This window comes from Nonomuraea sp. NPDC049378 (genome assembly GCF_055586745.1).
The window spans coordinates 1-86,308 of the sequence record NZ_JBVJHP010000035.1; the positions used below are offsets into that span (position 1 = coordinate 1).

At 71.1% G+C, this 86,308-nt stretch carries 89 protein-coding genes and 1 tRNA gene; 40 read left to right on the forward strand and 50 right to left on the reverse strand.

Going from position 1 to position 86,308, the window contains the following annotated elements; genetic code table 11:
- Positions 1–161 precede the first annotated feature (161 nt).
- On the reverse strand, positions 162–1,058 hold the full coding sequence (locus tag ACZ6SA_RS45495; RefSeq protein ID WP_465835449.1) for a serine protein kinase RIO: 897 nt from the start codon (positions 1,056–1,058) through the stop codon (positions 162–164).
- Positions 1,059–1,344: 286 nt separating this feature from the next.
- Between ACZ6SA_RS45495 and ACZ6SA_RS45500 the strand changes: the two genes are divergently transcribed.
- Positions 1,345–1,908, forward strand: a complete 564-nt coding sequence (locus ACZ6SA_RS45500) for a hypothetical protein (RefSeq protein WP_465835451.1) — start codon at positions 1,345–1,347, stop codon at positions 1,906–1,908.
- Here the strand turns inward: ACZ6SA_RS45500 and ACZ6SA_RS45505 are convergent.
- Together ACZ6SA_RS45505 and ACZ6SA_RS45510 are read right to left on the reverse strand one after the other, a co-directional pair.
- On the reverse strand, positions 1,905–2,480 hold the full coding sequence (locus tag ACZ6SA_RS45505) for a Uma2 family endonuclease (RefSeq protein WP_465835453.1): 576 nt from the start codon (positions 2,478–2,480) through the stop codon (positions 1,905–1,907). The genes ACZ6SA_RS45500 and ACZ6SA_RS45505 overlap by 4 nt on opposite strands.
- A 49-nt stretch (positions 2,481–2,529) precedes the next feature.
- Complete coding sequence (locus tag ACZ6SA_RS45510; RefSeq protein ID WP_347642849.1) at positions 2,530–3,135, reverse strand: hypothetical protein; 606 nt, start codon at positions 3,133–3,135, stop codon at positions 2,530–2,532.
- A gap of 187 nt (positions 3,136–3,322) precedes the next feature.
- Here ACZ6SA_RS45510 and ACZ6SA_RS45515 point away from each other — a divergent pair, with 187 nt between their 5' ends.
- Both ACZ6SA_RS45515 and ACZ6SA_RS45520 read left to right on the forward strand, forming a co-directional pair.
- Entirely contained in the window at positions 3,323–4,159 is an 837-nt protein-coding gene (locus tag ACZ6SA_RS45515) for a glucose 1-dehydrogenase (RefSeq protein ID WP_347642850.1), read from the forward strand.
- A 4-nt stretch (positions 4,160–4,163) separates the two neighbouring features.
- Complete coding sequence (locus tag ACZ6SA_RS45520) at positions 4,164–4,964, forward strand: alpha/beta fold hydrolase (RefSeq protein ID WP_443151668.1); 801 nt, start codon at positions 4,164–4,166, stop codon at positions 4,962–4,964.
- 117 nt (positions 4,965–5,081) lie between these two features.
- Here the strand turns inward: ACZ6SA_RS45520 and ACZ6SA_RS45525 are convergent, their stop codons facing one another.
- Together ACZ6SA_RS45525 and ACZ6SA_RS45530 are read right to left on the reverse strand one after the other, a co-directional pair.
- Positions 5,082–5,705 carry a DUF4126 domain-containing protein gene (locus tag ACZ6SA_RS45525; protein WP_347642852.1) on the reverse strand — a complete coding sequence of 208 codons (624 nt, stop codon included), beginning with the start codon at positions 5,703–5,705 and terminating at the stop codon, positions 5,082–5,084.
- Between the two features lie 4 nt (positions 5,706–5,709).
- Positions 5,710–6,615, reverse strand: coding sequence for a phosphotransferase (locus ACZ6SA_RS45530; RefSeq protein WP_443151666.1), 906 nt, complete (start codon positions 6,613–6,615; stop codon positions 5,710–5,712).
- A 68-nt stretch (positions 6,616–6,683) separates the two neighbouring features.
- Between ACZ6SA_RS45530 and ACZ6SA_RS45535 the strand changes: the two genes are divergently transcribed.
- Positions 6,684–9,047 carry a GcvT family protein gene (locus tag ACZ6SA_RS45535; protein WP_465835457.1) on the forward strand — a complete coding sequence of 788 codons (2,364 nt, stop codon included), beginning with the start codon at positions 6,684–6,686 and terminating at the stop codon, positions 9,045–9,047.
- On the opposite strand, the gene ACZ6SA_RS45540 is transcribed toward ACZ6SA_RS45535, so the two are convergent.
- From ACZ6SA_RS45540 to ACZ6SA_RS45555, 4 genes are all read right to left on the reverse strand, one after another.
- Positions 9,025–9,795, reverse strand: coding sequence for a GntR family transcriptional regulator (locus ACZ6SA_RS45540; protein ID WP_465835459.1), 771 nt, complete (start codon positions 9,793–9,795; stop codon positions 9,025–9,027). The genes ACZ6SA_RS45535 and ACZ6SA_RS45540 overlap by 23 nt on opposite strands.
- Positions 9,796–9,813: 18 nt before the next feature.
- Positions 9,814–10,419 carry a pyridoxamine 5'-phosphate oxidase family protein gene (locus ACZ6SA_RS45545; protein WP_465835461.1) on the reverse strand — a complete coding sequence of 202 codons (606 nt, stop codon included), beginning with the start codon at positions 10,417–10,419 and terminating at the stop codon, positions 9,814–9,816.
- Positions 10,420–10,503: 84 nt separating this feature from the next.
- A complete protein-coding gene (locus tag ACZ6SA_RS45550) occupies positions 10,504–11,628 on the reverse strand; it encodes a nitronate monooxygenase (RefSeq protein ID WP_465835463.1) in 1,125 nt (374 codons plus the stop codon).
- A 38-nt stretch (positions 11,629–11,666) separates the two neighbouring features.
- Positions 11,667–12,317, reverse strand: a complete 651-nt coding sequence (locus ACZ6SA_RS45555; protein ID WP_465835465.1) for an acyltransferase — start codon at positions 12,315–12,317, stop codon at positions 11,667–11,669.
- 110 nt (positions 12,318–12,427) lie between these two features.
- On the opposite strand from ACZ6SA_RS45555, the gene ACZ6SA_RS45560 reads away from it, so the two are divergent.
- From ACZ6SA_RS45560 to ACZ6SA_RS45600, 9 genes are all read left to right on the forward strand, one after another.
- Positions 12,428–14,095, forward strand: a complete 1,668-nt coding sequence (locus tag ACZ6SA_RS45560) for a CTP synthase (protein WP_347642859.1) — start codon at positions 12,428–12,430, stop codon at positions 14,093–14,095.
- On the forward strand, positions 14,092–14,745 hold the full coding sequence (locus ACZ6SA_RS45565) for an NUDIX hydrolase (RefSeq protein ID WP_347642860.1): 654 nt from the start codon (positions 14,092–14,094) through the stop codon (positions 14,743–14,745). The genes ACZ6SA_RS45560 and ACZ6SA_RS45565 overlap by 4 nt, the downstream gene beginning before the upstream one ends.
- On the forward strand, positions 14,742–15,665 hold the full coding sequence (locus ACZ6SA_RS45570; protein WP_347642861.1) for a site-specific tyrosine recombinase XerD: 924 nt from the start codon (positions 14,742–14,744) through the stop codon (positions 15,663–15,665). The genes ACZ6SA_RS45565 and ACZ6SA_RS45570 overlap by 4 nt, the downstream gene beginning before the upstream one ends.
- Before the next feature lie 122 nt (positions 15,666–15,787).
- The gene (locus ACZ6SA_RS45575; RefSeq protein ID WP_425465074.1) at positions 15,788–16,723 is read left to right on the forward strand and encodes a ParA family protein; all 936 of its coding nucleotides are present in this window, start codon (positions 15,788–15,790) and stop codon (positions 16,721–16,723) included.
- Positions 16,720–17,538, forward strand: a complete 819-nt coding sequence (locus ACZ6SA_RS45580; protein WP_465835468.1) for a segregation and condensation protein A — start codon at positions 16,720–16,722, stop codon at positions 17,536–17,538. Before ACZ6SA_RS45575 ends, ACZ6SA_RS45580 begins: the two co-directional genes overlap by 4 nt.
- A 610-nt stretch (positions 17,539–18,148) precedes the next feature.
- Positions 18,149–18,760: an SMC-Scp complex subunit ScpB gene (scpB, locus tag ACZ6SA_RS45585; protein WP_465835551.1), complete on the forward strand. Its 612-nt coding sequence runs from the start codon at positions 18,149–18,151 to the stop codon at positions 18,758–18,760.
- The gene (locus ACZ6SA_RS45590; protein ID WP_465835470.1) at positions 18,757–20,670 is read left to right on the forward strand and encodes a pseudouridine synthase; all 1,914 of its coding nucleotides are present in this window, start codon (positions 18,757–18,759) and stop codon (positions 20,668–20,670) included. The genes scpB and ACZ6SA_RS45590 overlap by 4 nt, the downstream gene beginning before the upstream one ends.
- Positions 20,671–20,739: 69 nt before the next feature.
- Positions 20,740–21,099: a chorismate mutase gene (gene aroH / locus ACZ6SA_RS45595; RefSeq protein WP_132606764.1), complete on the forward strand. Its 360-nt coding sequence runs from the start codon at positions 20,740–20,742 to the stop codon at positions 21,097–21,099.
- A 63-nt stretch (positions 21,100–21,162) separates the two neighbouring features.
- Complete coding sequence (locus tag ACZ6SA_RS45600) at positions 21,163–22,308, forward strand: prephenate dehydrogenase (protein ID WP_443151661.1); 1,146 nt, start codon at positions 21,163–21,165, stop codon at positions 22,306–22,308.
- A gap of 298 nt (positions 22,309–22,606) precedes the next feature.
- On the opposite strand, the gene ACZ6SA_RS45605 is transcribed toward ACZ6SA_RS45600, so the two are convergent.
- The 3 genes from ACZ6SA_RS45605 to ACZ6SA_RS45615 all read right to left on the reverse strand — a co-directional run bounded on the left by ACZ6SA_RS45605 (position 22,607) and on the right by ACZ6SA_RS45615 (position 24,647).
- Positions 22,607–23,449 (reverse strand): PhzF family phenazine biosynthesis protein, encoded by an 843-nt coding sequence (locus tag ACZ6SA_RS45605; protein ID WP_347642865.1) that lies wholly within the window; start codon positions 23,447–23,449, stop codon positions 22,607–22,609.
- A gap of 101 nt (positions 23,450–23,550) precedes the next feature.
- Entirely contained in the window at positions 23,551–23,745 is a 195-nt protein-coding gene (locus ACZ6SA_RS45610) for a DUF2795 domain-containing protein (RefSeq protein ID WP_347621437.1), read from the reverse strand.
- A 47-nt stretch (positions 23,746–23,792) separates the two neighbouring features.
- Positions 23,793–24,647: a glycosyltransferase family 2 protein gene (locus tag ACZ6SA_RS45615; RefSeq protein WP_347642866.1), complete on the reverse strand. Its 855-nt coding sequence runs from the start codon at positions 24,645–24,647 to the stop codon at positions 23,793–23,795.
- A gap of 190 nt (positions 24,648–24,837) precedes the next feature.
- On the opposite strand from ACZ6SA_RS45615, the gene ACZ6SA_RS45620 reads away from it, so the two are divergent.
- The 4 genes from ACZ6SA_RS45620 to aspS all read left to right on the forward strand — a co-directional run bounded on the left by ACZ6SA_RS45620 (position 24,838) and on the right by aspS (position 29,369).
- Positions 24,838–25,485 carry a dihydrofolate reductase family protein gene (locus ACZ6SA_RS45620; protein ID WP_465835474.1) on the forward strand — a complete coding sequence of 216 codons (648 nt, stop codon included), beginning with the start codon at positions 24,838–24,840 and terminating at the stop codon, positions 25,483–25,485.
- A 187-nt stretch (positions 25,486–25,672) separates the two neighbouring features.
- The gene (cmk, locus tag ACZ6SA_RS45625; RefSeq protein WP_347642868.1) at positions 25,673–26,371 is read left to right on the forward strand and encodes a (d)CMP kinase; all 699 of its coding nucleotides are present in this window, start codon (positions 25,673–25,675) and stop codon (positions 26,369–26,371) included.
- Between the two features lie 35 nt (positions 26,372–26,406).
- A complete protein-coding gene (gene der, locus ACZ6SA_RS45630) occupies positions 26,407–27,798 on the forward strand; it encodes a ribosome biogenesis GTPase Der (RefSeq protein WP_347642869.1) in 1,392 nt (463 codons plus the stop codon).
- A gap of 308 nt (positions 27,799–28,106) precedes the next feature.
- The gene (gene aspS, locus ACZ6SA_RS45635; protein WP_347642870.1) at positions 28,107–29,369 is read left to right on the forward strand and encodes an aspartate--tRNA(Asn) ligase; all 1,263 of its coding nucleotides are present in this window, start codon (positions 28,107–28,109) and stop codon (positions 29,367–29,369) included.
- A gap of 27 nt (positions 29,370–29,396) precedes the next feature.
- On the opposite strand, the gene ACZ6SA_RS45640 is transcribed toward aspS, so the two are convergent.
- Genes ACZ6SA_RS45640 through ACZ6SA_RS45650 form a run of 3 tightly spaced genes read right to left on the reverse strand, consistent with a single transcriptional unit; the run spans position 29,397 to position 32,256 of the window.
- Positions 29,397–31,091: an MFS transporter gene (locus ACZ6SA_RS45640; protein ID WP_347642871.1), complete on the reverse strand. Its 1,695-nt coding sequence runs from the start codon at positions 31,089–31,091 to the stop codon at positions 29,397–29,399.
- Positions 31,088–31,738 carry an LppX_LprAFG lipoprotein gene (locus tag ACZ6SA_RS45645; RefSeq protein ID WP_347642872.1) on the reverse strand — a complete coding sequence of 217 codons (651 nt, stop codon included), beginning with the start codon at positions 31,736–31,738 and terminating at the stop codon, positions 31,088–31,090. The genes ACZ6SA_RS45640 and ACZ6SA_RS45645 overlap by 4 nt, the downstream gene beginning before the upstream one ends.
- Before the next feature lie 59 nt (positions 31,739–31,797).
- Positions 31,798–32,256 carry a MarR family winged helix-turn-helix transcriptional regulator gene (locus tag ACZ6SA_RS45650; RefSeq protein ID WP_465835478.1) on the reverse strand — a complete coding sequence of 153 codons (459 nt, stop codon included), beginning with the start codon at positions 32,254–32,256 and terminating at the stop codon, positions 31,798–31,800.
- Between the two features lie 34 nt (positions 32,257–32,290).
- On the opposite strand from ACZ6SA_RS45650, the gene ACZ6SA_RS45655 reads away from it, so the two are divergent.
- On the forward strand, positions 32,291–33,205 hold the full coding sequence (locus ACZ6SA_RS45655; protein WP_465835480.1) for a cation diffusion facilitator family transporter: 915 nt from the start codon (positions 32,291–32,293) through the stop codon (positions 33,203–33,205).
- 14 nt (positions 33,206–33,219) lie between these two features.
- Here the strand turns inward: ACZ6SA_RS45655 and ACZ6SA_RS45660 are convergent, their stop codons facing one another.
- From ACZ6SA_RS45660 to ACZ6SA_RS45715, 12 genes are all read right to left on the reverse strand, one after another.
- On the reverse strand, positions 33,220–33,396 hold the full coding sequence (locus ACZ6SA_RS45660; RefSeq protein WP_347642874.1) for a hypothetical protein: 177 nt from the start codon (positions 33,394–33,396) through the stop codon (positions 33,220–33,222).
- Positions 33,397–33,405: 9 nt separating this feature from the next.
- Positions 33,406–33,993, reverse strand: a complete 588-nt coding sequence (locus tag ACZ6SA_RS45665) for a 4'-phosphopantetheinyl transferase family protein (protein ID WP_347643142.1) — start codon at positions 33,991–33,993, stop codon at positions 33,406–33,408.
- A 17-nt stretch (positions 33,994–34,010) separates the two neighbouring features.
- Positions 34,011–34,784, reverse strand: a complete 774-nt coding sequence (locus tag ACZ6SA_RS45670) for a hypothetical protein (RefSeq protein WP_465835482.1) — start codon at positions 34,782–34,784, stop codon at positions 34,011–34,013.
- Positions 34,781–36,226 (reverse strand): MCE family protein, encoded by a 1,446-nt coding sequence (locus tag ACZ6SA_RS45675; RefSeq protein ID WP_465835484.1) that lies wholly within the window; start codon positions 36,224–36,226, stop codon positions 34,781–34,783. Before ACZ6SA_RS45675 ends, ACZ6SA_RS45670 begins: the two co-directional genes overlap by 4 nt.
- Positions 36,223–37,236 (reverse strand): MCE family protein, encoded by a 1,014-nt coding sequence (locus ACZ6SA_RS45680; protein WP_465835486.1) that lies wholly within the window; start codon positions 37,234–37,236, stop codon positions 36,223–36,225. Before ACZ6SA_RS45680 ends, ACZ6SA_RS45675 begins: the two co-directional genes overlap by 4 nt.
- Entirely contained in the window at positions 37,233–38,252 is a 1,020-nt protein-coding gene (locus ACZ6SA_RS45685; protein ID WP_443151649.1) for an MCE family protein, read from the reverse strand. Before ACZ6SA_RS45685 ends, ACZ6SA_RS45680 begins: the two co-directional genes overlap by 4 nt.
- Positions 38,249–39,277 (reverse strand): MlaD family protein, encoded by a 1,029-nt coding sequence (locus ACZ6SA_RS45690; protein WP_465835488.1) that lies wholly within the window; start codon positions 39,275–39,277, stop codon positions 38,249–38,251. Before ACZ6SA_RS45690 ends, ACZ6SA_RS45685 begins: the two co-directional genes overlap by 4 nt.
- Entirely contained in the window at positions 39,274–40,317 is a 1,044-nt protein-coding gene (locus tag ACZ6SA_RS45695) for an MCE family protein (RefSeq protein ID WP_465835490.1), read from the reverse strand. The genes ACZ6SA_RS45690 and ACZ6SA_RS45695 overlap by 4 nt, the downstream gene beginning before the upstream one ends.
- Entirely contained in the window at positions 40,317–41,336 is a 1,020-nt protein-coding gene (locus ACZ6SA_RS45700) for an MlaD family protein (protein WP_347642881.1), read from the reverse strand. The genes ACZ6SA_RS45695 and ACZ6SA_RS45700 overlap by 1 nt, the downstream gene beginning before the upstream one ends.
- 4 nt (positions 41,337–41,340) lie before the next feature.
- Complete coding sequence (locus ACZ6SA_RS45705) at positions 41,341–42,198, reverse strand: ABC transporter permease (RefSeq protein WP_347642882.1); 858 nt, start codon at positions 42,196–42,198, stop codon at positions 41,341–41,343.
- Positions 42,198–42,989: an MlaE family ABC transporter permease gene (locus ACZ6SA_RS45710; RefSeq protein WP_465835493.1), complete on the reverse strand. Its 792-nt coding sequence runs from the start codon at positions 42,987–42,989 to the stop codon at positions 42,198–42,200. Before ACZ6SA_RS45710 ends, ACZ6SA_RS45705 begins: the two co-directional genes overlap by 1 nt.
- Positions 42,990–43,130: 141 nt before the next feature.
- Positions 43,131–44,561 (reverse strand): aminopeptidase P family protein, encoded by a 1,431-nt coding sequence (locus tag ACZ6SA_RS45715; protein ID WP_465835495.1) that lies wholly within the window; start codon positions 44,559–44,561, stop codon positions 43,131–43,133.
- 126 nt (positions 44,562–44,687) lie between these two features.
- Here ACZ6SA_RS45715 and ACZ6SA_RS45720 point away from each other — a divergent pair, with 126 nt between their 5' ends.
- The 10 genes from ACZ6SA_RS45720 to ACZ6SA_RS45765 all read left to right on the forward strand — a co-directional run bounded on the left by ACZ6SA_RS45720 (position 44,688) and on the right by ACZ6SA_RS45765 (position 54,518).
- Positions 44,688–45,116 (forward strand): CBS domain-containing protein, encoded by a 429-nt coding sequence (locus tag ACZ6SA_RS45720; RefSeq protein WP_347643143.1) that lies wholly within the window; start codon positions 44,688–44,690, stop codon positions 45,114–45,116.
- A 90-nt stretch (positions 45,117–45,206) separates the two neighbouring features.
- The gene (locus tag ACZ6SA_RS45725; RefSeq protein ID WP_465835497.1) at positions 45,207–45,743 is read left to right on the forward strand and encodes a hypothetical protein; all 537 of its coding nucleotides are present in this window, start codon (positions 45,207–45,209) and stop codon (positions 45,741–45,743) included.
- A gap of 208 nt (positions 45,744–45,951) precedes the next feature.
- Positions 45,952–46,842, forward strand: coding sequence for an endo alpha-1,4 polygalactosaminidase (locus tag ACZ6SA_RS45730; protein WP_465835499.1), 891 nt, complete (start codon positions 45,952–45,954; stop codon positions 46,840–46,842).
- A complete protein-coding gene (locus ACZ6SA_RS45735) occupies positions 46,832–47,788 on the forward strand; it encodes a carbohydrate kinase family protein (protein ID WP_465835501.1) in 957 nt (318 codons plus the stop codon). The genes ACZ6SA_RS45730 and ACZ6SA_RS45735 overlap by 11 nt, the downstream gene beginning before the upstream one ends.
- Positions 47,785–49,074: an alpha-galactosidase gene (gene melA / locus ACZ6SA_RS45740; protein WP_465835503.1), complete on the forward strand. Its 1,290-nt coding sequence runs from the start codon at positions 47,785–47,787 to the stop codon at positions 49,072–49,074. Before ACZ6SA_RS45735 ends, melA begins: the two co-directional genes overlap by 4 nt.
- Complete coding sequence (locus ACZ6SA_RS45745) at positions 49,071–50,345, forward strand: ABC transporter substrate-binding protein (protein WP_465835505.1); 1,275 nt, start codon at positions 49,071–49,073, stop codon at positions 50,343–50,345. The genes melA and ACZ6SA_RS45745 overlap by 4 nt, the downstream gene beginning before the upstream one ends.
- A complete protein-coding gene (locus ACZ6SA_RS45750; RefSeq protein WP_465835507.1) occupies positions 50,342–51,241 on the forward strand; it encodes a carbohydrate ABC transporter permease in 900 nt (299 codons plus the stop codon). The genes ACZ6SA_RS45745 and ACZ6SA_RS45750 overlap by 4 nt, the downstream gene beginning before the upstream one ends.
- Positions 51,238–52,050 carry a carbohydrate ABC transporter permease gene (locus ACZ6SA_RS45755; protein ID WP_465835509.1) on the forward strand — a complete coding sequence of 271 codons (813 nt, stop codon included), beginning with the start codon at positions 51,238–51,240 and terminating at the stop codon, positions 52,048–52,050. Before ACZ6SA_RS45750 ends, ACZ6SA_RS45755 begins: the two co-directional genes overlap by 4 nt.
- A 66-nt stretch (positions 52,051–52,116) precedes the next feature.
- A complete protein-coding gene (locus tag ACZ6SA_RS45760) occupies positions 52,117–52,878 on the forward strand; it encodes a cyclase family protein (protein WP_347642892.1) in 762 nt (253 codons plus the stop codon).
- Positions 52,875–54,518: a thiamine pyrophosphate-binding protein gene (locus tag ACZ6SA_RS45765; RefSeq protein WP_347642893.1), complete on the forward strand. Its 1,644-nt coding sequence runs from the start codon at positions 52,875–52,877 to the stop codon at positions 54,516–54,518. The genes ACZ6SA_RS45760 and ACZ6SA_RS45765 overlap by 4 nt, the downstream gene beginning before the upstream one ends.
- 55 nt (positions 54,519–54,573) lie before the next feature.
- Here the strand turns inward: ACZ6SA_RS45765 and ACZ6SA_RS45770 are convergent, their stop codons facing one another.
- The 3 genes from ACZ6SA_RS45770 to dhaK all read right to left on the reverse strand — a co-directional run bounded on the left by ACZ6SA_RS45770 (position 54,574) and on the right by dhaK (position 56,783).
- Positions 54,574–54,948 carry a PTS-dependent dihydroxyacetone kinase phosphotransferase subunit DhaM gene (locus tag ACZ6SA_RS45770; protein WP_465835512.1) on the reverse strand — a complete coding sequence of 125 codons (375 nt, stop codon included), beginning with the start codon at positions 54,946–54,948 and terminating at the stop codon, positions 54,574–54,576.
- 121 nt (positions 54,949–55,069) lie between these two features.
- The gene (dhaL, locus tag ACZ6SA_RS45775; RefSeq protein ID WP_347642895.1) at positions 55,070–55,687 is read right to left on the reverse strand and encodes a dihydroxyacetone kinase subunit DhaL; all 618 of its coding nucleotides are present in this window, start codon (positions 55,685–55,687) and stop codon (positions 55,070–55,072) included.
- A 121-nt stretch (positions 55,688–55,808) separates the two neighbouring features.
- Positions 55,809–56,783 carry a dihydroxyacetone kinase subunit DhaK gene (gene dhaK / locus ACZ6SA_RS45780; protein WP_347642896.1) on the reverse strand — a complete coding sequence of 325 codons (975 nt, stop codon included), beginning with the start codon at positions 56,781–56,783 and terminating at the stop codon, positions 55,809–55,811.
- A gap of 159 nt (positions 56,784–56,942) precedes the next feature.
- Here dhaK and ACZ6SA_RS45785 point away from each other — a divergent pair, with 159 nt between their 5' ends.
- Positions 56,943–57,689, forward strand: coding sequence for a lysophospholipid acyltransferase family protein (locus tag ACZ6SA_RS45785; protein WP_347642897.1), 747 nt, complete (start codon positions 56,943–56,945; stop codon positions 57,687–57,689).
- Between the two features lie 44 nt (positions 57,690–57,733).
- On the opposite strand, the gene ACZ6SA_RS45790 is transcribed toward ACZ6SA_RS45785, so the two are convergent.
- On the reverse strand, positions 57,734–58,540 hold the full coding sequence (locus tag ACZ6SA_RS45790; RefSeq protein WP_347642898.1) for a serine/threonine-protein kinase: 807 nt from the start codon (positions 58,538–58,540) through the stop codon (positions 57,734–57,736).
- Between the two features lie 56 nt (positions 58,541–58,596).
- Positions 58,597–59,844 (reverse strand): MFS transporter, encoded by a 1,248-nt coding sequence (locus tag ACZ6SA_RS45795; protein ID WP_465835515.1) that lies wholly within the window; start codon positions 59,842–59,844, stop codon positions 58,597–58,599.
- A gap of 65 nt (positions 59,845–59,909) precedes the next feature.
- Between ACZ6SA_RS45795 and ACZ6SA_RS45800 the strand changes: the two genes are divergently transcribed.
- Positions 59,910–60,521, forward strand: coding sequence for an ArsR/SmtB family transcription factor (locus ACZ6SA_RS45800; RefSeq protein ID WP_465835517.1), 612 nt, complete (start codon positions 59,910–59,912; stop codon positions 60,519–60,521).
- Positions 60,522–60,567: 46 nt separating this feature from the next.
- Here ACZ6SA_RS45800 and ACZ6SA_RS45805 read toward each other — a convergent pair whose 3' ends face one another.
- The 4 genes from ACZ6SA_RS45805 to ACZ6SA_RS45820 all read right to left on the reverse strand — a co-directional run bounded on the left by ACZ6SA_RS45805 (position 60,568) and on the right by ACZ6SA_RS45820 (position 64,824).
- Entirely contained in the window at positions 60,568–61,191 is a 624-nt protein-coding gene (locus ACZ6SA_RS45805) for a DJ-1/PfpI family protein (protein ID WP_347642901.1), read from the reverse strand.
- Between the two features lie 2 nt (positions 61,192–61,193).
- On the reverse strand, positions 61,194–62,153 hold the full coding sequence (locus tag ACZ6SA_RS45810) for a GlxA family transcriptional regulator (RefSeq protein ID WP_443151630.1): 960 nt from the start codon (positions 62,151–62,153) through the stop codon (positions 61,194–61,196).
- A gap of 128 nt (positions 62,154–62,281) precedes the next feature.
- Positions 62,282–63,907 (reverse strand): L-glutamate gamma-semialdehyde dehydrogenase, encoded by a 1,626-nt coding sequence (gene pruA, locus ACZ6SA_RS45815; RefSeq protein ID WP_347642904.1) that lies wholly within the window; start codon positions 63,905–63,907, stop codon positions 62,282–62,284.
- Entirely contained in the window at positions 63,907–64,824 is a 918-nt protein-coding gene (locus ACZ6SA_RS45820; RefSeq protein WP_465835520.1) for a proline dehydrogenase family protein, read from the reverse strand. Before ACZ6SA_RS45820 ends, pruA begins: the two co-directional genes overlap by 1 nt.
- A gap of 75 nt (positions 64,825–64,899) precedes the next feature.
- On the opposite strand from ACZ6SA_RS45820, the gene ACZ6SA_RS45825 reads away from it, so the two are divergent.
- Positions 64,900–65,967 carry a PucR family transcriptional regulator gene (locus tag ACZ6SA_RS45825; protein ID WP_347642906.1) on the forward strand — a complete coding sequence of 356 codons (1,068 nt, stop codon included), beginning with the start codon at positions 64,900–64,902 and terminating at the stop codon, positions 65,965–65,967.
- Here the strand turns inward: ACZ6SA_RS45825 and ACZ6SA_RS45830 are convergent.
- The 3 genes from ACZ6SA_RS45830 to ACZ6SA_RS45840 all read right to left on the reverse strand — a co-directional run bounded on the left by ACZ6SA_RS45830 (position 65,952) and on the right by ACZ6SA_RS45840 (position 69,862).
- Positions 65,952–66,671, reverse strand: coding sequence for a glycoside hydrolase family 16 protein (locus ACZ6SA_RS45830; RefSeq protein ID WP_465835522.1), 720 nt, complete (start codon positions 66,669–66,671; stop codon positions 65,952–65,954). The genes ACZ6SA_RS45825 and ACZ6SA_RS45830 overlap by 16 nt on opposite strands.
- Before the next feature lie 147 nt (positions 66,672–66,818).
- Positions 66,819–67,922: a glycosyltransferase gene (locus ACZ6SA_RS45835; protein WP_347642908.1), complete on the reverse strand. Its 1,104-nt coding sequence runs from the start codon at positions 67,920–67,922 to the stop codon at positions 66,819–66,821.
- A gap of 104 nt (positions 67,923–68,026) precedes the next feature.
- A complete protein-coding gene (locus ACZ6SA_RS45840) occupies positions 68,027–69,862 on the reverse strand; it encodes a SpoIIE family protein phosphatase (protein WP_347642909.1) in 1,836 nt (611 codons plus the stop codon).
- A 58-nt stretch (positions 69,863–69,920) separates the two neighbouring features.
- Here ACZ6SA_RS45840 and ACZ6SA_RS45845 point away from each other — a divergent pair, with 58 nt between their 5' ends.
- Positions 69,921–70,637: an ANTAR domain-containing response regulator gene (locus tag ACZ6SA_RS45845; protein WP_347642910.1), complete on the forward strand. Its 717-nt coding sequence runs from the start codon at positions 69,921–69,923 to the stop codon at positions 70,635–70,637.
- A gap of 3 nt (positions 70,638–70,640) precedes the next feature.
- Here ACZ6SA_RS45845 and ACZ6SA_RS45850 read toward each other — a convergent pair whose 3' ends face one another.
- Positions 70,641–70,997 carry an STAS domain-containing protein gene (locus ACZ6SA_RS45850; protein WP_347643144.1) on the reverse strand — a complete coding sequence of 119 codons (357 nt, stop codon included), beginning with the start codon at positions 70,995–70,997 and terminating at the stop codon, positions 70,641–70,643.
- Between the two features lie 176 nt (positions 70,998–71,173).
- Between ACZ6SA_RS45850 and ACZ6SA_RS45855 the strand changes: the two genes are divergently transcribed.
- Both ACZ6SA_RS45855 and ACZ6SA_RS45860 read left to right on the forward strand, forming a co-directional pair.
- Entirely contained in the window at positions 71,174–71,944 is a 771-nt protein-coding gene (locus tag ACZ6SA_RS45855) for a SigB/SigF/SigG family RNA polymerase sigma factor (RefSeq protein ID WP_347642911.1), read from the forward strand.
- Between the two features lie 74 nt (positions 71,945–72,018).
- A complete protein-coding gene (locus ACZ6SA_RS45860) occupies positions 72,019–72,375 on the forward strand; it encodes an ATP-binding protein (RefSeq protein WP_465835526.1) in 357 nt (118 codons plus the stop codon).
- A 150-nt stretch (positions 72,376–72,525) separates the two neighbouring features.
- On the opposite strand, the gene ACZ6SA_RS45865 is transcribed toward ACZ6SA_RS45860, so the two are convergent.
- From ACZ6SA_RS45865 to ACZ6SA_RS45880, 4 genes are all read right to left on the reverse strand, one after another.
- Positions 72,526–72,720 (reverse strand): hypothetical protein, encoded by a 195-nt coding sequence (locus tag ACZ6SA_RS45865; RefSeq protein ID WP_347642913.1) that lies wholly within the window; start codon positions 72,718–72,720, stop codon positions 72,526–72,528.
- 6 nt (positions 72,721–72,726) lie between these two features.
- On the reverse strand, positions 72,727–73,452 hold the full coding sequence (locus tag ACZ6SA_RS45870) for a hypothetical protein (RefSeq protein WP_465835528.1): 726 nt from the start codon (positions 73,450–73,452) through the stop codon (positions 72,727–72,729).
- Positions 73,453–73,457: 5 nt separating this feature from the next.
- A complete protein-coding gene (locus ACZ6SA_RS45875) occupies positions 73,458–74,003 on the reverse strand; it encodes a hypothetical protein (RefSeq protein WP_465835530.1) in 546 nt (181 codons plus the stop codon).
- 70 nt (positions 74,004–74,073) lie between these two features.
- A complete protein-coding gene (locus ACZ6SA_RS45880) occupies positions 74,074–74,499 on the reverse strand; it encodes a hypothetical protein (RefSeq protein ID WP_347642916.1) in 426 nt (141 codons plus the stop codon).
- A 95-nt stretch (positions 74,500–74,594) separates the two neighbouring features.
- On the opposite strand from ACZ6SA_RS45880, the gene ACZ6SA_RS45885 reads away from it, so the two are divergent.
- Positions 74,595–74,671 (forward strand) — tRNA-Pro (locus ACZ6SA_RS45885).
- A gap of 320 nt (positions 74,672–74,991) precedes the next feature.
- Here ACZ6SA_RS45885 and ACZ6SA_RS45890 read toward each other — a convergent pair.
- Both ACZ6SA_RS45890 and ACZ6SA_RS45895 read right to left on the reverse strand, forming a co-directional pair.
- The gene (locus tag ACZ6SA_RS45890; RefSeq protein WP_465835532.1) at positions 74,992–75,483 is read right to left on the reverse strand and encodes a hypothetical protein; all 492 of its coding nucleotides are present in this window, start codon (positions 75,481–75,483) and stop codon (positions 74,992–74,994) included.
- A complete protein-coding gene (locus tag ACZ6SA_RS45895; RefSeq protein ID WP_465835534.1) occupies positions 75,480–75,695 on the reverse strand; it encodes a hypothetical protein in 216 nt (71 codons plus the stop codon). Before ACZ6SA_RS45895 ends, ACZ6SA_RS45890 begins: the two co-directional genes overlap by 4 nt.
- A gap of 139 nt (positions 75,696–75,834) precedes the next feature.
- Here ACZ6SA_RS45895 and ACZ6SA_RS45900 point away from each other — a divergent pair, with 139 nt between their 5' ends.
- On the forward strand, positions 75,835–76,584 hold the full coding sequence (locus ACZ6SA_RS45900; protein WP_465835536.1) for a hypothetical protein: 750 nt from the start codon (positions 75,835–75,837) through the stop codon (positions 76,582–76,584).
- A 466-nt stretch (positions 76,585–77,050) separates the two neighbouring features.
- Here the strand turns inward: ACZ6SA_RS45900 and ACZ6SA_RS45905 are convergent, their stop codons facing one another.
- Together ACZ6SA_RS45905 and ACZ6SA_RS45910 are read right to left on the reverse strand one after the other, a co-directional pair.
- On the reverse strand, positions 77,051–78,340 hold the full coding sequence (locus ACZ6SA_RS45905) for an alpha/beta fold hydrolase (RefSeq protein WP_465835538.1): 1,290 nt from the start codon (positions 78,338–78,340) through the stop codon (positions 77,051–77,053).
- Positions 78,341–78,539: 199 nt separating this feature from the next.
- Entirely contained in the window at positions 78,540–79,934 is a 1,395-nt protein-coding gene (locus ACZ6SA_RS45910) for a cytochrome b (RefSeq protein ID WP_465835540.1), read from the reverse strand.
- 462 nt (positions 79,935–80,396) lie between these two features.
- Between ACZ6SA_RS45910 and ACZ6SA_RS45915 the strand changes: the two genes are divergently transcribed.
- A complete protein-coding gene (locus ACZ6SA_RS45915) occupies positions 80,397–81,218 on the forward strand; it encodes a hypothetical protein (RefSeq protein WP_465835542.1) in 822 nt (273 codons plus the stop codon).
- Positions 81,219–81,281: 63 nt separating this feature from the next.
- On the opposite strand, the gene ACZ6SA_RS45920 is transcribed toward ACZ6SA_RS45915, so the two are convergent.
- Positions 81,282–82,436: an acyltransferase family protein gene (locus tag ACZ6SA_RS45920; RefSeq protein ID WP_465835544.1), complete on the reverse strand. Its 1,155-nt coding sequence runs from the start codon at positions 82,434–82,436 to the stop codon at positions 81,282–81,284.
- Positions 82,437–82,624: 188 nt separating this feature from the next.
- Here ACZ6SA_RS45920 and ACZ6SA_RS45925 point away from each other — a divergent pair, with 188 nt between their 5' ends.
- A complete protein-coding gene (locus ACZ6SA_RS45925; protein WP_347642924.1) occupies positions 82,625–83,014 on the forward strand; it encodes a GntR family transcriptional regulator in 390 nt (129 codons plus the stop codon).
- On the forward strand, positions 83,011–84,129 hold the full coding sequence (locus ACZ6SA_RS45930; RefSeq protein ID WP_465835546.1) for a DUF1648 domain-containing protein: 1,119 nt from the start codon (positions 83,011–83,013) through the stop codon (positions 84,127–84,129). Before ACZ6SA_RS45925 ends, ACZ6SA_RS45930 begins: the two co-directional genes overlap by 4 nt.
- A gap of 58 nt (positions 84,130–84,187) precedes the next feature.
- Here the strand turns inward: ACZ6SA_RS45930 and ACZ6SA_RS45935 are convergent, their stop codons facing one another.
- Complete coding sequence (locus ACZ6SA_RS45935) at positions 84,188–85,093, reverse strand: AraC family transcriptional regulator (RefSeq protein ID WP_347642926.1); 906 nt, start codon at positions 85,091–85,093, stop codon at positions 84,188–84,190.
- Between the two features lie 226 nt (positions 85,094–85,319).
- Between ACZ6SA_RS45935 and ACZ6SA_RS45940 the strand changes: the two genes are divergently transcribed.
- Positions 85,320–86,078, forward strand: a complete 759-nt coding sequence (locus tag ACZ6SA_RS45940; protein ID WP_465835549.1) for an SDR family NAD(P)-dependent oxidoreductase — start codon at positions 85,320–85,322, stop codon at positions 86,076–86,078.
- Positions 86,079–86,308: the final 230 nt, after the last annotated feature.

The following is an 86,308-nucleotide window of genomic DNA, read 5'->3' on the forward strand; positions in this document are numbered from 1 at the left end:
ACGACGTGCGCGGGACAGGCGTCAAGGAACCGCTCCCTTGTCGGTGGTCGCAACGCGTGGACGGCCCGGCCATCTCCCTCCTAACGCTGGGGAACCGGGGGAAACAGCGGGGGGAGGGCCGTCGCGGCCGGGGCAGGCCCCGGCCGCGACGACGGGGGCGGTCACATCCGGGCTTCCTCCCGCAGAAGGGCGGCGAGGGTGCCGGGGTCGGCGGCCGTGACGCCCTTGGCGGCGAACCAGGTGGCGACGTTGCGCGCGTCGCGGTCGAGGAACGACGGGCCCGCCGGATGCGCGATCACGTCCACGATCTGCGGAAGGTCGATGATGACCAGCCTGCCCTCGTGCACCAGGAGGTTGTACGGCGACAGGTCCCCGTGGGCCAGCCCTTCCCTGGCCAGGGTGACCATGGCCGCGACCAGCTGCTCCCACAGGTCGCCCAGGTCGTCGGTCACCTGGGCCAGCCGCGGCGCCGCGAAGCCGTCCCGCGTGCCGACGAACTCCTCCAGGATCTCCGTCCCGACGATCTGCACCGGATACGGCACCGGCACCCCGAGCTGCCACAACCGGCACAGGGCCGCGAACTCCGCCACCGCCCACTGGGCGGCGATCACCTGCTTGCCGAAGGCGGTGCGGTTGGCCATGGCCCGGTTCATCCGGCTCTCGCGGGTGCTGCGTCCCTCCAGATAGCCGGCGTCGCGGTGGAAGAGACGGTGGTCGGCGGATCGATAGCGCTTGGCGGCCAGCAGGCACTCGCGGTCGGTGCCGGGCACGCCACGCGAGATCAGGTGGACGTCGGCTTCCTTGCCGGTCTTGAGCACGCCGTGCTCGGTGTCGACGGCGGCCAGATCGGTGACCAGCCAGTCAGGGTAGGGCCTGGGGCCCTTCTCGGTCGGCGTGCTCTGGTCCCAGGTGGACCAGCGATCACCTTCGGGAGGGCCGTCATCGAGACCGGAGGAGGTGCCCGGTGAGATGCTCGAAGAGGTGCTCTCCAGCCAGGCGATGTCGTCGGCGTCGAGGGCGTACCTGCCGCGGCGGCGGTGTTGCGAGTGCTTGGGCACGGTGGGATTGCTCCAGAAGTGAGGCCCACCGGCTCGTCGCGGTCAGGTCAGCGAACGCCCGGTGGGAAGGGGTGAGGACGCGGAAAACGGCACGCGAACAATCGTCATCACGGTCTCACCCTCCCTTCGCGTCGCAGCGATCGACTCCGCCCGAGTATTCCGGTCCACCCCGAGCGCCGCAACCGAATAAACGGCCTGTCGCGATGCGGGCGGATGCCGCCGGCATGTGCGGGCGGAGCCCGATATCGCGGTGCGGTACGGCCGGACGGACGTGTACCTTGCGGGCATGCGACGGTGCGGTGAGTGCGCGCAGTGGGAGCCGGCCGGCGCCCATGGTTGTGCCCGGTGCGCGAGGCTGGTCGACGAGATCGTGGAGGAGGGCTGGGGGGCCTTTCTGGAGCGCGAGTTCGGCACTCCGGAGCCGCCCGGCGAGCGGCTCATCGCCGAGATGGTCGTGGACGAACCGGACCGGCATGAGTGGCGCGTGGTGGACGCCGCGTACGACCGCCTGACCTGCCCGGAGTGCGGCGGCCGGCTCAGCAGGGGCCCGGCCGGATGCGCCCCCTGCGACCTGGCCAACGGTTTCCGCTACGCGGCCATCGAGATCGACCGCCCGGACGTGCCGCCGGGCAACGAGCACGCGCTGCGGGTCAACGTGGCCGTGACGCGCCGCCCGTACGGGATCTCGGCGTCGGAGGTGCTGCTGCGGCGCCTTTCGCTGCCCGTGCTCCTGGACGGCCGGCTGCCCACCGTCGAGCAGGCTCAGGCCACCAAGGCCATGGTGGGCAGGGGCGCTTCCGAGGCGGAGCTGGTCGCGGTCATCTTCGGTGACTGGGGAACGGACCCCTAGGCGGGCGGCCATGGCAAGGTGAGATCGAGATCCACCTCGAATCCCACGTTGAGCTGCAGGCGCTCGCGATGGATGCCTGTGGGGACATACACCTTGACCGCAGGCTCAAGCTCGAAGGTGTAGACGACGGGCGCGCCGTCTTCCTGTTCGACGCGCCAGAAGTGCTTGATGCCGGCGTTGGAGTATTTGATCGGTTTGGTGGTCCGATCCCTCTCCACGGATTCCTCCGACACCACTTCAGCCACGAGGTGCACATCGTCCGGTCGGAAGGATGTGGTCGACGCGCTGATCGCGGGCTTCTTGACCAGGAGGATGTCTGGTTCAGGACGCTGACGCATGCCCAGCGTGACCGTCATCTCGCGAACGACCGCCAGATGCGCCGGCGGCCTGAGCTCCGTCTCGAACAGCCGGAGTGTGAGCATGTGGAGGGCCGTCTGCGGTGGCCTCATGACGAGTGACCCGTCGATCAGCTCGACGTGCCGGGGCGCGTCAGGGGGAAGGTGATCGAGCATGTCGGCGGTCCAGCCACCGGGAGGGCCTGGGTAGAACCACTCCGGGAGGGCCGTGGTCATCGGAAGTCCCTCCTCGCCCGGCGCGTACACGTGTCACGACGAGCGATGGTCAGGGCTCGTTCCTGCGCTCCTCCATCGTGCGGCGGTAGAGGTCGTCGATCTCGTCCAGCGGGTCGGGGTCGCGGCGCCGGGCCTCGATCTCCAGGTCGGTGCGGGAGGTCAGGTCGGCGATGCCGGACGCGGTGTGGTGGACCTGGTCATTGAGCAGGCCGGTACGGATGCGGGCGCACGTGGCCGTCAGCGTGGCCTGGTGCTGCCTGAGCCGGTCGAGGGTGACGTGGTCGACGTAGGGGGACACGCGCTGCTGCTGGGCGAACATCGCCAGCTGCTCGTCGTGCGTGTCGACGTGCTTCGTCAGGTCGGCCATGATCCTCGGCAGGTCGCCCAGGCCCCACCCCTGGCGCTGGGCCTGGTCGACGGCCTGGCGGGTGAGGGTCATCTCGCGGCGCAGGTCGAGCCGGAGGCGCTCGGTCTCGGCGGCCTGGCCCGTGCCCATCGCGTTGACGTGCGTGGTGATCCGGGTCGTGGCCTCCCTGGCCTTGACGGCGGCCTTCTTGCCCAGCTTGACCAGCACGTAGATGCCGACGCCGCCCAGCAACAGGAGGAACGCCAGGATCACCAGGGCGATGAGAAGGATTTCGCTGATCTCCGCCACCTCCTGTCGGGGTTGTTGATGTGAAGGATAGTCCGGCCGGGCGGGTCTGGGGTGCCTGGCCGGAGCGGCTCTTGATCGATCAGTTTGGCCTGTGTTTCAGTTCACCATCGGCATCGGTCGCCGGGCGGCGGGTCACGCCTGCCGGCGACGCGACCAGAGGCGTTGTGCGGCAGAAGGGAACAGGGCGGTGCTTGAGGACAAGGTTGTGATCGTCACTGGTGGTGCGAGGGGGATGGGGGCGGCGACAGCGCGGCGGTGTGCCGCGGCGGGGGCGCGGGTGGTCCTCACGGACGTGCTGGTCGAGGAGGGTACGGCGACGGCCAAGGAATTAGACGCCCGGTTCGTCGCCCACGATGTGCGGGACCAGGATCAGTGGGCGGCGGTGGTCGCCCGGACGGTCGACGAGCACGGGCGGCTCGACGGGCTTGTGAACAACGCCGGCATCGCCACCATGCTGATGATCGAGCAGCAGTCGGCCGAGGAGTTCGAGAACGTGCTGCGGGTCAACCTGCTCGGCGTCTTCCTTGGTCTCAAGGCGGTGGTGGGGCCCATGCGGGAGTCGGGCGGCGGTGCGATCGTGAACCTGTCGTCGGTCGCCGGCCTCAGCGCCCTGCCCGGCACGGGCGGCTACGGCGCCTCGAAATGGGGGGTGCGCGGGCTGACCAAGATCGCGGCGTTGGAGTTCGGGCGGCACCGCATCCGGGTCAACTCCGTGCATCCCGGGATGATCGTCACAACGATGACCGAGCCGCTCGGCGCGGTGTCCGGCGACGGCACCTTCCCGCTGGCCCCGGCCGGGCGCTGGGGGGAGCCGGAGGAGGTCGCGGAGACGATCGCCTTCCTGCTGTCCGACGCGGCCTCGTACGTGACGGGGGCCGAGCTGGCCGTCGACGGAGGGCTGACGGCGGGGGAGGCCGCGCTGCTGCTCCGCCCTGACAGAAGCCGCATGGAGGGTAACCGGCAGGACGAGGGCCCGCGGGACGGGACCGGGCCGGACGAGGAACAGCCGGAAGGGAAGCGGTAGGCCGATGCCGTACGCCGACGTCGGGGAGGATGTCCGGCTCTTCTACACCGATGACGGTGACGGGCCGCCGCTGCTGCTCGTACACGGGTGGGGCGCCGACTCGCACCAGTGGTCGTGGCACATCGACGCGCTGGCCGCCCGGCACCGCGTGATCGCCGTCGATCTGCGCGGCCACGGTTACTCGTCGGTTCCTGAGACCGGCAACACCCCCCGCGCGATGGCCGGGGACCTGCACGCCCTGCTCGGCGACCACCTCGGCATCCCGCAGGCGACCGTGGCCGGGCACTCGATGGGGGCCCAGGTGGTGTCCATCCTCGCCGTCGAACATCCCGGGCGGGTACGCGGGATCGTCGCCGTCGACCCCGGCTACGGCATGACGGAGGACGTCGCCGCCGGCTTCCCCCAGATGATCGCGGGCCTGCGTGGCGAGCACGCGCACGCGGTCGCCGAGCAGATCGACGAGTGGTGCACGAACGCCGCCACCCCCGCCGTCATCAGGCGCTGGCACAAGCGCCGGTTGCACGCCATGCCGCCGCACGTGCTGGCGGAGGCGTTCGAGGCGATGTTCACCGGTCCGGGCGCGATCGGGGTGCGGCCGGCCTCCGACGATTACCTGGCGCGCAGGCGGTGCCCGGTGTTGTCGATCTGGTCGGATCCGGGCCGGGCGCGCTGGGAGGCCGGGCTGCTGAGCGATCCGGCCTCGAAGGTGGTGTGCTGGGAGGGTTCGAGCCACCGGCTGCACGAGGAACGGGCCGCCGAGTTCGTCCGCCTGGTGGAGGGGTGGGTGGCCCGCCTGCGCACATGACCGGCCGGTGGCCGGCCCGGTGAGCGGTCCGGTGAGCGGCCCGGTGAGCGGCCCGGTGAGCGGCCCGGTGAGTGGCCCGGGGCCAGGTCGGGTGGCGTGCTCAGGCCGGGGGCGGCCTCACGCCGGGGGGCGGCTTCGGGCCGGGGGCGCTCCTCCGGCCGCCCGTCCGCGGGCGCGGCGGCGGCGTACTTTCCTGATCAGCCACCAGCTCAGGACGGCGAGCAGCAGCAGCGCGACGATCACGAGGACGGGCAGGAAGATCGCGACGAGGCTCATGCCGAGCGCGCCCGCGTCCTCCGCCGTGCTCACGACCGGCGCGCCGGTCCCGGCCGTGCCGACGTTGATCACCGGCCGGGCGGTGGTCTTGACCACGTGGACGGCCAGCGCCATCACGATGCCCAGCAGCCATCCGGCCCACGGGTGCTCGGCCATCCAGGTCGACCGGTCGAGTTCGGCGGCGGCGCTGGTGGCGGAGAACACCACGCCGCCCGACGCCGGGCGGACCACGGTCTGGATGGCGTCGTTGACGCTGTCGACGGCGGGGACCTTGTCGAGGACCGTCTCCGCGATCAGCAGCACCGCGATCACGGCGAGCACGCCCCAGTTGGACAGCCAGGCGTAGCCGTCGGGGAGCTTCACGGCGTCGGTGACGTTGGCGAGCACGCCCACGACGAGGAGCGGGATGTAGGCGTTGAGCCCGGCGGCCGTGGACAGGCCCAGACCGGTCAGAGCGGCGAGCATGCCCCTAGTCTGCCCGGGCCGCGTCGTCCATGAGGCCCGCCAGGGCGGGACCGGTGAACTCGGCCACCGCCCGCTCGTACTTCTCCATCCCCCAGGACCAGAAGTCGAAGTCGATGCTCGCGTTCGCGCTGTCCTGGATGGAGGCCCAGAGTGTCCAGCCGTACTTGGACATGAGGCCGAGCAGGCGGGCGCGGGCGATCTTGTGGCGGAGCGGGCGGCCGTAGTAAGCGGTGACGAGCGCCTCCAGGTGGCCGGACGGCAGGTCGGACTCGCTCCAGACGTTGCCGAGCTCGAAACAGGGGTCGTTGTTGCCGGCGTACTCGTAGTCGATCAGCCAGAGGCGCCGGCCGTCGTCGAGGATGTTGCCGGGCAGGAGGTCGTTGTTACACGGAACCGTGCCTTCATCCCGTATAGCCAGACATTTCCGGATCTCGGCAACGATGGGCATGAACTCGAGGTATCTGGCCGGAAGCCGGAAGCCGCGTTCCTGAACGATCTCCAGATAGCGCCGCTGCACGTCGAACATGTCGAAGTCGCTCACGAACCGCGGCCCGGCGTGCAGCCGCCGGCACACCTCCGCCACCCTCGGCAGGTTGGCCGGATCGTGCAGATCCGCCTCGGTGAACGTGCGCGCCTCGAGGTAGCCCACGACCAGCACCCCCTGGCCGGGCAGGTACGCGTGCACCGGCGCGCCGACCCCGGCGCGCGCCGCGGCCAGCGAGTTGGCGTGCTCGGCGTCCCTGTCGATGGCCAGCAGCGCGCCGTCGCTGGCCGACACGCGCACGACATACGTGCCGCCGGGCGTGGTCACCTTATAGTTGCGATTGGTCAACCCCCCTGGCAGCTCCTCCACGGCTCGTGGCACGCCGGACAGCAGGGGGATGCGATCGAGGACCTGGGCAACGGCCATGGTCGATGCTAGCTCCACCGGCCTAAACGGTCTAGACCTTTTATGGTACGGCGGTTAGCCTCGCGACCATGAGCGACTCGGCCCGCATCGTGATCATCGGTGGTGGGGTGGGCGGCACGTCCGTCGCCTACCACCTCACCCAACTAGGCGAACGCGACGTCGTCCTGCTGGATCGGGACGAGCTCACCAGCGGCTCCACCTTCCACTCCGCGGGCCTGGTCGGCCAGCTGCGCGCCGACCCGACGCTGACCCGGATGAACCAGTACTCCGTCGAGCTCTACCGCACCCTCGACGCCGGCTGGACGGAGTGCGGCGGCATCAAGCTGGCCTCCACGCCCGAGCGCATGGCGGAGATCCGCCGCCAGATCGGCTGGGCGCGCACGTTCGGGCTGCCGCTGCGGGAGATCTCGGTGGCGGAGGCCGTCGAGCTGTTCCCCCTCATGGACCCTGAAGGGGTCGTGGGGGCCGCGTACCTGCCCACGGACGGGCAGGTGGACCCCTCCCAGCTCTGCTACGCGCTGGCCGCGCGCGCACGCGAGGGCGGGGCGAGGCTGCGCACCAAGACACGCGCCCTCGGCATCACCACCGCACGGGGCCGGGTCACCGGCGTGCGCACCGACCAGGGCGACATCGACTGCGAGATCGTGGTCAACTGCGGCGGCATGTTCGCCGCCGAGATCGGGCGCATGGCCGGCGTGCGCGTCCCGATCGTGCCGATGTCCCACCAGTACGTGGTGACCGACGCCTTCCACGACCACCAGGGCCTGCCCACGCTGCGCGACCCCGACCTGCTCGTCTACTACCGGCAGGAGGTGCAGGGCCTGGTCATGGGCGGCTACGAGCGCACGTGCGCGCCCTGGACGGCCGGTCACGACACCTTCGACGCGGTGCCGCCCGACTTCAACGGCCGCCTCCTGCCCGAGGACTGGGCGAGATTCGAGGAGATCTCCGACAACTCCAGGATCCGCGTGCCGGCGATGGCCGACGTCGGCATCCGCAAGCTGATCAACGGGCCAGAGGCCTTCACCCCGGACAACGAGTTCTGCCTGGGGGAGACGGAGGTGGGCGGGTTCTTCGTCGCGGCCGGGTTCTGCGCCCACGGCATCGCCGGCGCCGGCGGCATCGGCAAGGTGATGGCGGAGTGGATCGTCGAGGGCGAGCCCGCCATGGACGTCCGGCACATGGACATCCGCCGTTTCGGCCGCCACTACCGCTCGCCGTCGTACACGATCAAGCGCGCGGTCGAGAACTACGAGACGTACTACGACATCCGCTACCCCGGCCACGAGCGGTCGGCCGGACGGCCGCTGCGGGTCTCGCCCGCGTACGCGTGGCACCAGCGCCACGGGGCCGTCTTCGGCGAGAAGGCGGGCTGGGAGCGGGTCAACCACTACGCGGCCAACGAAGCCGGCGGGGACGGCGGCGAGCGCCCCGCGGGCTGGGCGGGCCGCGAGTGGTCGCCGGCGACCGGGGCCGAGCACCGGGCCACGCGCACGGCCGCGGGGCTGTTCGACGAGAGCTCGTTCGCCAAGATCGAGGTCACCGGTCCCGGCGCGGCCACCCTGCTGGAGTGGGTGTGCGACAACCGGGTCGCCCGCGAGGTCGGCGCCGTCACCTACACCCAGGCGCTCAACCGGCGCGGCGGCATCGAGTGCGACTTCACCGTCACCCGGCGCGGCGAGGAGGAGTTCCTCATCGTCACCGGCACCGCGTGCGGCACCCACGACCTCGGCTGGCTGCGCAAGCAGGCCGCGCTCACGGGCTCGGCCGCCAGGATCGCCGACGTCACCGGCCAGTACGCCTGCCTCGCCCTGTGGGGGCCGCGCGCCCGCGACATCCTGTCCGGCCTCACCCCCGACCCGCTCGACTTCCCGTTCATGTCGTCACGGGAGCTCACCGTGGGCGACGTGCCGGTGCTGGCGCTGCGGGTGACGTTCGTGGGGGAGCACGGCTGGGAGCTCTACTGCTCCAGCGAGTACGGGCTCGCCCTGTGGCAGGCGCTGTGGGAGGCGGGCGAACCGCACGGGATGGCGGCCTGCGGCTACCGCGCCATCGACAGCCTCCGGCTCGAGAAGGGCTACCGGGTGTGGGGCGCCGACATCGGGCCGGAGACCACGCCGTACGAGGCGGGGCTGGGGTTCTGCGTCAAGCCGGACAAGGACTTCCTCGGCAGGGACGCCCTCGACCCCGCCCCCGGGAGGCGGCTGCGCTGTGTGACGCTGAGCGACCCGAAGGCGGTCGCGCTCGGCAACGAGCCGGTCCGGGTGGACGGCCAGGTGCTGGCCCGCGTCACCTCCGGCGGGTACGGCTACACCGCCAGGCAGTCGATCGCGTACGCGTACCTGCCGGTCGAGCCGGGGGCCGGGGTGGAGATCGAGGTCGAGGGCGCCTGGGTGCCGGGCACCGTGGTCAGGACCCCGCTGGTTCCGTGACGCCGCTGCGCACCGAGATCCGCACCCGGTCGGGGCGGAACAGGTCGCGGGCGAACTCCACGGGCATGCCGCCCTCCGCGTACGCCGTGCGCTCGATCAGCATGAGCGGCGCGCCCGGCGTCGTGCCCAGTTCCGCGGCCTCGACTGGACGGGCGATCACCGGGTCGAGCCGCTCGACGGCCGTGCGCGGCGCCAGGTCGTAGCGGCCGGCGAGCAGCGCGTAGAGGGAGCCGGTCAGGTCCTCGTCGAGCAGGCCGGGCAGGTCGGGGAAGTAGGAGCGTTCGAGCGCCACCGGCGACCGGCCCCTGGCCGACCGCGCCGAGCGCACCCTGGCCACCTCGTGCACCGGCGAGCCGGGAGCGACCCGCAGCGCCGTGGCCACCGCGGCGGGCGCGGGCACCGTCGCCGCCACCAGGATGCGCGCCTCGGCCCGGAGGTGCGCCCGCCGCATCTGCTCGGTGAACCCCGTCAGCCCGGTCAGGTCGCACTCGATGCGCGGCTCGGCCACGAACGCGCCGCCCGTCCTGCCGGGCGTCCTGATGAGCACGCCGTCGCGTTCGAGCGTGGCCAGCGCCTGCCTGAGCGTCATCCGGCTCACGCCGAGCCGCCCGGCCAGCTCGCGCTCGCCGGGCAGCCGGTCGCCCGGCGCCAGCTCGCCGCTGGAGATCGACTCGAGCAACCACCGCTCGATCTGCACGTGCGCGGGGACGCCGGTGCCGCGCTCCAGCTGAGGCGGTGTCCCGACCACACGCGCATCGTAGCCCGGTCAGCCCTCGACGGTCTCCCGCGGCCTGGGAGAGGGCAGGGGCAGCGGCAGGCCCGGCAAGCCGTCGATGCTGGTGGCGATGTGCTCCTTGCGCGAGAAGTAGGCGTTGAGCGACTCGTCGTCCTCCCGGGCGAACCGCTTCGCGTGCAGGTCGCGGTCCTGCTCGTAGGACATGAGGGGAACCGCGAAGCCGCAGGTGTCGCGGATCAGCTCGGCGTGGACGACCACGATCGCGCGCAGCCCGTGCACGCCGGCGTCGACCGTCGGGAAGCGGGCGGCCAGCTCGGCCCACCGGGGGTCGTGCCTGAAGACGGGCTCACCGCGCCCGTGCACCCGCACGATGGTCGGAGGACCCTGGAAGGCGCACCACATCAAGGTGATCCGGCCGTTCTCGCGCAGGTGGGCGACGGTCTCCGCGTTGCTGCCGGCGAAGTCGAGGTAGGCCACCGTCAGCTCGTCGAGTACCGTCAGCGAACCGCTCACTCCCTTGGGGGAGAGGTTGACCGTGCCGTCGCCGGCGAGCGGCGCGGTCGCCGTGAAGAACACGGGCTGCGCCTCGATGAACGTCCGCAAACGGTCGGTGATGCTGTCGTACGTCTTGCCCACGGTGTCCCCATCCCTGGTGTAGGAGCGCGGCGCGCGACCACGAGCCGCCGAAGCGCCATTCTCGCCGACCGGCCGTCAGGGGCGTCACCCGGACAGGCGCCTGAGCCGCTCCACGGCCTCACCGAACTCGCTGACCAGGTCGTAGACCACCTGCCTGGCCGGTTTGACCTGGTCGAGCTGGCCCACGACCTGCCCTACGTAGTAGTTGACCAGTTCCACCGCCCCCGGCTCGCCCTTCTCCGCCGCCGCCGCGATGCGCGCCATGGCCCCCTCGGCCACCAGCAGCTGCAGCGGCATCCCCAGCGGGCCGGGGCTCTCCTGGCTGGAGTCCCACTCGTCGGTCCAGGCCGACCGGAGCTGCCTGGCCGGCTTGCCCGTACGGGACCTGGACCTGACCGTGTCCAGCGACGAGGCCGCCAGGAACTTGCGCTTGACCGCGGGCGGCGTCTCCGCCTCCTCCGTCGTGAGCCAGACCGAGCCGCACCACACGCCGTCCGCGCCGAGCGCCATGGCCGCGGCCATCTGCCGCCCCGACGCGATGCCGCCCGCCGCCAGCACGGGCACCGGCCCCACCGCGTCCACGACCTGCGGCACCAGCACCATGGTGGAGATCTCGCCGGTGTGCCCGCCCGCCTCGGTGCCCTGTGCCACGATGAGGTCCGCGCCCGCCGCGACCTGCCTGCGCGCGTGCTCGACCGTGCCGACCAGCGCGGCCACCGGCACGCCCGCCTCCCTGGCTCTGGCCACCATCTCGGGCGGCGGCGGGCCCAGAGCGCTGGCGATCAGCCCGATCCGGTGTTCGAGCGCGACGTCGATCAGCCCTGTCGCCCCCGACGCCGTCACCCGCCGGCCGAACTCGTCGGCCACCGCCGTCATCGGCTGCGGTGCCGCGCCCACGCCGTATTTGGACAGCAGGTGGGTGACGAAGTCGCGGTGCCGCTCGGGGATGAAGTCCATGAGGTGCGCGCGCCGGTCGAGCGCGGAGGCGTCGACCTTGCCCGGCACGAGCACGTCGACGCCGTACGGCCGGCCGCCCACCCGCTCGTCGATCCAGGTGAGCTCGGTGTCGAGCCGGTCGGGCGAGTACGCGATCGCGCCCAGCACCCCGAAGCCGCCCGCGTTCGTCACCGCGGCCACCACGTCGCGGCAGTGGCTGAACGCGAACAGGGGGAACTCGATGCCCAGGCGTTCGCAGATGGCGGTTCGCATGATGTGACGCTAACCGTCAGAACGATGTTCGGTCCAGATCAGGATCCGCTGTCGGCCATGACGACGTCGGGGGCGTGCCAGCCTAACTCGGCCGTGTAACCGCGTACCCGCCTGGCCGGCACCCCGGCCACCACGCTGTGGTCGGGGAACTCGCCGCGCACCACCGCCCCGGCGGCCACCACGCACTGGCGGCCGAGTGTCGTGCCGGGCAGGACGATCGCGCCGGCGCCCAGCCACGAGCCCGAGCCGATCGAGACCGGGCTGTTGCGCGGCCACTGCCTGCCGATCGGCACGTCGGGGTCGTCGTAGACGTGGTTCTGGTCGGTGATGTAGACGTACGGGCCGGTGAAGACGTCGTCGCCCACGTCGATCGACTGGTGGGCCACGATGTGCGTGCCCCGGCCGATCGAGCAGCCGCCGCCGATGCGCAGGATCGATCCCGGGCCGAGGTCCACGCCCGGGCCCATGCCGCACGAGAGCGACACCCGTTCGCCGATCAGGGTGTGGTCGCCGATCTCGATCCACTGCTCGCCGAAGATCGCGCCAGGGGGGAACGCGATGCTGACCCCGTCGCCGAGCCGGCGGAACCGGTGGCCCGCCGGACTGGCCGGAGTGATCGCGCCCGCGCGGCGGATCGCCCGGTAGACACGGTGAATCAGCGCGCCCGTTGCCCGCCGTACGAGTGACATAGAGTCCAAAGTTACCCTCAGGTCATGCCGTTCGCCCATGTGAGGGGCGTTGTTTGATATCCTGAGAGCCCGTGGACACTTCGACCACACCTCGAGCCACGGGAGCCCCTTTGCGCAGCGCATCGCAAACCAAGCATCTGTTCGTCACCGGCGGTGTCGCCTCCAGTCTCGGCAAGGGCCTCACGGCATCCAGCCTCGGTCGCCTGCTCAAAGGGCGCGGTCTCAGGGTCACCATGCAGAAGCTCGACCCCTATCTCAACGTCGACCCCGGCACGATGAACCCGTTCCAGCACGGCGAGGTCTTCGTCACCGACGACGGCGCGGAGACCGACCTCGACGTCGGCCACTACGAGCGGTTCCTCGACACCGACCTGCACGGTTCGGCCAACGTCACCACCGGGCAGGTCTACTCCAACGTCATCGCCAAGGAGCGGCGGGGCGAATACCTGGGCGACACCGTCCAGGTCATCCCGCACATCACCAACGAGATCAAGGACCGGATCAGGGGCATGGCCGGTCCCGAGGTGGACGTCGTCATCACCGAGGTCGGCGGCACGGTGGGCGACATCGAGTCGCTGCCCTTCCTGGAGGCCGTGCGGCAGATCAGGCACGAGGTGGGGCGCGACAACGTCTTCTTCCTGCACGTCTCGCTGCTGCCGTACATCGGGCCCTCTGGAGAGCTCAAGACCAAGCCGACGCAGCACAGCGTGGCCGCGCTGCGCAGCATCGGCATCCAGCCGGACGCGATCGTGCTGCGCTCCGACCGGCCCGTGCAGACGTCGATCAAGCGCAAGATCAGCCTGATGTGCGACGTCGACGAGGACGCCGTCGTCTCCTGCGTGGACGCGGCCTCGATCTACGACATCCCCAAGGTGCTCCACTCCGAGGGCCTCGACGCGTACGTGGTGCGCCGGCTCGGCCTGCCCTTCCGTGACGTCGACTGGAAGGAGTGGGAGCAGCTCCTGCGCCGCGTGCACCGCCCGGCGAGGGAAGCCACTGTCGCCCTTGTGGGGAAATATATTGATTTGCCGGACGCGTACCTCTCGGTGACCGAGGCCCTGCGGGCCGGCGGGTTCGCCAACGACGCGCGGGTCAACATCCGGTGGGTCAAGAGCGACGACTGCGAGACCCCCGAGGGCGCCGCGCGCGAGCTCGACGGCGTCGACGGCGTGCTGATCCCCGGCGGGTTCGGCGTGCGCGGCATCGAGGGGAAGATCGGCGCCATCCGCCACGCCCGCGAGGGCAAGATCCCGCTGCTCGGCATCTGCCTCGGCATGCAGGGCATGGTCATCGAGGCCGCCCGCAACATGGCGGGCGTCGAGGACGCCAACTCCACGGAGTTCGACCCCGACACCAAGCACCCGGTCATCTCCACCATGGCCGACCAGGAGGACGTCGTCGCCGGCGAGCGTGACATGGGCGGCACGATGCGGCTGGGCAGCTACACCGCCAAGCTCGCCGAGGGCACCCTCGCCCGGCAGCTCTACGGCGGCGTGGCCAAGGCCGACGAGCGCCACCGCCACCGCTACGAAGTCAACAACGCCTACCGCGAGCAGCTGGAGAAGGTCGGCCTCGTCTTCTCCGGCGTGTCGCCCGACGGCCGCCTGGTCGAGTACACCGAGCTGCCCCCCGACATCCACCCGTTCTTCATCGGCACCCAGGCGCATCCGGAGTTCCGCTCCCGGCCCACCCGGGCCAACCCGATGTTCAAAGGTCTCATCGGCGCGGCCCTGGCCTACGCCGACGGCCGCGTGGGCGCGACGACGGTGGGCCAGTGACCGCCGGCGGCGACGGTTCGCCCGACCGGCTCGTGCCGGGCGTGATCAGGGACACGCCCGAGTCGTGGGACGTGCTCGAGACGAAGCAGCGGTTCGAGGGCCACGTCATCAAGGTGGTCACCGACACCGTCAGGATGCCGCGCGACGAGGCGGCCGAGCGTGACTACGTGATCCATCCCGGGGCCGTCGCCGTGCTCGCGCTCGACGACCAGGACCGCGTCCTGCTCATCAGGCAATACCGTCACCCCACCCGCCGCCTGATGTGGGAACTGCCCGCCGGCATCCGCGACGTGCCGGGCGAGCCGCTGGTCGACGCGGCCGCGCGCGAGCTCGCCGAGGAGGCCGGCTACCGCGCCGCCACCTGGCACACGCTCGTCGACCTGCGCACCTCTCCCGGCATGAGCGACGAGCGCATCAGGGTGTTCCTGGCCCGCGACCTGACCAAGATCCCCGACGAGGAGAACGGCTTCGTGCACCGGCACGAAGAAATCGACATGCCGGTTGAATGGGTCCCTCTGCCCGACGCGGTAGAAAAGGCGCTCATGGGAATGATCCACAATTCCCCGGCCGTGGCCGGTATCCTCGCCGCGTACGCGGCTTCGGTTGAGGGACTCGCCCTGTTGCGCCCCGCCGACGCCCCGGAGGCGTGACGGAAGGACCGATCGTGGAGGCCGTGCTCTCCAGCTACCTCGCCCATCTGGCGGTGGAGCAGGGCGTGGCTGCCAACACGCTCGCGTCCTACCGTCGTGACCTGCGGCGCTACTACGAGCACCTGCGGGCGCGCGGGCGCCTGGAGCTCCACGAGGTGGGCGAGGCGGACGTCCTGGCCTTCCTCGCCGCGCTGCGCGAGGGCGACGGGGAACACCCGGCGCTCGTCGCCAGCTCCGCCGCCCGCGCCCTGTCGGCCGTGCGCGGGCTGCACCGTTTCGCTCTGCGCGAAGGCGTCACGGCCCACAACCCCGCCCACGAGGTACGCCCGCCGCGCCCGATGCGCAGGCTCCCGAAGGCCATCGCCGTCGACGAGGTCGAGCGGCTGATCGCCGCCTCGGGCCCGGACGGAGCGCCTCTCACGCTGCGCAACCGCGCCCTGCTGGAGGTCCTGTACGGCACGGGCGCCCGCATCTCGGAGGCCGTCGGGCTGGCCGTGGACGACCTCGAGGACGAGCAGGTGCGCCTGCGCGGGAAGGGCGGCCGCACCCGCGTCGTGCCGCTGGGGCGCTATGCCCGCTCCGCCCTCGACGCCTACCTCGTCCGCGCCCGGCCCGGCCTGCTGGCCCACGGGCGCGGCACGCCGGCCGTCTTCCTGAACGCCAGGGGAGGCCGTCTGACCAGGCAGGGAGCGTGGGAGGTGCTGCACGCGGCCGCCGAACGAGCCGGGCTAAAACAGATATCTCCCCATGTTCTCCGACATTCCTTCGCAACTCATCTCTTGGACGGCGGCGCGGACGTTAGGGTGGTCCAGGAATTGCTCGGCCACGCCTCGGTGACGACCACCCAGGTCTACACCCTGGTCACGGTCGACAAGCTCCGCGAGGTCTACGCCGCGGCGCATCCACGGGCCCGGCAGTGATCTATAGTCTTTGCGGTGTGCGGCACCCTCGGCGTGCCGCCTTGCCGCGTTAAGTGGTGACGCCATAGTGTCCGTCCGGACGGTCCGGTTCGGGATCGTCAGGGAGGTTCGAGCTGGTGACTGTGACGACCAAGGGTTCGACCCCGGGGACCCCCGACAACCCCTGGGGCGACACGAAGACCAACGCGCCTTCCAACGGCGTCAACCTCGGGCCCACGCAGCGGCCCAGACCCGTGTTCCCCGAGCCGGTGGTGCCCGACGTGCACGGCCCGGCGCGCGTGGTCGCGATGGTCAACCAGAAGGGCGGGGTCGGCAAGACCACGACCACCATCAACCTGGGCGCGGCCCTCGTCGAATACGGGCTCAAGGTGCTGCTGGTCGACTTCGACCCGCAGGGCGCGCTCTCCGTCGGCCTGGGCATCAACCCGCTCCAGCTCGACCTGACCGTCTACAACCTGCTGATGGAGCGTGGCGTCACCGCCGAGGACGTCCTGCTCGAGACCGGCGTCGAGGGGCTCGACCTGCTGCCGAGCAACATCGACCTGTCGGCCGCCGAAGTGCAGCTCGTCACCGAGGTCGCCCGCGAGCAGGTGCTCGGCCGCGTGATCAAGCCGCTGCTGCCGCACTACGACGTGTGCCTCATCGACTGCCAGCCGTCGCTCGGCCTGCTCACCATCAACGCGCTCACGTGCGCCCATGGCGTCATGGTGCCGCTGGAGTGCGAGTTCTTCGCGCTGCGTGGCGTCGCCCTGCTGATGGACACCATCTCCAAGGTCCAGGAGCGGCTCAACGAAGACCTCGAGATCGAGGGCCTGCTCGCCACCATGTACGACGCCCGCACCCTGCACGGCCGCGAGGTGCTGGCCCGCGTGGTCGACGCGTTCGGCGACAAGGTGTTCCACACCGTCATCAACCGCACGGTGCGTTTCCCCGACGCGACCGTCGCCGGCGAGCCGATCACCACCTTCGACCCCTCGTCCCTCGGCGCCAACGCCTACCGTGAGCTGGCGCGCGAAGTGCTCTCGCGCTGGCCCGCGCCTGCCACAATGGCCAGGTGACCGCAGAGCAGACCGAGCCCCAAGGGTTCCAGGTTCACCTGGACGTCTTCGAGGGTCCCTTCGATCTGCTTCTCGGCCTCATCGCCAAGCACAAGCTCGACATCACCGAGGTCTCGCTCTCCAAGGTCACCGACGAGTTCATCGCCTACATCCGCTCCCGCGGCCCCGAGTGGGACCTCGACCAGACCAGCCACTTCCTGCTGGTCGCGGCCACGCTGCTCGACCTCAAGGCGGCCCGGCTGCTGCCGTCGGGCGAGGTGGAGGACGAGGAAGACCTGGCCCTGCTGGAGGCCAGAGACCTGCTGTTCGCGCGGCTGCTGCAGTACAAAGCGTACAAAGAGGTCGCCAAGATCTTCGCCGGGCGGATGGCCGAGGAGTCCCTGCGCTTTCCCCGTACGGCGCCGCTCGAGCCGCAGTTCGCCGACCTGCTGCCCGAGCTCATCCTGGGCATCGGGCCCGAAGAGCTCGCCAAGATCGCCGCCAGGGCCTTCACGCCCAAGCTGCCGCCCACGGTCAGCGTGGGGCACATCTACCAGCCGCTGGCGAGCGTCAAGGAGCAGGCGGCCATCCTGGTCATGCACCTGCGGCGCCTCCGGCGGGCCACCTTCAGGGCGCTGGTGGCCGACTGCGAGGGCACCTTCGAGGTCATCGCCCGCTTCCTGGCCGTGCTGGAGCTGTTCCGGGAGTCGGCGGTCACGTTCGAGCAGGTCGAGCCGCTGGGCGACCTGCACGTCACCTGGACGGGCGCCGACGACGGCGACGTCGCGGTGGGGGACGACTACGAGGAATCCGCGGAGAAACCATCCCATGACTGACAACCCACTGCCTAACCCCCGCAAGTCTCCCGACTCGGAGCCGCCGCTGCCCGCCTGGATGACCCTCCCCGGCTCCCTCGTCCAGCCCGGCGCCCCGGAGGCGGAGACCTCCTCGCCCGACGACCCGCCCCCGCCCCACGAGGACCCGCCCCAGGACGACCCGCCCCAGGACGACCCGCCGTCCCGCGCGGAGACGTCCGTCGCGGACGACACGCGCGTCGAGGGAGGCACGCTGTCTCGTGCGGAGACGTCCGCTGCGGACGACACGCTGCCTGCGGAGGCGCGGGCCGCGGACGACACCCCGGGCCCGGGCGAGCCGGAGGCCCACAGGGGCAGGTCCGTCCCTGGGGGGACGCTATCCCAGGACGACACGACGTCCAGGGCTGGGACGCGGCCGGACGAGGACCTGGGACGTGACGAGGACCTGGGTCCGGACGAAGATGTGGCGCAGGACAGGGAGCGGGTGCCGCAAGAGGAGCCGGTGGCTGGTGCTGACGGGCCGGCCTTCGCCGCTGACAGGACGGCTGAGGGCGACGGGCCGGTGACCGGCGCCCGCCGTGACCAGGCGGCGGACGGCACGAACACCACACCGGCCACGGGAAAGGGCGCCCTGGCACCCGGCGACGGGCCAGACGTGGACGCCGCTGCCGGACGCGCGGTGGGAGCCGAGCCGGGGGAGGGGCCGAGGCTCGAGGCGGCGCTGGAGGCTATCCTGCTTGTCGTTGACGAGCCGGTCGCCGAGGTGACCCTGGCTCAGGTGCTCGAACGGCCCACCCACGAGGTCGCCGCGGCGCTGCGTGGGCTGGCGGCGGAATACACCGTCGCCGGACGGGGTTTCGACTTGAGAGAAGTGGCGGGTGGTTGGCGTTTCTACACGCGTGCCGACTGCGCGCCGCTGGTCGAAAGGTTCGTACGCGACGGCCAGCAGACGCGGCTGACCCAGGCCGCGCTCGAAACACTCGCGGTCGTGGCCTACCGGCAACCGGTGAGCCGTTCCCGCGTCGCCGCCGTACGCGGCGTCAACAGCGACGGTGTCATGCGCACACTCGTCGCCAGGGGGCTGGTCGAAGAGGCCGGCACCGACCCGGAGAGCCAAGCGGTGCTCTACCGGACAAGCTCATACTTCCTTGAACGTCTGGGACTACGGGATCTGAGCGAGCTCCCCGAACTCGCGCCCTTCCTCCCCGACGACGTGGAAAACCTCGAGGAGACAACAAAGTGATCAACAGGCGCAGCACCCCGTCCGGTGATGGACGCGGTCGTGGACGCACAGGCGGCTCCGGCCGTGGTGGGCGTCCCGCCTTCCGCTCCGACGACGCCCGTGGCGACTCCCGGCGTGACGACGACTTCCGCGGTGGGACCGGCCGAAGAGACTCCAGAGGCGGGTCTCGCCGTGACGACTTCCGGGGCGACGACCGTGGCCGCGGTCGCGACTCCGCACGCGACTCCCGGCCCTCCCCCGACTCCCTCCGCGCCGACCGGGGCGGCACCCGCGCCCGGTACGGCGGGCCCGCCGGGCGCGACGACGCCGGCGGCGGCCGCTACGCGCGCGGAGCCGGCCGCGACGACCGCTTCACGGGCGGCGACCGCGACGACCGTTACAACCCCGACGACCGTTACCAGAGCGAGGGCCGCGAGGATCGCCACGGACGTGGTGAGCGTCCTCGTGGCGACCGGGGAGGCTACCGTTCCGAGCGTCGTGACGAGCGCGCCGGCGGTTACCGTTCCGAGCGCGGCGGTGGTTTCCGTTCCGAGCGGCGTGATGAGCGTGGCGGCGGTTACCGGTCCGAGCGGCGTGACGAGCGTGGCGGCGGTTACCGGTCCGAGCGCGGCGACAGGTTCGAGCGTCGTGATGAGCGTGGCGGCGGTTACCGGTCCGAGCGCGGCGACAGGTTCGAGCGTCGTGATGAGCGTGGCGGCGGTTACCGTTCCGAGCGTCGGGACGAGCGCGGTGGCGGTTTCCGTTCCGAGCGCGGCGACAGGTTCGAGCGTGGTTACGGGTCCGAGCGGCGTGACGAGCGCGGCACCGGTTACCGTTCGGAACCGGGCGGCAGGTCCGACCGGGGTGGCTACGGAGGCGAGCGGCGTGATGAGCGCGGCGGGTTCCGGGCCGACAGGAGCGGGCGCCGTGAGGCCGGTTCCCGGAGCGCCGAGTCCACCAGGTCCCGTTACGGCAGGCGCGACGGCGATGCCCGCACCGGGCGCGACACCGGCCGCACCGGGCGTGACACCGGGCGCACCGGGCGTCCCCGGCGGGACGACGTCCAGACGATCGGGGGCAGGCGCGGCGGCGGGAACGGCTACGGCAGCCCCCAGCACGACCGGGTGAAGGCGGCCCGCCAGCCCCTGCGCGACCGTGACTTCTACCCCGAGGGCTACTCCGACGAGCGCGACACCACCGAGGTCCCTGACGGCGTGCGGCTGCAGAAGGTGCTCGCCCAGGCGGGCGTCGCCAGCCGCAGGGCGTGCGAGGAGATGATCGGCGAGGGCCGGGTCACGGTGAACGGCCAGGTCGTACGGAGGTTCGGCGCCAAGGTCGATCCCGCGACGCAGGTCATCCACGTCGACGGCAAGCGCATCCCCACCGCCCCCGACCTGGTCTACTACGCCCTCAACAAGCCCATCGGCGTCGTCTCCACGATGGACGACCCGCAGGGCCGCCCGTGCCTGGCCGACTACGTCGAGGAGCTGGCGCCGAGGCTGTTCCACGTGGGCAGGCTCGACACCGAGACCGAGGGCCTGCTGCTGCTCACCAACGACGGCGAGCTGGCCAACAGGCTGACGCATCCGAGCTATGGGGTGCAGAAGAAATACTGGGCCAAGGTGCCCGGGCCGATCCCGCGTGACCTGGGCCGCAGGCTCAAGCAGGGCATCGAGCTGGAGGACGGCATGGTCAAGGCCGACAGCTTCACCGTCGTGCAGGAGCACGGGCAGCAGGCGCTGGTCGAGGTCGTGCTGCACGAGGGACGCAGGCACGTCGTGCGGCGCATGCTGGAGGTGGCGGGCCACCGGGTGATCGACCTTGCCAGAATCGAGTTCGGTCCGGTGAAGCTGGGCCGTACGAAGCCGGGCACCATCCGGGCGCTCAGCCTGAAGGAAGTCGGCGAGCTCTACGCCGCCGTGAAGCTGTAACCTGGCCGGAAGAAGGAGCCCGTGCGATCCTCGCGCGGGCTCTCCCGGTTAGGGAAGGGGACTGACCACATGGTGCGCGCGATTCGTGGGGCGATCCAGGTGGACGCCGACGACCGTGGCTCGATCATCGAAGGGACGACCGAGCTGGTCAGCGCGATCATGGAGCGTAACGAGCTGACCCCGGATGACGTGATCAGCGTGCTGTTCACGGCCACGCCCGATCTGACGGCCGAGTTTCCCGCGCTCGCGGCGCGGAAGCTGGGTTTCCACGAGGTGCCGCTGATCTGCTGCACCGAGATCGCCGTGCCGGGTGCGCTGCCCCGCGTGGTGCGGCTCATGGCCCACGTGGAGACCGACCGGCCGAGAGCCGAGATCCAGCATGTTTACCTGCGTGGCGCGGTGGCGCTGCGGCAGGACATCGCGCAGTGAGCGACCGGGCATCACATAACGAGATACTGGCTATCCCAATGGCCCGATAAATCAGGACACCAGATGGATCTTCGCACCGTGCTCGTCGTCGGCACCGGTCTCATCGGCACCTCCGCGGCGCTGGCGCTGCGCAAGCGCGGTGTGCGCGTGCTGCTCGCCGACCGCGATCAGGGAGCCGTACGGCTGGCACGGGAGCTCGGGGCGGGCGAGGAGTGGCGGCCCGGCGGCCCGCACCTCGCCCCGCCCGGCGGCCAGGCCCTCGAGGAAGCAGTCCCGCAGGAGGGCCGGGCCACTGAGCAGGCCGACCTGGCGATCATCGCGGTGCCTCCCGCCCACGTGGCGACCGAGCTGCTCGAGCTGCAGCGGCTCCAGGCGGCCAGGTTCTACACCGACGTCGCCAGCGTCAAGGCGGAGCCCATCCACCGGGCCGCGCAGCTCGGCTGCGACCTGTCCGCCTACGTCGCCTCCCATCCGCTCGCCGGCCGCGAGAAGTCCGGCCCGGGGGCGGCCAGGGACGACCTTTTCCTGGGCCGGCCGTGGGCGCTGTGCCCCACGGAGGAGGCCGACCCCGAGGCGAAGGCGGCCGTGCTGCGCCTGATCGAGTTGTGCGGCGCCAACGCGGTCGAGGTCAGCGCCACCGACCACGACCGCGCCGTCGCCGTCGTCTCCCACGCCCCCCACGTCGCGGCCTCCGCCGTGGCCGCGCGCCTGGCCGACGCCACCGACGTCGCTCTCGGCCTGGCCGGGCAGGGCGTGCGCGACGTCACCCGGATCGCGGGCAGCGACCCCGGGCTCTGGCTCGGCATCCTGTCGGGCAACGCCTCCCCGGTCGCCGAGGTGCTCGAAGCCGTCGCGCACGACCTGGCCGACGCGGCGAGCGCGCTGCGGGCCCTGGCCGAGGGCGACGGCACCGCGACCGGCGAGATCACCCAGCTGCTCAAGCGGGGTGTCGTCGGCCACGATCGTATCCCCGGCAAGCACGGCGGCCCCGCCTCCTCCTACGCCGTCGTCCAGGTCGTCATCGGCGACCGCCCCGGCCAGCTGGCCCGGCTGTTCCAGGTGTGCGACGAGGTCGGCGTCAACGTCGAGGACGTGCGCCTCGAGCACGCCCCTGGGCTGCCGCTGGGCATCGCCGAGCTGTCGGTGGAGCCCGACGCGGCCGCCACGCTCTCCGAGGCCCTGCGCGAACGCGGCTGGCAGGTCCCCTAGCGTCATCCGCCGGGGATCCGTCGGCGATGTCCAGCGAGGGATTCCGGGATCGCTTCGCCGAAGGTCGGAGGCCGGCGTTCGGTGACGCGGGCGGCTATCGGGGGCGGGTCCCCAGGCGCTGAGAGATGCGCAGGAGATAGCCGTCCGGGTCCCGCACCGCGAACCGGCGCACGCCCACGGCGTCGACGGCGCGCTCGTACCAGCGCTCTTCCAGCGCGAGCCACATGTCGTGGCCGGCGGCGAGCAGCGTGGCACGGCCTCGCTGAGACGACCTTGGACGGCGAACCCCGAACTGCCGCTACCGAATGGGCACCGCGGTGCCCGAGACCTTGACACGGGAGTCGCCGGGAACGGTGGTACACGTCAAGAGGCTGGGCCGCCCCATGTCGACGCCCTGGTGAAGGGTGAGAACGGCGCCATCTTCGAGACGTCCCAGCGTACGCAGGTAGCCGGTGAAGGCGGCGGCCGCGGCACCGGTGGCGGGGTCCTCGACCACGCCGCCGGGCGGAAACGGGTTGCGGACGTGGAAGACGGCGGGGGATGCGTGCCAGAAAAGGTGGATGGTAATCCATCCCGAGTCAGACATGATCTTGCTGAGGGCATCGAAGTCGTAGTCGAGATCGGCCAGACGGCCCCGGCTGGACGCGGCCAGGACGAGATGGTCGTTGCCGGCGGAGGCGACGTGCACCGGGTAGTCGGGGTCCAGATCGTCGGCCGACCAACCCAGTGCGGCCAGCACGGGCCGTGTCTCCTCTTCGGAGGCTTGGCGGGTGGAGGTCGGCGGACTGGTCAAGGTGGCGATGAGCCCTCCGGCCGGATCCGCGGCGATCTCCACCGGGACCGGGCCCGCCTGGGTAGCGAGGTTCACGGCTCCGGGACCGATCCGCTCGCCGAGCGCGATCGAGGCAGCGATCGTCGCATGGCCGCAGAAGGCGACCTCGCTCAGCGGGCTGAAGTACTGGATCCGGTACTGGCGCTCATCCGTGGTGGGGTGCAAGAAGGCCGTCTCGGAGTAGCCGAGTTCGGCGGCGATGGCGAGCATGTCCGCGTCCGACAACTCCCGGGCGTCCAAGACCACTCCGGCGGGGTTGCCGCCGGTGGGAGTGGTGGTGAAAGCGGCGTACCTCAATATTTCAGTCATGTGGTCATCATGACGTATGCGGGCCGACCCGTTTCGGCGACCGATCCCGGCCGCCGCCGCGGCGGGCGGGCCCCCAGCCCCGCCCGCCGCGTCCCCGGGACTCAGCGTTTGGTGACGGCCTCGCTGACGGCGTTCGGGCCGTCGTACTCGCGGTCGGGCATGGCCTCCAGGGCTTCGACGATGTCCTTGCTCGCGTTGTGGTCGCGCGCGGCCTTGATCAGATCGGCCTTGCCTGCCGGGTAGTCGACACCACCCAGGTGTTTCTGCAGGTCGATCGGGTTAGGTGCGGTACTCATGCCCGCCTGCTGCCCCCGTTCCGTGAGACGTAACCGCACGCCCGCGCTCAGCCGCCGGCCCGCTCCAGCCGCCGCCGTGCCCGCTCCACGGCGCGCGGCAACCCCCGCCGCTCCGCCAGCGCCCCTGGAAGGCGCGGTACGGCCGCACGCAGTCCCTCCCACCCGGCGGGTCCCGCACGCAGGGCGTCGAGCGCCCGCCGCGCCACCACCGGCCACGGGCGGCGCAACACCGCGGTGAGTACGGCGTTGCGCAGAGCCAGCGCCCGCCTGCCACGCGGGTCCTTGGCCGGCGACGGGTGGTGGTGGGCCACGACGTCGTCCACGTACGCCAGCCCCCACCCCTTCGCGGCCAGGTCGACCGCCAGGCGCTCCTCCTCGCCGAAGAAGAAGATCACGTCGTCGAAGCCGCCCGCCTCCAGGAACGCCTCCCTGCGCACCACCGCCCCGCACGCCAGGAACCCGAGGACGCTCGGCCCCGGCAGATCCGGCTCGATGCCGAGCGGCGAGTGACGCATCAGCTCCGACACCGGATCCAGCCGCTCCTCGGGGCCCACCAGCACGCGCGCGCCGAGCACGGCCAGCCGGGGATGGGCGTCCAGCACGTCGGCGGCCAGCTCCAGCGCGCCGGGCGCCCACCAGGAGTCGTCGTCGGCGAAGGCCACGTACGGCGTCTCGGCCATCCGCACGCCGATGTTGCGGGCGGGCGCGCCCAGGTTCGTGTCCTGCTCCACGAGCCGGACGTCGGGGAAGTGCCGGCTGACGAACCCCGCCGTCCCGTCGGTCGAGCCGTTGTCCACCAGGATCACCGGGCGCGGATGCTTCGGGAGCGAACGGACCAGCGCCCGCAGCCGATCCTTGCTGGCCACGACGACGGTGACCCGTGCGTTGTCCGTCCCTGTCACACCCGGTCACTTACCGGAGCGGTGGGCGTTAGTCCTGATCAGGGCCGCAGCGGGCGGCCGGGCGGGGCGGGTGCGCCGGGTGCGCCGGATGATGGTGCGGGCGCAAACCCTGGTCGCGGTGGCCGAAGAGCCAGAGCTGTCTCTAACGTACACAGTGTCTCAGGCACCGTCAGTCCTGGAGGAAGCGATCATGAGTAGGTTGCGCGTTCACAACTTCACGATCTCGCTGGACGGCTTCGGCACCGGCGAGGGTCAGGCTCCTGGCGCCCCGTTCGGTCACGCCGGTGAGCGCCTGCACGACTGGATGTTCGCCACCCGGTACTGGCACGGGATGGGCGGGGGCGGCGGCGGGAGCGCCGGCGCCGACAACGCCTTCGCGACGATGCACGGTCACGGCATCGGCGCCGAGATCATGGGCGCGGGCAAGTTCGGCCCGCCCGGCTGGCAGGACGACCCCGGCTACAAGGGCGCGTGGGGTGCCGACCCGCCGTTCCGCACGCCGGTCTTCGTGCTCACCCACCGGCCGCGGCCGTCGATCGAGATGGAGGGCGGCACCACGTTCCACTTCCTCGACGCCTCGCCCGCGCAGGCACTCGACAAGGCCCGCGAGGCGGCCGGAGGCCAGGACGTGCGCCTCGGCGGCGGGCCGTCCGTCATACGCGACTTCCTCAGAGAAGGGCTGGTCGATCACCTGCACGTCGTCCAGATACCGATCCTGCTCGGCCGTGGCGTCCGGCTCTGGGACGGCCTGGAGTCGCTGGAGGAGGCGTACGACATCGAAGCGGTCTCCACGCCGTCCGGCGTCACGCACCTGACGTTCACCGCGAAGAGCCGGTGACCGCCGGCACGGCCGGGCCGTAGGCCCCTGGCAGGCGAATGAGGGCCAAGCCAGCCCTCCAGGTCGTCGCCGCCGCCCCACGTGCCGGTCAGGGTGCCGCTCGGCCCGCTCGAAAGCTGGATCGCCGACCGAGCCGGAGGCTGTAGCCTCTTCAAGTCGGGTGGAACAACGTGAAGAGGGAGAGACCGTGACCGGTCTGGTCGTCGCCATGGACGGCCCTTCGGGGTCGGGCAAGTCGAGCGTCTCGCGCGGAGTGGCCCGCGCGCTGGGCCTGCGTTACCTCGACACCGGGGCGATGTACCGCGCGATGACCTGGTGGATGCTCCGGCAGGGTGTCGATCTGGCTGACCCCGGCGCGATCGCGGCCCGCTGCGGCGAGCCGCTGATCGTCTCCGGCACCGACCCTGACAGCCCGGCGATCCATGTCGACGAGGTCGACGTCGCGGGGCCGATCAGGGAGGCCGACGTCACCGGAGCCGTCTCCGCCGTCGCCGCCGTCCCCGAGGTGCGCGCCCGCCTGGTCGCGCGGCAGCGGGAGATCATCGGCGACGGCGGCTTCGTGGTCGAGGGACGCGACATCGGCACGGTCGTCTGCCCCGGCGCCGCCGTCAAGATCTACCTGACGGCCAGCGCCGAGGCGCGTGCCCTGCGGCGCAGCGCGGAGCTGGCCGGCTCGACCGTCCGGGCGCAGCAGGAGGCCATGGCCAGGCGTGACACTCTCGACTCGACACGTCAGGCCGACCCACTCTCGATGGCGGATGGCGCCGTCGAGCTCGACACCACCGCGATGAGCCTCGACGAGGTCATCGCGGAGGTGCTGAGACTGGTCGCCGAGCAGGCGGGCCCGGGCGGGCCCGGCGGCGACCGCATTCGCGAGCGCACCTGACGAGCAGGTGCGGTACTCACTAAGGACGAAACATCGTGTCAACGGGGGATTGGGTCGAGGCCGACCTCGACGATCTTGAGATAACCGAGCACGGCGACGCCGCGCCGCTGCCGGTCGTCGCCATCGTGGGGCGGCCGAACGTCGGCAAGTCCACGCTGGTCAACCGCATCATCGGCCGCCGCGAGGCGGTCGTCGAGGATGTGCCGGGGGTCACCCGCGACCGCGTCACCTACGAAGCCAACTGGCGCGGCCGCCGCTTCACCGTGGTCGACACCGGAGGGTGGGACCCCGACGCGACCGGGATGAACCTGCGCATCGCCGAGCAGGCCCAGATCGCGGCCGAACTGGCCGACGTGATCGTGTTCGTGGTCGACACCACCGTCGGCGCGACCGACGCCGACGAGACCGTGGGCTCGGTGCTGCGGCAGTCGGGCAAGCCGGTCATCCTGGCCGCCAACAAGGTCGACAACCAGCAGCTGGAGCTGGAGGCCGCCGCGCTGTGGTCGCTCGGGCTCGGCGAGCCCTATCCCGTCTCCGCCCTGCACGGCCGCTCCAGCGGCGACCTGCTCGACGTGGTGCTCGACGCGCTCCCGGAGACGCCCGAGGTGACGTTCGGGGCCGAGCGCGGGCCCGCCCGCGTCGCGCTGCTCGGCAAGCCCAACGTCGGCAAGTCCTCGCTGCTCAACAAGCTGGCGGGGGAGGAGCGCGTCCTGGTCGACCCGATGGCCGGCACCACCCGCGATCCGGTCGACGAGCTGGTCGAGCTGGGCGGCCGCACCTGGCGTTTCGTCGACACGGCCGGCATCCGGCGGCGCGACCGCGAGCTGCAGGGCGCCGACTTCTACGCCGCCATGCGCACGCGCGCGGCGCTGGAGCGCACCGAGGTGGCGATCGTGCTGATCGACGCCAGCCAGCCGCTCACCGAGCAGGACCTCCGCATCATCGGCCTGGTCATCGAGTCGGGGCGGGCGATGGTGGTCGCCTTCAACAAGTGGGACCTGGTCGACGAGGACCGCCGCTACTACCTGGAGAAGGAGATCGACCGCCAGCTCGTACGCACTCCGTGGGCGCTGCGCGTCAACATCTCCGCCAAGACGGGGCGGCACGTCGACCGGCTGGTCCCCGCGCTGGAGAAGGCCCTCGACTCGTGGTCCACGCGGGTGCCGACGGCCCGGCTCAACGCGTTCCTGACCGAGCTGGTGCAGCAGACGCCGCCGCCGGTTCGGGGCGGCAAGCAGCCGAAGATCCTCTTCGCCACGCAGGCGTCGGTGGAGCCGCCCAAGTTCGTGCTGTTCACCTCGGGCTGGCTCGAAGACACCTACCGCCGCTTCGTCGAGCGCCGCATCCGCGAGGAGTTCGGCTTCGCCGGGTCGCCGATCGAGGTCACGATGAAGATCCGGGAGAAGCGCTCGAAGAAGGACCGGTAGCGGACCGGGGGCGGCAAAGGTTTTGCCGTTCCCTCCGCGGGCTCGTAGGATCGACCGCAAACGTCGACGGAGACGAGTAGCCGAGGGCCCGCACGGGCCGAGAGAGCCGCCGGCAGCTGTGAAGGCGGTCCCGTGCACCTCTGGTGAAGACACTCCCGAGTGCGGGGAGGAAATGCCCCGCCGCCTGACCAGCGTCACCGGGTCCTCGAGGCCGCCTCGACCAGGGGCGGCGAAAGTGCGGTGGCACCGGGAGCTCCCTTCTCCCCCGCACTCCCAAGGGATCATGCATTTCCTCGTGAGGAGCTGTGATGATCTCTCGTGTCATGTCGGCGGAGCTCGCTGAGCACGCCGGGCAACGAGTGACGATCGCCGGCTGGGTCCATCGCCGCCGGCAACTGAAGTCCGTGTCCTTCCTCGTCGTCAGAGACCGCACCGGCCTCGCCCAGGCGGTGACCGCGCACGACCTGCCGGGCGAGGAGAGCGTCGTCGAGGTCACCGGCACCGTGACGGCCAGCCCGCAGGCCCCCGGAGGGTTCGAGCTGGTCGCGCCGGAGATCGAGGTGCTGGCGGAGCCGTGCGCGGCGCCGCCGTTCGACCTCTACCGGCCGGAGCCGGGCGCGACGCTCCCGACGATCCTCGACCACGCGCCCGTCGCGCTGCGGCACCCCCGCCTCAGGGCGCCGCTGGAGATCGCGGCCGCGAGCGTGGCCGGGTTCCGCGAGACGCTCGACGGGCTCGGCTTCACCGAGATCCACACCCCGAAGATCGTCGGCTCGGCCACCGAGTCCGGCGCGAACGTCTTCGGCATCGACTACTTCGGCCGGCCCGCCTACCTGGCGCAGTCGCCGCAGTTCTACAAGCAGGCGATGGTCGGGGTGTTCGAGCGGGTCTACGAGGTCGGGCCCGTCTTCCGCGCCGAGCCGCACGACACCGTACGCCACCTGGCCCAGTACACCAGCCTCGACGCGGAGCTCGGCTTCGTCCGCGACCACCGTGACGTGATGGCGGTGCTGCGCGAGGCGGTGGCGGGCATGCTGGGGTCGGTACGCCGCCGCGCCGGCTCCGCGGCCGCCCTGCTCGGCGTCACGCTGCCCGAGGTGCCCGCCGAGATCCCGGCCATCCACTTCACCGAGGCGCAGCGGATGACGTCCTCCGAGGAGCCCGACCTGTCACCCGCGCAGGAACGCCGGCTGTCGGAGTGGGCGCTGCGGGAACACGGGTCGGAGTTCCTCTTCGTCACCGGCTACCCGATGGCCAAGCGGCCCTTCTACACCCATCCCGACCCCGCCAGGCCGGGCTACTCCAACGGCTTCGACCTGTTGTTCCGAGGGCTGGAACTGGTCACGGGCGGGCAGCGGCTGCACGCGTACGCGGACTACGTCGCCGCGCTGGCCGCCCGGGGTGAGGGGACGGAGGCGTACGAAGGGTATTTGCAGGCCTTCAAGCACGGGATGCCGCCGCACGGTGGGTTCGCGCTGGGGCTTGAACGGTGGACGGCGCGGCTGACCGGCGCCGCCAACATCCGCCAGACCACCGCCTTCCCCCGCGACCTGCACCGCCTCTCCCCGTAACGCGCCCGCCGCCGTCGCCCGGGCCCCTCAGCGGGCCCGGGCGACGGACGGCATGAGCAGCGCGACGCCCGCGCCGAGCACGCAGATGAACGCCGTGACCAGGAACATCTCGGTGTACTCGACGTGCAGCGCCGCCTGCACCTTCGCGGTGTAGTCGGCCAGCCGCCGCTGGTAGGTCGCGGCGTCCACGCCGAACGGGAGCGGCGTGTCCAGGTGGGCGGTCAGCGACTGGAACCGGTAGAAGCCCCACGCCGACACGGCCGCGATGCCGATCAGCATGCCCATCATCCTGGCCACCACGACCGCCGCCGAGGCGACGCCGTGCTGGGCCGCCGGGCTCACCCGCAACACCGCCGACGACACCGGCGCGATCACCAGCCCCAGGCCCAGGCCGGCGACGACGAGGTGGAGGTCCATCAGCGGGCCCGCGCTCTCCAGGTCGAGCGGCCAGCGGCTCATCAGCCAGTAGCCGGCCGCCGCCAGCGCCATGCCCGCCACCGCCACGGCGCGGTCACCCGTCCTGCGCGCCAGGAGCCCCCCGAGCAGCGCGCCCACCGTCAGCGCGGCCAGGAACCTGGCCAGGATCAGTGACGCCCCCAACGCGTCGGCGCCGAGCAGCGTCTGGGCGGTGAACTGGACGAACACCATGGTCACGAGCAGCGCGGCCCCGGCCAGGAAACTCACCGCGAGGGTGGCGAGCAGCGGGCCCTTGCGGGCGCCGGACAGGTCGAGCAGGCGGACGGGGGAGCGGATCTCCCACCAGACGAAGATCACGGCCGCCAGCGCGCCGGCGGCGATCACGGGCAGCCCCCACGGGGGGAGCACGGCCCTGGCGGGGTCGGGGTTGTACAGGCCGACCACCAGCAGCCCGAGCGCCAGCGCCAGCAGCCCGCCACCGACCACGTCCACCCGGCCGGCGCCCGCGGCGACGAGCCGCCCTCGGGGGGTGCCGGTGAGGGCGTCGGCTCGCGCGGGGGTCGATCGCCCTGCGGTGGTGTCCGCGGGGTCGTCGCCCGCTTCGGTCGTGTGCGGGGGGAGCGACCGTCCTGCGGCCGTGCCCGCGCGGAGCCGTCCCGATTCTGTGGCGTCCGCCGAGGCGGTGCTGGACGTCCGGGCAGAGCGTACGGGGCGGCCAGGGACCGTGAGGTGCACGGCGACGGCGGCGAGGGCGGCGAGGGGCAGGTTGATCCAGAAGATGGCGTGCCAGCCGCCCAGCTCCACCCCTGCCACCACGGTGCTGGGGACCAGCGCCAGCACCCCGCCGTACAGCGGCCCGAGCGCGCTGCCCAGTTCCTGGGCCGCACCCACCGCCCCCAGGGCCAGGGGCCGCTCGTGCTCGTCCCACAGGTCACCGATGAGCGCCATCGTGATCGGCAGCAGCGCCCCGCCCGCCACCCCCTGGACGGCGCGCCCGGCCACCACCATGACCTCCCCGGCCGCCAGCGCCGTCAGCACCGAGCCGAGGGCGAACGCCGCCAGGCACGCGTGGATCAGCGGCCGCCGGCCGTAGCGGTCGGAGAGCTGGCCGAGCAGCGGCATCGCGGCGACGTACCCCAGCAGGAAGCCCGTCACGACCGGCGTGGCCCGCTCCAGGTGGTTCAGCGGGATGCCGACGTCCTCGGCGATGTCGATCAGGACCGTCACCACGACGTACGCGTCGAGCGCGGCCAGCAGCACCACCGCGCCGCCCGCGCCGAGCACGACCCGGCGGGCGCGCCTCATTTCGCGGCGGGCGGGGTGATCGTGACCGGTGCGTCGTAGTCGCTGAACGACACCGTCACCGTGCCGCCCTGCAACGGCAGGTTGGCCCGGGTGAGCCGGCTGGAACCCTGGTCGACCCAGACCTTGCCGTTGACGCCCTGCGTGACGCCGGGGACGATCTGGCCGACGACCTGCCCGGGGAACGTCGTGGCGACGCGGTAGGCGCCGTCCTCCACGCCTTCGACCTTCGGATCCGTGGCCGAGGCGAGCAACTGGGCGATGCCCTTGGTCGGCTCGAGGATCACCGAGGGGTCGTAGAACTGCGCCAGCTGCTGCCGGGTCATCTTCTGGAAGCCACCCGTCGGGCCCTTGAAGTGCACGGTCTCCCCGACCAGGGCGAAGCTGACCTCCTGCAGGGTGCCCAGCACGTCAAGCGTGATCGTGCCGTCGGCGTCGCCGGCGGCGGTGAGCCGGCCGTCGGCCTGCTTGACCGGCACCTTCGGCTCGCCCTCGGTCGCGATCGAGAAGGTGGCCGACTTGACGGCCTTCATGGCCTCGGAGGCCTTCTTCATCAGCTCGGGCCCCGCGGGCAACTCGCCGGCGTCCCCGCCGGACGAGCACGCCGCCGCCAGCGCCAGCACGGCCACGATCAGTAGCTTTCTGAGCATGAGCGGATCGTAGCGAGCGGTACGGAGGTCCGCGCACCCTCGCCGATATCGGTTGGGTGTCAGCGCAGCTTCTTCAGCTGCTCCACGATGGGCGCGTAGGCCGCCTCGATCGTTTCGAGCTGATCGTCGGTGAGCCGGTCGACGAAGTGCTCGCGCACGCCGGCCACGTGGAACGGCGCCACCCGCTGGATCGTCTCCCACCCCTCGTCGGTCAGCACCGCGAACGTGCCCCGCCGATCGTCGTGACAGTCTTCCCTGGTGACCAGGCCCTTGGCCTCCATGCGGGAGATCTGGTGCGACAGCCGGCTGCGTGACTGGATCGTCGCGTCGGCCAGGTCGCTCATGCGCATGCGCCGCCCGGGGCTCTCGGAGAGGTTGACCAGGATCTCGTAGTCGTTGACCGTGAGCGAGAACTCCTGGAGCTCGCGGTCGAGCCGGTGCATGAGCAACCTGTGCAGCGCCAGGTGCGTGCGCCAGGCACGCTGTTCGGCGGGAGAAAGCCAGCGAGGCGCGCTCATGATCTCCAATCTAGCGCACGTAAAGTCGTACTTCATGAAGGGGGAGAGCCTGCGCACCGTGCTCGTGGCGGCCGCGGCCAACCTCGCCATCGCTCTGGCGAAACTCGTCGCGGGCCTGGTGGGCGGCTCGGCGGCCATGTTGTCGGAGGCGGCGCACTCGGCCGCCGACACGGTGACCGAGCTGCTGTTGCTGGTGGCGGTGCGCCGTTCGGGCAGGCCCGCCGACCGGCGGCATCCGTTCGGGCACGGCAAGGCGGGCTTCGTCTGGGCGCTGATGGCGGCGGTCACGACCCTGGTGGGCGGGGCCGGGTTCTCCATCACGAACGGCCTGCACGAGATCGGTCACGGCGAGGACCTGTCGAACCTCACACCGGCGTACATCGTGCTGGCGGCCTCGTTCGTGTTCGAGGGCATCTCGTTCGCGCGGGGGCTCGCGCAGTTGCGCGCCGAGGCCGCCCGGCGCCGGGTCGGCGTGGTACGCCTGGCCCGCATGACGTCCGACACCGCGTTGAAGGCCGTGCTGTTCGAGGACGCGGCAGCGCTGTGCGGGCTGCTGGTCGCGGCCACCGGGCTGGTCGCCTCGCAGCTCACCGGCTCGGCGCTGTGGGACGGCGCGGCCTCGGTCGTGATCGGCCTGCTCCTGCTGGTCGTGGCGCTCACCCTGATCCGGGCGAACATGTCGCTGCTCATCGGCCAGGCCGCGACCCAGCGGACCGAGACGGGCATCCGGGCGGTGCTGCTGGCGCAGCCGGAGGTGGAGGACGTGGTCGAGTTGCTGACGATGATGATCGGCCCGGGGGAGATCCTGGTCGCCGCGAAGATCGATTTCAGGGACGAGTCGAGCGCGGCGGGCGTGGAGCGGGCCTGCGAGGAGGTGGACCGCCGGCTGCGAGACCAGATCTCCGGGGTCAAGCACGTCTTCCTCGACCCGACCCCGACCCGCCGCTGAGGTCGCCCCGCCGCTCAGCTGAACGCCATGACGATCGCGACGCCGACGACGTGCATCAGCACGACCGCGACGAGCAGCGACACGAACACGAACTTGGCGGGCCCGTGCTCGAAGGTCTTGCCCTCTTCGAGCGGCTTACGCTGCGCCATGCGGTCGGCGATGCGCTCCTCAAGGGGCTTACGGTAGAACATGCGTCCAGTCTATTGGGGGAGGGGCGCCCTCCTCGCTGGGGCGTCTGTGATGACCGCCACCCTGATGTCCGGCCCGACGCTCCACTCCAGCAGATGCCGGCCCGACAGGTCGTCCTCGCAGGCCCGCAGCTTGTCCATGGTCAGCTCGCCGCGCTTGATCAGGGCCTCTTTCCGCGTCCAGTGCCTGATCAGCTCGTCGTTGCCGGTGACCAGCGAGCGCTCGCGCGGGTTGAGCACCCGGTCGGCCAGCAACGTGTCCAGCGGCCCCGGCGGCACGTGCTCGGCGTCCACGCCGACCTTGCCCGGCCCGGCGGCCGCGCACACGTAACCGCGGGTGTGGCTGAAGCTGACCCCCAGCTCCGGGGCCTGCTCGATGGAGGGCCTGCCGTGCCCTGGGCCGTGCAGATGGCAGTGTTGCAGCAGCGTCAGCTCGCGCGGCTCGACGCCGAGCACGGCGGCGGCGCAGACGCGTACGAGGAGGTGCGCGGCGACGAAGCAGTCACGGTCAGCCTCGAACCTGAACCGCGCCGCCCGCTCGCGTTCCACCTCGGTCAGCCAGTCATCAGGGGCTCGCACCTCGTCGGGGCGGCCGCCCATCGCCAAAGGGCCGATCGTCAGTCCTTCTTCTCGTCGCCGTCGAGGGTGTACTGGTCCTCCGAGGACGCGCCGAGCACGGTCACGTCGTGGATCTTCCAGGTGCCCTTCTCCTTCACAAGAGAGATCTTAAGGTGCGAGTCCTTGACCGAGCGGATCGCTTCCGAGGTGTTCACCTGCTGATCGACGACCACGATGGCGTGCGCGGTGGCCTCGTCCACGTCGGCGAGGTAGACCTCCCGCACCGTGGCCTGCGAGGTCGCCTTGAGCTTGACGATGACCTGCGCCATCGCGCCGCCGAACGCCGCGTCGTAGGTGCTCAGGAAGTCGCCCGTGGCCTGGGCGGCCAGGGCTGAGCGGGTGGTCTGCAGGTCCTGGTAGTCGTAGCTGAGCAGGGCCTTGCCGAACGCGCCCGCGGCTCCCGACACCTCCAGGCGCAGCGCCCGCTCGGCTTCGAGCGCGGCGCGGGCGTCGCGGGCCTGGGCGGCGGAGATGCCCTGCAGGACGGCCGTGGCGGCGATCGCGGCCACCACCATGGCCGCCAGCGTCCACCACACGCGGGCCCTGGAGAGGCGCCCGGCCACGGCGGCGTCCCGCCGCCCGCCGTCTCCCGCCTCCACCTGCTCCTGAGCATCGGGCTCGCCGTCCGCGGCTTCCGCGGCGCCCCGCCGGGCGGGCTCGCCATCCACCGCGGTCACGGCCTCGGACGGCGCGGTCCCGGATGCTGCGGGTTCGGTCTCCGTGCGGGCCTCGTCGGTGCGGAGGGCTGCGGAGAGGTCCTGCTCGGTGGTCATCGTGACTCCTCACGGCGGCGGGCGGCCCGACCTGCCGCGATCCAGCCCACCATGCCGCCGGAGGCCACAACGGCGAGGAAGATCGCGGCGATCAGGGGGGCGGTGTTCGGCGGGTCAGGGGACGTGGCGCCGGTGGCGGCCACGTCACTGGACGATGGGGCGGGCCGCGGGCTCCCGCCCGGCCTGACGGTGTCCCCGGCGCCCGGCCGTCCGGAGGCGCCAGGTCGTACGGTGCTGTCCGGCCGTTCGGCGGTGCCCGGTCGTGCGGAAGGGTCCGGCCGGCCGGGGTTGTCCGGCCGAGCCGAGCCGTCCGGCCGTGCGGCGGCGTCCAGGCGATCTCGCTCGGACCGGTCACGGCCGGAGCGGGCGCCGTCCCCGGAGGTGTCGGAGACGGGCGCGCGATCCGGGCAGGCACGCAGCTCCGGCACGGTGGGCGGCCCGGCCGCCCGCGCGTACTCCTCGGCGGGCTGCGGCCCGCCGGGGACGCTGAAGATGAACGACGCCCTGCCGTACACGGTGTCGCCGCGCCGGTCGCTGATGTCGTCGGCCAGGCTCAACGCGGTCGGCATGATGCTCAGCAGGTGGTGCACGTTGCGTTCGGTCTCGGGGGAGAAGACCGGCTCGTGCGGCAGCCCCGCCGCGGTCAGCAGGCACGAGAACCCCGGCCTCGACCGCCGGACGGCTTCGTCGAGCTGCCCGAACACGCCCGGCCCCCGGTCGAGGAAGGTGTTCAGGTCGGCGCGGGAGGCGCGCAGGGTGGCCGTCACGGTGCTGAGGTCGGTGATGCCGGAGGCCAGCTCGCCCCGCTTGCCGGCCAGCGTGTGGGTGAGCCGGGTGAGCTGCACCGCCAGCTCGTCGAGCACCTCGGTGTTGTCGGCGAGGGTGCCGGTCAGGGTGTGGGCGTCGTCGATGATGCGCCTGATGGCCGGCGCCCGGCCGTCGAGGGCGACGGCCAGCTCGTGGGTGATCGCCTCGGCGTCCTCGGGCGGCACCGCGTTGAGCAGCTTGCCGACGCCTTCGAACAACTTCTTGTAGTCGAGCGGCACCGACGTCCTGGCCAGCGTGATCGTGTCACCGGCCGCGAGCCGCGGGCCGCCCGCCCCTGTGGCGGGCGGCGAGAGCTCCACGTACGGCTCCCCGATGGCGGACCTGCGCCGCACCTCGGCCGAGACGCCCTTCGGCAGCCGGACCTCCCGGTCGATGTCGAGACCGACGACGATCTTGCCAGGCGCCAGCCGCACGTCGCCGATCTTGCCGACCCGGACGCCCAGGTAGGCCACGTCGAAGCCGCGGACGAGACCGGGCGACGAGACGAACTCGGCCGACACCCGGTACGGCCGCTCGATGGCGTCGAGCCGGATGATCGTGCTGAACGCCCACACCGTCATGACGACGCCCAGAACGACGAAGAACCCGAGGTTCAGGTAGATCCGCCTGCTCATCGCGGCGGCTCCAGGAGCAGGCGGAAGTCCTCGATCCTGTTCGGCAGCGCCGGCCGGTCGGCGTCGCGCCGCTGGGGCAGCAGCACGCCCTTGAGCCACAGGTAGATCAGCACCTGCCCGTTCACCGTGATCGGCGGGGCGTCGATGAACTTCTGCAGCTCGGCCACCAGCGCCTTCAGGTCCTCCCCGCCGCGCTGCATCGCCGAGGAGATGGCCGCCAGCTCCCGCAGCAGCGTGCGCAACCGCGCGGCGTGCCGCGGGTAGACGGTGAGGTTGGCCTCCTTGGCCAGTTTGGTCAGCGCGACGATGGTCTTCTTCACGTGCCTGCGCCCGTGCGCGATGCGCGCGGTGGCCGAGGCGAGGGTGCCAGGCAGCCGGTCCAGCTCGGTGCTGCCCTTGGCGAGGTCGTCGCCCAGCCGGGCCAGGGCGTCGATGCTGGTGCCCAGGTCGCGGCGGGCGGCGGCGTAGGCGTCGGTGACCTCGGCCGTCTGCTTGATCAGCTTGTTGACGTCGTCGCCCTGCCCGGCGAACGCGGTCGAGGCCGCGTCCAGGACGGCGTTCACGTCCTGCGCGCCGAGCGCCTCGATGAGCGGCCCGGCCTTGGCGGTGACCTGCTCGATGTCCGGCTCGACCGAGGTGTCGGCGATGGTGGCGCCGTTCTTCAGGTACGGCCCCGTGGAGAGGTCCTTGCCCTCGGGCGGGGCGAGCAGCACGTAGTTCTCGCCCAGCACGGACGTCTTGGCCACGGTGGCCGTGCTGCCCTCCGGCAGCCGGTGCTCCGACGTGATCGACATGGTGACCCTGGCCCGGTAGCCCTGCAGCCGGATGCCGGTGACGGTGCCCACCCGTACGTCGGAGATCTGCACGCTGTGCCCCGCCACCAGGCTCTGCACGTCGTCGAAGACCGCGTGCAGGGTCAGGTCGCCGGTGGTCGCGCCGAGCGTCTGCAGCGAGCACGACGACGTCGTGAGCGCCAGCACGAGCAGCCCGGCCGGCGCGGCGGCCCTCATCGCGGCCTCCTCTGGTAGGGGCAGTTGCTCAGCCCGGCGGGCAGGCACGGCACGTCGCCCAGGTTCAGCGAGTCGAACAGGGGCGTCAGCCAGGCCCTGGTCAGCGCGTTGAGCACGACGCGGATCTTCAGCACGTGCTGTTTCCTGTCCCACGAGTCGATGATCACGTCGGCGAAGTCGGCCGCGCCCTTGACCGCCTGCGCCGCGGACGCGCTGTTGGCCCTGACCGTCAGGACCAGCTCGGCCAGGGTGCTCGCGGCCTGCGGGAGCCGTTGCGCGTACTGCTCGATGATCACGTCGCCGCGGCGCACGAAGCCGGCCATGCCGGCGACGAACCCGCGCAGCCGGCGCCGTTCCTCCGCCAGGATCGAGCTCGCCTCGGCGAAGGAGTCGATCGCGCCCGTCACCTGGCGTTCCCGCTTGTTGAGGCCGGCGGCCAGCCGGTTCAGCCCTTCGGCCAGCGCGACGAGCTGCTGGTCCTGCTCGGCCAGGACGCCGGTGAGCTTGGAGGTGTCGGAGACGGCGTCGCCGATGGTCCTGCCGCGCCCCCTCACCCCGTCGGCCAGGTCGCCGGCCACGTCGCCGAGTTTCTCGTCGTCGAGCGCGTCGGTCAGCTTGGTGAACGCGTCGAGCGCGTCGTCGATCTCCACCGGCAGTTCGGTGCGCTTCAGCGGGATCGTCGTCCCCGGCTGGATGCGCCGGTCGCCGGGCTTCCAGGGGGGATAGAGCACGACGTTGCGCTCGCCGAGCGTGTTCTGCGGCGCGACCACGGCCCTGACGTCCGCGGGGAGCGGTACGTGGCGGTCGACGCGGAGCGTGACGCGTACGCGGTCGCCCTCGATGCGGATGTCGTCGACGTACCCGGCGTCGAGCCCCATCACCTTCACCCGCGCCTCCTCGTAGAGGGAGGGCGCCTTGCTGAAGATCGCCACCAGCCGGTACGGCTCCGCGCCCAGCACGGAACAACCGGACGCCAGCAGCGCCCAGGCCAGCAGCGCCGTGACCAGCCGGGTCATCGGGCGGCCCTCCTGTCCTTGGCGATGGCGGCGAGCACCTCCGGGTCGATGGGGCCGAGGCCCGTGGCGATGGCTTCGAGCCACGGGCCCTGGCCGCCCATCGTGGACAGGCCGGAGAACGTCGGGCCCGCCCACGCCAGCAGGGAGTTGAGCTGCTTGTTGTCGTCGCCGAGCTTGGTGGTGATGGCGGCGTTGTCGTCGAGGACCCGCACGAGGCTCTTCTCGTGCCGCTCGATCAGGCGGGTCGTGCTGCGTACCAGGTCGCTGCCGTCGCCGAGCAGCGTGCGCAGCTCGGCGCGGCGGTGGCGCAGCTCGGCCAGCATGACCTCGATGGCGTCGACGAGCCGGGCGAGCTGCTCGTCCTTCCTCTCGACCACCTTCATGATCTTGGTGCCGTTGTCGAGCAGCCGCCGCAGTTGCGGCTGGCTCTTGCTGATGGTCTCCGACAGGTCGCCGACGTTCTCGAGCAGGCGGGTGACGCGGCCGCGCTTGATGGCGTCGATCTTGCCGAGCTCGGTGAGCAGGTCGTCCACGGCGTCGGTGTCGAGCCGTTCGACGAGCCGGGTGGCGTCGTTGATGGCGTCGTTGATCAGGGTGGGCACGCCGGTCCGCGTCACGGGGACGCGCCGCTGGGCCTCGGGCAGCTGGTCGAGGTAGGGAGGCGAGACAGGGCCCGTCAGCTTGACGTAGCGGCCGCCGAGCAGGTTGGACAGCGCGATGTCGGCGCGGGTGCCGCGGCCGAGGCGGACGTCGCTGTCGACCTTCCAGGTGACGACCACGTGACCGCGCGTGTAGTCGGGGCGCACCTCCGTGACCTGGCCGACGCGCACGCCCGCCACCCGTACGTCGTTGCCGGTGCGCACGCCGCCGGAGTCCACGAAGATGCCGGACATGTGGTAGCCGCTCTCCAGCAGCCCCAGGTTGCCGACCAGGAACGTCGCGACGAGCAGCGCGGCGAGCGTGGCCACCGACACCAGGCCGACGGCGATCTTGTTGCGGTCGCGGAAGGACTTGAGCGCCATCATCCGCCCACCAGCAGTTTCCGGAGGTCCTTGGTGCTCTGCACCCGGGTGTTGCGCAGCGGCGGCGGCTTCTTCATCGGGTACGGGCAGGGCGCGGGCCCCAGCGCCACGCACGGGACCGCGGTGACGAAGTAGCGGCCGCGCTCGACGGTGGAACGGGCGCGGGTGAACAGCGGCGGGAAGGTGCGGACCGTCCTGCCGAGGTCGTCCACGTTCCTCCTGATGCCTCCGGTCAGGCCGGACAGGTTGTCGACCAGGGCGCCGAGCTCGTCGGCGTTCCTGCCGAGCACCTCGTTGGAGGTGTGCACGGTCGCCGACAGCTCCACCAGCGCGTCGTCGATGAGCTCGCGGTTGTCGGCGAACGCCTCCGTCAGCGTGACGAGGTTGTCGACGAGCTGCTCGAGCTGCTTGTCGCGCCTGGCGACCACGCCGGTGACGGTGGCGTAGTCCCGCAGGAGCTGCTCGATGGTCTTCTTGCGCGCGTTGACCGTGGTGGTGATGGCGTTGACGTTGTCGAGCAGTCTCGGGATGTTCCTGTCGTTGCCCTTCAGCGACCTGGCGGCGGCGGTGAGCAGCTGGTTGATCTGGTCGGGGTCGAGGCTCCGGGTGAGCGGGCCGAGATCGCTGACCAGCTCGCCGATGTCCACGAGGGAGGAGGTGCGGGCGATGCGCGACCCGGGCGGCAACATGCCGGGCGCGCTGCCGGGCAGCAGGTAGATCACCCGCTGGCCGATGGCGTTGCGCCAGCGGACGGCGGCCTCGGTGTCGGCGGGCACCCTGACCGCGTCCTGTACCTCCATGGTCACCTCGGCCCGGCCGTCGACCACCCTGATGGTGTCCACCTGGCCGACGGGCGCGCCGGCGATCTTGACCTGGTCGCCTTCGACCAGCCCTGACACGTCGTCGAAGGTGGCGACGAGCCGGTAGCCGCCGCCCGTGCCGACCCGCGCGATCTGCACGCTGATCACCACGATCAGCGTCACGGTCAGGCCGACGAAGAGCACGAACTTGGCGAACGTCCACCAGCGGCGGGTGCGCTCCATCAGCGCCTCCCGTCGGTGGGGCCGCAGACGCCGACGATCAGCTCGCAGACGTCGGTCGCGACGAACGCCTCCACCTGGAGCTGGCGGGTGCCGCCCGGGCCCGGCGCCTCGATCAGCTCGTTGAGCAGGTCGACCAGCCGGTTCAGGCCACGCACGCCGTCGCCGGCCAGCCCGAGCTGGGCGTAGATGAGCGCGGCGACCCGCTCGCCGGAATGCACCCCGGCCCGCAGGTTGCGCCGGTGCTTGGCCAGCCCGTGCGCGGTCTGGCCGCTGACCGAGGTGACCTCCTGCAGCAGCGCGCGCGCCTTGCCGGCCCGCTCCAGCAGATCGGGGGTGATCACGTTGACGTCGGACGCGATCGCGACGATCTCGTCGCCCCTGTCCGACAGCGTGGTGCCGAGCAGGGCGCCGTCGCGCAGGAACCGCCTGGCCCGGTCCCGGTGCCGGTGCGCGACGCCGACGAGGTCGCCGGCGTCGCCGATCAGCTCGCGCAGGTGCTCGCCCTTCCCGTCGAGTCCCTTGGCCAGGGTGTGCACGATGACCGTGACCTCGCGAGGGTCGACGGCGTCCAGGCCGCGGTAGGCGGCGCCGAGCGTGTCCGACAGGTCGAGCGGGCCCTCGGTGTCGGTGATGACCGCGCCGCTGCTCAGGTAGGGGCCGGTGGTCTCGCCGGATCCGGGCTTGAGGTTGACGTACTTGGGGCCGAACACCGACGTCGGCTCGACGGAGGCGACCGTGGACGCGGGCACCTTGACGCCGGGCTCCACGTGCATGGTCACCACGGCGTCACCCTTCGCGTCGAGCGCCACGCCCGTCACGTCGCCGACCGTGATGCCGCGGATCTTGACGGGGGAGTTGGTGTCCAGGCCCTGCCCGGCCCGGGCGAACACGGCGTCGATCCTGGTGCCGCTGATCTCGGCGGCGGTGCGTACGACGTACAGCGTGGCCCCGGCGAGCACCACGAGGACGGCGAGCGCGACGCCGGCCCGGGCGGGGAGGGAGAGTTCGGATCGGCTCACCGGCTCACCCCGTCAGCGGGATGTTGCCCCCGCCGCCCCAGAACAGGTACGACAGCAGCAGGTTGAGCAGCACGATCGTGACGATCGACTGGCGGATGGCGCGCCCCGCCGCCACGCCCACGCCCACCGGCCCTCCGGTGGCGTGGAAGCCGTAGAAGCAGTGGATCACGATGACGGCGAAGGCGAACACGCCCACCTTGGCGACGCTGAACACGATGTCGCTGACCGGCAGGTACAGGTAGAAGTAGTAGTCGTAGACCCCGGGCGCCAGCCCGAACAACACCGTGCACATCAGCCGGGTGGCGAAGAAGCTGGCGAACAACGCGATGAGATAGATCGGCATCAGCGCCAGCAGCGCCGCCACCACGCGGGTGCAGACGAGGTAGGTGAAGGCGTTGATGCCCATCACCTCCAGCGCGTCGATCTCCTCCGAGATGCGCATCGCGCCCAGCTCCGCCGTGAACGACGAGCCCACCTGCGCCGCCAGCGCCGTGGCGGCGATGATCGGGGTGATCTCGCGGACGTTGGCGAACGAGCCCACCAGGCCCATGAACGACTCGGCGCCGATCGCCTGCAGCCCCTGGTAGCCCTGCAGGCCGACGGTCGCGCCCACGACGAACGCCATCGTGAACACCACGAAGATCATGCCGCCGCCGATGACCGTCGCCCCGACGCCGACGACGACGTCGCTGACCTGCCTGACGACGACCTTGGCGTACTTCAGCCGCAACACCACGTCGCGTACGGAGTAGAAGAGCACCTTCCACACGAACAGCGGCCAGTCGGCCAGCGTCGCGAACCGCTCGGCGACGTCCCGGCCACGTAAGGCGAGCCTGAGACCTGCCGTGCGCGTCATGGCCATCAGAGCGACCTCGGGGGGTAGGCCAGGAAATAGACGGCCGAGATCACGTAGTTGAACGTGAACACCAGCATGAAGGTCACCACGGTCGACTGGTTGACCGCCCGGCCCACGCCGACCGGGCTGGTCGCGCAGGTCATGCCCTTGTAGCAGGCGACGGCCGCCGCGACGAACCCGAAGATCCACGCCTTGAACAGGGTGACGTACAGGTCGGAGGCGACGACCAGCGACAGCGCGCCGTCGAAGTACGCGCCCGGCGTGACGCCCTGCACGATGACGTTGAAGAAGTAGCCGCCGCCCGCGCCCGCCAGGATGACCAGCGGGCACAGGCACACCGCGATCGTGCTGGCCGCCCACATGCGCGGAGTGACCAGCCGGTGGATCGGGTTGACCGACATGACCTCCATCGCGCTCAGCTCGTCGCGGATGTTGCGCGCGCCGATGTCGGACGTCATCGCGCTGCCCCCGGCGCCGGCGATCAGCAGCGCGCTGGCCAGCGGCGCCACCTCGCGGATGAGGCCGACGAAGACGGCGCTGCCGGTGGCCGAGCCCGCGCCCAGCTGCCAGGCCAGCTCGCCCACCTGGAGCGCCACGGTCGCGCCGAGCGGCAGGGAGACGAGCAGCACGGGCACGCTGGTGACGCGGGCCAGGAACCAGCACTGGTCGACGAACTCCCACCACCAGCGGCGCACGTCCCAGCTGCGGCGCAGCCCCTCCAGGACGATGACGAACAGGTCACCGACCTGGCCGAGCACCGACCCGGCCCTACGTCCGACGAACCCGGACAAGGCCATCAGCTGACCACCTCCGCCGCCTACGGATCAGTCACCCTACTGACGGGCTGTCCAGCAGTCGATGCTCTGCCGGTAATTTGAGGAAAAGGTATGAGACGCAGCTCACACCTTGTCAGCTCCGCACGAAACGTGACCGGCCCGTTACGCCAGGGTGGCCATCCAGGACTCGATCTCGTCCGGGTGGCGGGGGAGCCCGCCGGACAGCAGGGTGGCGCCGCCGGCGGTGACGACCAGGTCGTCCTCGATGCGGATGCCGATGCCGCGCAGCTCCTCGGGCAGCGTCAGGTCGTCGGGCTGGAAGTAAAGGCCGGGCTCCACGGTGAGCACGTGGCCCTCCTCCAGCACGCCGTCCAGATAGACCTCCGCCCGCGCCCGCGCGCAGTCGTGCACGTCGAGACCGAGCATGTGGCCGCTGCTGCACAGCGTGTAACGCCGGTAGAGGCCGCTGTCCATGAGCGAGTCGGTGGAACCCTTCAGCAGGCCCCAGTCGCGCAGGCCGTCACAGATGACGCGCATGGCCGCCAGGTGGAAGTCGCGGAAGCGGGCGCCCGGCCTGAGCGTGGCGATGGCCACCGTCTGCGCTTCGTACACCAGCTCGTACGCCTGCCGCTGGATCGGGCTGAAGCGCCCCGACAGCGGGATCGTCCGGGTGACGTCGGCGGTGTAGAGCGTGTCGGCCTCGACGCCCGCGTCCATCAGCAGCAGGTCGCCGGGCGACAGCCGGCCGTCGTTGCGGATCCAGTGCAGCACGCAGGCGTGCGACCCGGCGGCCACGATGCTGTCGTAGCCGGTCGCGTTGCCCTCCAGCCGTGCCCGCAGCCCGAACACGCCCTCCAGGTAACGCTCGCCGCGCGGGTGCCCGAGCGCCTGCGGCAGCGCGCGGACCACGTCCTCGAATCCGCGTGCCGTCGCGTCCACGGCGTGCCGCAGCTCGCCCAGCTCCCACTCGTCCTTGACCAGCCGCATCTCCGACAGGAAGGACGCCAGCTCGGCGTCGCCGTCACCAGCCGCCCCCCGCACGTCCACTGAGGCATGCACTGAGGCATCCACTGAGGCGTCCACTGAGGGGTCCACGCCGCGCAGCACCCTGGCCGGGCGGCCCTCCAGCTCCAGATCGCGGATGTGCGCGCAGCGCAGCTGGTAGAGCTCCTCGGCCTCCGCCAGGTCCGGCCTGGGACCGGCCCAGAACTCGCCGTAGCGGCGGTCGCGGTAGAACTCCTGGCCCTCCTCGCGCGGCGCGCGCGGCCTGACGTACAACACCGCCTCGCCGGACGGCTCGATCACCAGCACGTCGTCGGACTCTCCCGCGCCCGTCAGGTAGGAGTACGCGCTGTGCGGCCTGAACCGGTAGTCGCTGTCGTTGCTGCGCACCTTGAGCGTGCCCGACGGGATCACGAGCCGCTCGCCGGGGAAGCGCGCGGCCAGCGCGGCGCGGCGCTTGGCCGCCCACGGCGCGATCGGCCGCGCGCGCACGTCGTCCCGCCTGGCCGGCCCCCAGCCGGTCCGCATGAACGTGGCCAGCTCGTCGGTGACGGGCAGGTCGTGGCTTCCGATGTTGAGCGGCTCGTTCATGCGGCGGTCCCCTTCGTGCCGGACGTGCTCTATGGCAGGCAGCCTACGTGAGCGCTTGACTCCTTCCTCAGGGGGCAGTTTGCCTTGACGCAGGGGTTGGAACACTGAGGTGCAGAGGTGATGCAGATGCTCATCGGGACGATCCTTCGCGACAAGGGCAGTGAGGTCACGACCGTGGCCCCGGCGGCGACCGTGCGGGAGCTGCTCGCCAAGCTCGCCGAGCACAACATCGGAGCCGTCGTGGTCTCCGGCGACGGGGCCGTCATCGAGGGCATCGTCTCCGAGCGCGACGTCGTACGCCGCCTCCACGACCGTGGCGCCATGGTGCTGGACCTCCCCGTGTCCGCGATCATGACAACCGAGGTCCACACGGTCGGCCCCGGCGAGAACGTCGAGTCGCTGCGGCGCACCATGACCACCGAGCGGGTCCGGCACATGCCCGTGGTCGACGGCGGCCGGCTCGTGGGCATCGTCAGCATCGGCGACGTGGTCAAGAGCGCGATCGAGGAGCTGGAGACGGAGAAGGCGTCGCTCGTCGACTATCTGCATCGTTGACAATGATGGGACGCTTGGTCCGTGATGTACGGGCCTCCTCCTCCACCTGAGTATCCCCGGGCGACGAGCAGTCCGACGATCATCTTGCTCGTGTCGGGGCTCGCCGCCCTTCTCGGGTTCCTGCTGGGGGTGTTCGTGGGGTTCGGCGCGAGCACGCCGGCGGAGGCGCCCCCGTCCAGGATCACGGTGACGACCGAGGTGACGGGTGCGCCCGAGCCCACGGCGCCCACCCAGACGGGGCCCACCCAGACGGCCCCGTCGCAGCCGGTGCCTTCCGAGACGGCGCCCTCGCAGCCCGTTCCCTCGCAGCCCGTTCCCTCTCAGACACAGCCCGCGCCAACCGGGCCCGCGCAGACAGGGCCCGTGCAGACGGGCGGCGCGAGCACCGCGCCGGCCGGCAATCCCGCGTCCCTGCGGACCCTCGTCGTGGGCAGGGACGTCCAGCCGGGCACCTACGGAACGTCCGGGCCGGCGGCCGGGTTCACCATGTGTTACTGGGCCCGCATGAGGAGCGCGGACGGCGACGTGATCGCGACCGGCATGCCGACGGGCGCCGCCACGGTCACCATCGAGGCCACGGACAAGGCGTTCCAGACCGGCGGATGCGCGGAGTGGACTCCTGCATGACGCCTTTATGCGTCAAAGTCTGGACAACAGAGCAGAAACGCGCAATTCTGGCGGGCAAGAGAAGGGAGGCATGCCTGAGCGTGCTGGCGTGACGTCCTACGGTATGGGCCACGCCACTCCGGTGTCCCTGGCCCGGACACGCAGCGGAGAGTGCGGAACAGCGCGCATCGCCACTTGTCCCGAACCGTGTCGTTCGCGAGGAGTGTCCATGCGTCTTCCCGCCCTGATCTCCACCGCCGCCCTGGTGGCCGCACTGTCCCTCCCCCTACCCGCCACCGCGTCGACCCCGGCTGTGAACCCGGCGGCGACACCCGCCGGCGGCCTTCCCGCGCCGGTCCCGTGCGACGGCTGCTGGCAGCCCGCACCGAGGACGAGCTGGCAGTGGCAGCTCTCCTCACTTCCCGCCAAGCCCTATCCGAACGTGCAGATGTTCGACATCGACGGCTTCGACGCCGCCGAGGACGGCACGATCGTCGCGTCGCTCAAGGCCGGCAGGCCGGACCGCGGCCTCGTCTGCTACATCAGCGCCGGCACGTTCGAGGACTGGCGCCCCGACGCGGGGCGCTTCCCCGAGGAGGTGCTCGGCTCGCCCCTCGAGGAGTGGGAGGGCGAGCGGTGGCTGGACATCCGCGCGTACGCCGGTCCCCTCGGCGAGATCATGAAGACCAGACTCGACATGTGCAAGGCCGCCGGATTCGACGCGGTGGAGCCCGACAACGTCGACGCGTACAGCAACGACAGCGGCTTCCCGCTCAGGGCGGCCGACCAGCTGGCCTACAACGCCTGGTTCGCCAACGAGGCCCACAAGAGAGGGCTGTCCGTCGCGCTGAAGAACGACGTGGCGCAGATCCCGCGGCTCCTGCCGTACTTCGACTTCGCGGTGAACGAGGAGTGCTGGCAGTACACCGAGTGCACCACCGCCCAGAACGGCGGCGACCACGGCTACGACCAGTTCGTCAAGGCGGGCAAGGCGGTGTTCCAGGTCGAGTACAACCTCGCGCCCGCCGCCTTCTGCTCCCGGTCCAACGCTCAGAACTTCAACTCGCTCAAGAAGAAGTACGAGCTCGGCGCCTACCGCGTACCCTGCCGTGGCGCGTGACTTCGACCTGCTGGTCGTGGGCGACGCCAACCCCGACGTGGTGCTCTCAGGGGCGCCGCGCGGGCTGGCGTACGGCCAGCGCGAGCAACTCGTCTCCGGCGGCGACCTGGTCCTCGGCGGGTCCGGCGCGATCACCGCGTGCGGGGCGGCCAGGCTGGGCCTGCGCACCGCGTTCGCCGGTCGCGTGGGCGACGACGCGGCCGGGCGCTTCGCCCTGAACGTCATGGCCGAGCGCGGGGTGGACGTCTCCCACTGCGTGATCGGTCCCCGGCCGACCGCCATGACCGTCGTGCTGGCCGACGGCACGGACCGGGCCATCCTCACCTCGCCAGGCTGCCTGCCCGACCTGACCGTGGACGACGTGCCGCGCGGCCTGGCCAGGCACGTGCACGTGTCGTCCTATTTCCTGCAACCCGCGCTGGCGGCCGGCCTGCCCGGCTTCCTGGCGGGGGAGCGGCGGGGCGGCGCCACCACCTCCCTGGACACCAACGACGACCCGGCGGGCGCATGGGACGGCGTCGGCGAGGTGCTGGGCGAGGTGGACGTGTTCCTGCCCAACGCCGCCGAGGCCGTGAACATCGCCCGGAACCTCGCCCGGAACCTCGCCGCGCGCTCGTCCGCCGGCGCAGGACCGTCCGGTACGGGTCCGGAGAGCGTGGAGGCCGCCGCGGCGCGGCTGGGCGCGCTCGGGCCCGCCGTGGTCGTCAAGAACGGCGGCGACGGCGCGCTGGCATGGGAGCGGGGGCGGTTGACCCGCGCGCCCGCCGTGCGCGTGGAGCCGGTCGACACCGTCGGCGCCGGCGACAGCTTCGACGCCGGGTTCGTCGCTGCCCGGCTGCGCGGGATGAGCCTGCCCGAATGCCTGCGCGTGGCCGTGACCTGCGGCTCCCTTTCGACCCAGGCGGCCGGGGGCACCGCCGCCCAACCCACGTGGGAAGAACTATGAAGATCGTCTTTCTCGGCGCAGGCAGCGTCGAGTTCACCCAGGGCCTGCTGGCGGACCTGGTCGCCTTCCCCGACCTGGGGGAGTTCGAGGTGGCGCTGCACGACATCCACGCCGAGCGGCTCAACACCGCCGAGGCCGCCGCCCGCGCCATCGCCGCCGGCCGCCCCGTCACGATCACCGCCGACCGCGACCTGCGGCGGGCGCTCGAAGGCGCCGACTTCGCGATCAACATGATCCAGGTCGGCATGATCGACGCCACCCGCGTCGACTTCGAGGTGCCCGCCCGACACGGCCTGCGCCAGACCATCGCCGACACCATCGGCGTGGGCGGCATCTTCCGCGCCCTGCGCACGTTCCCCGCGCTGGAGCGGATCGGGCAGGCCATGGCCGAGATCTGCCCGGACGCGTGGCTGCTCAACTACACCAACCCGATGGCCATGAACGTGTGGTACCTGGCCGCCGCCACCCCCGTGCGCAACGTGGTCGGGTTGTGCCACTCCATCTACTGGACGGCCCACGACCTGGCCGAGCTCGTCGGGGTGCCGTACGACGACGTGTCGTACCTCGCGGCGGGCGTCAACCACCAGTCGTGGATGTTGCGCTTCGAGTCCGGCGGCGAGGACCTCTACCCGCGGCTGGACGAGGCCATCGCCCGCGACCCCGGGCTGCTGCGCCGGGTGCGCGTGGACATGTACCGCAGGCTCGGCTACTACCCGACCGAGACCAGCGAGCACTCGGCCGAGTACGTGCCCTGGTACCTGCACGACGAGGCCGAGATCGAGCGCCTGCGCATCCCCGTCGGCGCCTACGTCGGCATCAGCGAGGAGAACGTGCGCCAGTACGAGGCCACCCGCGACGCGCTCAGAGCGGGCCGGCCGATCACCGTGGAGGGGACCATGGAATACGCCCCGCAGATCATCCACAGCATCGCCACCGGAACCACCCGGACCGTCTACGGCAACGTCCAGAACAGGGGCCTGGTCGGCAACCTGCCGGCGGACTGCGTGGTCGAGGTGCCGTGCGTCGCCGACGCGCTCGGCGTGCGGCCGCTCGCGGTCGGCGACCTGCCCGCCCAGTGCGCGGCGCTCAACCGCGCCTACGTCAACGTCAACGAGCTCACCGTGCGCGCCGTCACCGAGGGCCGCCGCGACCACGTGCGGCACGCCATGATGGCCGATCCCAACACGGCCGCCTCCCTCACCGTCGAACGGATCGACGCCCTGTGCGAGGCGCTCTTCGAGGCCCACGGCGACCTGCTCCCCGCATCGCTCAGGAGGCGGTCATGAAGGTTCACGGCGCGGCGGCGCTGCTCCTCGTCGCGGGTCTGCTGGCCGGCTGCGGCTCGTCCTCCCCGGACGAGGCCGGCGGGCCGGTCGAGATCACCTGGTGGCACGGCCAGGTCGAGACCCAGGCGAAGGTCATCGAGGAGCTGGCGGCCGACTACAACGAGGCCCACCCGGACGTGAAGATCACTCCCGCGGTGGGCACCACGAACGTGGACGACATGCTGCAGAAGGTCCAGGCGGTGCTGGCCGGCGGCAAGGCGCCCGACATCGCCTACATGTACGGCACCTGGATGCCGCACCTGGCCAAGAACCCCAAGGTGTACGACCTGACCGCCACCGTGAAGGCGCCGGAGTTCGGCTGGGACGACTTCTGGCCGTCGGAGCGGGCCGTGTCGGAGGTGGACGGCAAGGTCGTCGGCGTGCCCGCGGTGGTCGACAACCTGGGCGTCATCTACAACAAGAAGCTCTTCGACGCGGCCGGTCTGGAGTACCCGGACGAGGACTGGACCTGGGACGACTTCCGCGCCGCCGCCAGGAAGCTGACCAGGGACGGCGTGTACGGCACCGCGTACCCCGTCACCGGGACCGAGGACACCGTGTGGCGGTTCTGGCCGATGATCTGGCAGCAGGGCGGCGCCATCGTGACGCCCGACGGCAGGAAGCCGGCGTTCAACACCCCGCAGGCGGCGCAGGCGCTCGGCTTGTGGAGCGCCATGGCTCGCCAGGATAAGTCCGTCTATCTCGATCAGAACGGCGAGAAGTTCCTGCCGCTGTTCCAGAGCGGCAAGGTCGGCATGATCATCGCCGGTCCGTGGGCGCTGCTCGACATCATCGACCACAAGATCGAGTACGGCGTCCAGGTGCTGCCCGGCTACAACGGCAACCACGAGACCATCGCCGGGCCGGACAACTGGGTCGTGTTCGACAACGGCTCGCGCCGTGCCAAGGCCGCCGCCGGCTTCCTCACCTGGCTCACCCGGCCCGAGCAGGACGCCCGGTGGACGCTCGGCCTCGGGAACCTGCCGATCCGCAAGGCCACGACCGAGCTGCCGGCGTACGAGAAGTTCGTCAAGGACATCCCCGACATGGACGTGTTCACCGCGAACCTCGACAACGCCAAGCAGGCCAGGCCGCACCTGCCCGCGTACCCGGAGTTCTCCGAGAAGGTCGGCGACGCGATCAGCGAGGCCCTGGTCGGCGGCACGCCCCCGCAGGAGGCGCTGGCCACGGCCGCCACCGAGGCCGGCACGGTGCTCGGGCGGGCCCGATGACGGTGCTCGCCGCGCGGGCGGGCGGCCGGCGGCACCGGGCCCGCCGCCTGCTGCCCGACCTGACCGGGTGGGGCTTCGTCCTGCCCGCCACGCTGGTGATCGTCGGACTGAGCCTGTTCCCCGCGGTGTGGGCGCTGCTGCTCTCCTTGCGGGACGGCGACCTGCTCACCGGCGGCGACTACGTCGGGCTGCGGAACTACGGCGACATGCTCGGCGACACCGAGCTGGCCGCGGCGGCCGGGCACACGGCGGTCTACACGGTGCTGTTCGTGCCCGGATCGGTGGTGCTCGGGCTGGCCCTGGCACTGGCGCTGAACCTGAAGATCCGGCTCATCGGCTTCTACCGCACCTGCTTCTTCGTCCCCTACGTCGTCTCGGCCGCCGCCACGGGCATCCTCGCGAACTTCGTGTTCGACCCCGACTTCGGCATCGTCAACGCCGGGCTGAAGGCCGTCGGCCTGCCCGCCATGGGGTTCCTGCAGGACCCGGACCAGGCCATGCTCACGCTCGTCCTGATCTCGATCTGGGGCGGCGTCGGCATGCCCGCCGTGGTCTACCTCGCCGCGCTCCAGGACATCCCGCGCGAGCTGGTCGGGGCGGCCAGGGTCGACGGCGGCGTGGGCCGGCACGTGCTGCGCCACGTGGTGCTGCCGCAGCTGCGCCCGGCGACCGTCTTCCTGCTGATCTGGCAGACGATCACCGCGCTGCAGCTGTTCGACCTCGTCTACACCACGACGAAGGGCCAGCCGCTCGACTCCACGACCACGATCGTGTTCTACCTCTACCGGCAGGCCTTCCAGCTGTTCCACTCCGGCTACGGCACGGCCATCGCCTACGTCCTGTTCCTTGTGACGCTCGCGATCTCGGGCGCCGTCCTCTGGAGGAGCGCGCGATGAGACGGCGCCACCTCGCCCACCTGTTCCTGATGCCGGCCGCGCTGCTGTTCGTGGCGCCGCTGGTCTGGATGGTGCTGACCGCGTTCATGCCGGACAGCGACATCAACACCTACCCGCCCAAGCTCTGGCCCGAGCACTTCACCACGGCCGGGTTCGCCCGCATCTTCACCGAGGACGACTATCCGCTCTGGCTGGCCAACACGGTGATCGTGGCCGTGGCGGCCGTCGCCGGGCACGTGGTGCTCTGCTCGCTGGCCGGCTACGGCTTCGCCCGGATCGGCTTCCGCGGCCGCGGGCTCACCTTCGGCGCTCTCATGGCGACCATCATGGTGCCCACCCAGGTGCTGATGATCCCCACGTTCCTGCTGTTCAAGAACCTGGGCCTGATCGACACCCTCGGCGCGGCCATCGTCCCGTGGCTGGCGTCGGCGTTCGGCGTGTTCCTCATGCGGCAGTTCTTCCTGTCGCTGCCCAAGGAACTGGAGGAGGCCGCGACCATCGACGGGTGCTCCCGGCTCGGCGTGTTCTTCCGGGTGGTGCTGCCGCTGGCCCGCCCCGCGCTGGCCACGCTCGTCGTGTTCACGCTGCTCGGCTCCTGGAACGACCTCCTGTGGCCCCTCATCGCCATCTCCTCCGAGGACAGCTACACGCTGCAGCTCGGCCTGGCCACCTTCTCCGGGGCCCGGCACACCGAGTGGTCGGCCCTCATGGCCGGCAACGTCGTGGCCGTGCTGCCGCTGGTCGCCGCCTTCGTGCTGGCGCAGCGCCACTTCGTGGCGACCATGAGCTTCAGCGGCCTCAAGGGCTGAACGTGAGAGGTTGGCACGGGTAGGGCGTGCGTAGGAGGATGCGCACAGCCCACGAAGGAGGAAGTCATGTCGGTGTTGAAGAGCCTGGTCGACAGCGTGCGCGGCGGTGCGATCGAGGTGGTCGACCTCACCGCGCCCCTGTCGTCGCGAACGCCGATCCTCCAGCTGCCCGAGCCGTTCAGCAACACGATCCGGTTCTCCCTCGAGGAGATCAGCCACTACGACGACCGCGGCCCCGCGTGGTACTGGAACGACATCCACACGGGCGAGCACACCGGCACGCACTTCGACGCGCCCGTGCACTGGATCACCGGTCGCGACGGCGAGGACGTCTCCCAGGTGCCGCCACGCAGCCTGATCGCGCCCGCCGTCGTGCTCGACTTCGCCGACGAGGCGGCGAAGGATCCCGACTTCCTGCTGCGGATCGACCACGTCAAGGAGTGGGAGCGCGCCAACGGCCCGCTCCCCGACGGCGGCTGGCTGCTCTACCGCACCGGCTGGGACACCCGCTCGGGCGACCAGGACGACTTCCTGAACGGCTCCCACACGCCCGGCATCTCCGTCGAGTGCGCCGAGTGGCTGGCCGCCGAGACGCCGATCGCCGGGCTCGGCGTCGAGACCGTCGGCACCGACGCGGGCGCCGCCCACTCCTTCACCCCGCCCTTCCCCTGCCACTCCTTCCTGCTCGGCGCCGGCAAATACGGGCTCACCCAGCTGCGCAACCTCGACCGCCTGCCCGTGACCGGCGCCGTGGTGCTCGCGCCGCCGCTGCCCATCGTGGGCGGCTCCGGCAGCCCGGTGCGCGTGCTCGCCCTGGTCGAACGTTGATCGTCGCGGAGGCCGTGGGCCGGGCCCTGGCCGCCTGCGGGGTCGAGACCGCCTTCGGGGTGGTCGGCAGCGGCAACTTCCACGTCACCAACGCCCTCGTGGCCCACGGCGTGCGTTACATCGCCGCCCGCCACGAGGGCGGGGCCGCCACCATGGCCGACGCGTACGCCCGCATGAGCGGGCGCGTCCCGGTGGTGTCGGTGCACCAGGGGCCGGGGCTGACGAACGCGATGACCGGCATCACCGAGGCGGCCAAGAGCCGCACGCCGCTGATCGTGCTCGCCGGGGAGGCCACCGACGTGCACTCCAACTTCCACGTCGACCAGGACGCGCTGGCCACGGCGGTGGGGGCGGCGCCGATGCGGGTCACCTCGGCGGGCACCGCGGTGGCCCAGGTCGCCGAGGCCTTCCGGGTGGCCGTGGAGGAGCGGCGTACGGTCCTGCTGAACCTGCCGCTCCCCGTCCAGGCCGCCCCCTTCGACCCTCCTTCGACCTGGGATGACGCCGTACGGCCTGTCACCGCGTCCACATCGGCGGGCCGGCCCGGGGACGGCGAGGCGCTCGACGACCTGGCGCGGCTGCTGGGCGCGGCCCGGCGGCCGGTGTTCATCGCCGGGCGCGGAGCCCGGCACGCGCGTGGCGAGCTGGAAGGGCTGGCCGGCCGGGTGGGCGCGCTGCTGGCGACCTCCGCGGTGGCCAAGGGCCTGTTCCGCGGCAGCCCCTGGGACCTCGACGTGAGCGGCGGCTTCGCCACCCCGCTCGCCACCGAGCTGATCAGGGGCGCCGACCTCGTCGTCGGATGGGGATGCGCGCTCAACACGTGGACCACCGGCCACGGCGGCCTCATCTCGCCGGGGACGAAGGTGGTGAAGGTCGATCTCGACCCGGGCGTCTTCACGGCGTACACGTCTCCCGACCTCGGCGTGGTCGGCGACGTGGCCGCCGTGGCGCGAGCCGTGACCGCCCGCGTCGCCGGAGCCGGCGGTTACCGCTCGCCCGAGATCGGGCGGCGCATCCGGGCCGAGGGGCGCTGGCGGGACGTCCCGTACGACGACGAGAGCGCGGGCGGCCGGATCGACCCGAGGACGCTCACCATCGGGCTGGACGACCTGCTGCCGCAGGAGCGGATCGTCTCTCCCGATTCCGGAAATTTCATGGGATACCCCTCAATGTTGATCGATGTCCCTGACGAGTTCGGGTTCTGCTTCACCCAGGCGTTCCAGTCGATCGGGCTGGGCCTCGCGACGGCGATCGGCGCGGCGGTGGCCCGCCCCGACCGGCTGCCGGTGGCGGCGCTCGGCGACGGCGGCGCCCTCATGGGCCTCGCCGACCTCGAGACCGTCGTCCGGCTGGGCCTGCCCATGGTGATCGTGGTCTACGACGACGAGGCGTACGGCGCCGAGGTCCACCACTTCGGCCCTCACGGGCACCCGCTCGGCACGGTCACCTTCCCGCCCGCCGACTTCGCCGCCATCGCCAGGGGGCACGGGCTCGACGCGGTCACGGTCACCGGGCAGGCCGACCTGGCGGGCGTGGCCGCCTGGCTCGACGGCCCCCGGGAACGTCCGCTGCTGGTCCACGCCAGGATCACCCGCGACCACGCCTCCTGGTGGCTGGAGAACGCCTTCACGTCCCACTGACCTTCATGCCTCCCGTGGGCGGTCAGGGGGACCCTCCCACGGCTGCGCGGGCGGGTCAGAGCTTGCGGAAGGTGCGGGACTCCTCGGCCGAGGCGAGGACGTCGGCGAGTGGTGCGTCCGCGCCGGCCGCCACCGCCGCCGCGATCGCGCCCTCCACGAACGGGACGTCCGCCACGACGATGTGCCCGTCCTCCTCCAGCAGGCGGGCGGTCAGCACCGAGCTGCCCAGGTCGGGGATGAGCACCACCCCGTCCCCCTGGTCGACGCCGCGCACCGCCTCCTCGACGAGGTCCACGCTCGTGCCGAGACCGCCGTCCTCCGTGCCCCCGGCCGCCGCCACGGGCACCCCGGCACCCGCGATCCCCTTGGCCAGCGCCACGGCCTCCGCGGCCAGCCCGGCACTGTGCGAGACCAGCACCAGCCCCACCATCACGCCACCCCACCGGCGGCGCACGCCCGTGCCCGCCGCGTCACGCCTCCACAGCGCCCGGCCGCGGCACCTCCCGCGTTCATGATCGCAGGGCCGGTCCCGGCGTCTTCCGTGCGGCCCGTCATGACGCCACGCTCGCCAGGGCCGCCATGAACAGCGCCGACGACGCCGCCCCCGGATCCTCGTGTCCGATGCTGCGCTCGCCCAGGTAGCTGGCACGGCCCTTGCGCGCCTGCATCGGGATCGTGGCCTCGGCCCCCTCCGCGGCGGCCCGTGCCGCCTGCTCGAACGCCTCGCGGACCCCCACCCCATCGCGTACGGCCAGCGCCAGGGCCCGCGAGGCCGGCGCCAGCGCGTCCACCATGGTCTTGTCGCCCGGCGCGGCCTTGCCCAGCCGCTCGACCGCCACGACGCCCGCCTCGAACGCCGCCGAGAAGCCGGCCAGCGTCACCGGCGACTCCAGCACCTTGCCCATCTGCCGGAACACCGACCCGTACAGCGGCCCGGAAGCGCCGCCGACGCGGCGGATCAGCGCCGTGCCCGCCGAGGTCAGCACCTGCACCGGCGACTCGGGCGGCCATTCGGTGAGTGCCTTGCAGACCTCGGTGAGCCCGCGGTCGAGGTTGGTGCCGTGGTCGGCGTCGCCGATCGCCGCGTCGAGCCGGGTCAGGCGGTCGCGGTCGCGGCGTACGAGCCGGGCCGTCTCCTCGAACCAGGCCACGAACAGGTCGGTGTCCATCGGATGCGCGCGGGGTGCCCCGCCCGCCTCAGCCGGCGGGGGAGCCCGCGCTCCCTCCCTTCAAGAGGTGTCCTGGCGGATCGGGTCGTCGCGCGCTGCGCTCCGGCGCGGACCGGAGACGTCACCATCGCAGGCCAGGCGTGTCGACTGGGGCGTCCCACAGGCGGGTCAGCGTGTCGTCGAGCCGGCAGACGGTGACGGAGAAGCCCTGCATGTCGAGGCTCGTCACATAGTTGCCGACCAGCGACCGTGAGATCCGCGCTCCCTTGCCCTGGACGTACGCCGCCACCTCCGCGAAGACCACGTACAGCTCCATGAGGGGCGTGCCGCCCATGCCGTTGACCATGACGAGCAGGTCGCCCTGCAACGGCAGGTCGCCGTGGATCGCGTCCATGGCGGTGGCCGCCAGCTCGCGGGCCGGCGCCATCGGCACCCTGGCCCTGCCGGGCTCGCCGTGGATGCCGATGCCCAGCTCCACGTCCGTCTCCGGCAGGTCGAACGTCGGCTTGCCCGCGTGCGGCGTCGTGCACGAGGTCAGCGCGATGCCGAAGGACCTGCTGCGTTCGTCGACCGCGCCGGCCACGGCGGCCACGTCGTTCAGCGGCGCGCCCTCCTCGGCCAGCGCCCCCGCGATCTTCTCGACGAACAGGGTCGCGCCGGTGCCGCGGCGGCCCGCCGTGTAGAGGGAGTCCTGGACTGCCACGTCGTCGTCGACCAGCACGCTGGCCACCTCGACGTCCTCGGCCAGCTCGGCGGCCATCTCGAAGTTGAGCACGTCGCCGGTGTAGTTCTTGACGATGTGCAGCACGCCGGCGCCGCCGTCCACGGCCCTGGTCGCCTCGATGATCTGGTCGGGCACCGGTGAGGTGAAGATCTCGCCGGGGCAGGCCGCGTCGAGCATGCCGTACCCGACGAAACCGGCGTGCAGCGGCTCATGCCCCGACCCGCCGCCCGACACCAGGCCGACCTTCCCCGGGCGCGGGCCATCGGCCCGGTAGACCACCTGGTCGCGGATCCGCAGCGTGGGATGGGCCGCGGCCATGCCCTTCAGCGCGTCCTCGACGACGGAGTCCGCCGCGTTGATGAGCTTCTTCATGGTGTGTACATCTGCCCGTTTTGACCACCACGCAAGCGTCGGAGCTGGACGGAGGCCGCCCACGCGAGCACGGGCGCCCGGGCCGCGGCCAGGAGGGGCGCCACCCGCGCCCCGGGTCCCGACTACCGTGAGACCCGCCCGAACAGCTACCTTCTGGTCATGGCTGAGATCGTGTACCCGCCGGTGATCGCCGCCGCGCGGACCCTCTTTCGTGTGCTCGACATCCGCTTCCACATGGAGGGGACCGAACACGTGCCGCAGACGGGGGGAGCTGTGCTGGTGAGCAACCACATCAGCTACCTCGACTTCATCTTCGCCGGGTTCGCCGCGCTGCCGTCGAAGCGGCTGGTGCGCTTCATGGCCAAGCAGGACGTGTTCGAGCACCGGATCTCCGGCCCGCTGATGCGGGGCATGCACCACATCCCCGTCGACCGGGGGGCGGGTGCGGGCTCGTACGCGACGGCGCTGCGCATGCTCAAGGCCGGTGAGATCGTGGGCGTCTTCGCGGAGGCCACGATCAGCCGGTCGTTCACCGTCAAAGAGATCAAGAACGGCGCGATCCGGATGGCCCAGGCGACCAACGTGCCGGTGATCCCGGTGGCGCTGTGGGGCAGCCAGCGGTTGTGGACCAAGGGGCGGCCGAAGAAGCTCCTGCAGCGGCATGTGCCGCTCACCATCCTGGTGGGCGAGCCGATGCACCCCAAACGCGGCGAGAACGTCAACGATCACGTGACGGACCTGCACACGCGGTTGTCGGAGCTGGTCGACCGCGCGCAGCGCACCTATCCGGAGGTGCCGCAGGGCGTGTGGTGGCAGCCCGCCCATCTCGGCGGCACCGCGCCGACCCCCGAGGAGGCGGCGGCCATGGACGCGGCCGAGGCGGAGGCCCGGGTCAAGAAGGACTGACCGCCGACGCGCGAGACCCCCGCCCGGTGATCGGAGCGGGGGCGTCAGATGGCTGCTTGGTAGGCGCTGGCGCGCATGCCCGCCAATAAACCCGCCGTCTGCTCCAGGGTGTAGCGGCGCACGGGGTCGTGGTGGAGCAGCCCTTCGATCAGCGGGCGCATCACGCCCGCCCGTCGCGGCGGCGGATAGGGGCCGCTGCGGGCCATGCCGAGCACGGTCGCCGCGTCCTGCCCCGGATAGGGAGGCTGGCCCTCGACGGCGCTGTAGAGGGTGGCGCCGAAGGACCACATGTCGGCCTCCTTGCTGGCCGGGCCGCCGTGCAGCCGCTCGGGCGCCATGAACGCGGGCGTGCCGCGCAGGCGCCGCGACGTCGTCATGCGGATGTCGCCCTCGGCGGTCGCTATGCCGAAGTCGGTCAGCACCACCCGGTCACCGGTCAGCATGACGTTGGCCGGCTTCACGTCGCGGTGCAGCACGCCGGCCTGGTGGGCGGTGCGCAGCGCGGCGAGCAGGTGCTGGCCGATGGCCGCCACCGACTGCGCGGGCAGCGTGCCCACCTGGGAGAGCAACTGGTGCAACGAGAGCCCGTCGAGATATTCCATCACGATCCAGAGCTTGCCGCCCTCCTCGATCAGGTCGTGCACCGTGACGATGTTGGGGTGCGTCAGCCCGGCAGCCATCCTGGCCTCACGCAGCACCCGGCGGCGCACCATCTCGGCCTCGCCGGCCAAGGTCAGCTCCTTAAGCGCCACCGTACGGTGGAGGAGCTGATCGAACGCGCGCCAGACGACGCCCATACCCCCACGACCGGCCTCCTCGTTCAGGAGGTACCGTCCGCCGATCTCCCGCATACCATCCCCTCAAGCTCGGGGACAATCATGTCACCTCAACACAGGCCTTTGGGTGCCTAACGTGATCTGGATATGTCGGAATGTGCGGGTGTGCTGGTCAACGGCCTGGAAATTCGATCCGACACAGCGCGCCACACCAGCCCGACCGCTGCCAGACACACGCAGGCGGCGCCCACCAGGACAGCCCCGACGCCCGCGAGCTCGGCCACGACGCCGCCCAGCGCCGCTCCGAGGGGCATCCCGCCCATGCCGACGAGCCGGTAGGCCGAATTGACCCGTCCGAGCAGCTCCGCAGGGATCAGCCGCTGCCGGGTCGAGATCACCAGGACGTTGCCCGCCGCGCCCACCAGGCCCCACAGGACGGCGGTCGGGTAGAGCGCCCAGGGGGAGGGGACGAGCACGGGCACCAGGAGCATCAGGCTGCTGATGAGCCACGCGCCCACGAGTGTCCCGACCTCCCCGAAAAGCCCCGCCGCGCGACCCGACAGCAGCCCTCCGAAGATCGCGCCCACGGCGAACGCCGTCGTCATCAGGCCGTATTCGCCCGGCTCCAGCCCCATCATCGAGCCGTCGCCGACCGCCCACAGGACGAACACCCCGAAGTAGCCGGCGTTGGCGAGGTTGAGCAGGCCCGCCGAGATCGCCAGGCTCCGCAGGATCTTGTGGGCCCACAGATAGCGCAGCGCCTCGCCGATGTCATGCCGCAGCGGCCGCTTCGCGGGCGTGGGGAGCGCCAGGTAGGCCCCCCGCATGCCGAGCAGGAGCAGGCCCGCGGCGGCGTAGAGCAGGGCGGGGGCGCCGAAGAGGGCGGCGGGCGCCACCGTGACGAGCAGGCCCGCCAGCGGGGCGCCCGCGAATTCGTTGCCGATCATCTGGGCGCTGGACACCCGGCCGTTCGCCCTGGTCAGGTGGTGGCTCGGCACGGTCATGGGCAGGATCGACTGCGCCGAGGTGTCGGCGAACACCTCGGTGACGCCGGCCAGCAGCAGCGCGGCCAGCATGACCGGCAGGCTCAGCCGGCCGAGCACCGCCGCAACGGTCACGGCGGCGAGGATGGCGGCGCGGGCGGCGTTGGCGACGACCATGATGCGGCGGCGGTCGAAGCGGTCGGCGATCGCGCCGGCGTGCAGCGCCAGCAGCAGCCACGGCGCCGTCGCCGCGGCCCCGACCAGCGACACCAGCACGGGGGAGCGGGTCATCGACACGGCCAGCAGCGGGGCGCCGACCTTCATCAGGCCGTCGGCCAGGTTGGACAGCGCGGTGGACGACCACAGATATCCGAACGAACGCCCAAGACCCGCCATGGTTCACTCCGGTAGGGTGTAAGGAAAAGTGTGCATGGAAATCTTTGCAAAGATAGGCTTGCATGGTGACGAGAGGCAAGAGCTATTCCGCCCGCACGCTCGACGCGAACGCGCTGAAGTCGTTCGCTCACCCGCTGCGCCTGCGGATCTACGAGCTGCTCGACGAGCACGGGCCGTCGACGGCCACCAAGCTCTCCGCCCTGATCGGGCACAACACCGGCGCGACGAGCTACCACCTGAGAGAGCTGGCCAGGCACGGCATGATCGAAGTGGCGCCCGAGATGGGGCGCGGCAAGGAGAAATACTGGCGCATCACGCCCGGCGGCTTCTCCTTCGGCGACCCGCCCGCCGATCCCGAGGCGGCGAGCGCGATGGAGTTCCTGCTCGACGACCTCGTCCGCCAGCGCGGTGCGGAGCTGGCCCGGTGGCGGCAGCAGGAGGCGGCGGCGCCCGAGGAGTGGGTGCGGGCGAGCGCCTTCGGGCGGCGGTCGCTCCAGCTCACGCCGGAGGAGACCATGAGGCTGAAGGACGAGGTGTACGCCGTCCTGGAGCGCTATCGGGCGCTGTCCGACGGTAAGGCCGACGCGTCACCGGACACCTCGTCGGAGCCGGCGTCGGGCCGCGTGGTCGTGCACTTCGACGTGCTCCCGCTGGGGGCGGGCGAGGAGGGCGCATGACGCGGGCGCCGTCCTCCCCATGGGGACGACGGCGCCCGCGCGCAGATCAGGCGAGGAGGCGGAGCGCGCGCTCGGCCAGCCCCTCCGGCGCCGTCTTCGGCGAGCCGCTCGTGAAGGGCGGCTGCGGATCGTACTCGATCACCAGCTGCACGCTCTGCGCGGTCTGCTCATCCGTGGCCTGCGCCAGCAGCGTCAGCGCCATGTCGATCCCCGCGGACACCCCGGCCGCGGTCACGATCTTGCCTTCCGTGACCACACGCTCGCTGACCGGCTGGGCGCCGACCTGCTTGAGGTAGTCGAGCAGGGCCCAGTGCGTGGTCGCCTTCAGCCCCTCCAGCAGCCCCGCCGCGCCCAGGAGGAGCGAGCCGCTGCACACCGAGGTCGTCCACATGGTGTGCTCGTGCGCCTGCCGGATCCAGCCGGTCAGCGCGGTGTCGCCCATCACGTCCAGGGTGCCGAGGCCGCCGGGGACGACGATCACGTCGGGCCGGGGCATGTCGGCGTAGGAGGCCGTGGCGGCCAGCGTGAGCGTGCCCTGGTCGTCGGTGACGGGGCCGGGCTCCTCCGCGACGAACGTGACCGTCCAGCCCGGCGCGAAGGCCATCACGGTGTACGGTCCGACCGCGTCCAGCGCGGTGAAACGGGGATAGAGCGGGATGGCCACCTGCATGGTCAACTCTCCTTCGACTGGAACCGGCGACGGTGGTCGCCGGGTGAGATCCGCCAGTGGCGGCGGAAGACGCGGTAGAGCGTCTCCGGCGTCCCGAGCCCCGACTCCCTGGCCACCGTGGCCAGCGGGTGACCGGTCACCTCCAGGAGCCGCCTGGCGGCGTCGGCCCGGCTGCGCTCGACGTACCGGCCGGGTGAAAGGCCCGTCTGCTCGGTGAAGACGCGGGAGAAGTGGCGCTCGGACATGCCGGCGAGTGCGGCGAGCGCGGCCACGCTGAGGTCGGCCGCGGGGTTGGCGTCGATGTGGGCCTGCAGTTCCCTGATCGGCTCGCTGCGCGGCGTCATGGCCCGCATCGGCGTGCTGAACTGGCTCTGCCCCCCCGGCCGGTGCAGGTACACCACGAGCCCGCGGGCGACGTCGCGGGCCAGCTCGTGGCCGTGGTCCCTGGCCACCAGCGCCAGCGCGAGGTCCACGCCGGACAGGACGCCCGCGGACGTCCAGACGTGGCCGTCCTCGATGTAGAGCGGATCGGGGTCCACCTCGACGCACGCGTAGCGGGCCGCGAGCTCGTCCGCGGCCAGCCAGTGCGTGGTGGCCCGCCGGTGGTCCAGCAGCCCGGCCTCGGCCAGCACGAACGCGCCGTTGCAGACGGAGGCGACCCGCCGGGCGGAGCCGGCCAGCCGCGCGACCTGCGCGACCAGCTCGCCGTCCGCGATCTGCTCGGGCACCGACCACCCGCCCGCCACCAGCAGCGTGTCGACCGGCCCCTCGACCTCGCCGAGCGGCGCGGCCACGACGGTGACGCCGTTTCCCGCCGGCACGGAGCCGCCGCCCACGGCCACCACCTCGACCCGGTAGGCGCCGCGCGCGATCAGGGCCGCGGTCGCGAACACGTCGGCGGGCCCGGCCATGTCGAGCAGCTGGAAGCCGGGAAAGACCACCACCAGGATGCGTCGCTGCATGCCTTCATGCTGGTCGCGCGGGCACGGTGGCGTCAACGACACATCCATTGCAGATCACGCCATCCGTCCGGCTCCCGCACGACGAACGCCCCCGGCACACGCGGTGGCCGGGGGCGTTCTGGGGACGATCAGCCCATGTGCGGATAGCGGTGGTCGGTCGGCGGGACGAACGTCTCCTTGATCGTGCGGACGTTCGCCCAGCGGATCAGGTTGAAGATCGAGCCCGCCTTGTCGTTGGTGCCCGAGGCGCGCGCGCCGCCGAACGGCTGCTGGCCGACGATGGAGCCCGTCGGCTTGTCGTTGACGTAGAAGTTGCCCGCCGCGAAGCGCAGCCGGTCGCCGGCCGCCTTGATGGCGTAGCGGTCCTGGGCGATGACCGCCCCGGTCAGCGCGTACGGGGCGATGCCCTCCATCTGGTCGAGCACCGCGTCGAAGTCGCCGTCGTCGTAGACGTGCACGCCGAGGATCGGCCCGAAGTACTCCTTGACGAAGATCTCGTCCGCCGGGTCGGCGCACTCCATGATGGTCGGCTTCACGAAATAGCCGACGGAGTCGTCGTACGAGCCGGTCAGCACGTCGATGGTCGACGACGCCCTGGCCCGGTCGATGGCCTCCTTGTGCTTGGCGAAGGCCCGCCCGTCGATGACCGCGCCCATGAACGTCGACAGGTCGCTCGCCACGTCGCCCACGCTCAGCGACTCGGCCACGGAGACGAAGTCGTCGCGCATGCGGTTCCAGACCGAGCGCGGCACGTACGCCCGCGAGGCGGCCGAGCACTTCTGCCCCTGGTATTCGAAGGCGCCCCTGATCAGCGCCGTCGAGACCACCTCAGGGTCGGCCGACGGGTGGGCGAGCACGAAGTCCTTGCCGCCGGTCTCGCCGACGATGCGCGGATAGCCGTGGTAGGAGGCGATGTTGGCCCCGATCGTGCGCCACAGGTGCTGGAACGTGCCGGTCGAGCCGGTGAAGTGGATGCCCGCCAGCGCGGGGTGGGCGAGCGCCACCTCGGAGACCGCCTGGCCGTTGCCGGTGACGAGGTTGATCACGCCCGGCGGGAGCCCCGCGGCCTCCAGCAGCCGCATCGTGTAGTGGGCCGCGAGCTGCTGGGTGGGCGACGGCTTCCAGACGACGACATTGCCCATCAGGGCGGCCGACGTCGGCAGGTTTCCCGCGATGGCGGTGAAGTTGAACGGCGTGATCGCCAGCACGAAGCCTTCGAGCGGGCGGTACTCCATCCGGTTCCACACGCCGGGCGAGGAGTTCGGCTGCTGGGCGTAGAGCTGCCGCGCGTAGGACACGTTGAACCGCAGGAAGTCGATCAGCTCGCAGGCGGCGTCGATCTCCGCCTGCTGCACCGACTTCGACTGGCCCAGGATGGTCGCCCCGTTGATCGTGGCCCGCCACGGCCCCGCCAGCAGGTCGGCGGCCTTCAGGAAGATCGCGGCCCGCTCGTCGAACGGCAGCGCCTGCCAGGCGGGCGCCGCCCGCAACGCGCTGTCGACGGCGTCCTGCACGTCCTGAGCCGTAGCGTCGTTGGTACGGCCCAGGACGTGGGCGTGGTTGTGCGGCTGCACCACGTCGATGGGGGCGCCGCCGCCGAGGCGCTGCTCGCCTCCGATGGTCATGGTCAGGTCGATCTGCGACCCGGCCAGCTCCTTGATGCGGTCCTCCAGCGTGGTCCGCTCGGCGCTGCCGGGCGCGTAGCCGTACACCCGCTCGTTGGCGGGGACGGGGACGTTGCTGATGGCATCCATTACTTACCCCCAAGGGCGCGAAGGAAGAAGGCGACGTTGGCCGGGCGCTCCGCGAGACGGCGCATGAAATAGCCGTACCAGTCGTCGCCGTAGGGCACGTACACGCGGACCGTGTGGCCGGCCCCCGCCAGGGCCTCCTGCAGGTCGGTCCTGATTCCGTAGAGCATCTGGAACTCGTGGTCGCCGATCGTCCGCCCGAACCGGTCGGCGAGCAGCTCCGTGATCGCGATCATGCGATCGTCGTGCGTCGCCACCATGGGGTAACCCTTCCCCGCCATGAGGATGCGCAGGCATCGTACGTACGCTTTGTCCACGGTGGTCCTGCCCTGGTGGGCGACAGAGGCGGGCTCGCGGTAGGCGCCCTTGACCAGGCGTACCCGGGAACCCTCCGAGGAGAGGTCGAGGCAGTCCTGCTCGCTGCGGAACAGGTAGGCCTGGATCGCCACGCCCGTCGAAGGATGGTCCTCGCGCAGCTTGCGCAGGACGGCCAGGGTGGAGTCGACGGTGGTGTGGTCCTCCATGTCGAGCGTGACGGCCGAGCCGGTGACCGCGGCGGCGGCGCAGATCTCGCGAGCGTGCTCCAGCGCCATGGTCTCGTCGAGCCGCTGCCCGAGCGCCGACAACTTCACCGACACCTCGCCCCTCGCGCCGAGTTCCAGCGGCCTGATCGCGCGGAGCAGGGTGAGATAGGCGTCCGTGGTGGCGGCCGCGGCCCGCGCGTCGCGCGTCTCCTCGCCGAGATGGTCGACGGTCACGGCGAGCCCGGTGTCGCGCAGCCGTTCGACCGTGTCGCGAGCCTCCTCGACACCCTCCCCGGCGACGAACCTCCCGACCACTCTCCTGGTGAGCGGGAAGCCCGACACGCCGCGGCGGACGGCACCGCTCCTGGAGGCGGTGAGCAGCAGTTGACGGAGCATGCGTCCAGTCTAAAAACCCAGCTCAGCGGGGGCCATCGACGCGCGTAACGCCGGATGTGGCAGGCTGTCATACACATGCACAAATCGGCAGACCTGCAAGAGATCGTCGACGAGATCGCCGCCAGGCTGGGGGCGTCGGCGACGCTGGAGGACCGCTCGTTCCGGCTGCTGGCCTACGGCGCGCAGCACGGCGCCATCGACACGGTCCGCCAGGAGTCGATCCTGCGCAGGCGCGCGACGGGCGAGGTGCGCGACTACTTCGAGCGCTACGGCATCGCCGGGGCCGACGGCCCGGTCAGGATCCCCGCGGACGCCGAGCTGCAGGTCCTGGCGAGGGTCTGCTGGCCGCTGCGCCACCGCGGCGTCACCTACGGCTACCTGTGGCTGCTCGACTCGGGCGAGCTGGGCGACGCGCCCCTGCACGCCGTCGCGCCGCTCGTCGCCAGGGCGGCCGCCGTGCTCGCCCAGGAGGCCAGGAGCCGGCAGGACATCGGGCGCGGGCTGCTCGGCCTGTTCTCGCCCGATCCCGAGGAGCGTGCCGAGGCCGCCATCGAGGTTCCAGGGCCGGTCGCGGCCGTCGCCGTACGCGAGTCGGACGAGCGCGTGGCCGCCCTCTGGACGTTGCCGCGCGGCGTGCTCGCCCGCGCCGGCTCACCCGTCGCCCTGCTCGCCCCCGCGCACCTCGCGGGCGAGGTCGCGCAGACCCTCCAGAGCGCGTACGGCACCGCGGCCGGCATCGGGGGGCCACGGAACGACCCGGGCGAGGCCTGGCTGAGCTGGCGCGAGGCCCGCCATGCCCTGCGCATCGCCGAGCACTTCCCCCGCCACGCGCCCGTCGCCCGGTGGGAGGACCTCGGCGTGCACCGCCTGCTGGCCCGGCTCGGCCCGTCGGACCTGCGCGAGCTGGCGGCCGAGACCGCGGCACTCGACGGGGAGCTGGCCCACACCGTGGAGGCCTATCTCGACCACGGCGGCCACGCCCAGAAGACCGCCGCCGAGCTCGGCATCCACCGCCAGACGCTCTACTACCGGCTGGGCAAGGCCGAGCGCCTCACTCACAAGGACCTGTCGGACGGCGACGACCGCCTGGCCGTGCACCTCGGTCTCAAGGCCGCCAGGCTGAGCGGTCAGGACGCCCGGTAGACCTTCACCCAGTCGACGTACATCGACACGGTGCGGGGCGTGGAGGAGTCGCGGCAGCGGGGCTCGCACACCACGTCGTTCTGCAGCGCCAGGCCCATGCGGCGGCCGCTGGGCACGTGCGCGCCGCGGTAGTCCCAGTACTTCTCGCCGTCCAGCCAGACCGTCAGCCGGCCGGGCAGCCAGTCGACCGCCACCGTGTGCCACTTGGTGAAGTCGGCCTTCAGCGTCTTGCGCGCCCGGCTGTGCCCCTCGTGCACGAAGATGCCGCCGCCCTGCCGCTTCGGGTCGACGATCTCGGCGAAGTCGACCTCGGCGTAGCCGCCGCCCTCACCCTGCCGTGTCGGCCACAGCAGCGCCACCGGCGTGTACCCGGCGCCCGCCTCGGCCTTGAACCTGACCTCCCACCGGCCGTACTCCTGCGCGAGCCGGGTGGCCACGCCGCCCGACAGGTCCTTGCCGCCGTACATGCCGCCCTTGAGGCGCAGCACGCCGTTCGAGACGGACGCGGCCTTGCCGGTGCGGGGGTTCCGCTCGGCCCCGGGGGAGTGGTAGATCATCCACTTCTTGGTGTTGATCGACGAGCCGTCGAAGTTCTCCACGAGGACCGGGTCGCCCCAGCCCGTCGTCTGTGCCTGCGCGGTCTGGGGGAGGGCGGCGACGCATGCGAGCGCCGCGGCCGCCAAGATCGGACTGCGTTGGGACATGCGCTCCATCGAAGCAAAGATTTCACTCTGATAACACCCCATCCGTCACATCAGCCAGTTTCGTCACAAGGACCAGCAGACCGGTCACAGAGCTCCGGACATGGTGCCGGCAGGCGGCTTGCGCCGCCTGCCGGAGTGATGGGGGCGTCAGGCGCAGGCCGCCTCGTAGACGCGTACCAGCTCCTGGCTGACCCGCTCCCAGGAGTAGCGCGAGCGCGCCCGGTCGGCCCCCGCGTAGCCGAGCGCGGTCCGCAACGTCGGGTCCCACAGCAGCTCGCGGGCCAGGCGCGCGGTGCGCGCCGGCTGGTCGGGCGGGACCAGCAGGCCGGTGACGCCGTCGACGATGGAGTCCAGGTGTGCGCCGACGGCCGAGGCGATCACCGGCACGCCGCAGGCCATCGCCTCCAGGGCGACGATCCCCGTGACGGCCTCCCGCGGCACCGACACCACGGCGTCCGCGCTGCGCATCAGCTTCGGTACGGAGGTCCGCTTCACCTGGCCGAGGAGCGTGACCCGGTCGGCCACGCCGAGCTGCTCGGCCAGGTCCCGCAGGCGCTGCGCGTCCTGGTCGGTCTCCAGCTCCTCGGGTTCGGGGCCGCCGGCGATGACCAGCTCCACGTCGCCGAGACCCTGCAGCGCCCGCACGATGGTGTGCGCGCCGCGTTCGGTCGAGAGGGGGCCGACGTGCAGGAGCCGCTTGCGCGAGCCCTTCGTGGCGACCGCGCCGCGACGCTGGAAACGTTCGGTGTCGATGCCGTAGGGGACGATGGCGATGTTGTGGCGGGGGACCCCGAGCCGGATCAGCGCCGACTCCTCGTCGCCCGAGCCGGCGATGACCGCCTTGGCCCGGCGGCCCAGCGCCCGCTCCAGCTTCTGGTGGGCGGCGTCGACCGTGTGGAACGTCTGCGTGACCGGCACGTCAAGCCCCTTGGCGCCCGCCACGGCGGCCAGGCCGCTGGTCCACGAGTGGGCATGGATGATGTCGGGCCTGTCCTGGCGCCAGCGCTTCATCAGGTGGGCCCCGACGTCGTTGAGGTAGGGAACGACGTCGTCCGCGGAAAGATCACGGGCCGGTCCCACGTCGATGTGCTCCAGCGTGACTCCCGGGGCCACCCGCGTCCTGGGCTTGCCCTCGGCGTCGTCACGGCGGGCGTAGATCGTGACGTGGTGTTCGCGCCCCAGCTCACGTGCCACCGACAGGATGCGGTGCTGCTGGTTTCCGTTGGACGAAGCGACGATCGCGATATTCATGGCACACCCCAGCGTGGAAAAGCTTCAAAGGTGTGCCTGCGTCTTAGGCACGTCGTTCTGCACCGACCATACCCAGCTTTGGCGGAAACGCAAACCCCTACAGATCAGACACCTCGGAGCGCGAACACCACGATTTCATCCCACACCTGGCCCTCCGAGAACGCGTGCCGGTCCGCCTCCACCGCCTTGACCACGGTGGACGGCGACTGGCCCGCGCACCGGCCGAGCACGTCGGCCAGCCGCTCGTCGCCGTACGGCTCGCCCTCGGCGTTCCTGGAGGAGACCAGGCCCTCCGAATAGAGCACCAGCGTCTCGCCAGGGGGGACCGTCAACGTCTCGACCTGCGTCTCCGCCTCTGCCGCGATGCCCAGCGGCACGCCGCCGCCCGCGACGAAGCGCACCGTGCCGTCGTTGCGCACCCGCGCCGCCGGATGGTGCCCCGCCGACGACAGCCGGATCGTACGGCCCTGCACGAACCCCGCCACGGCCATCACGAACAGCCCGGAGCCCTGGGCGACCAGCGCCTCGTTGACCTTCCGCATCACCAGGTCGGGGTCGGACTCCCAGACGCTCAGCACCCGCAGGCCGCCCCGGACCATGGCGGTGACCGACGCGGCCTCCTCGCCCTTGCCCGCCGCGCCGCCGAACGCGAACCCCCACCCGCCGGCGACCGGGAACACGTCGTAGAACTCCGCGCCCACCGACGCCCCCGGGTGGTAGACGGCCGCCGCCTCGTAGCCGGGGATGTCGGGCAGGTTGCGCGGCGCGACGCTCGCCGACAGCGCGTCGGCCGCCCGCGCGCGGCTCTGGAAACTGCTCTGCGCGCGCACCGCCAGGCCCAGCTGCAGCCCCACCTCCTGCATGACGGCCAGGTCGGCCAGCGCGAACGGCTGCCTGTCGTGCGTGCGTACGAGCGTCAGCACGCCGTCCCGGCCGCCGATCGGGACGCTCAGCAGCGAGCTCGCGCCCATCGCCGTCAGCACCGGCCCGTCGGCGCAGAAACCGAGCAGCGTCTCGTCCTCCACCATCTCGTGCACCACGCCGGAGCCCCGGTCGAGAACCTGCAGCACCACCTGGCTGGTCGCCGGGTCGGCGGACTCCACCTGGCGGGCCAGCTCACCCAGAGGCTGGTCCTTCGGCGCCATCACGGCCGAACGGCGCGGCACCCCGTCGCGCACCACGTCGGCGATCACCCAGTCGGCCCACTCGGCCGCCAGCAGCCGCGTCGCCCGCGGGAGCGCGACCGGACGCCGCAGCGCCTCCTCGTCCAGCAGCAACGTGGCCATCTTGACCAGCAGGTCCTGCCGCCTGGCCGCCGCCAGCAGCAGCGCCCCGTCGGACTGCTCGGGCCTGCGCGCGCCCGGCTCGGGCACCTGCACCTCGATCGGCAGCGCGATCGCCGCCACCATCTGCTGCGGCTCGCCCGGCATGGTCAGCCTGATCATCGCCAGCTGCACGGTGTGCGTGCGCCCCTGGTGCGCCAGCCGGGTCTCGAACGCCGACGGCTGCCCGGTCTGCAGCACCGACGTCAGGTGCGACCGGAACGCCGCCCGCCGCGACACGTCCACCAGCAGCGGGAACGACCGGCCCACGAGGTAGCCGTCGGGGCTGCCCAGCATCCGTGAGGTCTCCGGGTTGATCCGCCGCACCACGCCGCCGCCGTCGAGCACGATGACGGGCACGGGGAAGGCCCTGAACACCTGGCGCAGCAACTTCAGCTCGCGCTGCGCGCCGCCGTCCTTCTTCGCCCCTCCCCGCTTCGGGGACTTGCGCAACTGCTCCCTGGCCTCGGCCAGCAGCTCGGCGGCGGTGTCGAGCTCCGCGAGCGCCGCGTCCAGCGTGGGCGCGAGGTCCGAAGGATAGGCGGCCCTCGCCGCACGCAGCGATGAGACGCGCCCGGCCAGCGCGTCCAGCGCGTGTTCGAAGTCCGGCGTGGTCATGGTCTGACGCTACGCCACGCGGGATAATGCTAGCCATAAGGGGTAGAGGCTTGTTGCTATGGAATCCACCGCGATGCTCACCCCCGGACTCGCCCGTGACCTGGCGGCATTGGGCCGCCTCGGGGAGGACACCTCGACAGAGAGCGTGCTGCGCGGCCTGACGACCGCGCTGACCGCGGGAGTCCCCGGCTGCTCCGGAGCCTCCGCCGAGCACTGGCGCGATCACCGGGTCCTGGTCTCCGGCTCGCACAGCGAGCTCATCATGCTCGTCGAAGGCGAGCACGAGCTGGGGGAGGGGCCGTCTACCGAGGCCAGGCAGAGCGGCGGACGGGCCACCGTCTCCGACGTGCTCACCGAGACCCGCTGGCCGCGCTACGACGCGCTGGCCACCCGCTGGGGCGTGCGCTCGGTGCTCGCCGTCCCCATCGACGTGGCGCCCGCCGTGCTGGTCGTCGGCCTCTACTCGGTGCGCCCCGGCGCGTTCTCGCCGCAGGGCGCCCACTCGCTCTCCGACATGCTCACCGAGCAGGTCGGGGTGGCCATGGCGAACCTGTCGGAATTCGACGAGGTGCGTACGGACGCCGCCCAGCTGCAGGAGGCCCTCGCCGGCCGGTCGGTGATCGACCAGGCCAAGGGCATCATCATGCAGACCAGCGGATGCACGGCCGAGGCCGCCTTCGAGGAACTGCGCAGGATCTCGCAGCACCACCAGGTCAAGGTGGCCGACCTGGCCAGGCTCCTGGTCGAGGAGCACCAGCGCAAGTCGAAGGGCTGAGCCTCACCCGATGGCGGCCAGGGCGTCGTCGAGCGTGTCGTAGATCGGCAGGCGCTGGGCCAGCCCTGTGATCCACATCACCTTCGACTTGGAGTATTCGACCCCGATCAGCGCGAACTTCGCGCCCGAGGTGAGACTCGTCTGCCAGTGGTGCACGATCAGGCCGAGCGCGCGCGAGTCCATGAACGTCACTCCGGCCAGATCGAGGATCAGGCCGGTGCCCGCCAGCGACAGGTAGTCGGCGAACTGCTCGCGCGTCGTGGCGTCGAGCACGCCGTCGACCCGCACCACGGTGACCGAGTCGACGGTCGATGACGTCAGGCTCAGAGCCGCCGCGGGCCCGTCGCCGTTTTCCGGCATTGTCACGGAGCAACCCTACTGTCACCACGCCAGGGAGGAATACTTCCGGCGGCACGGGGGACACTTCTCGCGAGGTCCAGCAGAGGGCTTCCGTCTCGATAGTTGAGCGAGGCGTGCCTCTGCCTGGGCTTCTTTGCTTGGGGGGAGACCGCCTGCGAGCCGTACGAGGAGCAGCCATGGCTGTGCAGGAGTACATCCTCGAGGAGATGAGCGCGGAAGAGCTCCTGGCCGAGATGGTCAGGGAAAGCACCTCCAGCAGCCACCGCGAGCGGCTGCGCGAACGCATCGTCGAAATGCACCGTCCGCTCGCCATGGAGATCGCCAGACGATACCGCTACCGGGGCGAACCACTGGAGGACCTTCTCCAAGCCGCATATGTTGGCCTGATGAAAGCCGTCAACGGCTTCGACCCCAGCCTCGGGCACGCGTTCAGGGGCTACGCGGTCGTGACCATGACCGGTGAGGTCAAACGGCACTTCCGCGACCGCACCTGGGCCATCCGGGTGCCGCGCCTCTACCAGGAACGCCGCTCCGAGCTCAACAGGCTCGTCGCCGATCTCAGCCAGGACCTCGGCAGGTCGCCCACCGTCGCCGAACTGGCGGCGAAGATGAACATCACCGAAGAGGACGTCCTGCTCACCCTCGACGCCTCCGCCGCCTACAGCACCCTGTCGCTCGACGCCCCGCTCGGCTCCGACGACGACGCGGCCTCGCTCGGCGACGTCATCCCCGAGGACGACGACACGCTGAGCACCATGGTCGACAGGGAGGCCGTCAAGCCGCTCATCGACGCCCTGCCCTCCCGGGAGAAGCACATCCTGCTGCTGCGCTTCTTCGGCAACATGACGCAGGCCGAGATCGCCGCCGAGTTCGGGATCTCGCAGATGCACGTGTCACGCATCCTGCGCAAGGTGCTCGATCAACTACGCGCCGAACTCGTCGGCTGAACAGGGGCGGTCGCCGGGTGAACGAGGACGTGGAGCCCCAGCCGGGCCACACGGGCCCGCCCCCTGGCGCGCCCGTGAAACGACTACGCTTCCGGCTGCCGGACCTGCCGCAGGTCCGGCAGTTCGCCGAAGAGGAGGCCCGCGAGGCGGGCATGGCGGAGGACGCCGTCGCCGACTTCGTCATCGCGATCAACGAGATCGCCACCAACGCCGTCACCCACGGCGGCGACCAGGCTGTCCTGCGCACCTGGGCGGCCGGCGGTGACCTGGTCGTCGAGGTTCACGACAAGGGCCCGTGGAAACCGGGGCCCCTGCCGGGGGGCGTGGGCGGCATGGGGCTCTGGGTGGCCCGCCTGCTCGCCTCGGAGCTGACCGTGCACACCGGAGAGGCCGGCAGCACCGTCGTCATGCGCTTCCCCGGCAAGGCGTGACCCGGGGGAGGGGCTCCCCGGAACACGTGACCAGGAGACGGAACTCCGGGCAATGCGTGATCAGGAGAAGGGGCTCCGGCGCGGCGCACCCCGCGCGGCGCGACACCGCGCGCCGCCACATCACCCGGGCGGCGCGCGGACCGCGCGTCGTCAGCGCCTGGCGCGGCCACGCCAGCCGCCGTAGCCGCGCACGCTCGCTGTGCCGATGCCTGCCTGGTGCAGAGCCAGCAGGGTCAGTCCCAGCAGGACGAACGTCATACCGGAGACCCCTCCGGGGATGTTCACGCCCAGCAGGTCGAGCAGTAAGCCCAGCCCGAAGACGATCGCCGCGACTATCGCGAGCATGCCAGGTCACCTCATCCCGTGGCTGTGGCTCTGGCCGGGCGCCTGGCCGGGCGCATGGACTGGCGCCTGACCGGAGCCCACCGGCGCCTGGCCGGGGGATCCCGACAGGGCGAGCAGGTGCTCCAGGACGTTCCGGTAGTCGCGCAGCGCCAGCCGCAGCTGCTCGGTGTCCTGCGCACCGGTGCCCTTCCAGCCGTCCCGCAGGGCGCCCGTGCGGCTCGTGAGGCTGCTGGTGAACGACTCCACCACCTCGCCGAGCAGACCGTCGGCGCGCCGTAGGGCCTCGCCGGGGTCGTCCACGAACGACGCCTGCAGGTCGCGCCAGCGCGCCTGCACCTGAGTGGGGTCCTGGTCGAACAGGACGACGTCATGGGGAGCCGCGTGCGCCGGGACCTCCTCGGGTGCGGCCTGGACGTCGACCGGGCCGGGCTCCGGCTCGGCCCGCAGGTCGCCGCCGGTCCTCGCGTACGGGTCCCGGTAGGCGGCGTCCTCATCCGGCTCGGCCGATGGGTCCGCGCCGGGAACGGCGGGGTCGTACTCGTCGGCGGAGCGCTCCAGCCCTTCATGGCGGCCGTCGGCGCGCCCCGTGCTCTCGGGACGGCCGGCGATCGGCCCTCCGGCCTCCTCCCCGGGCCTGCGGTCCGCGGCCGCCCGGCCGTCGTCACGGTCGTCGCCGCGTACCTCGTCAGCGCGCTGCGACGGCACCTTCAGCTCGTCGTGGCTGTTCTTCATCACTCTCACCGTCCTCGCGTGGTCTCGTGCAGCAGCTCCTCGAACAGGGCCCGGTAGTGGACCATGGCCTGCCGGAGCTCCTCCGTGGACGCCTGCTTCTTGGCCGCCCGCCCGCTGATCCCGTGAGCCGTCCGGTAGTGGTCGAGGGTCTCCGCGTGCCCCACGGACAGGTCGGACAACCGCTGCTCGAAGTCATCCGTCGGGTAACCCCGCTCCGCCATGACCGCGGTGACCAGCTGGTCCGCCTCGGTCACCGCGAAACCCGGCGCGTCCACGAAGCGCTCCTGCACCTCGGTCCACCGGTTGGCGTACGTCTCCCGCGACTCCTCCGGCAGGGGACGGATGTCGAGCTCGGAATGCCGCTGCTCGCGGTCGAGCAGCTCCTGCTCGGCGTCGCGGCGGTTGTCGTGGTCTGCGACTATGCGCTCGTACTCGGGGCCGAAACGCTCACGGAGGTGGTTACGGCGCTTCTGCTGCTGCACGACGTAGGCAACTGCGGCGAGCGCCACCACCGCGATGACGACGACGGCCACCCAGATGTAGGTGGTCATGATGTTCGCCTCCGGTCTCTTTGTCGAGACCGGCCGACTTCCCGGGAGAGCCGTGCCGAAACTTTTGCCCTCAGCTTGCTTCGAGCGCCTTCCGCGCCGCGGCCAGCACCGACGCGACATGTGAGCCCGCTGGTGACGCGGGGACCTCGCTGAATCCCGCATCGGGGTCGTACCGCACGTCCAGCCCCTCGTCCACCAGCCGCTGCGCCCAGCGCAGCGCCGTGTTCAGCCGGTCGGACGCCGGCGGCTTCCCCTGCGCCGCCGCCGACAGATTGCGCAGATTGGTGGCGGGCCCTGACTGGACGTGCGCGCGGGCCAGCTTCCACGGGACGGCGGCGCGATGGTCGAGCATCGGCTTGGCCAGCCCGGCGGCCCGCTTGGCCTGCAACACCCCGGACGTGCTGACACCGAAGTGAGCGGCCAGCTCCTGCACGCTCCTCCCCTCGGCGACCAGCCTGGCCAGCTCATCCCGATCAATGGTCGGCTTACGCCCCACCCGGCCCCCTCCGCTCCCGCTTTCCGTGTACGCGTGCACCTTCGATGTGCGCTAAGGTTATGACGTCCCGCCCCGCAGGGGGCGGCCGACACAACCGGGACGTAGCGCAGCTTGGTAGCGCACTTGACTGGGGGTCAAGGGGTCGCAGGTTCAAATCCTGTCGTCCCGACCAGATCGACGCTGGTCGAAGAGGGTGTCATCCATCAGGATGGCACCCTTTCGCATGGGTGAGTGACTAACGCGCGAAGAGATCATATATCGCCAAGTACGCCATCAAGCGTGCCGAAGCCTCCGGCGCCATCGACCACCGCGGGACGGCGGTCACCGAAGCTGTCTACCGAAAGCAGATCCGCCCCGTACTCCGGAAAGGAACTGCGGCGATGGATAGGCGCGGCCCTACAACTCGCTCATGTAACGGTCCCCGGCCCGCTGCCGCTACGCGGTGAGTCGACGGCGTACGAGGTGGCAGGCGGGGGATAGGCCGCAAGATGGTCAGCGTGGCGGGAGAAGAGGCATGGCAGGGGCGATGCCTTCCGCTGCTCCAGGTTCGACCAGGCGGACGCAGGCCGGGCAGGCCCACGCGGCTGTGGGCAGAAAAGGCAGGCAGCACCCCAGGGTCGGCAACGGGCGCACCGTCTCCCCGCACAGGCTCACCTTCTGGTTTGCCTGTACCGCATGCTGTACAGCCACTTCTCGCTGATCGGACAGGCCGAGGCGGTAGCCGTCGAATCGCGTGATGGGTCGTACCTCGTCATTGTGGATCAGCAGGTCATCCCAGTGAATTGCCCAGCGCTTCACCTCTCCGGGCATCTCGTGCGCATCTCCGTCCAGCGCGAGCACGGCCAGAGTGCCGTTACGCAGCTCCGCTTCAACGGTCCCGTGGCGTCCGAGGAGGAAGGAAGCCCACGCTCGTGTTGATGTCGGGCTGTGGAGCATCCCCATGATCTCGGCGCGACAGCCGACTCTGGTGGACGGGGTGCTCACAGTGCCTGCTCCGCTGCTTCCTGCTCCTTCAACTGCTCGGTGAGCTGGGCGATGTCGTCCGCGTCGGTCGTCTGGGACAGGCCGTGATCTATCTCGCGCTGGGATAGACGACGATCGTTCCGGGTGGCCCAGATGCGACCGGCAGAGCTACGCCAAATGCACCAACCGGGAAATGCCGCTTGGAGGTCTTCGAGAATCACCGGGGTTGACATGGGATCAGCCTGCTTACCTGCGCGTGACAAACCCACCGCGTTACCAAGACGTCCAGGACGTTATGGCATTACGCTCCAGACGTCCCTGACGTCCTCCAGCGCGAGGTGTACCGTGGCCAACGTCCCCCTACGCAGAGCCATGCTGAACGCCCAGGTCACAAACCAGAACTTGGCCGACCGATGCGGCGTGGACGTCAAGACGGTGGAACGGTGGCTGCAGGACGAAACGCGCGTTCCGCACATGCGACACCAATGGGCCGCCGCAGAGGCACTAGGAGTTGAGATCGCCGTGCTATGGCCAGATGCAATTCGCAATACGGTGAAAACCGGGCCGGACAAGGAAGTCTTGACCGTTTATCCCTATCGCTCTGCATGTCCGAAATCAATCTGGCGCAATCTCATCAATTCGGCGCGCAACGAAATCGTGTTCGCCGGTTACACGAACTACTTCCTGTGGCTGGAACACCCTAACCTCGCGAAGGTGCTCAAACGGAAGGCCCAGCAGGGCTGCAAGATCCGGTTCCTCGTCGGCGATCCGGAGAACGATGTCACTCGGCGACGTGAGGAGGTGGAGAACGTTCCGCTGACCGTCTCCACGCGCATCCGGATCACGTTGTCGGAAGCCGAGCAGCTACGAGACGTTCCCGGCGTCGAAGCCCGGTTCGGTGATGAGCACATCGCCATGAGCGTGTTCCGGTTCGACTCGGAAATGCTCGTCACGCCTCATCTGGCCAAGCTGGTCGGGCACGACTCGCCTATGCTGCACCTGCGGCGGTATCAGGATGACGGCCTGTTCGACCGCTTCGCCTACCATGCCTCTGAGCTGTGGAGCAACGGCCGAGACGTGTGGCAGCAGCACCAGCCCACGGGCCAGATTCTGGGTGACTGACAGAGTGACAACCGGCCCGGACGGCCCTGGATCCGAGGGGATCGCACGGGACGGTATCACCAGGTGGGGGCGGGTATCGATCGTGATCCCGCCCCTTCGTGATGTGCCTGGGGGCAAGGGGTCGCAGGTTCAAATCCTGTCGTCCCGACCAGATCGACGCTGGTCGAGCAGGGTGTCACTCGTAAGGGTGGCACCCTTGCGCATGGGTGAGTGACCACGAAGCGGCGAGTGTGCCCAGCGCCGCACGTACGGGGCGGATCTGCTTGCGGGCGTTCCAGGGATTCAGGGCGCGAGCTCGGCGGCGGGGCCCGCGATGCCCGCCGCGTATCGCACCGGCCGTGGAGCCGGTGGAGCCGCACGGTCCTGCGGCAAGCTGACGCATCCTGACCTGGGCATCCCGGCCTCCCGCGAGATCCGCGCCCGCGGGGACCGGCCTCACCGAGCTGCCGGTGTCACGGGTCTCGTGTCACAGGTGCCGTTTCAACCAGTCCCAGGTCACCTGGTCGCGCTCCTTGACCGGCGGGCAGTGTCCATGGCCGCCGGTGATCTTGACCTCGCCGTCGGCGGATGAGGCGGCGAGCCGCTTGATGTCGCCGACCGGCGCGAAGGGGTCATCCGCCGTGGCCACCACCAGGATCGGGGTGTCAGTTCGCTGTTTGCCCACGTAGCCCTGGTTGACCAGCGACGTCCTTTTGACGAGCTGCGCCAGCCGTTCGGTGTCCCCGACCGGGACGTCGAGGCGGGCGGCCAGCGCCGCCCGCGGCTGCGGCGGGAGGTTGTCGATGAACTCGAGGCCGGCGTCGAGCGCCTGATGCACCGGGCCGCAGACGGACACCACGGCCTTGACCTGCTCGTCGGTGAAGGCGAGACGTCCCACCGTGTTTCCTCCGTAGGACACACCCACGGCTCCTATGCGCTCGGCGTCGATGAGGTCGTGCTCGCGCAGCCTGTCCACAACGGCGCTGTGCAGGCGGTCCATGGCGGGGTGGTCGGCGGGCCAGTCCTTGCTGTCGCCGAATCCCGCGTTGTCGAACGAGACCATGGCGATCCCGGCGGGAGCGAGGTGCCTGTCGAACAACGGCCGGTTCTGGGTCTTGGCGACGTCGATGCCGCCCGTGGAGAGCACGACGGGAAACGGGCCGTCGCCCTTGGGGAGGTGGAGGAACGCCTCGAACGTTCCGCCTTCCAAGGGCACCCGCAGTCGCTCGAAGCCCGAGTTCCCGAGACGGGCGGCCTTCTCATAGGCGTCCTTCGCCCTCCTGTACGCGTCCTCCTCGTGCGCCGACTCCCGGTGCTGGGGGTAGGCGGCCACCGTGAAGTAGATCGATGCCGCGCGATACCAGTCCCGCGCGGCACGGGAATCGCCGCCGGCTCGGGCGGCGTCGGCCTTGCCCAGCGCCTCCCTCCCCACCGTGGTCCACTCCGTGATCCAGTTGCCGGGACCGGGCTCGATCACGGTGTCGAACCACTGCGCGTTCTCCCGCTCGTCCGTCGACTCCTGGATGCGCCGCAGGACCGCCTGCATCACGGCGGGGTCGCCGCCATTCGCAGCCCAGTCCTCCAGGCGGATCTCGCGGAACCACTTCTCCTCGTCGATCTCGACCGCTTCGACGGGGGCGGCCGACCTGGAGGAGCCGGTCGAGGACTCCGCCCTGCCTTCTCCGGCGGGCGTCCCGGCCGCTCCGCACCCCGCGACGGCCAACGTCACCACAGCCACCGAGGCCGCCATCGTCGACAGCCGTACCTGATGTCGCATGTCTTCTCCTCGCAGCCGCCGGACCTGACGTTCCACTCCTGTGTGCTTGTGCTGCACTCAAGCGCGGTCACGTGTGGCTCGTGCGGTTGCCTGTGTGAAGCCTTCATGAAGGCGGGCGGCAAGGGGCGCGAGGCCCGAACCTGCCCCACCTCACCGGCCAGCCCGATCACACCCGGCAGCGCAGGAAATCGACCTCTACCTATGCTGACCGGCTCAACTCCCGGTGACGATCGCGCTCTTGCCGCACCGGCGCCATCCGCTCGTGAAATCCGCCGTCGGGGGATCGGACGATGATCCCTGTCTCCATGCCGTGCTCGGCCACGTCGCGGTCCGACTGCTGGAGTGCGAGGCAGATCCACCGGGTGACGACGAAGGCGACGACCGGCCCGATGACCACGGCGTATCGGAAGAAGATCGTCACGGCGTTGAGAGTGAGCTGGAACTGGTGGGCGAGCTGGTCGTTGGCCGCGGCTGCCCACAGCAGGCCGTAGAACGTGATCCCGGCGGCGGCGATGGCCGTCTTCACGGGCGTGTCGCGCGACCGGTCGAGCAGGTTTCGCGCGGGTGTCTCACGGACCGTGCGGCGCGCGCTCTCAGGCCGACCCAGCGCGTCGCGGCGGCCGCGTCGCGCGAGGAGGAAACGCTCGGCAAGCGGATACGTGGCCAGCGCGGTGAAGAAGACCCCGGGGACCACCACCGTGGGGACGAGGACCGCGAGGCTGAGCGTGTACTCCCCGAGGGTGAGCTCCCACGCGGGCATGATCCGCAGGGCGCCGTCGAGGAACCCCATGTACCAATCGGGCACCGAGCCCGCCGAGATCTGCGTCGGCCTGGCCGGACCGTACAGCCAGATCGGGGCGATCTGGAACCCGAACCCGAGGATGATCAGCATGCCGAACGTCGCGACCGCCATCAGCGGGCGGGCGCTTCGCCGCACCGGCAGCGAGGTGACGAACCGCGAGTGGCCGTGCCGCCGCACCAGCAGTTCACGGACGACCAGCAGCCCGGCCATGACGGCCGCGAGCAGCAGGTGCACGACGTACATGACCGGAATGACCCTGTCGCCGGGAAAGTCGGAGCCGAACAGCAGCGACGTCACCCAGGTCCCCACCACCGGGATGGACTGCATGACCGACATGATCAACCACAGGCTCCCGCTCGACAGCATGTCGTCGGGCAGGGCGTTGCCGGTCTCGCCTGCGAACATGCCCAACGCCAGCAGCGCCACCCAGATCAGCCACTGCCGGCTGCGCGGGCGGCGGAACGCGCCGGTGAGGAACATGCGCAGCAACTGCAACACGACGGCCGCCACGAAGACGAGCGCCGACCAGTGGTGCATCTGGCGGATGAGCAGCCCGCCGCGCACCTCCAGGCTCAGATGCATGGTCGAGTCGAACGCCCTGCTGACGAGGAGCCCGCGCAGCGGGCCGTAGGAACCGTCATAGGTCACCTGGGACATGCCGGGGTCGTAGAACAGCATGAGCATCGCCCCGGTCACCAGCAGAACGACGAATGACCAGACGGCGATCTCCGCGAACATGAACGACCAGTGGGAGAACTGGAACGAGCGGCGTATGGCCGGCAACGAACGCATCTTGGGCCCCCTAAGCTTGCCTGCACACAAGACGCGATCGGGCCGGCCGGTGTGACGTCGGGAAGGGCCTTTGTGACCGTGAGTTCCGTCACTGCGGAGGGCCGGAACCAGGGCCGGTCGCGCGTGACGGGCGCCGGCCACTGCCCGGCGCGCCCTTCCGACCTTCCGGAACGCTCTGCGTACGTCGGGGCGTCGATGGAGGCGAAGACGAGACCATGACGGGGCTGCTGTCTCCTCTCCTTCATTGTTCGGGAAATACGATGAATGCAGGCGCGACAGCCGCAGGTCGTACATTCATTTGCGCCGTCCTGACCGGTCGCTCCAGCATGTCTTTCGAGGTCGCCCGGGTCAGAAATCTGCAAGTGGCGTGCAAGCCCTTTCGATAATCTTGTAGCCGGAACTGTCGCGTTCGAACGTTCATCTCGTGCGGACGAAATCGCGGAACCGGATCTGGGGGAATGGGTGGAGCTGTCTCGCTGGCGGACCGTCGCTTCTGTGCTTCTGCCATGGCTCACCGCCAAACTCGTGTTCAAACCGAAGGTCGGCCCGCTCAGAAATGACCGGATGCTGGATCGGCTCGCATTCTGGCGGTCGGTGGCCGGCATGGTCGCGGTCATGATTGCGACCTACGGATACCAGGACGTTCTTTTCGTTTCGGGAAACATGTTCCTGAAGGCGCTCCAGACCGGGGCGTACGCCCTGCTGCTGCCGCCGCTGGCGTTTCTCGTGATGCTCGTCGTGACCCGCCCCGGCCGCCGCCTGCAACTCATGCGTGGCGCGAGGCGTCTCCTCGGACGCGGGGCGCTCGCACTGGCCATCTTCTTTCTGCCGTTCCTGCTGCTGAGTCTCGGCGACGGCCACGTCGACATCACCAACCCCGACCCGAGGGCGGCACTGTTCTTCATCCTCGTCGTGCCCCTGCTGATTCTCTGGTTCGTGTGTTTCTGGTGCTGCACGGTCTACTGGGCCGCGCGTACCGGCTTGTGGACCGGCGAGATCCACCCGCTGCTCGCGCCGGTCGGCACAACGGCTCTCATGTTGCTGATCAACGGCCTGGAGCTCTTCGAAGGCGACACCAAAGGCGTGCCTCACGGGCTCTGGCTGACGCTGAACCTCTGCGGGACGGTCACGTCCCTGATGCTGGCCGCCCTGGAATATCGACACCTCCGGTCCGTCGGCTACCGGTTCCGCAGCGGGCCGGAGCCGGTGACCGGAGGCGAACCGGAACCGGAACCGGCCGTGACGGGTCCGGCGCCGCTGCGGGCCGGCGACGTGGCGGGGTGACGGATGGGGTGGGGGCGGTGGCCTGTCGCCGGCCGTCCTGGTCGTCGCTCCCTCGCTACGGATCTACAGGACCTTCCGGGCGCCCGGCAGGGCGCGGACCACGTACGCCGCCGCCCAGCACAGCGGCAGCGCGATGGCGGTGAGCAGCGCGGCCTTCGCGATCGAGGGCGCCTCCACGCCGCTCAGGGCGTGGTTGAGGGCGACGATCACGGCCGGGTGGGTGACGTAGACGGTGAAGGCGTGCGCCGACAGGAACCGGCGCAGCCGGCCCTGGCGGCCGAGGCGTTCCCTGAACAGCACCACGAGGCCGAGGATGATGCCGACGGCGAAAGCCGACTCCGAGACGGCCATCAGCAGGGACGGCAGGGTTCCGTGGCCCAGGCTCGTCTCTCCGAAGGCGCCCACGACGAGGACGAGCGCGACCGCGGCGCCGGCCGCGGTGGCGAACCCGGCCCGGCCGGCCGCTCCGGGCAGGCTCTCCAGCCAGCCGCGCCGGGCGGCGATCAGCCCGACGACGAACAGCGCCGCGTACTGCGGCAGGTAGCCGAACGACGGCAGCCCCAGCACGGTGACGCCCATCGGCGCCACCATGCGCCACACGTACGTCACCAGGGACAGCCCGATGGCGAACCCGGCGATCGCGGCGGCGCCGGGCGCCCGGCCGGTGGCCGTGGCCGTCTCGGGTGCGCGCCGGCCCTGGCCGGCCAGGCGCCGCCACAGGACGTAGAGCGCGCTGAACACGAGCAGCACCTCGACGAACCACAACGGACCCGGTGTGTAGTGGAGCAGGTAGAACTTCCAGTAGGGCAGGTCGGTTCCCTGCCGGGCGGCGGCCTCCGCGGCGGCGGTGTACCTGCCGATGGTCACGAGGGGACGGATCAGCAGCAGCCACAGCAGCAGCGGGACTCCCAGGCGCAGCAGCCGCTCTCTCAGGAACTGCCCGGCCCCCTTGCGGTCGTAGGAGCGCGGCACGAACAGTCCTGAGACGAGGAAGAAGGCCCCCATGAAGAACGCCTGGTTGACCACGAGCAGCAGGTCCAGCAGCCCTCCTGAGGAGTCGGCCGGCTCCGTGTAGTACCAGCCCTGGACGTTGCTGTAAGCGATCACGGAATGGTGGATCACCACGAGTGCCATCAGGGCGGTGCGTAGGTTGTCGACATGGAGAAGCCGCGGGGCGGTGGTGGGCGGCGCGGCCTGCTGGTTGCCGGGCTGCGTCATCGGTCCGCCGTCCCTCCGGGCCGTGTGGCGCGAGCGGCGTGCTCGGGCGGGCCGGTCTCCCTCGTGGATAACCCGGTCCACGACGTGACGGGGAGGGCCGGTGGTGTCTGGTGGATCTCTGCTCGCGGCATGAGGTGTCCCCCTGAAGAAGTTTGTGTTACTTGTTGTATAGCAGATAGAGTAGCGACGTGCGGCTGACCCTTGACCTTGACAGCGAGATCCCGATCTACCAGCAGATCCGGGACAGGATCGTGGAGGGGATCGCCAGACGGCAGGCGCACGAAGGCGATCCGTTGCCTTCCACGCGGCAACTGGCCGCCGATTTCGGCATCAACTTCCACACCGTGAACAAGGCGTACGACCTGCTGCGACAGCAGGGCGTCATCCGGATCAACCGCAAGAGCGGCGCGGTCGTACGGCGTGACGCCACGACCGGGCCACCAGAGGCGGCTTTCATCGACGACTGGGAGGAACGCGTGCGCGTGCTGCTGGCGGAGGCCACCGTCCAGGGCATGGACCGGCAGGAGGTGCTGCGCCGGACCGAGGCGCTGCTGACGGGTTTCGAGGAGCACACGTGATCATGATCCTGTGCACCGGCCTGATCGCCACCGCGCTGGTCACGGCCCTGGTGCTGGCGCTTCCCGCGCTGGCCAGGCCCACCCTTCCGTTCGGAGTGCGCGTCGGCGTCCAACGGGTGGACGACCCGGCCGTCATCACCGCGCGTCGCTCCTACGCACGCCTGACCGTGGCGGCGGGCGCGCTCGTCGCGGTGGTCTCGATCCCGGTGCTGCTGATCACGCGGTCCGCCGCCGCGATCGGCGTCACCACGTCGGTGCTGGCGGTCCTGGACGTGCTGCTGTTCCACCGCGCCCATCGCATGATCCGCACCGCCAAGCTCACCGGGGGGTGGACCGCCGAGCGGCGCCAGGGCGTCGCCGTGGACACCACCTTCCGTACCGACCCGGTCCGTGTGCCGTGGCCGTGGGCCCTTCCCGCCCTGGCCGTCGTCCTCCTCACCGCGGGCATCGGCTGGGCGTGTCACGGCACGCTGCCGGCCACGCTGCCGTCGCTTCTCGGGTACGCCACCGAAGCCGCGCGGCGCGAGCCCACGACCGTGCTGAGCGCGTTCCAGCCGGTGATCTTCCAGCTCGTCCTCACCGTGATCGCCGTCGCCATGGTCCTGGTCGTGCTGCGCGCCCGCCCCGACCTCGACGCCGCCAGGCCCAGGGGCTCGGCCCGCCGCTACCGCACCTACCTGCGCGGGATGGCGGTGATGTCGCTGCTGAGCGCGGCCTGCCTCAACCTGAGCCTGCTGTTCGCGGCCCTGCACCTGTGGGAGATCGTCACCCCCTCGATCGTCTGGCAGGTGACCATCTATGCCCCGCTCGCCGTGCTGGCGGGCGGCTGGCTGATGTGGGAGGTCAAGGTGGGCCAGGCCGGGCACCGGCTGCCCCTTCTGCCGGGTGAGGAACTGGAGGACTCCGGGCTCGGGCAGCGCGACGACGATCAGCACTGGCACCTGGCCGGCTCGGTCTACGTCAACCGCCGCGACCCCGCCCTGCTCGTGCACGACCGTCTCGGCTCCTCGTCGTGGACCCTCAACCTCGGCCATCCGATCGCCTGGCTCCTGCTCGGCAGCCTCGCCGTCGCCCTGGTCGTGGTGGCGGGGGTGCTGCTGGCGGGTGCCGTGTGATCCGCCCCTCCCGAGGGAACAGACGCCGTTGACGCGAGGAGCAACCGTCCGGGACGGCTCAGGGGAGGACACTCGCAGGGGTACGCGCGGCGTGATGCAGGCGGGCGGCGTCCTGGCTGGGGGGCATGCCGAACTGGCGGCGGTATTCCCGGCTGAACTGTGACGGGTTGTCATAGCCGACCCGGTGGCAGACTCCCGTGACGTCGTTCGGGTGGACGGCGAGCAGCAGCCGGGCCTCCTGCAGCCGGATCTGCTTCTGGAACTGGATGGGGCTCATCGCGGTCACCGCATGGAAGTTGCGGTAGAAGGCCGACACGCTCATGCCGGACAGCCTCGCCACGTCCTCGACCCGGAAGCGCTGCGCGTAGTGCTCGCGGATCCAGCGCACGGCGCGGGAAACGTGGCTGAGACCGCTGTCGGCGAGTCCGAGCTGGCGAACCGTGGCACCCTGCTCACCGGTGATCACGCGCCACAGGATCTCGCGCTTGATCAGCGGGGCCAGCACGGCCCGGTCGCGAGGCTCGTCGAGCAGGCGCAGCAGCCGGACCACCGCGTCGAGCAACTCGGCCGGAGCGTCGCTGACGGCGATCCCCGGCGACGCGCCGCCACCGATGGGAGGAAGGTCGCCGGGCCCTGCCGCCAGCAGCAACTCGGCGACGGCGGACGGTTCCAGGGTGAGCCCGAAGCCCAACGCCGGCTGCTCGGGGTTCGCCTGAAGGAACTGGCCGGTGATCGGCAGGTCGACCGACGCGACCAGGTACTGTCCGGCGCCGTACTCGAAGATCCGGTCGCCCAGCGCGAGGCGCTTGGCGCCCTGGGCGATGACCGCCAGCACCGTGCCGGACATCGTGAGCGCCGGCGGTTCCGAACGGTCGATCTTCGAGACGAGGACATCGTCGATGGCGGTGGTCCAGTCGGGCCGGGCGTGCCGGGCCAGCTGGTCGCGGAGTTCTTCGAGCCGCATGTGGCCATTGCAGCACGATTCCGGGGCCTGGTTCCCGTACGCGAGAGGATCGTGCACGTACGGGCGAGGATCGTTCTAACGTTCCCGCAGGTCAAGCCGGTTGAATGAGATCACCGCATTCCACCGCCGCCACGGCCGGGGCACCGATCGGCTCGTCCGGGACCTGCCCCCCGCCGCATGGCGCCGCCTTGTTCGGGCACGGACACGTACGCAGGAGGAACACACCATGAAGGTCGCCGTCATCACGGGCGCCAGCTCCGGCATCGGACAGAGCGCCGCCATCGAGATCGCCAGGCGCGGAACCGGAGTGATCTTGACCTACGGCGCCAACGCGCGAGCGGGGCTGGAAACGGCCGCCGTCATCGAGAAGGAGGGCGGCAAGGCCGTCGCGCTGCCGCTGGACCTCGGCGATGCCGGAACCTTCGCGGCCTTCCGCGATACGGTGGCCGGCGTGCTGCGCGACACCTGGCAGCGCGACACCTTCGACCACCTGGTGAACAACGCCGGTCACGCCGAGACGTCGTTGATCGAGGACACGACCGAGGAGACGTTCGACAGGCTCATGCGGGTCCTGCTCAAGGGGCCGTACTTCCTCACGCAGCGGCTGCTGCCCCTGCTGGCGGACGGCGGGGCCATCGTCAACACGAGCAGCAGCTCGACGGGTACGGCGGGATTGGAGCCCGGCTACTCGGCCTACGCGTCGATGAAGGGCGGGCTTGACGTGCTGACCCGGTACATGGCCAAGGAATTCGCCACGAGAGGCATCCGCGTCAACGCCGTCTCACCCGGTCCGACCCGCACCCGGCTCGGCGGCGACGCCTTCACCCGGTTCCCCGAGGTCGTCGCGGCCCTCGCCGCGAAAACCGCGTTCGGCCGGACCGGCGAACCCGACGACATCGGCGCCATGATCGCCACACTCGTCTCCGACGAGAGCCGCTGGGTCACCGCCCAGAACATCACGATCTCGGGCGGCTTCCACCTCTAGACGCCTCGGCCGGGCGGTCCTCGACGCGCCTGGAGCCAAGGGGACACAGGTTGACATCCTGTCGATCCGGTGGCCGGGCGAGCCCCGTCACCTGGAGCGTTCCGCACGGTGACGGGTACTCCACCGCGGGCAGGGACCTGAGGCGCTGGGGACGTCGGGGGGGGGGGGGGGGGGGGGGGGGGCCCCGCAAGGGGCCCCCCTCTTGCTGTGTCTGTGCCACAGACGAAGGT

Bases quoted from the DNA above. Each gene is read 5' to 3' on its own strand.
- ACZ6SA_RS45500 (WP_465835451.1), top strand. From the start codon at position 1,345: ATGCGACGGTGCGGTGAGTGCGCGCAGTGGGAGCCGGCCGGCGCCCAT.
- ACZ6SA_RS45505 (WP_465835453.1), bottom strand. From the start codon at position 2,480: ATGACCACGGCCCTCCCGGAGTGGTTCTACCCAGGCCCTCCCGGTGGC.
- ACZ6SA_RS45520 (WP_443151668.1), top strand. From the start codon at position 4,164: ATGCCGTACGCCGACGTCGGGGAGGATGTCCGGCTCTTCTACACCGAT.
- ACZ6SA_RS45525 (WP_347642852.1), bottom strand. From the start codon at position 5,705: ATGCTCGCCGCTCTGACCGGTCTGGGCCTGTCCACGGCCGCCGGGCTC.
- ACZ6SA_RS45530 (WP_443151666.1), bottom strand. From the start codon at position 6,615: ATGGCCGTTGCCCAGGTCCTCGATCGCATCCCCCTGCTGTCCGGCGTG.
- ACZ6SA_RS45535 (WP_465835457.1), top strand. From the start codon at position 6,684: ATGAGCGACTCGGCCCGCATCGTGATCATCGGTGGTGGGGTGGGCGGC.
- ACZ6SA_RS45550 (WP_465835463.1), bottom strand. From the start codon at position 11,628: ATGCGAACCGCCATCTGCGAACGCCTGGGCATCGAGTTCCCCCTGTTC.
- ACZ6SA_RS45555 (WP_465835465.1), bottom strand. From the start codon at position 12,317: ATGTCACTCGTACGGCGGGCAACGGGCGCGCTGATTCACCGTGTCTAC.
- aroH (WP_132606764.1), top strand. From the start codon at position 20,740: ATGGTGCGCGCGATTCGTGGGGCGATCCAGGTGGACGCCGACGACCGT.
- ACZ6SA_RS45600 (WP_443151661.1), top strand. From the start codon at position 21,163: ATGGATCTTCGCACCGTGCTCGTCGTCGGCACCGGTCTCATCGGCACC.
- ACZ6SA_RS45605 (WP_347642865.1), bottom strand. From the start codon at position 23,449: ATGACTGAAATATTGAGGTACGCCGCTTTCACCACCACTCCCACCGGC.
- ACZ6SA_RS45610 (WP_347621437.1), bottom strand. From the start codon at position 23,745: ATGAGTACCGCACCTAACCCGATCGACCTGCAGAAACACCTGGGTGGT.
- ACZ6SA_RS45620 (WP_465835474.1), top strand. From the start codon at position 24,838: ATGAGTAGGTTGCGCGTTCACAACTTCACGATCTCGCTGGACGGCTTC.
- aspS (WP_347642870.1), top strand. From the start codon at position 28,107: ATGATCTCTCGTGTCATGTCGGCGGAGCTCGCTGAGCACGCCGGGCAA.
- ACZ6SA_RS45640 (WP_347642871.1), bottom strand. From the start codon at position 31,091: ATGAGGCGCGCCCGCCGGGTCGTGCTCGGCGCGGGCGGCGCGGTGGTG.
- ACZ6SA_RS45645 (WP_347642872.1), bottom strand. From the start codon at position 31,738: ATGCTCAGAAAGCTACTGATCGTGGCCGTGCTGGCGCTGGCGGCGGCG.
- ACZ6SA_RS45650 (WP_465835478.1), bottom strand. From the start codon at position 32,256: ATGAGCGCGCCTCGCTGGCTTTCTCCCGCCGAACAGCGTGCCTGGCGC.
- ACZ6SA_RS45655 (WP_465835480.1), top strand. From the start codon at position 32,291: ATGAAGGGGGAGAGCCTGCGCACCGTGCTCGTGGCGGCCGCGGCCAAC.
- ACZ6SA_RS45660 (WP_347642874.1), bottom strand. From the start codon at position 33,396: ATGTTCTACCGTAAGCCCCTTGAGGAGCGCATCGCCGACCGCATGGCG.
- ACZ6SA_RS45665 (WP_347643142.1), bottom strand. From the start codon at position 33,993: ATGGGCGGCCGCCCCGACGAGGTGCGAGCCCCTGATGACTGGCTGACC.
- ACZ6SA_RS45670 (WP_465835482.1), bottom strand. From the start codon at position 34,784: ATGACCACCGAGCAGGACCTCTCCGCAGCCCTCCGCACCGACGAGGCC.
- ACZ6SA_RS45675 (WP_465835484.1), bottom strand. From the start codon at position 36,226: ATGAGCAGGCGGATCTACCTGAACCTCGGGTTCTTCGTCGTTCTGGGC.
- ACZ6SA_RS45680 (WP_465835486.1), bottom strand. From the start codon at position 37,236: ATGAGGGCCGCCGCGCCGGCCGGGCTGCTCGTGCTGGCGCTCACGACG.
- ACZ6SA_RS45685 (WP_443151649.1), bottom strand. From the start codon at position 38,252: ATGACCCGGCTGGTCACGGCGCTGCTGGCCTGGGCGCTGCTGGCGTCC.
- ACZ6SA_RS45690 (WP_465835488.1), bottom strand. From the start codon at position 39,277: ATGATGGCGCTCAAGTCCTTCCGCGACCGCAACAAGATCGCCGTCGGC.
- ACZ6SA_RS45695 (WP_465835490.1), bottom strand. From the start codon at position 40,317: ATGGAGCGCACCCGCCGCTGGTGGACGTTCGCCAAGTTCGTGCTCTTC.
- ACZ6SA_RS45705 (WP_347642882.1), bottom strand. From the start codon at position 42,198: ATGGCCATGACGCGCACGGCAGGTCTCAGGCTCGCCTTACGTGGCCGG.
- ACZ6SA_RS45710 (WP_465835493.1), bottom strand. From the start codon at position 42,989: ATGGCCTTGTCCGGGTTCGTCGGACGTAGGGCCGGGTCGGTGCTCGGC.
- ACZ6SA_RS45715 (WP_465835495.1), bottom strand. From the start codon at position 44,561: ATGAACGAGCCGCTCAACATCGGAAGCCACGACCTGCCCGTCACCGAC.
- ACZ6SA_RS45720 (WP_347643143.1), top strand. From the start codon at position 44,688: ATGCTCATCGGGACGATCCTTCGCGACAAGGGCAGTGAGGTCACGACC.
- ACZ6SA_RS45730 (WP_465835499.1), top strand. From the start codon at position 45,952: ATGCGTCTTCCCGCCCTGATCTCCACCGCCGCCCTGGTGGCCGCACTG.
- melA (WP_465835503.1), top strand. From the start codon at position 47,785: ATGAAGATCGTCTTTCTCGGCGCAGGCAGCGTCGAGTTCACCCAGGGC.
- ACZ6SA_RS45745 (WP_465835505.1), top strand. From the start codon at position 49,071: ATGAAGGTTCACGGCGCGGCGGCGCTGCTCCTCGTCGCGGGTCTGCTG.
- ACZ6SA_RS45750 (WP_465835507.1), top strand. From the start codon at position 50,342: ATGACGGTGCTCGCCGCGCGGGCGGGCGGCCGGCGGCACCGGGCCCGC.
- ACZ6SA_RS45755 (WP_465835509.1), top strand. From the start codon at position 51,238: ATGAGACGGCGCCACCTCGCCCACCTGTTCCTGATGCCGGCCGCGCTG.
- ACZ6SA_RS45760 (WP_347642892.1), top strand. From the start codon at position 52,117: ATGTCGGTGTTGAAGAGCCTGGTCGACAGCGTGCGCGGCGGTGCGATC.
- ACZ6SA_RS45770 (WP_465835512.1), bottom strand. From the start codon at position 54,948: ATGGTGGGGCTGGTGCTGGTCTCGCACAGTGCCGGGCTGGCCGCGGAG.
- dhaL (WP_347642895.1), bottom strand. From the start codon at position 55,687: ATGGACACCGACCTGTTCGTGGCCTGGTTCGAGGAGACGGCCCGGCTC.
- dhaK (WP_347642896.1), bottom strand. From the start codon at position 56,783: ATGAAGAAGCTCATCAACGCGGCGGACTCCGTCGTCGAGGACGCGCTG.
- ACZ6SA_RS45785 (WP_347642897.1), top strand. From the start codon at position 56,943: ATGGCTGAGATCGTGTACCCGCCGGTGATCGCCGCCGCGCGGACCCTC.
- ACZ6SA_RS45790 (WP_347642898.1), bottom strand. From the start codon at position 58,540: ATGCGGGAGATCGGCGGACGGTACCTCCTGAACGAGGAGGCCGGTCGT.
- ACZ6SA_RS45795 (WP_465835515.1), bottom strand. From the start codon at position 59,844: ATGGCGGGTCTTGGGCGTTCGTTCGGATATCTGTGGTCGTCCACCGCG.
- ACZ6SA_RS45805 (WP_347642901.1), bottom strand. From the start codon at position 61,191: ATGCAGGTGGCCATCCCGCTCTATCCCCGTTTCACCGCGCTGGACGCG.
- ACZ6SA_RS45810 (WP_443151630.1), bottom strand. From the start codon at position 62,153: ATGCAGCGACGCATCCTGGTGGTGGTCTTTCCCGGCTTCCAGCTGCTC.
- pruA (WP_347642904.1), bottom strand. From the start codon at position 63,907: ATGGATGCCATCAGCAACGTCCCCGTCCCCGCCAACGAGCGGGTGTAC.
- ACZ6SA_RS45820 (WP_465835520.1), bottom strand. From the start codon at position 64,824: ATGCTCCGTCAACTGCTGCTCACCGCCTCCAGGAGCGGTGCCGTCCGC.
- ACZ6SA_RS45825 (WP_347642906.1), top strand. From the start codon at position 64,900: ATGCACAAATCGGCAGACCTGCAAGAGATCGTCGACGAGATCGCCGCC.
- ACZ6SA_RS45830 (WP_465835522.1), bottom strand. From the start codon at position 66,671: ATGTCCCAACGCAGTCCGATCTTGGCGGCCGCGGCGCTCGCATGCGTC.
- ACZ6SA_RS45835 (WP_347642908.1), bottom strand. From the start codon at position 67,922: ATGAATATCGCGATCGTCGCTTCGTCCAACGGAAACCAGCAGCACCGC.
- ACZ6SA_RS45840 (WP_347642909.1), bottom strand. From the start codon at position 69,862: ATGACCACGCCGGACTTCGAACACGCGCTGGACGCGCTGGCCGGGCGC.
- ACZ6SA_RS45845 (WP_347642910.1), top strand. From the start codon at position 69,921: ATGGAATCCACCGCGATGCTCACCCCCGGACTCGCCCGTGACCTGGCG.
- ACZ6SA_RS45850 (WP_347643144.1), bottom strand. From the start codon at position 70,997: ATGCCGGAAAACGGCGACGGGCCCGCGGCGGCTCTGAGCCTGACGTCA.
- ACZ6SA_RS45855 (WP_347642911.1), top strand. From the start codon at position 71,174: ATGGCTGTGCAGGAGTACATCCTCGAGGAGATGAGCGCGGAAGAGCTC.
- ACZ6SA_RS45865 (WP_347642913.1), bottom strand. From the start codon at position 72,720: ATGCTCGCGATAGTCGCGGCGATCGTCTTCGGGCTGGGCTTACTGCTC.
- ACZ6SA_RS45870 (WP_465835528.1), bottom strand. From the start codon at position 73,452: ATGAAGAACAGCCACGACGAGCTGAAGGTGCCGTCGCAGCGCGCTGAC.
- ACZ6SA_RS45875 (WP_465835530.1), bottom strand. From the start codon at position 74,003: ATGACCACCTACATCTGGGTGGCCGTCGTCGTCATCGCGGTGGTGGCG.
- ACZ6SA_RS45895 (WP_465835534.1), bottom strand. From the start codon at position 75,695: ATGTCAACCCCGGTGATTCTCGAAGACCTCCAAGCGGCATTTCCCGGT.
- ACZ6SA_RS45900 (WP_465835536.1), top strand. From the start codon at position 75,835: ATGCTGAACGCCCAGGTCACAAACCAGAACTTGGCCGACCGATGCGGC.
- ACZ6SA_RS45905 (WP_465835538.1), bottom strand. From the start codon at position 78,340: ATGCGACATCAGGTACGGCTGTCGACGATGGCGGCCTCGGTGGCTGTG.
- ACZ6SA_RS45910 (WP_465835540.1), bottom strand. From the start codon at position 79,934: ATGCGTTCGTTGCCGGCCATACGCCGCTCGTTCCAGTTCTCCCACTGG.
- ACZ6SA_RS45920 (WP_465835544.1), bottom strand. From the start codon at position 82,436: ATGACGCAGCCCGGCAACCAGCAGGCCGCGCCGCCCACCACCGCCCCG.
- ACZ6SA_RS45935 (WP_347642926.1), bottom strand. From the start codon at position 85,093: ATGCGGCTCGAAGAACTCCGCGACCAGCTGGCCCGGCACGCCCGGCCC.
- ACZ6SA_RS45940 (WP_465835549.1), top strand. From the start codon at position 85,320: ATGAAGGTCGCCGTCATCACGGGCGCCAGCTCCGGCATCGGACAGAGC.